Source organism: Paenibacillus litoralis, assembly GCF_046244365.1.
Lineage (GTDB): Bacteria > Bacillota > Bacilli > Paenibacillales > NBRC-103111 > Paenibacillus_V.
Map to the genome: position 1 here is coordinate 5,375,652 of NZ_CP176395.1, position 115,343 is coordinate 5,490,994.

Annotated in this window: 107 protein-coding genes (2 of these 107 cut by a window edge); 28 read left to right on the forward strand and 79 right to left on the reverse strand. The window is 53.8% G+C overall.

Features of this window, described 5'->3' with window-relative positions; translation table 11 throughout:
• The 5 genes from ACKGJP_RS22750 to ACKGJP_RS22770 all read right to left on the reverse strand — a co-directional run.
• Positions 1 to 1,571: the 5' portion of a calcium-translocating P-type ATPase, SERCA-type gene (locus ACKGJP_RS22750; protein ID WP_409341082.1), read on the reverse strand. 1,213 nt of this gene lie to the left of the window's left edge; the window shows 1,571 of its 2,784 coding nt (coding positions 1–1,571); the start codon lies at positions 1,569 to 1,571; its stop codon lies off the left edge, out of view.
• A 226-nt stretch (positions 1,572 to 1,797) separates the two neighbouring features.
• Positions 1,798 to 3,057 carry a hypothetical protein gene (locus tag ACKGJP_RS22755; RefSeq protein ID WP_409341083.1) on the reverse strand — a complete coding sequence of 420 codons (1,260 nt, stop codon included), beginning with the start codon at positions 3,055 to 3,057 and terminating at the stop codon, positions 1,798 to 1,800.
• Positions 3,058 to 3,239: 182 nt separating this feature from the next.
• The gene (locus ACKGJP_RS22760; RefSeq protein ID WP_409341084.1) at positions 3,240 to 4,334 is read right to left on the reverse strand and encodes an efflux RND transporter periplasmic adaptor subunit; all 1,095 of its coding nucleotides are present in this window, start codon (positions 4,332 to 4,334) and stop codon (positions 3,240 to 3,242) included.
• 36 nt (positions 4,335 to 4,370) lie between these two features.
• A complete protein-coding gene (locus ACKGJP_RS22765) occupies positions 4,371 to 5,714 on the reverse strand; it encodes an ABC transporter permease (RefSeq protein WP_409341085.1) in 1,344 nt (447 codons plus the stop codon).
• Positions 5,711 to 6,403, reverse strand: coding sequence for an ABC transporter ATP-binding protein (locus tag ACKGJP_RS22770; protein WP_409341086.1), 693 nt, complete (start codon positions 6,401 to 6,403; stop codon positions 5,711 to 5,713). The genes ACKGJP_RS22765 and ACKGJP_RS22770 overlap by 4 nt, the downstream gene beginning before the upstream one ends.
• Positions 6,404 to 6,738: 335 nt before the next feature.
• Here ACKGJP_RS22770 and ACKGJP_RS22775 point away from each other — a divergent pair, with 335 nt between their 5' ends.
• A complete protein-coding gene (locus ACKGJP_RS22775; RefSeq protein WP_409341087.1) occupies positions 6,739 to 8,514 on the forward strand; it encodes an NFACT family protein in 1,776 nt (591 codons plus the stop codon).
• 57 nt (positions 8,515 to 8,571) lie between these two features.
• On the opposite strand, the gene ACKGJP_RS22780 is transcribed toward ACKGJP_RS22775, so the two are convergent.
• The 7 genes from ACKGJP_RS22780 to ACKGJP_RS22810 all read right to left on the reverse strand — a co-directional run bounded on the left by ACKGJP_RS22780 (position 8,572) and on the right by ACKGJP_RS22810 (position 15,661).
• The gene (locus ACKGJP_RS22780) at positions 8,572 to 9,426 is read right to left on the reverse strand and encodes a PHP domain-containing protein (RefSeq protein WP_409341088.1); all 855 of its coding nucleotides are present in this window, start codon (positions 9,424 to 9,426) and stop codon (positions 8,572 to 8,574) included.
• A 47-nt stretch (positions 9,427 to 9,473) separates the two neighbouring features.
• On the reverse strand, positions 9,474 to 10,385 hold the full coding sequence (locus ACKGJP_RS22785) for a selenium metabolism-associated LysR family transcriptional regulator (RefSeq protein ID WP_409341089.1): 912 nt from the start codon (positions 10,383 to 10,385) through the stop codon (positions 9,474 to 9,476).
• A gap of 155 nt (positions 10,386 to 10,540) precedes the next feature.
• Positions 10,541 to 10,978, reverse strand: coding sequence for a hypothetical protein (locus ACKGJP_RS22790; RefSeq protein ID WP_409341090.1), 438 nt, complete (start codon positions 10,976 to 10,978; stop codon positions 10,541 to 10,543).
• 176 nt (positions 10,979 to 11,154) lie between these two features.
• Positions 11,155 to 11,418 (reverse strand): YlbG family protein, encoded by a 264-nt coding sequence (locus tag ACKGJP_RS22795; RefSeq protein ID WP_409341091.1) that lies wholly within the window; start codon positions 11,416 to 11,418, stop codon positions 11,155 to 11,157.
• Positions 11,419 to 11,567: 149 nt separating this feature from the next.
• A complete protein-coding gene (locus tag ACKGJP_RS22800) occupies positions 11,568 to 12,029 on the reverse strand; it encodes a YlbF family regulator (RefSeq protein WP_409341092.1) in 462 nt (153 codons plus the stop codon).
• Positions 12,030 to 12,078: 49 nt separating this feature from the next.
• Positions 12,079 to 13,893 (reverse strand): hypothetical protein, encoded by a 1,815-nt coding sequence (locus tag ACKGJP_RS22805; protein WP_409341093.1) that lies wholly within the window; start codon positions 13,891 to 13,893, stop codon positions 12,079 to 12,081.
• A 34-nt stretch (positions 13,894 to 13,927) separates the two neighbouring features.
• Positions 13,928 to 15,661, reverse strand: a complete 1,734-nt coding sequence (locus ACKGJP_RS22810) for a DNA repair helicase XPB (protein ID WP_409341094.1) — start codon at positions 15,659 to 15,661, stop codon at positions 13,928 to 13,930.
• Positions 15,662 to 15,929: 268 nt separating this feature from the next.
• Between ACKGJP_RS22810 and ACKGJP_RS22815 the strand changes: the two genes are divergently transcribed.
• Positions 15,930 to 16,472 (forward strand): thermonuclease family protein, encoded by a 543-nt coding sequence (locus ACKGJP_RS22815; protein ID WP_409341095.1) that lies wholly within the window; start codon positions 15,930 to 15,932, stop codon positions 16,470 to 16,472.
• Between the two features lie 132 nt (positions 16,473 to 16,604).
• Here the strand turns inward: ACKGJP_RS22815 and ACKGJP_RS22820 are convergent, their stop codons facing one another.
• From ACKGJP_RS22820 to ACKGJP_RS22845, 6 genes are all read right to left on the reverse strand, one after another.
• Positions 16,605 to 17,279, reverse strand: coding sequence for an FMN-dependent NADH-azoreductase (locus tag ACKGJP_RS22820; RefSeq protein WP_409341096.1), 675 nt, complete (start codon positions 17,277 to 17,279; stop codon positions 16,605 to 16,607).
• A gap of 177 nt (positions 17,280 to 17,456) precedes the next feature.
• On the reverse strand, positions 17,457 to 17,897 hold the full coding sequence (locus ACKGJP_RS22825; protein ID WP_409341097.1) for an RrF2 family transcriptional regulator: 441 nt from the start codon (positions 17,895 to 17,897) through the stop codon (positions 17,457 to 17,459).
• 129 nt (positions 17,898 to 18,026) lie between these two features.
• Positions 18,027 to 21,164, reverse strand: coding sequence for a beta-galactosidase (locus ACKGJP_RS22830; RefSeq protein ID WP_409341098.1), 3,138 nt, complete (start codon positions 21,162 to 21,164; stop codon positions 18,027 to 18,029).
• A gap of 2 nt (positions 21,165 to 21,166) precedes the next feature.
• Positions 21,167 to 22,420 (reverse strand): GntR family transcriptional regulator, encoded by a 1,254-nt coding sequence (locus tag ACKGJP_RS22835; RefSeq protein ID WP_409341099.1) that lies wholly within the window; start codon positions 22,418 to 22,420, stop codon positions 21,167 to 21,169.
• Between the two features lie 154 nt (positions 22,421 to 22,574).
• Complete coding sequence (locus ACKGJP_RS22840) at positions 22,575 to 23,039, reverse strand: CBS domain-containing protein (protein WP_409341100.1); 465 nt, start codon at positions 23,037 to 23,039, stop codon at positions 22,575 to 22,577.
• An 88-nt stretch (positions 23,040 to 23,127) separates the two neighbouring features.
• Positions 23,128 to 24,306 carry a M20 family metallopeptidase gene (locus ACKGJP_RS22845; protein WP_409341101.1) on the reverse strand — a complete coding sequence of 393 codons (1,179 nt, stop codon included), beginning with the start codon at positions 24,304 to 24,306 and terminating at the stop codon, positions 23,128 to 23,130.
• 263 nt (positions 24,307 to 24,569) lie between these two features.
• Here ACKGJP_RS22845 and ACKGJP_RS22850 point away from each other — a divergent pair, with 263 nt between their 5' ends.
• Both ACKGJP_RS22850 and ftsW read left to right on the forward strand, forming a co-directional pair.
• On the forward strand, positions 24,570 to 24,917 hold the full coding sequence (locus ACKGJP_RS22850) for a YugN family protein (RefSeq protein ID WP_409341102.1): 348 nt from the start codon (positions 24,570 to 24,572) through the stop codon (positions 24,915 to 24,917).
• A gap of 12 nt (positions 24,918 to 24,929) precedes the next feature.
• Positions 24,930 to 26,144 (forward strand): putative lipid II flippase FtsW, encoded by a 1,215-nt coding sequence (ftsW, locus tag ACKGJP_RS22855; RefSeq protein WP_409341103.1) that lies wholly within the window; start codon positions 24,930 to 24,932, stop codon positions 26,142 to 26,144.
• Positions 26,145 to 26,247: 103 nt separating this feature from the next.
• Here ftsW and ACKGJP_RS22860 read toward each other — a convergent pair whose 3' ends face one another.
• Both ACKGJP_RS22860 and ACKGJP_RS22865 read right to left on the reverse strand, forming a co-directional pair.
• Positions 26,248 to 26,625 carry an Asp23/Gls24 family envelope stress response protein gene (locus tag ACKGJP_RS22860; protein ID WP_409341104.1) on the reverse strand — a complete coding sequence of 126 codons (378 nt, stop codon included), beginning with the start codon at positions 26,623 to 26,625 and terminating at the stop codon, positions 26,248 to 26,250.
• 140 nt (positions 26,626 to 26,765) lie between these two features.
• Positions 26,766 to 27,551 carry an SDR family oxidoreductase gene (locus tag ACKGJP_RS22865; RefSeq protein ID WP_409341105.1) on the reverse strand — a complete coding sequence of 262 codons (786 nt, stop codon included), beginning with the start codon at positions 27,549 to 27,551 and terminating at the stop codon, positions 26,766 to 26,768.
• A gap of 185 nt (positions 27,552 to 27,736) precedes the next feature.
• Between ACKGJP_RS22865 and cax the strand changes: the two genes are divergently transcribed.
• The gene (cax, locus tag ACKGJP_RS22870) at positions 27,737 to 28,798 is read left to right on the forward strand and encodes a calcium/proton exchanger (protein WP_409341106.1); all 1,062 of its coding nucleotides are present in this window, start codon (positions 27,737 to 27,739) and stop codon (positions 28,796 to 28,798) included.
• Between the two features lie 94 nt (positions 28,799 to 28,892).
• Here cax and ACKGJP_RS22875 read toward each other — a convergent pair whose 3' ends face one another.
• The 5 genes from ACKGJP_RS22875 to ACKGJP_RS22895 form a co-directional block, all read right to left on the reverse strand.
• Complete coding sequence (locus tag ACKGJP_RS22875; RefSeq protein ID WP_409341107.1) at positions 28,893 to 29,180, reverse strand: DUF1507 family protein; 288 nt, start codon at positions 29,178 to 29,180, stop codon at positions 28,893 to 28,895.
• A 201-nt stretch (positions 29,181 to 29,381) separates the two neighbouring features.
• The gene (locus tag ACKGJP_RS22880; RefSeq protein WP_409341108.1) at positions 29,382 to 31,856 is read right to left on the reverse strand and encodes a S1C family serine protease; all 2,475 of its coding nucleotides are present in this window, start codon (positions 31,854 to 31,856) and stop codon (positions 29,382 to 29,384) included.
• A 269-nt stretch (positions 31,857 to 32,125) separates the two neighbouring features.
• On the reverse strand, positions 32,126 to 32,374 hold the full coding sequence (locus ACKGJP_RS22885; protein WP_409341109.1) for an HPr family phosphocarrier protein: 249 nt from the start codon (positions 32,372 to 32,374) through the stop codon (positions 32,126 to 32,128).
• A gap of 99 nt (positions 32,375 to 32,473) precedes the next feature.
• Entirely contained in the window at positions 32,474 to 33,187 is a 714-nt protein-coding gene (locus ACKGJP_RS22890; RefSeq protein WP_409341110.1) for a hypothetical protein, read from the reverse strand.
• An 88-nt stretch (positions 33,188 to 33,275) separates the two neighbouring features.
• Complete coding sequence (locus ACKGJP_RS22895) at positions 33,276 to 35,195, reverse strand: sensor domain-containing diguanylate cyclase (protein ID WP_409341111.1); 1,920 nt, start codon at positions 35,193 to 35,195, stop codon at positions 33,276 to 33,278.
• 523 nt (positions 35,196 to 35,718) lie between these two features.
• Between ACKGJP_RS22895 and rpsD the strand changes: the two genes are divergently transcribed.
• Positions 35,719 to 36,321 carry a 30S ribosomal protein S4 gene (rpsD, locus tag ACKGJP_RS22900; protein ID WP_409341112.1) on the forward strand — a complete coding sequence of 201 codons (603 nt, stop codon included), beginning with the start codon at positions 35,719 to 35,721 and terminating at the stop codon, positions 36,319 to 36,321.
• Positions 36,322 to 36,424: 103 nt separating this feature from the next.
• Here the strand turns inward: rpsD and ACKGJP_RS22905 are convergent, their stop codons facing one another.
• Entirely contained in the window at positions 36,425 to 37,564 is a 1,140-nt protein-coding gene (locus tag ACKGJP_RS22905; protein WP_409341113.1) for a glycerate kinase, read from the reverse strand.
• Positions 37,565 to 37,586: 22 nt separating this feature from the next.
• The gene (gene tyrS, locus ACKGJP_RS22910; RefSeq protein ID WP_409341114.1) at positions 37,587 to 38,843 is read right to left on the reverse strand and encodes a tyrosine--tRNA ligase; all 1,257 of its coding nucleotides are present in this window, start codon (positions 38,841 to 38,843) and stop codon (positions 37,587 to 37,589) included.
• 671 nt (positions 38,844 to 39,514) lie between these two features.
• Between tyrS and ACKGJP_RS22915 the strand changes: the two genes are divergently transcribed.
• The gene (locus ACKGJP_RS22915) at positions 39,515 to 42,694 is read left to right on the forward strand and encodes a transglycosylase domain-containing protein (protein ID WP_409341115.1); all 3,180 of its coding nucleotides are present in this window, start codon (positions 39,515 to 39,517) and stop codon (positions 42,692 to 42,694) included.
• A gap of 542 nt (positions 42,695 to 43,236) precedes the next feature.
• Here ACKGJP_RS22915 and acsA read toward each other — a convergent pair.
• From acsA to ACKGJP_RS22930, 3 genes are all read right to left on the reverse strand, one after another.
• Positions 43,237 to 44,961: an acetate--CoA ligase gene (acsA, locus tag ACKGJP_RS22920; protein ID WP_409341116.1), complete on the reverse strand. Its 1,725-nt coding sequence runs from the start codon at positions 44,959 to 44,961 to the stop codon at positions 43,237 to 43,239.
• 259 nt (positions 44,962 to 45,220) lie between these two features.
• On the reverse strand, positions 45,221 to 46,453 hold the full coding sequence (locus ACKGJP_RS22925) for an MFS transporter (protein ID WP_409341117.1): 1,233 nt from the start codon (positions 46,451 to 46,453) through the stop codon (positions 45,221 to 45,223).
• A gap of 324 nt (positions 46,454 to 46,777) precedes the next feature.
• Complete coding sequence (locus tag ACKGJP_RS22930) at positions 46,778 to 48,610, reverse strand: glycoside hydrolase family 35 protein (protein ID WP_409341118.1); 1,833 nt, start codon at positions 48,608 to 48,610, stop codon at positions 46,778 to 46,780.
• Between the two features lie 183 nt (positions 48,611 to 48,793).
• On the opposite strand from ACKGJP_RS22930, the gene ACKGJP_RS22935 reads away from it, so the two are divergent.
• Positions 48,794 to 49,741 (forward strand): helix-turn-helix domain-containing protein, encoded by a 948-nt coding sequence (locus ACKGJP_RS22935; RefSeq protein WP_409341119.1) that lies wholly within the window; start codon positions 48,794 to 48,796, stop codon positions 49,739 to 49,741.
• 18 nt (positions 49,742 to 49,759) lie between these two features.
• On the opposite strand, the gene ACKGJP_RS22940 is transcribed toward ACKGJP_RS22935, so the two are convergent.
• Entirely contained in the window at positions 49,760 to 51,088 is a 1,329-nt protein-coding gene (locus tag ACKGJP_RS22940) for an alpha-L-fucosidase (protein ID WP_409341120.1), read from the reverse strand.
• 179 nt (positions 51,089 to 51,267) lie between these two features.
• Between ACKGJP_RS22940 and ACKGJP_RS22945 the strand changes: the two genes are divergently transcribed.
• The 3 genes from ACKGJP_RS22945 to ACKGJP_RS22955 all read left to right on the forward strand — a co-directional run bounded on the left by ACKGJP_RS22945 (position 51,268) and on the right by ACKGJP_RS22955 (position 54,022).
• Positions 51,268 to 52,104, forward strand: a complete 837-nt coding sequence (locus tag ACKGJP_RS22945) for a helix-turn-helix domain-containing protein (RefSeq protein ID WP_409341121.1) — start codon at positions 51,268 to 51,270, stop codon at positions 52,102 to 52,104.
• A 29-nt stretch (positions 52,105 to 52,133) separates the two neighbouring features.
• Positions 52,134 to 52,766, forward strand: a complete 633-nt coding sequence (locus tag ACKGJP_RS22950) for a GNAT family N-acetyltransferase (protein WP_409341122.1) — start codon at positions 52,134 to 52,136, stop codon at positions 52,764 to 52,766.
• Positions 52,767 to 52,834: 68 nt separating this feature from the next.
• Positions 52,835 to 54,022, forward strand: coding sequence for an acetoin utilization protein AcuC (locus ACKGJP_RS22955; protein WP_409341123.1), 1,188 nt, complete (start codon positions 52,835 to 52,837; stop codon positions 54,020 to 54,022).
• 109 nt (positions 54,023 to 54,131) lie between these two features.
• Here ACKGJP_RS22955 and ACKGJP_RS22960 read toward each other — a convergent pair whose 3' ends face one another.
• The 5 genes from ACKGJP_RS22960 to ACKGJP_RS22980 form a co-directional block, all read right to left on the reverse strand.
• Positions 54,132 to 54,839: a 5'-methylthioadenosine/adenosylhomocysteine nucleosidase gene (locus ACKGJP_RS22960; RefSeq protein WP_409341124.1), complete on the reverse strand. Its 708-nt coding sequence runs from the start codon at positions 54,837 to 54,839 to the stop codon at positions 54,132 to 54,134.
• A 188-nt stretch (positions 54,840 to 55,027) separates the two neighbouring features.
• A complete protein-coding gene (gene ccpA / locus ACKGJP_RS22965) occupies positions 55,028 to 56,035 on the reverse strand; it encodes a catabolite control protein A (RefSeq protein WP_409341125.1) in 1,008 nt (335 codons plus the stop codon).
• Positions 56,036 to 56,296: 261 nt separating this feature from the next.
• The gene (gene ytxJ / locus ACKGJP_RS22970; protein ID WP_409341126.1) at positions 56,297 to 56,638 is read right to left on the reverse strand and encodes a bacillithiol system redox-active protein YtxJ; all 342 of its coding nucleotides are present in this window, start codon (positions 56,636 to 56,638) and stop codon (positions 56,297 to 56,299) included.
• Positions 56,639 to 56,774: 136 nt separating this feature from the next.
• The gene (locus tag ACKGJP_RS22975) at positions 56,775 to 57,194 is read right to left on the reverse strand and encodes a hypothetical protein (RefSeq protein WP_409341127.1); all 420 of its coding nucleotides are present in this window, start codon (positions 57,192 to 57,194) and stop codon (positions 56,775 to 56,777) included.
• Between the two features lie 85 nt (positions 57,195 to 57,279).
• Positions 57,280 to 57,705: a VanZ family protein gene (locus tag ACKGJP_RS22980; protein WP_409341128.1), complete on the reverse strand. Its 426-nt coding sequence runs from the start codon at positions 57,703 to 57,705 to the stop codon at positions 57,280 to 57,282.
• Between the two features lie 200 nt (positions 57,706 to 57,905).
• On the opposite strand from ACKGJP_RS22980, the gene ACKGJP_RS22985 reads away from it, so the two are divergent.
• Complete coding sequence (locus ACKGJP_RS22985; RefSeq protein WP_409341129.1) at positions 57,906 to 58,430, forward strand: type 1 glutamine amidotransferase domain-containing protein; 525 nt, start codon at positions 57,906 to 57,908, stop codon at positions 58,428 to 58,430.
• 58 nt (positions 58,431 to 58,488) lie between these two features.
• Here ACKGJP_RS22985 and ptsP read toward each other — a convergent pair whose 3' ends face one another.
• The 16 genes from ptsP to ACKGJP_RS23065 all read right to left on the reverse strand — a co-directional run bounded on the left by ptsP (position 58,489) and on the right by ACKGJP_RS23065 (position 75,096).
• A complete protein-coding gene (gene ptsP, locus ACKGJP_RS22990) occupies positions 58,489 to 60,219 on the reverse strand; it encodes a phosphoenolpyruvate--protein phosphotransferase (RefSeq protein WP_409341130.1) in 1,731 nt (576 codons plus the stop codon).
• Complete coding sequence (locus ACKGJP_RS22995; RefSeq protein WP_409341131.1) at positions 60,212 to 62,107, reverse strand: glucose PTS transporter subunit IIA; 1,896 nt, start codon at positions 62,105 to 62,107, stop codon at positions 60,212 to 60,214. The genes ptsP and ACKGJP_RS22995 overlap by 8 nt, the downstream gene beginning before the upstream one ends.
• A gap of 164 nt (positions 62,108 to 62,271) precedes the next feature.
• Complete coding sequence (locus ACKGJP_RS23000) at positions 62,272 to 62,601, reverse strand: spore coat protein (protein WP_409341132.1); 330 nt, start codon at positions 62,599 to 62,601, stop codon at positions 62,272 to 62,274.
• A gap of 46 nt (positions 62,602 to 62,647) precedes the next feature.
• Positions 62,648 to 62,866, reverse strand: a complete 219-nt coding sequence (locus tag ACKGJP_RS23005) for a hypothetical protein (RefSeq protein WP_409341133.1) — start codon at positions 62,864 to 62,866, stop codon at positions 62,648 to 62,650.
• 75 nt (positions 62,867 to 62,941) lie between these two features.
• Positions 62,942 to 63,619 carry a hypothetical protein gene (locus ACKGJP_RS23010; RefSeq protein WP_409341134.1) on the reverse strand — a complete coding sequence of 226 codons (678 nt, stop codon included), beginning with the start codon at positions 63,617 to 63,619 and terminating at the stop codon, positions 62,942 to 62,944.
• A gap of 203 nt (positions 63,620 to 63,822) precedes the next feature.
• The gene (gene thiE, locus ACKGJP_RS23015) at positions 63,823 to 64,464 is read right to left on the reverse strand and encodes a thiamine phosphate synthase (RefSeq protein ID WP_409341135.1); all 642 of its coding nucleotides are present in this window, start codon (positions 64,462 to 64,464) and stop codon (positions 63,823 to 63,825) included.
• On the reverse strand, positions 64,461 to 64,892 hold the full coding sequence (locus ACKGJP_RS23020; protein WP_409341136.1) for a CoA-binding protein: 432 nt from the start codon (positions 64,890 to 64,892) through the stop codon (positions 64,461 to 64,463). The genes thiE and ACKGJP_RS23020 overlap by 4 nt, the downstream gene beginning before the upstream one ends.
• A 44-nt stretch (positions 64,893 to 64,936) precedes the next feature.
• Entirely contained in the window at positions 64,937 to 65,767 is an 831-nt protein-coding gene (locus ACKGJP_RS23025) for a C39 family peptidase (RefSeq protein WP_409341137.1), read from the reverse strand.
• A 95-nt stretch (positions 65,768 to 65,862) separates the two neighbouring features.
• Entirely contained in the window at positions 65,863 to 67,158 is a 1,296-nt protein-coding gene (aroA, locus tag ACKGJP_RS23030; RefSeq protein ID WP_409341138.1) for a 3-phosphoshikimate 1-carboxyvinyltransferase, read from the reverse strand.
• A gap of 244 nt (positions 67,159 to 67,402) precedes the next feature.
• Positions 67,403 to 68,161, reverse strand: a complete 759-nt coding sequence (locus ACKGJP_RS23035; protein WP_409341139.1) for an SDR family NAD(P)-dependent oxidoreductase — start codon at positions 68,159 to 68,161, stop codon at positions 67,403 to 67,405.
• Positions 68,162 to 68,178: 17 nt separating this feature from the next.
• On the reverse strand, positions 68,179 to 69,486 hold the full coding sequence (locus ACKGJP_RS23040; protein WP_409341140.1) for an aspartate aminotransferase family protein: 1,308 nt from the start codon (positions 69,484 to 69,486) through the stop codon (positions 68,179 to 68,181).
• 59 nt (positions 69,487 to 69,545) lie between these two features.
• Positions 69,546 to 71,024: a M81 family metallopeptidase gene (locus ACKGJP_RS23045; protein WP_409341141.1), complete on the reverse strand. Its 1,479-nt coding sequence runs from the start codon at positions 71,022 to 71,024 to the stop codon at positions 69,546 to 69,548.
• Between the two features lie 27 nt (positions 71,025 to 71,051).
• Positions 71,052 to 72,359 carry a M20 family metallopeptidase gene (locus tag ACKGJP_RS23050; RefSeq protein WP_409341142.1) on the reverse strand — a complete coding sequence of 436 codons (1,308 nt, stop codon included), beginning with the start codon at positions 72,357 to 72,359 and terminating at the stop codon, positions 71,052 to 71,054.
• Between the two features lie 34 nt (positions 72,360 to 72,393).
• Positions 72,394 to 72,789: a RidA family protein gene (locus tag ACKGJP_RS23055; RefSeq protein WP_409341143.1), complete on the reverse strand. Its 396-nt coding sequence runs from the start codon at positions 72,787 to 72,789 to the stop codon at positions 72,394 to 72,396.
• 62 nt (positions 72,790 to 72,851) lie between these two features.
• Positions 72,852 to 73,952 carry an alanine racemase gene (locus ACKGJP_RS23060; RefSeq protein WP_409341144.1) on the reverse strand — a complete coding sequence of 367 codons (1,101 nt, stop codon included), beginning with the start codon at positions 73,950 to 73,952 and terminating at the stop codon, positions 72,852 to 72,854.
• A 352-nt stretch (positions 73,953 to 74,304) separates the two neighbouring features.
• Positions 74,305 to 75,096, reverse strand: coding sequence for an IclR family transcriptional regulator (locus ACKGJP_RS23065; RefSeq protein WP_409341145.1), 792 nt, complete (start codon positions 75,094 to 75,096; stop codon positions 74,305 to 74,307).
• 186 nt (positions 75,097 to 75,282) lie between these two features.
• Between ACKGJP_RS23065 and ACKGJP_RS23070 the strand changes: the two genes are divergently transcribed.
• Complete coding sequence (locus tag ACKGJP_RS23070; RefSeq protein WP_409341146.1) at positions 75,283 to 75,579, forward strand: rhodanese-like domain-containing protein; 297 nt, start codon at positions 75,283 to 75,285, stop codon at positions 75,577 to 75,579.
• 96 nt (positions 75,580 to 75,675) lie between these two features.
• Here ACKGJP_RS23070 and ACKGJP_RS23075 read toward each other — a convergent pair whose 3' ends face one another.
• Positions 75,676 to 76,191, reverse strand: a complete 516-nt coding sequence (locus tag ACKGJP_RS23075) for a shikimate kinase (protein WP_409341147.1) — start codon at positions 76,189 to 76,191, stop codon at positions 75,676 to 75,678.
• A gap of 166 nt (positions 76,192 to 76,357) precedes the next feature.
• Entirely contained in the window at positions 76,358 to 78,217 is a 1,860-nt protein-coding gene (locus tag ACKGJP_RS23080) for an LTA synthase family protein (protein WP_409341148.1), read from the reverse strand.
• A 413-nt stretch (positions 78,218 to 78,630) separates the two neighbouring features.
• Between ACKGJP_RS23080 and ACKGJP_RS23085 the strand changes: the two genes are divergently transcribed.
• Complete coding sequence (locus tag ACKGJP_RS23085) at positions 78,631 to 79,308, forward strand: TerC family protein (RefSeq protein ID WP_409341149.1); 678 nt, start codon at positions 78,631 to 78,633, stop codon at positions 79,306 to 79,308.
• 130 nt (positions 79,309 to 79,438) lie between these two features.
• A complete protein-coding gene (locus tag ACKGJP_RS23090; RefSeq protein ID WP_409341150.1) occupies positions 79,439 to 79,747 on the forward strand; it encodes a hypothetical protein in 309 nt (102 codons plus the stop codon).
• 167 nt (positions 79,748 to 79,914) lie between these two features.
• Here ACKGJP_RS23090 and gndA read toward each other — a convergent pair whose 3' ends face one another.
• The 9 genes from gndA to ACKGJP_RS23135 all read right to left on the reverse strand — a co-directional run bounded on the left by gndA (position 79,915) and on the right by ACKGJP_RS23135 (position 90,463).
• Positions 79,915 to 81,324, reverse strand: coding sequence for an NADP-dependent phosphogluconate dehydrogenase (gndA, locus tag ACKGJP_RS23095; RefSeq protein ID WP_409341151.1), 1,410 nt, complete (start codon positions 81,322 to 81,324; stop codon positions 79,915 to 79,917).
• Positions 81,325 to 81,354: 30 nt separating this feature from the next.
• The gene (locus tag ACKGJP_RS23100) at positions 81,355 to 82,122 is read right to left on the reverse strand and encodes an SDR family oxidoreductase (protein ID WP_409341152.1); all 768 of its coding nucleotides are present in this window, start codon (positions 82,120 to 82,122) and stop codon (positions 81,355 to 81,357) included.
• A gap of 96 nt (positions 82,123 to 82,218) precedes the next feature.
• A complete protein-coding gene (gntK, locus tag ACKGJP_RS23105; protein WP_409341153.1) occupies positions 82,219 to 83,781 on the reverse strand; it encodes a gluconokinase in 1,563 nt (520 codons plus the stop codon).
• On the reverse strand, positions 83,778 to 85,046 hold the full coding sequence (locus tag ACKGJP_RS23110) for a lactate racemase domain-containing protein (RefSeq protein ID WP_409341154.1): 1,269 nt from the start codon (positions 85,044 to 85,046) through the stop codon (positions 83,778 to 83,780). The genes gntK and ACKGJP_RS23110 overlap by 4 nt, the downstream gene beginning before the upstream one ends.
• A gap of 54 nt (positions 85,047 to 85,100) precedes the next feature.
• On the reverse strand, positions 85,101 to 86,108 hold the full coding sequence (locus tag ACKGJP_RS23115) for a LacI family DNA-binding transcriptional regulator (RefSeq protein ID WP_409347235.1): 1,008 nt from the start codon (positions 86,106 to 86,108) through the stop codon (positions 85,101 to 85,103).
• Positions 86,109 to 86,335: 227 nt separating this feature from the next.
• Entirely contained in the window at positions 86,336 to 86,932 is a 597-nt protein-coding gene (locus ACKGJP_RS23120) for a hypothetical protein (RefSeq protein ID WP_409341155.1), read from the reverse strand.
• A 204-nt stretch (positions 86,933 to 87,136) separates the two neighbouring features.
• Positions 87,137 to 88,291 (reverse strand): ABC transporter permease, encoded by a 1,155-nt coding sequence (locus ACKGJP_RS23125; RefSeq protein ID WP_409341156.1) that lies wholly within the window; start codon positions 88,289 to 88,291, stop codon positions 87,137 to 87,139.
• Positions 88,288 to 89,418 (reverse strand): ABC transporter permease, encoded by a 1,131-nt coding sequence (locus ACKGJP_RS23130; protein ID WP_409341157.1) that lies wholly within the window; start codon positions 89,416 to 89,418, stop codon positions 88,288 to 88,290. Before ACKGJP_RS23130 ends, ACKGJP_RS23125 begins: the two co-directional genes overlap by 4 nt.
• 106 nt (positions 89,419 to 89,524) lie before the next feature.
• Positions 89,525 to 90,463 (reverse strand): ABC transporter ATP-binding protein, encoded by a 939-nt coding sequence (locus ACKGJP_RS23135; protein ID WP_409341158.1) that lies wholly within the window; start codon positions 90,461 to 90,463, stop codon positions 89,525 to 89,527.
• A gap of 228 nt (positions 90,464 to 90,691) precedes the next feature.
• On the opposite strand from ACKGJP_RS23135, the gene ACKGJP_RS23140 reads away from it, so the two are divergent.
• The 8 genes from ACKGJP_RS23140 (at position 90,692) to ACKGJP_RS23175 (ending at position 97,982) form a co-directional block, all read left to right on the forward strand.
• The gene (locus ACKGJP_RS23140; protein ID WP_409341159.1) at positions 90,692 to 91,885 is read left to right on the forward strand and encodes a sensor histidine kinase; all 1,194 of its coding nucleotides are present in this window, start codon (positions 90,692 to 90,694) and stop codon (positions 91,883 to 91,885) included.
• 26 nt (positions 91,886 to 91,911) lie between these two features.
• Positions 91,912 to 92,565: a response regulator gene (locus tag ACKGJP_RS23145; protein ID WP_409341160.1), complete on the forward strand. Its 654-nt coding sequence runs from the start codon at positions 91,912 to 91,914 to the stop codon at positions 92,563 to 92,565.
• 15 nt (positions 92,566 to 92,580) lie between these two features.
• Entirely contained in the window at positions 92,581 to 93,207 is a 627-nt protein-coding gene (locus tag ACKGJP_RS23150; RefSeq protein ID WP_409341161.1) for a YktB family protein, read from the forward strand.
• A gap of 184 nt (positions 93,208 to 93,391) precedes the next feature.
• Positions 93,392 to 94,081, forward strand: a complete 690-nt coding sequence (locus ACKGJP_RS23155; RefSeq protein WP_409341162.1) for a hypothetical protein — start codon at positions 93,392 to 93,394, stop codon at positions 94,079 to 94,081.
• 122 nt (positions 94,082 to 94,203) lie between these two features.
• A complete protein-coding gene (locus ACKGJP_RS23160; protein WP_409341163.1) occupies positions 94,204 to 94,878 on the forward strand; it encodes a response regulator transcription factor in 675 nt (224 codons plus the stop codon).
• A gap of 4 nt (positions 94,879 to 94,882) precedes the next feature.
• Positions 94,883 to 96,274, forward strand: a complete 1,392-nt coding sequence (locus ACKGJP_RS23165; protein ID WP_409341164.1) for a sensor histidine kinase — start codon at positions 94,883 to 94,885, stop codon at positions 96,272 to 96,274.
• Between the two features lie 113 nt (positions 96,275 to 96,387).
• Positions 96,388 to 97,056 (forward strand): TetR/AcrR family transcriptional regulator, encoded by a 669-nt coding sequence (locus tag ACKGJP_RS23170; protein ID WP_409341165.1) that lies wholly within the window; start codon positions 96,388 to 96,390, stop codon positions 97,054 to 97,056.
• Between the two features lie 110 nt (positions 97,057 to 97,166).
• Positions 97,167 to 97,982 (forward strand): SDR family oxidoreductase, encoded by an 816-nt coding sequence (locus ACKGJP_RS23175; protein ID WP_409341166.1) that lies wholly within the window; start codon positions 97,167 to 97,169, stop codon positions 97,980 to 97,982.
• 56 nt (positions 97,983 to 98,038) lie between these two features.
• Here the strand turns inward: ACKGJP_RS23175 and ACKGJP_RS23180 are convergent, their stop codons facing one another.
• The gene (locus tag ACKGJP_RS23180) at positions 98,039 to 99,223 is read right to left on the reverse strand and encodes an MFS transporter (RefSeq protein ID WP_409341167.1); all 1,185 of its coding nucleotides are present in this window, start codon (positions 99,221 to 99,223) and stop codon (positions 98,039 to 98,041) included.
• A 36-nt stretch (positions 99,224 to 99,259) separates the two neighbouring features.
• Positions 99,260 to 100,531 carry an MFS transporter gene (locus ACKGJP_RS23185; protein ID WP_409341168.1) on the reverse strand — a complete coding sequence of 424 codons (1,272 nt, stop codon included), beginning with the start codon at positions 100,529 to 100,531 and terminating at the stop codon, positions 99,260 to 99,262.
• A 216-nt stretch (positions 100,532 to 100,747) separates the two neighbouring features.
• Between ACKGJP_RS23185 and ACKGJP_RS23190 the strand changes: the two genes are divergently transcribed.
• A complete protein-coding gene (locus ACKGJP_RS23190; RefSeq protein ID WP_409341169.1) occupies positions 100,748 to 102,220 on the forward strand; it encodes an aminotransferase class I/II-fold pyridoxal phosphate-dependent enzyme in 1,473 nt (490 codons plus the stop codon).
• A 125-nt stretch (positions 102,221 to 102,345) separates the two neighbouring features.
• On the opposite strand, the gene ACKGJP_RS23195 is transcribed toward ACKGJP_RS23190, so the two are convergent.
• A complete protein-coding gene (locus ACKGJP_RS23195) occupies positions 102,346 to 102,639 on the reverse strand; it encodes a DUF3055 domain-containing protein (RefSeq protein WP_409341170.1) in 294 nt (97 codons plus the stop codon).
• 200 nt (positions 102,640 to 102,839) lie between these two features.
• Between ACKGJP_RS23195 and ACKGJP_RS23200 the strand changes: the two genes are divergently transcribed.
• Positions 102,840 to 103,259 carry a DUF1885 family protein gene (locus tag ACKGJP_RS23200; RefSeq protein WP_409341171.1) on the forward strand — a complete coding sequence of 140 codons (420 nt, stop codon included), beginning with the start codon at positions 102,840 to 102,842 and terminating at the stop codon, positions 103,257 to 103,259.
• Positions 103,260 to 103,462: 203 nt separating this feature from the next.
• Here ACKGJP_RS23200 and ACKGJP_RS23205 read toward each other — a convergent pair whose 3' ends face one another.
• The 6 genes from ACKGJP_RS23205 to ACKGJP_RS23230 all read right to left on the reverse strand — a co-directional run bounded on the left by ACKGJP_RS23205 (position 103,463) and on the right by ACKGJP_RS23230 (position 108,252).
• Positions 103,463 to 103,768, reverse strand: a complete 306-nt coding sequence (locus tag ACKGJP_RS23205; RefSeq protein ID WP_409341172.1) for a DUF1292 domain-containing protein — start codon at positions 103,766 to 103,768, stop codon at positions 103,463 to 103,465.
• Positions 103,769 to 103,869: 101 nt separating this feature from the next.
• Positions 103,870 to 104,364, reverse strand: a complete 495-nt coding sequence (locus ACKGJP_RS23210) for a hypothetical protein (RefSeq protein WP_409341173.1) — start codon at positions 104,362 to 104,364, stop codon at positions 103,870 to 103,872.
• Between the two features lie 23 nt (positions 104,365 to 104,387).
• On the reverse strand, positions 104,388 to 104,993 hold the full coding sequence (locus tag ACKGJP_RS23215; protein ID WP_409341174.1) for a stalk domain-containing protein: 606 nt from the start codon (positions 104,991 to 104,993) through the stop codon (positions 104,388 to 104,390).
• A 171-nt stretch (positions 104,994 to 105,164) separates the two neighbouring features.
• Complete coding sequence (locus ACKGJP_RS23220; RefSeq protein ID WP_409341175.1) at positions 105,165 to 106,091, reverse strand: alpha/beta hydrolase; 927 nt, start codon at positions 106,089 to 106,091, stop codon at positions 105,165 to 105,167.
• Between the two features lie 116 nt (positions 106,092 to 106,207).
• Complete coding sequence (locus ACKGJP_RS23225; RefSeq protein ID WP_409341176.1) at positions 106,208 to 107,827, reverse strand: diguanylate cyclase domain-containing protein; 1,620 nt, start codon at positions 107,825 to 107,827, stop codon at positions 106,208 to 106,210.
• Between the two features lie 218 nt (positions 107,828 to 108,045).
• Positions 108,046 to 108,252, reverse strand: a complete 207-nt coding sequence (locus ACKGJP_RS23230; RefSeq protein ID WP_409341177.1) for a hypothetical protein — start codon at positions 108,250 to 108,252, stop codon at positions 108,046 to 108,048.
• Positions 108,253 to 108,451: 199 nt separating this feature from the next.
• On the opposite strand from ACKGJP_RS23230, the gene ACKGJP_RS23235 reads away from it, so the two are divergent.
• Positions 108,452 to 109,201 carry an MBL fold metallo-hydrolase gene (locus tag ACKGJP_RS23235; RefSeq protein ID WP_409341178.1) on the forward strand — a complete coding sequence of 250 codons (750 nt, stop codon included), beginning with the start codon at positions 108,452 to 108,454 and terminating at the stop codon, positions 109,199 to 109,201.
• Between the two features lie 102 nt (positions 109,202 to 109,303).
• Here the strand turns inward: ACKGJP_RS23235 and ACKGJP_RS23240 are convergent, their stop codons facing one another.
• Positions 109,304 to 109,540, reverse strand: a complete 237-nt coding sequence (locus ACKGJP_RS23240; protein WP_409341179.1) for a DUF3892 domain-containing protein — start codon at positions 109,538 to 109,540, stop codon at positions 109,304 to 109,306.
• 69 nt (positions 109,541 to 109,609) lie between these two features.
• On the reverse strand, positions 109,610 to 110,047 hold the full coding sequence (locus tag ACKGJP_RS23245) for a GNAT family N-acetyltransferase (RefSeq protein ID WP_409341180.1): 438 nt from the start codon (positions 110,045 to 110,047) through the stop codon (positions 109,610 to 109,612).
• A gap of 100 nt (positions 110,048 to 110,147) precedes the next feature.
• Here ACKGJP_RS23245 and ACKGJP_RS23250 point away from each other — a divergent pair, with 100 nt between their 5' ends.
• Positions 110,148 to 110,561: a CBS domain-containing protein gene (locus ACKGJP_RS23250; protein WP_409341181.1), complete on the forward strand. Its 414-nt coding sequence runs from the start codon at positions 110,148 to 110,150 to the stop codon at positions 110,559 to 110,561.
• A 10-nt stretch (positions 110,562 to 110,571) separates the two neighbouring features.
• Here ACKGJP_RS23250 and ACKGJP_RS23255 read toward each other — a convergent pair whose 3' ends face one another.
• From ACKGJP_RS23255 to ACKGJP_RS23270, 4 genes are read right to left on the reverse strand one after another with little or no spacing between them, the layout of a single operon-like run.
• The gene (locus ACKGJP_RS23255) at positions 110,572 to 111,795 is read right to left on the reverse strand and encodes an ArnT family glycosyltransferase (protein WP_409341182.1); all 1,224 of its coding nucleotides are present in this window, start codon (positions 111,793 to 111,795) and stop codon (positions 110,572 to 110,574) included.
• A gap of 27 nt (positions 111,796 to 111,822) precedes the next feature.
• Entirely contained in the window at positions 111,823 to 112,167 is a 345-nt protein-coding gene (locus tag ACKGJP_RS23260; protein WP_409341183.1) for an EamA family transporter, read from the reverse strand.
• Complete coding sequence (locus tag ACKGJP_RS23265; RefSeq protein WP_409341184.1) at positions 112,142 to 112,504, reverse strand: DUF2304 domain-containing protein; 363 nt, start codon at positions 112,502 to 112,504, stop codon at positions 112,142 to 112,144. The genes ACKGJP_RS23260 and ACKGJP_RS23265 overlap by 26 nt, the downstream gene beginning before the upstream one ends.
• Positions 112,501 to 113,226 carry a glycosyltransferase family 2 protein gene (locus ACKGJP_RS23270; RefSeq protein WP_409341185.1) on the reverse strand — a complete coding sequence of 242 codons (726 nt, stop codon included), beginning with the start codon at positions 113,224 to 113,226 and terminating at the stop codon, positions 112,501 to 112,503. The genes ACKGJP_RS23265 and ACKGJP_RS23270 overlap by 4 nt, the downstream gene beginning before the upstream one ends.
• A gap of 173 nt (positions 113,227 to 113,399) precedes the next feature.
• Here ACKGJP_RS23270 and ACKGJP_RS23275 point away from each other — a divergent pair, with 173 nt between their 5' ends.
• The gene (locus tag ACKGJP_RS23275; RefSeq protein ID WP_409341186.1) at positions 113,400 to 114,890 is read left to right on the forward strand and encodes a methyl-accepting chemotaxis protein; all 1,491 of its coding nucleotides are present in this window, start codon (positions 113,400 to 113,402) and stop codon (positions 114,888 to 114,890) included.
• An 84-nt stretch (positions 114,891 to 114,974) separates the two neighbouring features.
• On the opposite strand, the gene ACKGJP_RS23280 is transcribed toward ACKGJP_RS23275, so the two are convergent.
• Positions 114,975 to 115,343, reverse strand: partial view of a hypothetical protein gene (locus tag ACKGJP_RS23280; protein ID WP_409341187.1) — the final stretch only. It continues 813 nt past the right edge of the window; 369 of the gene's 1,182 nt are visible here — the last part of the coding sequence; the start codon falls outside the window, past its right edge; its stop codon occupies positions 114,975 to 114,977.

A 115,343-nucleotide genomic window follows, 5' to 3' on the forward strand; every position in this document is an offset into this window, starting at 1 on the left:
TCGCGGTACGCGAGGGCCAGCACGCGAAGCGCGGATCTCGCCATGCCATCGTTGGCCGCCAGCACCTTTTGCCTCAGCGTGTTGGTGAACGGGATGACTTTATCGTCCCATAGAATGTAGTTGCACCTGTCCAGCAGCATGTCGGGCGCCCCCTTCGTGCACAGAAGCGCTCCGCCTTGGTGCTCGACGACGACGGACATCCGTTTCCGTTCCGAATCAAAAGGAAGCTCGCTGACGCGGCGGTAAAGGCCTGACAACGTCTGAGGGGTGATGCCCGCCTTCGCTCCCAGCACGACCAGCGCTCCTTCCGTCGGATCGCCCTTGATCGTCCAGAACGGCCTGGATTCCTCTTTCCCCTTCTTCCGCTTGACATCCGGCTGCTCCTGACCGAGAACCGCATTGTTGCAGAGCACGGAAACCTGAAGCAGCCTGCGGAGCATCTGATCCCTCCGCATATCGACGGGCTTGCCCTGACACATGATTTCGCCCTGCGGCTCGTAGCCGTCGCCCGTAACCTCCAAGGCGTTGCCGCCCAGCCACAAATGCGTAATCGTCATCTTATTTTGCGTCAGCGTCCCGGTTTTGTCCGAGCATATGACCGAAGCGCAGCCCAGCGTTTCCACGGAAGGCAGCTTTCTCACGATCGCCTTCCGTTTGATCATCCGCTGCACGCCGAGCGAAAGCGCGATCGTGACGATGGCGGGCAGCCCCTCCGGAATGGCGGCGACCGCCAAGCTGACCCCAGCGAGAAACATGCCGTACATCGGCTGTCCGTGCATGATCCCGGCGACGACGACCATAACCGTAAGACCGATCGCGACCATGATCAAAATTTTGCCGAGCTGCTCGAGTCTGTGCTGCAGAGGCGTCTCCATTTCTTCCGTACCCTGGATCAGATCGGCGATTTTACCCATTTCGGTCGCCATGCCTGTCCGAACGACGATCCCTCTCCCCGTGCCGCGCGTGATCATCGTCCCCATAAAGCCGAGATTGCGCTGGTCGCCGACCGGCACGTCTTCGGCAGCCAAAGGAAGCGTATGCTTGCTAACGGGCAGCGATTCTCCGGTTAACGCGGACTCCTCGGCATAGAGACCGTTCGTTTCGAGCCAGCGAATATCGGCAGGAACGCGATCGCCGCTCTCCAGCAGTACGATATCGCCCGGGACCAGATCGCGAGCCGCTACTTGCGCAAGCACGCCTTCGCGGATGATTTTCGCCGTAGGGGCCGAGAGCTCCTTGAGCGCGCGCAGCGACCGTTCGGCGCGGAATTCCTGGAAGAAACCGAGTACGCCGTTCATTACGATGATCGCCACGATCGTAATCGCGTCCAAATATTCGCCGAGCAAGCCGGAAATGAGCGTCGCGCCCATCAGCACGAGCACCATGAAATCTTTGAATTGATTCAAAAATAACGTTATGGGGGAAATCACCTTTCCCTCCGACAGCTCGTTGCCGCCATGCTCCATTTTGCGGCTGCCCGCCTCATCCCAAGACAAGCCTTCCGCAAGGTCGGTCTGCGTCGCCTGCAGCGCCTCCTCGCCGGTCATCTGATGCCACTTCTTCTGACTCATCCCCGTTTTCCCTCCTCCATGTTTGCCCCGAAAAGCGACTCTTGCTCCGAAACGTAACGGAACTTTTCGCGGTGCCCCGGTGCGAGCGGCTAACTGATCGTACAACCTGTACTAGGGTAAATGTATTCAGACAAGCAGCAAAATATCCCACCTCATCGTGTGAAAAACCAGTAAAATCTAAATCATAAAGAAAAAACCGCCGGAGCATCGCTCCGGCGGCATGGCGTCATTCGAAATCGTCCGTATGCAAAACTTGACCGGGACGAACGTCGGCTAACGGTTTTCCCAGCTTGGCGCCCACCTTCTCGCGGAACGCCGCATCGCTTTCCAGCTTCTTGATGAATTCGTGCGAAGCCAGAAGCAGAATGTCCTTCTTATCGGTCTTCACATAAAACTCGGCGGCATATTGGCGAATTCCGCTTTCTTGCCGGAGCATCTCCCCGAAGGGAACGGTTACGGGCTTAGACCCTTCCGGGATATGACCGTTAAACGTCCTGTACGTAATCTCTTCCTTCGTTAATCGTTCCACCTCTTGAGCGCCTTCCAAGCCGAAATTGATCTTATAGCGCATCCCTAACAAACGAGTGCCGATCTTTTCCTCGAACGGAAGATGGAGAACGACGACCGACGAGCCTCCCCCCCATTCTACTTCGTAGCCCAGTTTTTCGGCGACAGCGCGCAGCGGCACGTAGACGTCGAGGCCGATAAGAAACGGCTCCGGCGCATGGTCCAGCGCTTCCGGCTTGCCGGCTTGATCCTTCACATCGACGCGTATACCGTCATAACGGATGTCGATATCATAGGGATTCGCTTTGTTCGCTTGCGTCTCTCCGTCCGGAGCCGCTTCTTCGAATTCCATGCGGTTCGTCCGTCCGATCGTGACGAGCTTGGCGTCCGGATCCCAATCCGCGGTGTACCAAAGATTGTCGCTAAAAAAAGAAAGAGGCACGTAGACGGAATTGTCCGTAATAAACGCCCCAGCGGGACGCCCTCTGTCATGATGCTCGAACAGCACCCGAATCTGCCCCTTTAAATACGCGGTGACGGTTTCGACGCCGGGAGCTTTCGGCCCGGGATCCTTCGTCCTGTTGTTCAGCCATTGCAGCAGCTTCTCCGTACGGTCGTCTGCGAACCGGTGCGTATCGAACACGCTGACATACGGCCGCTCCACCCCTCTGGAATAAAACAGATAAGTCTGCCCTTCTTCTATGCCGGCGCCGCACTGATCGCCATCGTCATTGGTGACGACAAAAGCCGGCGCCTCCCCCTTATACGTATCGATCGCTTCGACCGATGCGGTAAACTGCGAAGGATAAATCGCCTGCACCTTCGTCACTTTTGCCGTAAAGATCGCTTGCGCCTCCAAAAAATCTTCCTCGTGCGAAGTCGGTCCGCGCGAACAGGCGTAAGCCGCCGGAGCCGCATAATTTGCGCTTATCAAGGTCAAACAGACGAAGCACAGCATGGCGCACATCCATTTTCTCAAGCAAACTCCTCCTTCTAAATCATTCCAATAATAAGACGCCTTTCGCTCTCATTTAGTTGCGATCGAAAGTCCCGGTTACCGGGAAATTCTGCGGAGGATATACTTTCTGACACATGCAAAAAAAAAGCCCGCATGAGCAAACGCATTGCTCTGAGGGCTGCCCGGCAATCTCAACCAAGCGGTTATTGCAGGACGACCGTGTCGCCTTCATTTAGTCCGGAGGTTACTTCGGTTTTATCCGACGTTTCCATGCCAATCGTAACCGGCTTCCGCTCCGAGCCTTGGGCTCCGAGCATGTATACGAATGCCTGCTCCTTGTCGCGCTGAACGGCAATCGTCGGGATAACGAGCGCGCCTTGCTTTTTATCCGCGGTGATTTTACCGGTCAAGCTAAGTCCGGCGATCAGCTTTTCATTCGGCTCGAGCGAGACGACGACCTCGAATTGCGCGGCGGCTCCGCCCGTATCGGTACCGGACTTGGCGAACTTGGAAATGCGCTCGACCTTGCCGGCGAGCTTCATATCGGGCAGCGCGTCCGCCCGCACTTCCACGTCCATACCCGCCTTGATTTGATATACCTCATATTCGCTTACAGTCGTGGTCAGCTGGAGTTTCGTCAGGTCGACGATTTTGCCGACAGCCGTCTTCTCTTCCAGCTTTGGCGGCTCTTTCTTGTCGGCGAACAGAAAAATGCCGTCGACGGGCGAAAGCAGCGACGCCTTCGCGACTTTTTCTTTTTTCTCCTCCAGCTGCTTGAGCGCGGTCTTGCGCGACAGGGCATCAAGCTCGTCCTGCATCTTACGGAGCTCTTCTTGGCCGAAGCGCTTGAGCGATTCGGAGCCGGGCGCCGCCGCCCCCGCCGCTTGCGGATCGTTCGCCTGCAAAGTATCCTGCGCCTCTTTCAGCTTCATTTCGAGCTCCTGCTTGCGCATATTGGCCTGCTGCAGCTCGATGTCCGCCTTAAGCAGCGAATCGTCCAGCTGGAACAACAGGTCTCCCTTCTTCACTTGTCCGCCTTCGGCAACCTGCCATTTCAGGACGGAACCGTCGAACGGCGGATAGACAACCGTTTCGCTCACGTACGAAGACTTGCCTTTCACTTCGATCGATTTGCTGATATCTTCTTTGGTCGCTTTGAATTGCAGAGCGGACACCGCACTGCCGCCGGCAGGCGTTTTCGGACCCGAGGCGCTATGGCTGATCGCGTAAAGGCCGGCGGAAATGCCGATCGCCAGCACGCCCAACGTGATCGGAATCCACCTTCTTTTCTTGGACATGAACGTTCAACTCCCGATTTCTTTAAAAGTAATGGACTATTCGCGTTTGATCGCGCTGAGCGCATCCGTGCGCGAAGCCTTGATCGCCGGAAATATGCCTGACAGGACCCCTGTCAGCAAAGCGAAAAACATGCCGACTGGAAGCACCCATGTGCTGATAAACAGAAGTTCCGGGTCGGAGCCCGGCGGCCTGTCGCTAAACTGAAGTACGGCGAAGTTTATGCCCCAGATGACCCAGTAGGAGGTCATGATGCCGAACAACCCGCCGAGCAGCCCGAGAAGCGCGGACTCGACGATGAACATATTGCGGATTTGCCCGAGGTTGGCACCGAGCACCTTCATGATGCCGATCTGCCTTCGCCGCTGATAGGTGGACATCGTCATCGCAACGACGATTGAGATGGAGGCGACGAACAGAATGAACAAACCGGCACCGGCAAAAACCAATCGGATAATGGCAAATTCCGAGTTCATCCTCTCCTTCTGATGAAGATTCGTCATCGTCTGCACCTTCAGCTTCTTGATCAGTTCGTCCACGGCGGCCACATTCGATGTCGTATCCACCTTGACGACCAGTTGTTCGCGGTTGGTTGAAACGCTATCCGCGCTGTTCGCTTGGGCCGGATTCATGGCGGCGCGTATTTTTCGGGCAAGCGCCGGGGAAACGTAAGCCTTCTTTTGCCCTTCGATCATATAATCGGGCTGCCCTTCGGGCCGCTTCAGCACCGCGACGACGCGAACGGGAATTTCCACGTTTTTTTGCGCTTCCGTCTCGCTGCCCCTAAACGAATTCGGCGTAAGGACGATCGTTTTCTGGTAAACCGGATATGGAATCGCTTGCCGTTCCCGATAGTCCTGATTTTGAGTCGTATTCTTCTGCCGCTGCTTGTCGTCGATCAGATTGACGGTCGCCCCGTATTCGAGCACGATGACGTTGTCCTGATCGCCCGGCCTCCCTTGCTGGAATTCCGAGCCGAACGCCTCCAGCGTATCCAGCTCGGTGGCGATCAGCTCGTTGATATACCCCTTCTTGCCGCCGTCGACGGTGTAGCTGAACGACCCCACGCGGCCGATCGACGCTACGCTTTTCACGTTCGGGAAGGTGCGGATCAAGTTCATCTTGGCTTCCGTAATCGGCTCCTGCACGATCTTGTCCGGATTGTCCAGCGAGCTCTTCTGCAACGGCGTTACCGTAATTTCATCGGTCTTGAGGTAATAGCCCATCTGCTGCTCGCTGTAATGCGAGATCGATTCTCCGAATGCGAGGGCGACCATAATCGAAGAGGAGCCGATGGCTATACCGATCGCGCACATCGCCGTGACGACTTTACGCCGTTTCAGCTGATCCCAGCCAAGCCGGAAATAATCCTTGAGCCTCATTCGGACTCCCCTCCCCAGTCTTCGTTCTCGACGAGAAGGCCGTCGCGCAGCTGGATGATCCGTTTCGTCCGTTTGGCCACTTCATGCTCATGCGTCACTATGACGAACGTCATGCCGAACGTCCGGTTCAAGTCCAGCAGAAGATCGATGATTTCCTTCTCCGTCTTCGTGTCGAGGTTTCCGGTAGGCTCGTCCGCAAAGACGACCGACGGATTCGTGATGAGCGATCTGGCAATGCTTACCCGCTGCTGCTGCCCGCCGGACAACTGGGAGACGAACATTTCGGTCTTCTGCCCGAGTCCGACCTGCTCCAAAAGCGCCATCGCTTTCTCTTTACGATCTTTGTCGCGCACGCCTTGAAAGACGAGCGGCAGTTCGACGTTCTCGCGAACCGTCAAATGCGGGATTAGCTCGTAGGATTGAAAAATGAAGCCGATATGCGATCTGCGAAATTCGGCGAGCTGATTTTCGTTCATTTTCTCGATGGCCTTACCGTCGATCAGAATCGACCCCGCCGTAGGCTTCATCAGCCCGGCCATCAGGTTCAGCAGCGTCGATTTGCCGGAGCCCGAGCTGCCCAGCAGCGCGACGATTTCATTTTTCTCGACGCGGAAATTGATGTTTTGAAGGACGACCGTGTCTTCTCCTCCGTTGCGGAATGTGTGTGACAAATGTTCAATGACAAGCACCTGAATCCTCCTTCAATAAGGCTCCCCCTGCTTTCGCGCAGCCTTATGCCGTCCAAGACGATATATACATACGTTTACATAGACGAGAACGGATCCGGAAAGATTGCTGTCTGTACGGAAACGTTTCGTGTCATCCGGTAATCCTTTCCAATTGTAACGGAATCCTCTTAAGAAAGACTACAGAAAATGTGAAGTTTTTCTTAACTCCTCCGAACGCTTTAGGCCCAAAATCGTTAGTAAGCAAACTTTCCGCTTAAGTTTTGCCCCAAACTATGGCATGATAAATAAAAATCACCACAAAATCGCATGTTTTCAATTGGGAATGGAGTGTCATCATGGCATTAGACGGTTTAGTCATACGTGCAATCCGAGACGAACTTCGAGCTTGCATCGGCGGAAGGATCAACAAAATCCATCAGCCTTCGGATAACGATATTGTTCTTCACATCCGTGCCCAGGGGCAAAATTTACGGCTGCTGCTATCGGCAAGCCCGACTTATCCGCGCGTCCATCTGACCGGACAGCCCTTCGTCAACCCGCTCGAGGCGCCGATGTTCTGCATGCTGCTCCGCAAACACTGCGAAGGCGGCGTTATCGAAACGATCGAGCAGGTCGGAATGGAGCGAATCCTGCATATTAGCGTCAGACACCGCGACGAGCTTGGCGATCTAAGCTTGAAGAAGATCGTCGTCGAGCTGATGGGTAGGCACAGCAACATCGTCCTTCTCGATCCGGAAGCCGGAACGATTATCGACGGCATCCATCATGTAACGCCTGCGATCAGCAGCTACCGCGTCATTATGCCCGGAAGCAAATACGTCGCACCGCCCGACCAGGGCAAGCACGATCCGCTCGACGTTACGGCGGACCGGTTTGCGGAACTTCTCTCGAAAGATGCCGAAACGGCCGAAGAGCTCGAAGCGGAGGAGGATGACGGCAAACGCTTAGCCGAACGTTTAGTCGCCTTATTCAGCGGCATTAGCCCGACGATTGCTGCCGAAATGGCGTACCGCGCCGCGAACGGGGGAGCGGGCGTTTCGAAAGCCGCCTTGTGGCCCGTGTTCCAAGAGCTGATGGAGCTTGTCCGCGAGCGGCGCTACGCGCCTGCAATCGTCACGACGCCGTCCGGCAAGTCGCTCTTCTCGATCGTTGCATTGACTTATGCAGGCGGGGAAGTACGCCGCTTCGACTCGATGTTCGAATGTTTGGAAGCCTACTACGGGGATAAAGCCGAACGCGACACGGTCAAACAGCGGATGGCGGATCTGCTCAAATTTTTGCAGAACGAGAAGAACAAAAATGTCAAAAAGCTCGAAAAGCTTGAAGAAACGATGGAAGAGGCCAAGGACGCGGACCGGTTCCGCATTCTCGGCGAGCTGGTGACGGCATCCATTCACGCCATCCGCAAGGGCGACAAGCAAGTGGAGACAATCAATTACTACGACGAAGAGCAGCGTCCCGTCACGATCGAGTTGGATCCGCTGCTCTCGCCGCCCGAGAACGCCCAGCGCTACTTCAAGAAGTACACCAAAGGCAAAAACAGTCTCATCGCCGTACGCGAGCAGTTGGACAGCACGCATGCGGAAATTCAATATTTGGAAACCGTGCTGCAGCAGATCGGGCACGCCTCCCTCGCCGATATCGAAGAAATCCGCGAAGAATTGGTCGAGCAAGGCTATATCCGGCACCGCGGCAAAAAATCGGCCAAGAAAAAAAAGAACGACAAACCGGTGATCACCTGCTACCTGTCGAGCGAAGGCATTCCGATCTACGTCGGAAAAAACAATACGCAGAACGAATATTTGACCAACCGTCTCGCCCAATCCGCCGACACCTGGCTGCATACGAAGGATATCCCGGGTTCGCATGTAGTGATCCGAAGCGGCACGTTCGGAGAAGCCACCTTGAACGAAGCCGCCCGGCTGGCCGCATACTACAGCCAAGCCAAGCAGTCCAGCCAAGTGCCGGTCGACTACACGCTGATCCGCCATGTGCGCAAGCCGAACGGTTCCAAGCCGGGCTTCGTTATTTACGATCATCAAAAAACGTTATTCGTTACGCCCGACGAGGCCGCAATCAAATCGCTTCCGCTTGCAGCCAAAGGACAATGATCGGCCCATTAGCAAAAACAGCGCTCCCCTTGTGTGGTAGCGCTGTTTTTGCTTCTATTACCTGCGCGAGTCCGCTTTCTTACGAAGCGCTTCTACGGCAGACATGGCTACTTTGCGCGAGCCGAGCGGCGAATGGAAGACGATGCCGTCCCGCTCGCCGTGAAAATCGGAACCGGCTGTCACGATCAGCCCGAATCTCAAGGCGATCGCCTCATAGCGTTTCGCGTCTTCGTCCGAATGATCGGCGTGATGCGCCTCGATGCCGTCCAGTCCGGCTTCGGCGATCCGCTCGACCAGCTCGTCGTCGCCGTATAGCGCGGGATGCGCCAGCACCGCCGCCCCGCCCGCTTCGCGAATCCAGCGAATCGCTTCCGCCGGCTCGATTCGCGGGGCGTTTACGTACGCTTTGCCGCCTTTGCCCAAGTATTCGGCGAACGCTTCCTCCAGCGAGCTTACATATCCGCGCTTAACGAGGAGAGACGCGATATGTGGGCGCCCGACGGACTCGTCCGGCTTCAGCTCGCGGCCGAGATTCGCGATTACTTCCTCCATCGTGATCGGAAAGCCGCACGCATGCAGCTTCTCGATCAGCGTATCGTTGCGGTGCTTGCGCACCTCGCGAAGCTGCTCCAGCCGTTCCAGCAGCCGGGTGTCGGCCGTATCGATAAAATAACCGAGCACATGAATGTCCTGCCCGCGCGCCGAGGTTGAAATTTCGACTCCCGGCACGACTTCCACCCCAAGCCGCCGCCCTTCCTTTACCGCTTCGGCAACGCCTGCAACCGTATCGTGATCCGTTATCGCCAGAGCGGACAGCCCGGCTTCGTGCGCCAGCCTGACGTTGCCGCTTGGGGCGAGTGTACCGTCGGATGCAATCGTGTGCGTATGTAAATCCGCAAAGCCCTTCTCCATGCCCTTCCCTCCCGTATGCTCAGATCAAGCCGCACCTCAGTCAAGGTCTACAGCCACTTCTGCAAATCGCGTTCCCGTAAAAATTCGAGAAACGTCACCGCCGCCATCGGCAGCAGCGCCGATTTCAAATGAACGGCATAAAAGCTGCGGGCAAAGCGGATACCTTCGATCGACCTCGCTTGCACGATCCCAAGGGCAACTTCGTGTTTCACCGCCGATTGCGACAATATCGTAAGGCCAAGATTCGCCTCCACCGCGGATTTTACCGCGCCGGTGCTTCCAAGCTCCATGACGATGCGCATGCCTCGGGGATCGACGCCGCGCCTCAGCAGCTCTTCCTCCATCACTCGCCTTGTGCCCGATCCTTTCTCGCGCAGGACGAAAGGATACGAAAAAGCCTGTTCGATCGTAATTTCGGATTGTCCGGCAAGCGGATGCGCACTCGGTACGATCAGCTTCAGCTCGTCGCTCAAGACGGCGTCCGACTGCATGTCCGGATGATCGACCGGCGCCTCTACGATTCCGAAATTGAGCGTATGCTGGGCGATTTCCTCGACGATTTGCGTCGTGTTGATCACCTTTAGGCTGACCGAAATTTGCGGATACTCCTCATTAAACGGTCCAAGCAGCCGCGGCAGCATATATTCGCCGACCGTCAAGCTGGCGCCGAGGTGCAGTCGCCCCGTGAGCATGCGGCAGTAGTTCGCCATAGCGGATTCCGTTTCCTGGATCAGCTCGATGCTTCGTTTGGCGTAAGGCATAAGCTCGCTGCCCGCCTCGGTCAGCTCGATCTTTTTCGTCGTGCGAACGAACAACTTGACGCCGAATTGTTCCTCAAGCGACTGCACCTGCATCGTAACGGCAGGCTGCGTCATATGAAGCGCTTGCGCCGCGCTCGAAAAGCTCCCCTTGTCCGCAACGGTATAAAAAATATGTAATTGGTGAAAGTTGACCGCCATTCGTCATTCATACCCCCATCTTAAGCCGACCGGCTTCATTCATTATAGCATATCCCTCTCATCGGTCCCCACATTGTATGGCGGAGCAAGGCGTCTAACGATAAAAAAAGCATGCAGGGCAATCCCGCATGCTCATTCTCGCCTGTCCGTTTTTGTTATCTGCGCTTTCGGCTGTTCTTGATCAGCGTCATTCTGCGGGAATGGCGCAGCCAGGAATAATAGGACTTTAAATCCCTCAGCTCAATCGTTTCAGACATGCGTCCCAGAAACGTTACGACAATCATTTTGTGCAGAATGTTCCCCGCGATGTCCGTCTCGGATTCGATCGGCGAAAATTCCGCAACCATGACTAGGTCGTCATCGATCAAATACACATCCTGTTCGTTACGGTAATACGACTTTATGTTCGATTGCTTCAGCTTGCTCCATAAAAAAGCACAAATGTCATCGAAACCTGTTTTTTCGCTTTCCACTCGATCGATCCAGCGAGAGCGGGCATGATTCGTAATTACGATATCGGCGATTCTTTTCTCCCCAAGCGCAACGTAGAAAGGCTCGTAGGTGCTCCACCTGTCCATCATTCTATCTCTCATTACCGCAACTCTCCTCCCAGAAAAACAGGCCTTTCAGACTATGTACATTTCGTTATCGCCCTTATAGAACATTTTACTCCATATTTACAAATATTACAATTAATTAATTTCGTTCTTGCACCATAAATATGAAAAAGATTCTGAGAGGCCCTTAGGAGAAGCGATTGCCCAGCCGATTATACCGTATAAGATCTCGTCTTGTCCGGCACATTCCGACTGTATTCGGTTTTGATTTCATTGCGGTAGGACCGTTCCACTTTTTTGACGTACGGAAGCTTCTGAATGTTGCGAACCGTCTCGTCCAGCTTGTCCGCATGGATATACATGACGACATAGTGCATTTTTTTGGACATATAGTGAATGGAGCCGAAACGCTCCAAATTTTTGGCCGGCTTCAGATCGTTTACCCAAACGATCAGCCCGCTGCGCTGCGTAAGCATGCTTGTTCCTCTCTTCCGTCTATATCGTATAGGCTGACGAAAACGCTTGAAGGCGTTTTCGCGAATGTTTGTGCCCTTCGCTTTGTTGAATGAGCGCCGGAAGCGAAGCCTGATTGCGGCAAGCTTCGCTTCCATGCGCTATATTGCAGCTACCCGCAATTCCCGCTGCAGCTTCCGCCCGAACTGCAGCCCCCGGAGCTGCAGCCGCCGCCGTCCGCCAGCGGATTGTTGCTGGGCACCTTGACCGACTCGGAAACGGCATGAGCGATCGTTTTGGATATTTGATAGAGCAAGTCGTCCACCCGCTCCTCCGCATCCTTGAACTGCCTGACGGATTCCATGGCGTCCAATTGCGCTTGAACCCGCTTGACCTCATCCATGGCGGCATGATAGTCGGGATGAAAATGACCGAACCGCTCGCATTCCTCGAACAGTTCTTTCTTTTTGGCAAAAAGGCGGACAAGCCGTTTAACTTCCTCGTCTTGCTCAACCTTCTGTTTCCAGTATAAATATTGCGAAACCTCAGACGATCCGTTGATCAGATCGCCCAACTCGTATGCCTGCATCAAAACGCCGGCCATATCGATCGCTTCGGCTTCCATAATACTCATCGAATCACGACCTGTCTTCTATTTTCGGCTTCCGCTTCCGGAAAACCGTTTATGACGGGTTGGCGCCGGGGAGCATAATCTGCACGGCGTGCCATTGATCCGGCGACAACATAACGGTATTTTCGGCCTCTCGGCCTTGAAGCTTCCACTCCCCGCGCTCTTCGACAATAGCCGTCGGGACGATGAACCGCTCGGTTCCCGCAATGCCAAATTTTACGTAGGTCTTCCACTCCGCAGCCTGCCGCAGCAGCTCCTTGCAGGTCGAGGCGTGATAGGGGCGGAATTGCTTGAGCCACATTGCCGGAACCTGACGAATATCGGGAAGTCCTTCATTCGGATCGGGAATGGAGGAATCGACTTCAAAAGCAGGTGACGGCGGATGAAACAAAAATTCACCGCAATGAGCTGTCCCTATTTCCAGTATAAAGTTTTCTGCGCTCGCGCTCAATACTAAAGGACGGGCGTTTTTCATTTTGGGAAAAAGAAGTTTTTCTTCCAGACCGTCCGCAACCTGTTTGCACCATTGCCGCATAGTCCCTTCCACGTTATCCGGAACGCCGTAAATGGCGAGCGATGTCAATTCGCGCAAGCATTCCTCCGCACCGTTTACTTCTCCTCTCGCCAGCGCAGCGGAAACACGTTCTTTCGTCAGTCGCATGGCGGAGAACCGGTCGACGCGAACGATATCGGCAAACGCGCTCAAACGCCAAATATCGGCATACGGTACGCCCGCGGGAACGAGCAGCTCGAAATCAGGCTGCACGTAAATACAGCTGTGCCGTGACTTGGGTTCAATGAGCGATGGGCCGGACCGGAACCCGATGCCGCCTGACGGAACCCGAAACCGGATGGCCGTCTCGCCGTCCGGCGCAGCCAGAAGCTCCAGCCATCCTATGGCGTCCATAGCCTTCAGCCAATCGTCAAGCACTGCCCTGGAATCGCTCCGATCGGTCTCCCTAACGATGCCGTTCTTGATGAGCCAGCCGTGAAGCCCGGAAACCTTCGGCAAGCTGTCCGGTCCGAGTCCTTCCAGCCATACGAGCGCATGCTCCAGCCACAGTTCCTCCGGTCTATATAGCTCCCTAAAGCAGCGGTAAATCGCCGTATGCACTACTTCATTGGTGCAGGATAGCAATCGGCCGAGCGCATTCCGGTCAACCGACAATCGGTTTTCATTGACGGCAATAAGTCCGAGGCGGAATCCGGTCTCCAGCACCAAGGCTGCTTGCGGAGGATAGAAAGCCTCATATTCATAGGAAAGAGCGAAACGACGCAGATCCGTATCTTTAAGCGTTACGATTTTCAAAAGCGATGCAAGCTGAAGCTTCGCCATCGTTCCTTTGCCTGTCAGCTTCACCTCATGCTCGCTGCAAAATCGAAGCAGAAGCAGCAGATCCCAGGCGATTCGCATAAACGCTTCCGACCCGTCCGATTCATCCGGTTCCGCCAGGCCGCTTGCGGAAGGCTCCTCTTGCAGGAGCAGCTTCTGCCAAATGCCGAACGTGTCCTCCGGCAGCACGAACAGCTGCTCGCCCCAAGATTTGCGCAGGGAGAACAACACCCCTTTGCGCCGTAGCTGAAGCAGGCCGAGCCGAAGCTCGGCGCCGGACAAAGCATCCTGCTTGACCGCCCTCTCGAGCGCAGACGCTTCGAAGGGGCGAGAGCCGAAGGCAAGGACGATCCGCCGCAGCGCCGCCTGTTCCCATCTCCGCATCGAGGCGAGCAGATCGGCCAGCGTCTCGTAAGACGCAAGCGCCTGTCCGACCGGCATTCCTTGTTTTCGCCTATTCGCAACAGCGGGATGCTCGTCGTACACGGCGGTAACGGAATCCGGCAGTTGAACGAGCAATTCATTTAGTCTCATCGGACACTTCCTCATTACCGGAACAAATGTTCGTTTACGTAAGAAACGCCTCATCCCGTTGATTGGCGAAAGATTGTTGCCTGTGATCCTGAAGCACGTCGGAGGCGGCGGTCAACTCGTACCGGTAGCCCTGCTCGACAAGAAACAGTTGCCTGTTCAGAGCAAATTCTTCTTCTCTTGTCCGTTCGCTGACGAGCGAGTAAAAATGCACAACTTTACCGTCCGCTTTCGGACGCAGCACCCGTCCGAGCCGCTGCGCTTCTTCCTGGCGGGAGCCGAAGCTGCCGGAAACCTGAACGGCAACGGACGCATCGGGCAAATCGACGGCGAAATTCGCAACCTTCGAGACGATCAACAGCGTCAATTCCCCTTCGCGAAAAAGCCGGTACAACCGATCCCTTTCGTCATGCGGCATCGTTCCCGACAAAAGTGGCGCTCCTGTACGTTCCGATATCGTTTGAAGCTGATTCAGGTACTGGCCGATCACTAGCGTAGGCTCGCCGGCATGCCGCTGCAGCAGCTTATTCAGCACCGGCCATTTCCCTTCGTTCTCCGCGGCGATTCGCAGCTTGTCCTTAGCTCCCGCGTGCCTGTAACGTTCCTCCGTCTTCTCCGGCATACCGATCTTGATTTCCGAACAAACGGCTTTGGCAATCCAGCCTGCCTGCTCCAGCCGTTTCCAAGGCATATCGAACCGTTTGGGGCCGACCAGCGAAAACACATCTTCCTCGCAGCCGTCCTCGCGAACGAGCGTCGCGGTCAAACCGAGCCGGCGCGTGGCCTGAATTTCTGCCGTGACCCGGAAGACCGGCGCTGGCAGAAGATGCGCCTCGTCGTAAATGATCAATCCCCAATCCCGCTCCTGAAACAAGTGCATATGCGAAAAAGCGTCGTTCTTCGACCGGCGATGGGTCAGGATCTGATAGGTCGCGATGGTAACCGGACGCACTTCCTTGCGGGTGCCGTTATATTCGCCGATCATGTCGGGCGTTAAATCGGTTTTGTCGAGCAGCTCATCCCGCCATTGGCGCACCGAAGTGACGTTGGTCGTCAGAATCAAGGTCGCGCAGCCGCATTTTTCCATAGCGGCAATGCCGATGACGGTCTTACCGGCTCCGCAGGGAAGAACGAGCACACCGCTGCCGCCGTCGTTGGCGCCTCCCCTGTAGAAGGCATCGACCGCATCCCGCTGGTAATCGCGCAATACGAAAGGAGAACCGTTTGACCTTACTGCGTTTAGGCGAACGGGCAGCGTTTCCCCTTGATGATACCCGGCTTTATCCTCCACCGGGTAACCGAGCCGGGTCAGTTCCTGCTTCAGCTTGCCGCGCCACACGGGATCGATTACGGCGCTTCGCGTGTCTATCGTAGCCGTCAAATACGGTTGAAGGGACGGATAAGAAGCGATCTTGAACAAAATCCCCGGATCGTCGGAAACGAGCAGCAGCTTGTCTTCTTCCTGCACCATACGCAAAAGTCCATACCGGTTCATCGCCTGCTCGATACTCTGCTTAACGGAAGCCGGAACGCCCAGCTTGCCGTTCTCATTCAGATAGACCAACAGTTGCTCGGCTGTCAGACCCGAAGCCGCGGCATTCCAGAGCGATAGAGGCGTTAACCGGTATGTATGAAAAGGATTGGGGCTTTTCACCAGCTCGGCAAAACGGCAAAGTTCCATACTGACCGTTTCGGCCCTGGGATGCTGGGCTTCAAGCAGCACCGTCATATCGTTTTGCACGAATAGCGGCGCGTTATGTTGATGCTTCAATGGTTCTACCTCCCGGCTATGCGAGTGCCTTTTCCTTAGTATGAAAGGAATCGGAGGAAATTAAACTCCGCCCGCCGTTCCGCATTTGGCTTTACACGGAAACGATTACCACATACAATAGCCAAGGATATACGCCTTTCGGCGTCCGAAACGTTTTCGCAGAAAAAGGTCTCGGAAAAATAATCATTCGTGCCGGACGTTTACCGAGAAATCGAACAATCAGCGAAATCCACCGTTCTGAGATTTTAAGGAGAAAAGAGGATATGCAATGAAAAAATGGATATCGGCCGGTCTCATCGCCCTATTACTGGCTGTAGCGTTAGTCGGCTGCTCCGCCAAAACGCAAACGTCGTCAAGCGACGAGTCGTTTCCAAACCGCATATGGAAAGAGTACCCTCAGCTGAAGGATCGCCCTATGACGAAAGCGGTCGTGAAGCGGGTTGTCGACGGGGATACGTTCGAAACGGAGAAGAAGGAAAAGGTTCGTTTAATCGGCGTAAATACGCCGGAAACGGTGAAGCCGAACAGTCCCGTGGAAGCCTTCGGCAAGGAAGCGAGCAAATACACCAAGGATCAATTAACCGGCAAAACGGTTTATCTTTTCAAAGATACCGGCGATAAGGATAAATACAGCCGTTTGCTCCGCTACGTGTTTATCGAGAACGAACCGGTCATGTTCAATGAAACGCTGCTTTTAAACGGTTACGCCAACACGATGACGATCGCGCCGAACGTTATGTTCGCCGACAAATTCGTCAAGCTGGAACGCGAAGCCCGCGATAAGAAAAAAGGCTTGTGGGCGTATCAATAACCATTTTCCCCGCAAAACGGGTGCCGCTTCCGCAGCCTTAGTCCGATCCTTAGCGGTAAGCCCCGGAACATAACCAAAAAGGCTTCCCTGATGTCGTTTCAGCGACGCGGGAAGCCTTAATTCGTTTATTGATTAGAAGCGCGAGCCGGCTGCCGCCGTTTCTTTCAAACCGTCGGCTACGATTTCCTTCGCGCGGTCCGGGTACTGATTATGTCCTTCAATGACCACCGTTTCAGGGTTATGGATACCCCAGAGGTAAATGGCCGACTTCACCAGATTCAACGCCATTTCCATAGCGGCCATTTGTTCGGACGAATAGTCGCCGCCGCGTGCGCAGAGCAGCATGACTTTTTTGTCGCCAGCCATGCCCACAGGACCTTCTGCGGTATAAGTGAACATCTTGCCTGCTTGCGCCAAGTACGAAATGTAAGTTACAAGAGGTGCCGGGACAGTCGAATTCCAGAGCGGGAACGAGAAGATGATTTTATCCGCAGCCATAAACTGATCGAAGTAAAAATTAGCGATCCCGGCCAGTTTGACCTCTTCCGCAGTAGGCTCCATGCCTTGTCTCAGCTTGAATAAACCAGTTATCATCGTGTTGCCGTAGTACGGAAGCTCCGCGTCGAATAGGTTCAGCTCCGTAATGGTATCCTGCGGATTCGCCTCGCGGTACGATTGAAGAAACGACTGGTGCATTTGCACGCTGATCGCCTGTTCGACGGGACGGTCGTTTGAACTGATAAAAAGTACGTTTGCCATTAGAAATTCCTCCGATTCCAATCGTAATTTGGTATTTTCTGCAATCATTGAAAGCACAGTTATGAATGCGCGAAACGGTTGCTCCCGTTCTCACTTCCTGGAAGATACCCCTCCATTACTGAGCTACCGGAAAGCACAGTTTAGCGCCAATTTGTATGATTTGTTTAACTGCTGCTTTTATAGGCTCAGTATAACTCACTAACTATACTTTTGCAAGCAGATAATTTATTTTCCATCGAGCATGTCGATTCTGTTCATCAGATCGGCGATCGAATACTTCTTCAGAAAGGTGACGGTATTGCGTTCGGCCTCCAGCATGATCTCTTCAAGAGCGATATCCACCTTTTTGCCCGCTTCTCCGCAGTCTACGCCCTCCGCAGGTTCTGCAGGCTCCGCACGAACAGCCATGTACACATCGGCCAGGGACAACCGATTCGGCTGCACCTTGAGCAAATAGCCGCCGTCCCGCCCTTCTCTGGCTTCGACTATGCCGGCTTGTACCAATGGCGCCATCACTCTGCGCAAAAAGGTGGCATGCGAATTGACTTGGCATGCAATGGAGCCGCTGGAAAGCACGCAGGCGCTCTGGGCAAGCCACACCAGCGCATGAACGGCTATCCCGAAGCGCGGCGGGCCGATTTGACTGACTCGATTGATCGAACTCATAGCGATTCCCTCCCGACATCCTATACAATAGTGTACCTTGCCCAGTTGCCGTATAGCAAGCCCGTAACCGGCGCCAAAACGGGAAGAGCTGCCCCTCCGGCATGACGCCCGGCATGGACAGCTCGATTATCAATTCCCGCTGGAGACCGAAACCGCAACTTCGTGAGGCCGGTATACTGCAAGCATCCGTCCGTCACCGTCAGCGGCAAACATCACGCTCCGCTCGCTTTCGAGAGTGAACGCATATACCGTTCCGGTAACGGGATCCGCGATCTCGATCTCCGTATCGTAGGCATACTCGGAAACAAATAGATACAACGCCCCGCTCTTAAACGCCAGCTTGCGCCCGTAAATACCCGGCAATTCGCCGCCCTTGCGCCACTCCAGCTCCTTGCGGACATCGGCAGCCTCAAGCGCGTACGTATACAGCGCGATCAGCGGCTCATTCCGCTCGTTCAGTTCAAGCGGCAGCGGACACCATAGGATTCGTCCGTTCCCGTAACCGAAGTCAATCACGCCGGCAGCACCCGGCTTCCCGCCGGTCGACGCGGCCGTTTCTTTGCAAGCCTCGGCGATTCGCCGCCCGCCGAACGATACGGGATAACGCTTGCCGCCGATCTCGACCATATCCTCACGCAGCACATTGGCTATCGTCCATTCGCCGCGAAGCTCGGCAAGCCGCGAAACGGGACGCCAATATTCGTTCAAGCCGAGCGGACCTGTAACAAGGAGCGTCACCCCTTGCTCGCGGACGGCGGTCAACATCTTTTCAAGCGCCGCATCGCTCAAATTGTGAGCGCTAGGCACAACCAGCAGCTTCGGCGCATCCGTCAGAAGCGCCTCCAAATGATATTCGCCGAATGCCCGGTGCGGCACATTCATATCGTAAGCCAGGGTTCGCGTCAGCCTGGACGTGGCATCGAAGGCGAGCGGCCGATTGGACAGGTCGTTCGAATATGGAAAGACGGCCGCAACCTCCTCCAGCTGTCGATCCACGAATAAGTCACCGACCGCTTCCATAAATGCGCCGAAATCGTAAGACACGTCCGCTTCCGGCTTTTCGGTGCCGTCGGCGCGAAGAGCGCCGATATTCGATTCATTGACGTTATGCATATAAAAGTTCGTGTTCCATATCCACTGCACCGCTCCTGCGCCGCCGGTCGAGAAAGCGTACGCGTATTTGCGTTCCAAAATGTTGCGAAGCTCCAGCTCCGAGCGCTTTGCGCGTCCGTCCGGCGTCTCAACGTACATGATGCCCGTTTCCTGCACGAGATTCGGCTTATCCGGCGCCTTTGCAAAAATACCGTCCCATACGAGCTGATCCATCATCCACCAAGAATGCACCGTCGTATAATCCACGCTCTCCGCATACAGGAACGGCGACGGCCGCTTTCCGGCCAGCGCTTCATCCTGACCGACGGTGACGAGCTGGTCCGGATTCGTCGTCTTGATCGCACTGCGAAGCCCGGCAGCCCACCTGTTATGCATATCCATCGTAAACAGCGAATAATCGAGCCACCGGTTGCCTTTTTTGCCTTGTGTCATGTCCTGGACGTCAAAATTGATTTCGCTCTGTTCCGGCAGTCCGGCCGCCGCAAACCCGGGCAGCTCCTCCGGCGTCATATTCCAGCGCTCCTGCAGCGTCTCTACCGTACCGTGACGTTCCTTCAGCCATTCGGCAAACGCAGCTCTTTCGAAACGGTCCTGCGACGACCTCGGCCCTGCGAATACTCGTTTCGGATCGAACATCGAAGGCTCGTTGATTAAATCCCAGTGGACATGGTACGAACGGCGGTGACGCTGAACGATCGCGGCGATAAACCTTTTTTGCGCCTCCACGCTTCTCGGATCCAAATACGGGTTGACACCTTCCCACGCCTCGGGCGTAAATGCGAAGAAATTGAAAGTCACTTCCAATCCGTGCCGCTTAGCCGTCAGGAAAAAAGCGTCGATCGCGCGAAGCGTCTCCTCGGAGGCATGCCCGTCCGCATACATGAAGTGGCGGTGAGCCGTCCAGATGCCGGTCCGAATCAGGTTGATGCCGGCTTTCTTCATTTGGGCCATATCCCGCTCCCACACATGAACGTTGGGGAGGAACAAAAACTTGCGCGCCACATCGGACGTCATATACGTCATCCCGACGATCGGCAAGGGCTTTCCGTCCCGCTCGAAGTAATCGCGTCCGCATGTAAGCGGCGATCCTGCCGCAAGCAGCTCCTCGTCCATCCCCCAGAAGCTTTGTTTAAGCAGACGTTTCTCGCCACCGTCCGATTCCGCTGCGCATATGACGTCATATAACCCTTTTTGCACGTCAAAAGGAAGCGGTATCGTCTTAAGAAGCAAATCATTTCCTGCCTCAAGCTCCAGCCTCCCCGACCACACCGGCTCCCCTTTAGCGGTTTCCCTCTTGGACACCGCAATGTCGAAGGTCCAACGCGATGAAGGCTGCCCCACTGCGGAAAGACGCGTCAAACGCTGCATCTGGAGCGAGAGTTTTGCGCGGTCTCCCGGATCATATGCCGCATAGTTCGGCTTCAGCCATATTTCGGTTACCCCGAGTGCGCAGTGGTCGGCCATTCGGACGAACAGCTCCGCCCCTTGTTTCTCCCACCATGCAGACTGGACCGGTTGGTTAACGAATATCCAGCGGCCGCCCGCAAACTCCCCCTTCGTGAACTCCAGGCTTACGACAGGTGCCGAGCGCTCTCTTCCTTCCTCGCACAAACCTATCAGCAGCGGGTAAATGTGCGCGTCCATCGGACCCGCCGTTCCGCTCTCGTGCGGCATATCGTTCGTTTTCGTTACATGCAGGATAAGGCTTGATGTATCTCCCATGGCAAACAAGCACTCGCTTCCCGCTAACAGCGGGATCGCTTCGGATGCGGCTAGCGCCTCTACCTTCGAGCCGTCCACCTTCATCGCTTCGTGAATGTGAAGCTGCTGGAGATAAGCCGTCTGCTCCGTTTCCGCCGACCAGTTTTGTCCACTGCCGTTACACGGGCGTGTAAAGGGCGCGCCTCCCGCACAGAGCAGCCCGCCTCCCTTTCGCAAAAAAGCGAGAATCGCTGGCCACGCCTCTTTCGGAAAATAAGAGCCGTGCATCGTGATAAAGGTCCCTCCGGCCGCAGCGGCCAAAGCTTCCGCCAATCCGTCCGCATTCACGACTCGGCTAAGTATCGAAAATTGATCTGCCTGCTCCTTGTCCGGCCTAGCGCCGGCGAACGGAAACTGCGAATCGTAGAACACGATTCGATTATTTGCACTCATCCTCATTCTCCTCCGCTATTTCTTTCGTATGTATCGTTCAGTTTGCTATATAACCCCCGCTCCGCCGGGGCCGGGCCGATGGACTGGCGTTCTATGAGCGCTACCGGCAGCACGAGTTTCGCGATCGGTACAGGACCCGACCGGAGCACCCGCACGGCCAGCTCAGCCGCTTTGCGCCCCGTCTCATAAAAAGGCTGTTCAACCGTCGTAAGCGGAATGTCGAGGTGACCGCTTAGCTCAACGTTATCGAAGCCGGCTACCGACAACGCTTCCGGAACCTTGATGCCCAAGTCCGCTGCCGTCTTCAGCAATCCGATCGCGAGCAAATCGTTTTCCGCCTGAATCGCCGTTACTCCCAAGGCCATCAAGCCTTCCAGCATACGTTTCAAAAACCGCTTCCCTTCCTCCGATTGCTCGATCTGCCGGTGAAAGAACGGGTTGCCTTGGGAGAACGGCTTGCCGAAATCCAACTTGACGATTCGGGTATCGACCGGGATGCCGTGTGCCCGAAGAGACTGGCAGTAGCCCATGAAACGGTTGCGAACCGAAGTTACCGCTTCGATGCCGATTCCCGATAAAAAGGCGATTCGCTTATGCCCTAGCGCAAGGAGCCTGTCGGTAACGATACGTCCGCCCGCTTCGTTGTCGGAAACGACGCTGCTGACAGGAAGCCCGTCATAATACTTATCGATTGCAATAAGAGGGTAATCATTGTAGGCAAGCGACAGAATCTGCTCCAAATTAGCTCTGTCTTCCACCGGATACAGCAGGATGGCCGAGATGCCTTTGCCGGGAAGCGTTTCCAGAAGCTCGCGTTCCTTGGCCGGATTTCCGCCCGTCGTATGGATCGTCATCAGTAAACCTTTCGAATCCAAGTAATCCCCGGCGCCGCGGATATAACCGGATAAGCCGTTGGATTCCTCACCGGGAATGACCAGCGCAGCGACGTGGCCGATTCCGGAAGACGGAGCCGGAAGCATGCCGGATTTATGCTTGGGACGGCCTTCCTGCTCGCTTGCTTCGAACAACCCGCCCTTCGGCTTCACAAAACTGCCGCTCCCCTGCTTCCTATAAATAAGCCCTTCCCGTTCCAGCTCCTCCAGAGCGCGCTTGGAGGTTATCCTGCTTACCCGGTACGTCTCGGACAATTCGGCTTCCGTAGGCACTTGCTGATCCTCCACATACCTGCCCTCGTCAATTTGTCGTTTAAGCTGCTCGAAGATCGAACGGTACAAAGGCTTGACTTCTTTTCCCATTACCCTCCTCCTTTGATATGGTATATATATTTGTTATATCGAACTTTCTTGATATATCATATTGAATTATAATTCGATTTTCGCTTTCTGCATAGCGGGTTTCCGTTCCTTGTCACAAAAAAAGAGCCGGATTGCTCCGGCTCCTCCCCATCGATTATTTCGTTGTCGCAAATGTCTTTTCGCTTTCCGAAATTTTCCCAAGCGCTTCCCCGACATTATCTTCAAACACATCTCGGATCGCCAAATCTCCAATCGCCACAACGCCAACCAGCTCCCCGTTCTCAACGACAGGCAGACGGCGTATTTTGTCGCGCGCCATTATTTTGGCGGCTTCGCCGACCGACGTATCGGGCGCGATCGTGGTCGGATTTTGGCTAACTACATCCATTACAGCCGTAGAGCCTTCTTTCTTCTCGGCAAAGCCCCGAACGACAAGATCCCGGTCCGTTACGACGGCCAAAAGCTTCTTTCCCTCGACTACCGGGATAAAGCCGATATCATGCTGCTTCATTTTGAGCGCAATTTCATATACATTATCCTTTGGCGTTACGGTAACGCAATCGGTCGACATGATCTGTTTTACGGTTTTGGCGGTGCTCAAGTGAAATCCCTCCTGCATAAGTGTAGAAGCTCCTTACTTAGCTTCTCCGGCAGAAGGGCGAAGAATGCACGCAATATATGGCAACATGGGCTACGCTGCGCGTCTCTTACGCATGCTCGTTCATGTAATCCAAGGCCAGCCCGATCAAGAGCCTCGCGGCATAAATCATGGACGATTCATCGATATCGAACCTCGGATGATGATGCGGCGCGTCGATTCCCGCTTCCTTATTGCCGGCGCCCACGAAAACGAAGCAGCCCGGAACGCGTTCCAGGTAATAGGCGAAGTCTTCGGCCGCCATAATAAAGGGAGACTTGCTCACTTGCTTTTCGCCGAAAACGGAAACGCCGACTTTAAAGAAACGATCCGTCTCTTTTTCGTCGTTCACGACCGGCGGATACCCGACTTTATAACGAAAATCGACTTGCGCCCCGTACATGGCCCCGGTTTGCTCCGCAATCGTCTTCATCTGCTCGCGGATGCGATCCCTCGCTTCGATCGAAAACGTGCGCACGGTGCCGTTAAGCGAGCAAGTTTCTGCGATGACGTTGAAGGACGAGCCGGCATGTATGGATCCTACCGTAACGACGCAAGGCTCCGTCGGATCCATATGGCGGGAAACAATCGATTGCAGGTTGACGACGATCTGCGACCCTACCAGCACGCTGTCGATCGTTTGGTGCGGCAATCCGCCATGGCCCCCTTTGCCCTTGACGTCTATGAAAAATTCATCCGCCGCCGCCATAAAGGCCCCGCTTTTGGTTTGCGCCTCGCCGGTCGGCAGCGGCGCCCATAAATGAACGCCATATACGGCATCGACGCCTTCCATCGCGCCTTCGGCGATTAACGGAGCGGCGCCTCCCGGACTAATCTCTTCCGCAGGCTGAAACAGGAAACGAATCGTTCCTTTCAGCTCGTCTTTTCTGCCGCTCAGCACTTCTGCTATCGCAAGCAGCGTCGTCGTATGAGCATCGTGGCCGCAAGCGTGCATGACGCCGGGCACTTTGGAAGCGTAATCGACCGATTTGGCGTCTTGGATCGGCAGCGCGTCCATGTCCGCTCGCAAGGCTACGGTCGGACCGGGATGGGCGCCCTTCAGCTCGCCGACCACGCTGTATCCGCGTTCGCCGCGCTTGACGGGAATGCCGAGCTCCTCCAAACATTTGGCCACGTAAGCCGACGTTTCTTTCTCTTGATAAGAAACCTCCGGATGCTGATGCAAAAACCGGCGGCGTTTCACCATATCGGGAAACAACTGCTCCAGCTGTTGTTCGATCGTTATCATAATACCTACCCCCACCGTTTGCTTACACCGTACATTTTATCAGATATCGCTTTGGGTTGCCTACCGCTTTAGCCGTCTATTTCCTGCACCGTCTGTCTTAAATTCGACCTGAAAGGCTCCAAAACGGCCACAAAATAGCCACAACTGCGCCCTTAGGCACATTTGCTTAAGGCTTGCACAAGTTGGGGAAACATACTATCATGAAAATGATATGCAAGTGCTCATGCGTCAAAGCATGTAAATGAACCGGGAGGCGTTCTCTAATGATTATTGAAAATACAGGTTTAAAAGGACTTAAAAGCGAGCTCGCCCATTTGGACGAGTCCACCGAAAAATTAGGCTTCGTTCGCTGGCAATGGGAATATTACCGCGCCACTTACGACTGCAAATTCGAAGATGTAGCGAATAACGCCGAATACTATCTGCGTATCAATGCGCGTGTGGAGTCCGGCAAACTGGAAAATCCGCATGCGGTTCTGTACCTGGAAGATGTTTACATAGGGAAAGGGACGTTCCCGCACGGGCTCGACTACAACGCGCCGATTCCGCAGCCCGTCGTTCAGGCGGCCAATCAAAAACTCAGCCAGTTGAAGCAAGCGCTCGAACACTAGGCGCGGGAAGCCATGAACCCGCCGCGTAGAGGAACACCGGACTTTCTGTTGTTGTTCTTGACGCTGGCGCTCGTCGCCTTCGGCTTCCTGATGGTGTTCAGCGCCAGCTCCGTGTCTGCAACCTTCTACTACGAGAATCCTTGGCACTATACACAGCGGCAAGCCGTCTCGCTTGTCATTAGCTTCTTTCTCATGTTTTTCTTTATGAACGTCAACTACGCAAGGTTGAAAAAATGGGTGATGCCGTTTTTCATTCTGATCTTCGCGCTCCTGCTTATCGTTCCGTTCGCTTCGAACAATGTGAACGGAGCGAACAGCTGGTTTGCGATCGGTCCGCTGCGCTTGCAGCCCTCCGAGTTCGCGAAGGTCGCGGTCATTCTGTATTTGGCGTTCATCATACACAAGAAGGAAGACCGTATCCGCGACTTCAAAAAAGGGCTGATGCCCGCACTCGTCGTTGTCGGCATGGTTTGCGGCGTTATCATGCTGCAGCCGGATATGGGCTCTACCATCGTACTGGCGCTCAGCGCCGTAATTGTCATCGTCGTCGGCGGAGCCAACCTCAAGCACGTGTTTTCGCTGGCCGCCGGCTTCTTGATCGTTACGGCACTTGCCATTTGCGTATTTCTATTGAAAAATCCGGGTATTCTGGACGGAACATCAAGCGATTACCGGGTCAACCGGTTTACTTCGTTTCTCGATCCGTGGAACGACCGTCTTGGCAGCGGCTATCATTTAGCCCAATCGCTTATGGCGTTCGGTCACGGAGGATTAACCGGAACCGGCTTCGGACAAAGCATTCAAAAAATGCATTTTCTGCCCGCTCCGCATAACGATTTCATTTTCGCCGTTATCGGCGAAGAATTCGGCTTTATCGGGGCGACCTTGTTCTTGCTTGTGTTTCTGCTGTTTATTTGGCGAGGAATCGTCGTATCGGTACGCTGCACGGATACGTTCGCCAGACTTTGCGGTATCGGCTTTTTCGGTTTGTTCGGCGTCCAGGCGTTCATCAATCTCGGCGGCGTAACGGGAACCATTCCGCTGACGGGCGTCACCTTGCCCCTCATCAGCTATGGGGGATCCTCCCTCATGGCTACGATGATGGCCATCGGCATCGTCCTCGGCTTCAGCCGGGAGCAGAACAAGCCCCAGGAAGCCGCCAATCAGCCGGCACGCAAGAAGCCAAAAAACGAAGTAAAGGCAAGCCGCCGTTCGGCAAGCCTCTAAGCTTCGGAAAGCAACAAAAAAGAGAACGCCGACGCATTGCGTCACGTTCTCTTTTTTGTTGGCGCCTTAGGAGCACCTCGGATAGCATGCCTTATGTAGCGAATTACTTAAGGCGATGGAGATCTTCCGTTTCCTCTTCACGGAAAGCAACGCCTTCCACCTTCACATTGACTTCGATGACATTGAGACCCGTCATATTTTCAATGGCTTCGCGCACATTTAGCTGAAGCGCTTGACATACGTCTTGAATTTGCGATCCATAATGCACGATCACACGCAAATTGATGGCGGCTTCTAGCTGCCCGACTTCGACGGAAACCCCTTTTTGCACGTTTTTACCGCTTAAGCGTTTGGCAAGTCCTTCGGAAATACCGCCGGACATGCCGGCGATTCCCGGCGTATCGAGAGCTGCCAAGCCCGCAATCGTTGCGACCACATCATCGGAAATACGAATAAGCCCAGTTTGAAGTTGTTCGGACATCCAGCTCACCTCCTAATTTTCCCCGAAAAAAGTGATGGGATGCTTGCTGCCCGTACCGAAAACGGCGGCGGATCTCATAGCAATCCCCTGTTCAATGATTAGCCAGAAGCGTTGTAACCTGCTTTACAACCTCACTGTTATTATAATGATTTGACCATACCTCCGTCAACGAAGAAGGTCGACCCGGTCATATAGCTGTTGAGCGGGGATAGCAAATACGAAGCTAGCGCTGCAAATTCCTCCGGTTTGCCGTATCTTCCAAGCGGGATGTCTTTAACGATTGCGGCCCGAATGTCTTCGACCGATTTGTTTTCCCGTCCCGCTCTCGCTTCATCCAGTTCGGTCAGCCTGTCCGTCATAACGCGTCCCGGACATATGGTGTTAAGCAAAATACGGTCGCCCGCCAGTTCGATCGACAAGGTTTTCATGAGACCTGCAATTCCGGCGCGCAGCGTATTTGAAAGGACAAGCCCGGGAATCGGCACCTTGACCGAAGTGGAGGCGATCGTAACCATTCGTCCGCCTTGTTCGGCCATGAGCGGATAAAAGCCCCTTACGAGCCGTACGACGCTCATCATATTCGTCTGAAACGCCTTCTCCCAGGCATCGTCATCGAAGGAGAGGAAGCTTCCGCTAGGCGGTCCGCCTGCACTGCACAACAGCGCGTCCACTCGCGGGAAGAGCTCCTTTGCTTTTGCGATCAAGCCCGCTATTTGCTCGGCGTTCCCAACGTCAACGGACATGCCGGCTGCCGTTACGCCGTATTTGTCGCTTAGCTCCGCCGCCAACGCTTCGATGCCTGCCGCATCCCTGCTGCAAATAAGCAAATTCGCGCCTTCCTCGGCCAGCGCAACCGCCACTGCCCGGCCTAAGCCTTTGCTGGCCGCCGTCACCACTGCATATTTTCCTTTTAGACCGAGATCCATTTGTATCTTCTCCTTTTTCCGCCGATTCTTACGCGCATAATCTTTCGCAAAAGAGGGCAATTGTACAATGATACCGATTTACAAGCAGAACTTGGCAGAGTAAAATGGTAATACTTTCTGCAGATAGGGCGTCTGCCGTGCCCTGGCATCTGCTTCGATTTGCAAACGATAAAAGAGGTGAATCCGTGAGTCAAAAGCTTTTCTTCACACTTCTGGCCGTTACCTTCGCAGCCAGCGGCGTAGCCCATTACGCCGGTATGAACTCAACCGTTCAATTTGTTCTTTCCTGTATCGCGATCGTCTTTGTAGCCGGCTTTCTGGGCAAAGCGACCGAGAGCGTAGCCCACTACGCGGGCGAGAGGCTCGGCGGATTTCTGAACGCGACCTTCGGAAATGCGGCAGAGCTCATCATAGCCATTATTTTAATCAAAGATGCGGTAAACGGCAAACCGATGCTATTCGACATGGTCAAAGCCAGCATTACCGGCTCGATTATCGGCAATATGCTGCTTGTCCTCGGTCTCAGCCTGCTGCTCGGCGGCTTGAAGTTCAAAACGCAGCGGTTTAACGTCACGTTAGCCGGCCACAACGCTTCGCTTATGCTGCTAGCGGTCATCGCCCTGTTCATCCCTGCCGTGTTCGCCGTCCAGCTGCCGGAGGCCAAAACGAATACGCTGAGTTTAATCGTCGCCGTTATTTTGATTATCGCCTACTTCCTCTGGCTGCTCTTCTCCATGGTAACGCACAAGAAGGAATTGTCCGACGAAGTGATCGAACACGGCGAAGCCGCCTGGTCGCGCGGAGTATCGATCCTATTACTGGTCGTCGCAACCGTTATGGTCGCGCTCGTCAGCGAATGGCTGGTCGGGACGCTTGAAGAGTTTTCCCACAAGTTCGGGCTTTCGGAGCTGTTCCTAGGCGCATTCGTCATCGCCATTATCGGCAATGCCGCCGAGCACTCCGCCGCCGTCATGATGGCCATGAAGAACAAAGTCGGGGCGGCCGTCGAAATCGCGATCGGAAGCTCCTTGCAAATCGCTTTGTTCGTAGCCCCCGTCCTCGTTATCGTCAGCTTCTTTATGGGAAACACGATGAATATCGTCTTTTCGACGTACGAGCTTGTCGCTATCGCCGTAGCCGCATCCATTGCCAAATCCATCTCGCGCGACGGACAAACGAACTGGTATGAAGGCGTCCTGCTGCTTGTCGTTTATATTATTCTGGGCTTCGCTTTCTTCTTCGTTTAAACGGACATTGAGCTTAAATCTCCAACTCTATCCAGCAAGGTTAAACGGCTTCGCCGTCCATTTTCTGATATAAAAAAGAGCAGCCGGCATTCGGCTACTCTTTTTTGTTTAGCGCTTCGTACAGCTTCGCAAGATTGCGTTCCAGCTTGATCAGCAGGTCTTTACCGGCCTGCTCCTGAATGAGCCCGGCTCGTACGGCGAAATCCACCTCGCGGGAAAGCCCGTACATCTGCGTGTCAAGCACCTCTTCATACAACGGACATTTGCGCGTGGTCAAGTTGTCCATCTGCACTTCGATCAGCTTTTCGATCTTGAGCGCGTCTTCTTGAAGAAGCTGAATCGCTTTTATATTTAAATCTTGCATGAGATCCGATGAAGACATGCATTCTCCCCCTTGTACAACATCCAATGTACGGCAGCGGCCGTGCGTTGGTGCGATCGCGCCCCTGTAGTAAACAACCCTATACCCATTATATTAGTCGAAATCAGGATAATACACAAGACGAATAATCTAGGAGCCCCGAAACCGTCGAAACGCCCTTGAGCCTTTTGCAAGAAAAGGTCAAGGGCGTTTCGGCAAAGGTTAGTCGAGGAGCTTAATCGATTCGAACGCTTGTTTCAGACGGGCCGTATTAAGATCCGTTTTTACCGCATCGTTAATACGATACGTAATCGAATACGTAATGCCGTTCTTGGCGAAGTAAAACTCCTTCGTTTCGTAAGGAACCTTATTCGTGGAATACTGCACGGTGATCGCCTTGCCGCTTTCACCGAACAGCGTTTCGTCGCTGACCGTATATTTGTAGTCGGCGTCGGCCTCCGCGCTTTTCTTGTGCTCGGCCTCTTTTTTCTTGACTACTTCGTCGTAAGCCCTGTCCTCGTCAGCCGAAATCGTGAATGAGCCGCCGGCAAACGAGTATAACGCAACCGGGCGGTCCGTTTTCGAGCCGTAGCTGTACGTTATCCATTCCTCGGGAACCCGTACGGAGTATTTATACGTTTTATTCGTATAAAGCGTCGTTGCGTCCGGATCGGCCAGCTCGTCCTCGTCTTGAATAAATCCTAAAGACTCGTTCATAAGCTCTTTATCGATTTGAATCGTATCGACGATGCTGCCGATCCATGCTTCCGTATCCGCCGCCTTCTCCTGCTTCGGATAATGGAAAGCAAACGAGTATTTGTACTTATCCTTTATCAAGTAAAGGACCCGAATATTCTCCCAGTCTTTCCCCATCGTCCAGCCGTAACTGGCTTCGATCGCCGGCACGCCGGAAACGGTCCGCTCCTTTTTCTCGCCCACTTCCCGGTAGCCCTGAGCGAAATTGCTCTTGAACGCCGCTTCTTCACGATCCGCCCAATCGCTCAGTTTGTCGCCCGACGATGCGGATGTGACGCTCACGCTGAAGCTGCGCTTGTCGTCGTCCGAATAGGAAAGTACGCTATCGCCATCCTTTTCCCATCCTTCGGGCAGCTCCATGGCAAGGCCATATTCCGTCGTAACCGCAACCGACTTCTTATGCTTCCGCAAATCCTTGACCGAGGTATCGCTTGTATCGAACGAAAGCGTAAAGCTGTCGAGCAAATCGATATAGCTGTTCACTTTAATGCTGCTGACGTTGTTCTCGCCTGAATATACGAAGAGGGAGACCAGGTATACTTTTCCTTTATGCTGATAGGCTCTCGCTTGGAAATAGCCTCCATTTTCGTCCAGCTTACCGCTCGTCTTCACATATGGAGCGCTTGCGGAATCGATATAACGCTTCTCCAGCACGATCGCGTCACGCGACTCCCCGGAAATTTTACGCATGAGCGCCGCTTTGGATAACGATTCTCCTTGATTGTCTTCGACTTGAACATGGATCATGAACTCGCCTTTGGAATCGAAGAACGTGGCCGAATCTTCGTCGTCGAAGCCGGCATCGCTCATCAGGCCCGGCGGATATTTCATCGACCAGCCGTTCTCGCTGTCGCCGATCTTGGTCTTGCCTTGGTCGGTATCAATCGCCGTATTGCCTTCATTCTCTTTCTTCTTGGAAGAAGTCACCGTCTTGTCTTCCGTAAGGGTGATCGAGAACGACGCTTCTTTGCCTTCCGACTTTACGGTCAGATTGACGGTTTGCCCAGGCAAATACGTTTTGAGCGCCTCGTTGTAGTCTACAAGCGTGCGGAGCGGGGCGCTTCCCAGCTTCAGCAGCACGTCGTTCTGTTTTACCCCCGCTTTGGCAGCCGGGGAATCCGGATCGACATAAGCGACCTTAAGCGGCTCTTCCGTCGGTAGGCCGACAACCGCTTCCCAGCTTTCTTCCAGCTCCAACCCGAGATACGGACGCATCACTTTACCATACTCGAGAAAATGTTTCAGCACGTACTGTACGGTTTCGACCGGAATGGCGAAGCCGAGATTGTCCACGCCGAAGTCGACGAATTTCATCGTATTGATGCCGACAACCTGTCCTTTCAGATTGACTAGCGCGCCTCCGCTGTTGCCCGGATTGATCGCTGCGTCCGTCTGGATCAGTTTGTACTTGGATTGCACGGATCTTTCGATGCCGCTTACAATGCCGACGGTTACCGAATTGCGGAGCGCAAACGAAACGGGCGTTCCGACGGCGACAACGGTTTCGCCCGCGCGAATATCGCTGGCGGCCGCAAACGTAGCCGCAGGCAGTCCGCTTGCTTCAATCTTGACGAGCGCGAGATCGCTCTCCTCGTCGATATGAGTCATTTTACCGTTGTATGTTTTACCGGTCGACGTTACGACAACCATGCTTCCCATATCTTTGACGACATGAGCGTTGGTCATAATGAGACCGTCGGCGCGTACGATTACGCCGGTGCCATGCGCCAGCCGAAACCGGTTGGTGCTGCTGTCGCGCACATCGTCGGTCGGTCTGCCAATAATTGCGACTACCGATGGAGACGCTTGTTCAACCACTTGGGGGATAACATCGTCCCCGGCAGCGGCTGCGTAAGCGCTATTACCGAACGGCAGCACAAATATGCCGAGCAAAAGCGCCATTACGGAAAACCATTTTAAGGATAACCATGACAATTTCACTAGCTTCTTCCTTCCTTACAATCCATGATAGTTTCACCGTTAATCTACCACATTTTGCTAGAACGGACAATTTCTTTTTCATAATAATGGCCGGTAACCCTTTCAAAAGCCCACTTTTCGAATGTATTCCCTCTGCCGTATACAAGGATAAACGCCTTCGCCGTCCTTTAAGCGACATGGGCGCGTTTACCGAGATTTAGAGCGACTTCCACGATATTCCGATAAATAAAAAAAGAGCCTCCTATAAGGAGACGCTCTGCTTGCTTGACTTATTCGCTGATGACTTTGATGCTCAGGTTGTGCTTGGCAAACACTTCGGACATTGCCGCTTTCGCCGTTTCGGCATCCGGACCGTGTACGTGCAGGTTGTAATCGCCGCTTGTCGTCAACGTGGTGAACAATCCGAGAATGCTTTTCACATCGATATACTTATTGTCGTACTGAAGCACGATTGAGGACTGAAATTTACCCGCAGTTTGAGAAATTTCCACAATTGCGGCATTCGTTGTATTGGACATAAGAATCCCCTCCAAAATAATGAGTTCTTGGCAATCGATACCTTCCCCTATGATACCTTGTAATCACTCAACTGCGCAAGAGATGTTTTGTACCTCGCTCTATTGCCGGTTTGTTCGGCTCGAGGCCGCTTCGGGAAAATCAAAAGCCGATGTGATCGTTTCCTTTTTTTCGGCGTCGTTTTCCCTATATGTAAGCACGGTTTCGACCTTCAATCGCAGCAGCTTGCCGGAATAGCGGTCCATTGCCGCCGTGCATGTGGATTCGGCCGATAGAGTCGGCAGCAAACTAGCCAGACGTTCCTTGGCTCGGTTCACGATCCTCAAGCGCTCCTCCGTAAGACGCGTAGCCGATGTAGACGAAAGCGTTTGCGCCGGCGTATAGACTGCTTGTCGCTCGGCTTCCGCAAGCTGGCTCTGCCAATTTTGCTCTACCGCCTTTTTCCAGTCCTGCCCATCGAGCTTCGCCACGTACACCCGTTCCCGTGCCGCTTGATCGATTCGGGACGAGACAACGGTCTTCTTCGTTTCGCTCAGCTGCTTAGCCGTTAAGAACGGATCGGCTTCCAAACTTGCCTGAACGGCGGAGGCGCTGCCCATTTGCCCTTTGAGCCCCTCCGCTTGCTCGACAGGTTTGGCGATTGTAACGCCCGACACATTCAGTTCGACTTGTCCGCGGTATTTCAACGAAGATTCCGCCAGCATCGCGAAGCCTTCGTTCATCCTTTGTTCCGGGGTGGCGCCGCCGTCTGAAGCAGCGCAAGCCGATACCGAAACCATCACAATCGCAAGCGGCAGGCTTAGCTTACCAGCCAAATGACATCCCTCCCGAAGCCGATTTGACCATGGGGCCTCAGCCCTCATGCTCAACCTTTATCGTATCCCCGGAACGCCATCTTATCCGTCAGCCGATCTTGATTTGGTTCTTGCCCTCGTTCTTCGCTTTATAGAGCGCCATATCGGAACGGTAGAACAACGACTCGACGCTGATTTTGTCGTCCTGCCAATGCCAGTCGGATATGCCGCATGAGACGGTTACCTTCGGATCCGTTTCGTTTACGACCCTGCTGCGGATGCGTTCCGCAATTCGAACGGATTGGTCGCGGGATACCTGCGGTAAATAAATGGCGAGTTCTTCTCCGCCCCAGCGGGCGGCAATATCGGTGTCACGAATGCAGGAGTGGATAATGCCGCTGACCTGGATCAAGATTTTATCCCCGACCTGATGCCCGAACGTATCGTTCACCGTTTTGAAATTGTCGATATCGACAACGATAAGCGAACCGCAAAAATCTTTCTTCTGATGAAGATTCACCTGCTCGTCCAAATAATGGCGCTCGTAAAGTCCGGTCAGATTGTCGGTGATGACCATTCTCTGCACTTCGTTATGCAGCGAGGCGTTGGCGATGGCAAGCCCGATGTGGCTCGACAGCACCTGCAGCAGCTTGTAATTTTCGTAGGAGAAGAAATTCGGAAGACGGTGCGTGACCAGCACGACGCCCACTACTTCCCCGTTTACGATAATCGGCGAAGCGATCAAGGAACGCGACTGCGTCGTTTCCATAAGCTTCGACCTGACCTTCGGATTCGTCCAGTAATCGGAAATAATAAGAGATTCCTTCGTCATGCAGACCACGCCGGAAAAGCCGTAGTCGACGGCAAAGTTTTCGTTGAACATGGCCGGCAGATTCGTCGCCTGCACGACCAGCTCCCCGCGAGTGCGGTCCAGCTGCAAAATACAGCAAAAATCCGCATCGAATATTTTGATCAGTTCGGTCGAGGCGAAGTTGAAAATTTCGTTCAGCTGCAGGCTTTGGTTAAGTCGCTTCGTAATTTCATTAATTAAGCGAAGCTCGCTCACCAGCAAATTCGACTGCTCGTAAAGCTTGGCATTCTCAAAGGCGGTTCCGGCCGTTCGTGCAAGCGTCGACAGCATCTGGATATCCGATAACAGCAGATCCGCCGTATGCACGGTCATGTGGACCACTCCGTACACGCCTTGATTGCCGACTAGCGGAAGCGAAGCTTCCCGAATGCTTCCGTCCGCATGGTGGACGACCATTTCTTTCCCTTCCATAAAGGAGCGGGTGCAAATGTCTTCCTCGACTCTCGTAAAGTTCAGAGGCTTAACCGGTATCGTCATACTGTGGTTGTCCTGCGACAGCATTAAATCTACCGAAACGTCCGAAAACAGGATATTCAGCCTTACGACCAGCTCGGTCAGCACGGAATCGACGTCGATCAGCGAATGCAGCTTCTCGGCGGCTTGGTATAGCAGGTCGCGTTTTTTGGATTCCGCATCGAACTGCTGCCTTTCGAGGGCCAGCTTGGCAGCCTTGCGTTTCTCGAGTTGCCAGTTCAGGTGGGGCACGAAGGAGAGCGATGCTGCCCGGAGCCAATCGGAAGGCTGATCGCTGCCGTTCGGGAGAAAGCCGATCCAGCCGCATCGTTCGGGTCCGTCAAATTCCACCGGAATGAACAAGGCTTTCACTTGGGCTTCAAGAGCAGCGGCCGTTTCCTCCGGCTCGCCGTTCGACAAGGCGCCGAACGATTCTATCATTTGACCATATTCATACAAGGCGATCAGCCTATTGTTCGCGTCGCACAGAAGCAGCGTTCCGGGCATGTTCGGCTTCATGTCATTCACCTGCGCGGCCCAGCTGCCGAAGCTTTCTAGAAGGAGGGCTTTCAACGAGCTCTCGTCCAATCCGTTAGAGCCCGGACGATACTCGCAGCGCAGCGAGAAATTCGGTTCTTCTTCCATAGAAAAGTATGCGGATTTATTTTCGGATGCCATTTCCAAACGTTGAAAATAACCCTTCATACCTCGTCTCCTCTATTAATCGAATAAACCGGCAAATCACGACTCGTCGAGGCAATTGCCGTTGGATTATCCTTATCGGGATGATAAGGATGAATTAGCATTTTATAGTACTATCATACTATGTTTCTGTACAAGATGCACTATCTTTGTGAAATTTTACAATAAACGGACCATTACGAAAAGCCTGTATTTCCTTAAGAAATCGTATTTCTCGCTAGTAAAAAAAACGCGGAACCGCAAAGTGTGCGCTTGACTTTCCTATACCTTTTTAATAAAATTAGACGTTGAGTGGAAGCAACCAAAATCACTTCGTTGGACGTTAACGAATGCGAACACCCTCACTGATTTTGTTACTGACCGGCCAGCGGCTGAACTAGCTTGTCAGTATGGGGCTTACAAAGCCCAGACAAAATTGGACGTGTCCGGACCGACCAGCTAAGAGCTTCGTCTTATGACGACACCGGTTGAACTCCGCCATAACCATTAAAAACGAAAATTTAACGTTCAAAGGAGTAATCGATACATGGCTCGCTACACAGGTCCTAAGTTCAAACTAAGCCGTCGCCTGGGCATTTCCCTGAGCGGAACGGGTAAAGAATTAAGCAAACGTCCTTTTCCTCCAGGCCAACACGGTCCGGGACAAAAGAAAAAAATGAGCGGTTACGGCGTTCAGCTTCAAGAAAAGCAAAAACTGCGTCACATGTACGGCTTGAACGAGAAGCAATTCCGTAACCTGTTTGACAGAGCGTCGAACATGAAAGGGATTTCCGGCGAAAACTTCATGATCTTGCTTGAAAGCCGCCTGGACAACCTCGTTTACCGTCTTGGTTTCTCGAACTCCCGTGCAGGCGCACGCCAGCTTGTCGCTCACGGCCACGTAACCGTAAACGGCAAGAAAGTGGACATCCCGTCCTACATTCTTAACACTGGCGACGTTATCGGACTTCGCGAGCGCAGCCGCGGTTTGACGGTTGTCAAAGAAGCGGTTGAAGGACGTCATCACGTTCCTGCGTACCTCGATTTCAATGCACAAGGACTGGAAGGCAAATACGTTCGTCAGCCGGAGCGTTCCGAGCTGCCGCAAGAAATTGACGAGAAACAAATCGTCGAGTTCTACAGCCGTTAATCTTCCGTCTTCTCTCGCTCGTGCTGTAGGCTTTCTTATGAGTCGCAGACAGCGGGAGTCATTAAAAAAACCAGGAGACCCGGTCTCCTGGTTTTTTTGCGTTTCAACCGTGCCTTGCGACCGCGAACAATCTGGCGACTTGCTCGGCGGCATCGGCAAGCCATGGCTCCGCATGCGCAATCGCTTCCTCAAGCGATGCCGGATGCGGCATGATGCTGAAGCACGCATCGATGCCGTGCTCGTGAAGCTTCGTATAATCGCCGGTTAGACCGCCGGACAAACAGATGACGGGAACGCGATATTTGCCGGCCCGGAGCGCGATACCCGCAGCCGTTTTGCCCATTGCCGTCTGTTCGTCGGTGCGTCCTTCGCCGGTCAGCACGAATGACGCGCCGGGAAGACGCTCTTCGAAGCGGCATGCATCTAACACAAGGTCCACGCCTTTTTGCATGGACGCGCCGCAGAACGCATATAGCCCCGCACCGAGTCCGCCCGCAGCGCCGCCGCCCGGCAGCGCATGAACGTCCACGCGAATATCCCGCGTCATGCATACGGCAAGCTGGCGCAGCGCCGTATCGAGGCGGGCTACATCCTCCTTCGATGCGCCCTTCTGCGGACCGAACACAGCGGATGCGCCCCGCTCCCCGTAGAGCGGTGCGTCGACGTCGCAGGCTGCGATGAAGCGAACGCCGGCCAAGCGCGGATCAGCCCCGCTCGAATCGATCGCCGCAACTTCAAGCCAGCCATCGCTGAAAGCAGGAATGACTTGGCCGGCCGCATCGAGAAAACGGAATCCTAGCGCTTGCGCCATGCCGATGCCGCCGTCGTTCGTAGCGCTTCCCCCGAGACCGAGTAAAACGCGTTCGCAGCCGCGGTCAAGCGCGGCCTTGATCAGCTCGCCCGTTCCGAAGGTCGAAGCGCGGAGCGGATTTCGCTCCGCATCGGTCAGAAGCGTTAAGCCGCTTGCCGCGGCGCATTCGATGACGGCTGTCTTCGTGGCTTCCGCAAAAGCGTAAAAGCCGCGAATCTGCCGGCCCAGCGGGTCGTGCGCATCCGTTTCGACAATGGTTCCGTCCATCGCGGCTGCGAGCGCTTCGGTGAAGCCTTCCCCGCCGTCTGCCATCGGAACCAGCTCTGTTTTGGCATCCGGTGCCGCCCGAAGTACCCCTTCACGTATGGCTTTAGCGGCTTGCAGCGCGCTTAACGAGCCTTTGTACGAATCTGGCGCAATGATGATATGCATCGGCTTCAACCCTCTCCACGGATTATTTAAGTACGAGTTTCACGAACTGGCGTTTGCCCACCTGCAAAATATCGCCTTCCGACACTTCCACTTCGCCGTTCGGATCCAGCAGCTTCTGCTCATTGATCTTAACGGCTCCGCCTTGTATGCTTCGGCGCGCTTCGCCGTTGGACGACTGCAGGCCGAGCGTCACGAGCAGCTTGACGAGGCGGATTTTCCCGTTCTCCAGCTCCGTCAGGGGAAGCTCCGCATCCGCGATGTCTGCCGGCAGAGCGCGCTGCTGGAACACCGTTACGAAATGTGCTTCCGCCTGCTCCGCCGCTTCCTCCCCGTGAAACATGCGCACGAACGTACGGGCAAGCTGCATCTTGGCGTCGCGCGGATGTACCGAGCCGTCCGCTAATCCCTCCTTCAGCCGCTTGAGCGCCTCCGTCGGAAGATCCGTGGCGAGCTCGTAGTATTTGACCATCAGCTCGTCCGGCACCGACATCGCTTTGCCGTAAATTTGATTCGGCTCCTCATCGATTCCGATGTAGTTGCCGAGGCTTTTGCTCATCTTGTTGACGCCGTCAAGCCCTTCGATCAGCGGCGTCATGATAGCGACTTGAGCCGGCGCGCCATACTCTCTTTGCAGCATGCGGCCCATCAGCAAATTGAATTTCTGATCCGTACCGCCCAGCTCGATATCGCTCTTGAGCGCTACCGAGTCATAGCCCTGCATCAGCGGGTAAAAAAACTCGTGGATATGAATCGGCAGCCCGGTCGTATACCGCTTGGCGAAATCGTCGCGCTCCAGCATGCGCGCAACTGTCATTTTGCCGGCAAGCTCAAGCACATCCGCAAAATGAAGAGACGAAAGCCATTCGGAATTGTAGAACAGCTGCGTTTTATCCGGATCCAAAATCTTGTAGATCTGTTTCTGGTACGTTTCCGCATTTCGCTTGACGTCCTCTTCGGTCAGTTGCTTGCGCGTTTCCGACTTTCCGCTCGGATCGCCGATTCGTCCCGTGAAGTCGCCGATAAGCAGCTGAACCTGATGGCCCATCTCTTGGAATTGACGCAGCTTATGCAGCACGACCGTGTGTCCGACATGGATGTCGGGTGCGGACGGATCGAGGCCCAGCTTTACGTTAAGCGGCTTGCCCGTGACCACGGCATCGATAATCTTTTGTTTAAATTCATCCTCGGGCACGATTTCGACGACTCCGCGGCCGAATAGCTCCAGCTGCCGGTTGACCTCCGCTTGCTGCTCCGGCGTTAATTGTTCCCATTTGTTCATGTTGTTCGCCCCTCCGAAAGTTCGTATTTTGTCCAATGCGCGCCGAACCCGCTCCATCTGACTCTCAGCCTTCCATCAGGCAATGTCCCGCAAACGACAAAAAGACCTGCTCATCCACAAAAAAGGGACGAGAAGGTCTCGCGGTACCACCCTAATTAAAACGTCGTCCGCTAACACGGCGACATTTTCGCTCGGCAAGTCATAACGGGATTGCCCCGGAAGAAAGCTACTGCGGCTCGTTGCACGCGCCGACCTCTCCGCCATGCGGGTTTGTCGTCCGTTGCGCAAGATCGTCCATAAGGACGTTTCGCGCAAACATGTGCGGCCAGTTCCCTTTCCCAGCTCAGGACGGTAGTTCGATAGGATGCCCGTACCGGTTCGCAGCGACCACCGGCTCTCTGAAAACGACAGCATTCCTTCTACTGGACGAACGGCGCAATGCCGTCTGTCGGTCCATCTTCGCTTTTTGGATCATGAAATTCCTTATATTAAAGCACAGGGAGTCTCTTTTTGTCAATTCGCGTTCGCTATCCAGCCGTTTCCGCTTTATGTTATAATAATTGGGGCGGATTTGCATTTTTTACATACGGGATAGGAAAAGTGCCGCATAACGCTGTGCGCTCATGAAGACGACGACGTTATTGGGGAGTTATCATTTAGGAGGTTTCAGGTTGAGAAAATGGTGGCTGAAGAGCAAACCGATCTTAAAAGGGATTGGCCTTTATACGTTAATTACATTGAAGTGGCTTATCATTACCGGCATTATTGCGGGATTCCTCGTAGGGGGCGCCGCGTTCGGATACGTTTCCGCCGTCGTTAAGGACGAACCGGTTCGAACGAAGCAATTCATTACCGAGCAAATGAGCGAAAATGCGGTAACCGGCTTCGTCTTTTTCAATGACGAAACGCCGATCGGTCAGCTTCGTACGGATGAAGACCGCAGACTCGTCGGCTTGAACGACATCCCCAAAATGCTTTTGGATGCCGTTATCGCCGTGGAAGACAAAGATTTTTATACCCACTACGGAGTAGACATCAACGGCTTGTTCCGTGCCGTCAAGCAGAAGCTGCTTAACGAGCCCGTGCAAACCGGCGGCAGTACGATCACGCAGCAGCTGGCGCGGCGCGTCTTTCTCAGTCTTGACCGCGATATCACGCGCAAATTCAAAGAGATTTTCCTCTCCTTGCGCCTGGAGCGGCAGATGTCGAAGGACGAGATTTTACTGGCTTATCTGAACAAAATCCCGTACGGAAACGGATCGAACGGCTATAACCTGTACGGCATAAAAGCCGCCGCCAAAGGGATATTCGACATTAACGATCTGAATCAGCTTAATATCGCCCAGATCGCTTATTTGGCGGGCTTACCCCAGCTCCCCTCGGAGTATTCCGCTTTCACGAGCAAAGGCGATCTCGACAAGAAGAAACTCGATAACGCCACGAAGCGGCAGCAGCTCGTGCTCAAAAGAATGCTGGAGGAGAACGTCATCACGGAGCCGCAATATCAGGAAGCGCTCGCCTTCGACCTGAAGGGGGCGCTCGCCCAGAAGAAGGATAAAGAGTACAGCACTTATCCTTATCTGATGCTGGAGGCGGAGAAGCAAACTGCCGAAATTTTGCTCAAGCTTCAATACCCGAATCTGGTGCTCGATTCCGACAAGAAGAAAGAAGCTTACAACGAAGCGCTCAAGGACGTGAACGCGAACCTTCAGCGAGGCGGATACCGGATCTATACGACCATCGACAAGACGATCTACGACGCCATGCAGGAAATCGCCAAAAATGCCAAAAACTTTACGCCGGACGATCCGAAAAAAGGTATCGAGCAAATCGGAGCGGTTCTGTTGGACAGCAAAACGAGCGCGATTCTCGGCATGATCGAAGGACGCGACTTCTTCTCCGAGCAGCTCAACCATGCGAACCAAGCTTACCGCCAGCCCGGATCTTCCATGAAGCCGATCGCAGCCTTCATTCCGGCACTGGAGATGGGAGCCGTGCAGCCGGCCAGCGTAATCGACGATTCGCCGATCATTTTGCCCGACGGCCAAAAAGGCGTCCATATTCCGAACAACTGGGACAACGACTATCACGGATTGATAACGGCGCGCAAGGCGCTGAACTCGTCATATAACATTCCGGCGATCAAGCTGTTCATCAACGTCGTAGGCATCAACAAAGCTTGGGACTATGCCAAAAAGATGGGCATCAATTCCATCACGAAGGAAGACTACGTCGCGCAAACCGGTGTTATCGGCGGTTTGACCAAGGGTGTGACCGTCGAGGAAATGACGAATGCTTATGCGACGATCGCCAACAAAGGTTTGTTCAACGATGCTTACCTGATCAGCAAAATCGTCGATGCGAACGGCAAAACGATTTACGAGCACGAATTGAAGCCTTCCTTCGTGTTCTCGGAGCAAACGGCCTATCTCATGACCGATATGATGAGAACGGTCATCACCTCCGGGACCGCGAACGATTTGACGACCAAGTTCAAGCATTACAAACAAATGCCGATCGTCGGCAAAACGGGTTCGACCCAGGATGACGGCGACGCCTGGTTTATGGGCTATACGCCGGACATGACGTTAGGCGTTTGGGCCGGCTACGATCAGCCGATCCACAAGCTGAGCAAGGCAACGGGCGGCACGAACCGAGCCAAATACGTTTGGGCGCTCGTTATGGACGCCGCCATGGATAAACGGCCGGAGCTGTTCCCGACCAAGAAATTCGAGCGTCCGCCAAACATCGTGGAAATGACCGTATCCGATCTGTCCGGCAAGCTTCCGACCGATCTGACGACGGAATCCAAGCATCTGGTAACAGACCTGTTTAACAAAAGGGATGTGCCGACCTCGGAAGACGACGTCATGGTCAAGATGAAGGTAATCAGCTATAACGGCGTCAACTATATCGCCCAACCGACGACGCCTGACGACTTCGTACAAGAGAAAATTGTCATCCGTCGCGAGGAGTCGATTAGCGCGATGTTGAAGCGAATCGAGGAAGCCCAGAAGAAGCTGCCCGAAAACAAGCGCAACTCGCTTGACTATTACATTCCGCTTGATGCGGATACCGACGCACCATCCGAAACCGACCCTCGCGGCGATGACGGCAAGCCGCCGGAACCGCCGGCTCAGCTGCTGCTTACGCGCAGCGGCGACAGCTATAAGCTTTCGTTCGCTCCAAGCGCAAGCGGAGACGTTGTCGGATACCGGCTATATAGATCCGCTTCGCATGGACAGCTTCAGCCCGTAAGCGGCAAAGTCGTCTTAACGGGCGCTGAACCGATCTTTACCGACGCGCCGGGTGGCGGCGTATTCGGATATTCGGTGGTCGCCGTAGACGTTGCCGGCCATGAATCGGCGCATGCAAAGGTTCTGTTCACCGACGGAACGGAACAAAACGGTACCTCCTCTGCGAACCAGACGCCTGGCGCAAACGGCGGCACGGGCAGCGGCACCCTCCCCGGAACCGGAAACGGCACCAGCCCCGGGGAAAGTCCCGGACCGAGCGCTACGCCGAACGGCACGGGAGAAAACCAAGGAGGAGCCAAGCCGCAAGTCAAGGCGCCTCCATCGGCTCCCGGCGGCTTGACCGTAAAAATGAAAGGGATGGCCTTGCAGATCAACTGGAAGGCCAATCCCGAGAAAGAATCGGTAAATCAGTATAACGTTTATTACGCTGAGAAGGAATCCGGCACATACCGGAAGCTCGGATCCGTAAACAACGTAACCGAGTTCTCTTATTACGCTGTCTTCTATGACGGCCATTACCGGGTCACAGCCGTGAACGACGCCGGCGAGTCATCGCCGTCATCTAGCGTGATCTTCAAAAAACCGAGCGAATGATTGATCCTTGAATAGAGCATTCACGGTAGTTGAAGAATATATGTTATTCGCAATTGGGGTATCTCCTTCCGGTCACTCTTGTGTTCAGGAAATTTGATTGAAAAGACGCTTGCTGCGGACATTTCCCGAACACAAAGGCGAACGCTGCGCTCTTACAGGAGATACCGCAACCTCTATCGCATTCTTCAACAGCTAATTCTCTAACACCTACCGGACGATCCATTCGTCCGGTTTTTTATTTATAAATGATAGAAACCCAAACATCCCCCAACGGCTTTCGTTCCGTTTGGGGGATGTTTGAGATGAGAGCAGTTGTATTGGGAAATGAAATGCTAAAGGAGTGGCGGGTATCCCTTGAAGGAGCGTTAGCGTTCGCCTTTGCAGTCGGGAAATAACCGCTAATAGCGGGTTCTAATCAAATTTCCTGAGTGCAAGAGTGACCGTAAAGGGATACCCCCAGTCCAAATAGCCAATCATTTCTAGAACAGGACGATCTCCAAACAAAATCCCCCGGCGGCTAAATGCCATTGGGGGATTTTGGGTTACTCCTCGATCGTCGACAAGTCGCCGGTCGGCAAATTCAGCTCCCATGCTTTCAGAACGCGGCGCATGATTTTGCCGCTTCGGGTTTTGGGTAGCTTATCCTTGAACTCGATTTCGCGGGGAGCAGCATGTGCGGATAATCCTTCCTTGACGAATCTGGATATATCCGCTTTCAGCTCGTCGGATGGCGTGAAGCCCTCCCTGAGCGAAATAAACGCTTTAATGACTTCGCCGCGGACCGGATCCGGCTTGCCGATAACACCGGCCTCCGCAACCGCCGGATGCTCGACGAGCTTGCTTTCGACCTCAAAAGGTCCGACCCGCTCGCCCGCCGTATTGATGACGTCGTCTACCCGGCCCTGAAACCAGAAATAGCCGTCATGATCGACATAAGCCGAGTCGCCGGAAACGTACCAGCCGCTCAGACGGAAGTACTCTTCGTACTTGGCCGGATTGTTCCATATCTTGCGCATCATGGAAGGCCACGGCGTCTTGATCGCCAGGTTCCCCATCCGAAACGGCGGCAGTACGATGCCGCTGTCGTCGACAATCGCCGCTTCGACGCCGGGAATCGGCTTACCCATTGAGCCGGGCTTGATCTCCATCGACGGATAGTTGCTGATGAGCTGCGCCCCCGTCTCAGTCATCCACCAAGTATCGTGAATGCGCTGGCCGTACACCTTGAGCCCCCATCTGACAACCTCCGGATTAAGCGGCTCGCCGACGCTCAGCACATGCCTTAGCGCCGAGAGATCGATCTGCTTCACGGCTTCGTCTCCGGCGCCCATCAGCATCCGGAACGCAGTCGGCGCGCTGTACCAGACGGTAATCTTGTAACGTTCGATCGTCTTGTACCAAGCTGTCGGACTGAAGCGCCCCCCGCGAATCACGTTGGTCGCACCGTTCAGCCATGGCGCAAACACGCCGTAAGACGTGCCGGTAACCCACCCCGGGTCGGCCGTGCACCAATACACGTCGTCTTCTTTCAAATCAAGTACGATTTTACCCGTATAATAATGCTGAATCATGGCATTGTGAACATGGTAAACTCCCTTGGGCTTCCCTGTCGAGCCGGACGTATAATGCAGGAGCAACCCGTCTTCGCGATCCACCCATTCGATCTGCAAATCGTCCGAAGCGTTCGCCATTTCCTGATGGAAATCGTACTGCCCCTGCTCAAGCCGGACGCCTTCTCCTACCAGAACGACATGCTTCAAATGCGGCAGGTCGTTGACCGGGATTCGGGAAAGCAGCGTAGGCGTCGTTACGATGGCTACGGCGGCGCTGTCTTCCAGACGGTCCTTAACCGCCGTCTCCATGAACGCTTCGAACAGCGGTCCGACGATAGCGCCTACTTTAATCGCGCCGAGTAGCGCAAAGTACAGCTCCGGCGTTCGGGGCATAAAAACAAATACGCGGTCCCCCTTGGAAATGCCGATCTTGCGGAGCACGTTGCCGAAGCGATTGGATTGCCTCTTCATTTCACCGAAAGTATAGGATTCGTCGCGGCTATCATCGCTGTAGTATAAAGCTATTTTGTCATTGAGACCCGATTCCGCATGACGGTCGATCGCCTCATAGGCCATATTGACGTTCCCGGTTTCAGACCACGTGAAATGCCGCTCGACTTCCTGCCATGTAAAGCTCTCACGTGCCGCTTCGTAATTGCCCAGATTAGAATGCGCCGCGAACACCTTCACGATTTCTTCATCTGGATTTGACATACTGATCCCTCCTGCTCAGAAGTAAAATGAATAGATACCTAAAACGCTTTCACATGAAGCTTTCTCTTAGCCGGTCTGCCGATGGTGCTTTAAGAATTATACCATATGAGCCGAATTTGCGCCTACTTACGACAGCCTATTGGACAACGCTAATGCAGCCTAAAGTTACTATATTTATGCCCTTCGGTATCTTTTTTTGACGAATCGTGCCGCAATATACACTTTGAACCACAAAAAGAGGATCCGCTAGGATCCTCTGCTATTTTCCGATCGTTTCCGGTGCAACCGTTTGTTGGGCAGGCTTGACGGCAAAAGGAATCGCCTGGCGGACGGCTGCAATGACCAGAAAGGCCGCTGCGCAAAAAAAGATGGATGGCGTCCCCGCTGCGGAGTCGAGCGTATAAGCAAGCGTAGGCCCGATCGAAGCGCCGAGATCCGTCGCCACCGTGTAACCGGTCATGACGGCAACTCTTGATTTTTGCGATGACGATACCTCCGTTGCGTACGAATCGACAACCGTGCTTACGGCGGTTACATTCAATTGCAAGCACAACAGCAGAAACAACCATAGAATAAACGGCATCGGGACTGGCGTCAGCGCCAGCAAGCACGCGGCTGATAGCAGAACGACCGCCAGCACCCGATTCGGACGGAGCGCATGATCAAACGCTCTGCCGATCAGAGGCGACAGCCAAGGCTGCCAGCCGGCGCGCACGGCTTGCAAAATGCCCGCAAGCGAAGCCGCTCCTAGGGTCAGATAACCGAATTCGATGAAAACGGATTCGTGAACTTGGATAAGCCGGCTTAACGTCGAATTGAACATCCCTTGGAAAACAAGCGCCGTTAACAGGCCTGTCGCAAGCATCCAAAGCACCCTCGTTTCCTTCCACGGGCTGCCTGACTTTTCTTCGCCTCGATCCTTCGGTTCCGCTTGTACGCGAGTGCCGGATACATACCGGACGACGAACGGAATGGAGCACACGGCAGCCATGCCAAACGCAATGGAAACCGTTTTGATGCCGAAAGCGTCGACGGCGAACGAACCGACCAGCATGCCGACAAGTCCGCCGATTCCGGAGATGCCGTTATACGTCCCCATCAACCGTCCGCGGTTTCCGGCATCCGCAAGCTCCATAACCGTTAAATAACCGCCCAGTCTAAGGAAGCTCCAAGCTATTCCCCATATGGCCCTCATCAGAAGAAGCACCCAAAAGCTGCCGGCCAAACCATACGAAACGGTCGTCGCCGCAGCCAGCGCAACCGCAAGCAGCACGCCGGTCCGCATCGGCATCGATCGATACAGCCAGCCGATCAGCGGATTGAGAGGCAGCCGGATTAACCGGTTTGCGGAAAGCAGGATGCCGACCTCCCACAGCGAGCTTAATCCGATTTCCTGCCAATGTATAGGCAAGACAACATAAAGCATCGAGTCGCCGAGCAAACATACCGCCGTAATCCAAGCGATAGCGGTAATGCGGCGCTTGCTTTCCATCCTCTTCACCCGTTTCCTATTTTTCGCAAGTATACTAGAGTTTCGGATAGCATGTCAACGAATTCAATTCAATTCCACTTAAATCCACAGTCAAATCATACAATCCATCCTCCTTCTTCATTACCTGTTTCCCTCAACCCTTTCGGTGCATAAAGAAGCTGTTTCAAATGGGACAGTGCTTCTGTTGTGGTGCCGCAATGCGGCATGGAAGTCTGAGACTTAAAGAAAAAGACCGTCCCCGGTCTTTTCAGACCTTTTGGGACAGCCTCTTTGGATTTGATGATAACCGGGTTTATCAGAAACTGACTATTCCGGCGTGTAAGATTATCCTAAATCAGGCGTATCGACGAAAGTGACGGCCGGCTCGTTCGTGCCATGCAGTTCGAAAATGACGATTTCATTTTCGCCTTCGCGCAGAAGCGGTCCAGGCACGTACATCGTCTTTTGCGGTCCGCGTTCCCAGTACCGGCCGATATTATAGCCATTGATGTAGACGACGCCCTTCGTCCAGCCGGCGGTGTTCAAGAACGTATCGCAAGCCTCGTCGACGGTAAACGTCGCACGGTAGAAGGCAGGCTCTCCTTTGGCATACGGATCGATGGCGCAGCCTTCCGGTCCGCATGCTTCTTCCGCAGCGGCAAGCGTCGTAAACGGCGAAGCCGTGCCTGCTGCAAGAGCGCCGAAGGACAGCCCCTTCAGATCGTCCAGAGGGAGCGTATGAATCGTCCAGTGGTAGAGGAACTGGTAACCGAATTTCACGCCTTCCGTTATCCCTTTATAATCCTTCAGGAACGCGCCGTAATTCGTGCGGCCCATGTTTTCCACCAGGATGCCGAGAGTTGCGCCTTCAGCCGGAATTTCGAGCATGATTTTGCCTGTCCAGTCTTTGCGCCGCTCGATCACGCCTTTGTACTCGCCGTTCAGGAAAATAAGCGCGCGGTCATGAACATCCTGCAGCACCAGCTCGTGGCTTCCGCGAGGACCCGAAACCTGCGTCGTGTACAAAATAAAGCCGTACTCCTGGCCAAGCTTCTCCATCGGCTCCGGGCATGTCGCCTGTACCGGAACGGAGAACGCGTTCAGGCTTTCGAACAAGTCCGCTATCTGGTTAAACGCGACGCGGCCGTATCCTTTTTTCTTAATCGGCTCAGGCAGCTCGAGCTCGCCAAGCTCCTTATATTTCCCGACGATCTCGCGGACGGTGTAGAACTTGTCCGTCAAGTCGCCGGCTTCGCCCACCGGCACGTCATAGTCGTAACTCGTGATCGTCGGCTCGTAATTTTCTTTCGGCAGGCAGTTCGCCCCGTTCCAGAAGCCGAAGTTCGTGCCGCCGTGGAACATATAGAAGTTCACGGATGCGCCTGCCGCCAGCATCGCATCGAATACTTTGGCCACATCGGCGGAATCGCGGGTATGGTGCTGCTCGCCCCAGTGGTCGAACCAGCCGTTCCAGAACTCCATGCACATAAGCGGCTGATCCTTCTGATATTCCTTCAGCTTCTCGAAGGCTTCCTCCGGACGCGATCCGAAATTGACGGTTTCGAGAACACCGGGAACCGTACCGCCTTGAATCATGACGTCAGTCGGGCCGTCCGACGTAAACAGAAGCACGTCGATGCCGCGCTCCACCATGCTGTTCTGCAGGTGCTGCAAATATTTCACGTCATTGCCGTAGCTGCCGTATTCGTTCTCGATCTGCATCGCGATGATCGGCCCGCCGTTCGTGCAAAGCAGCGGCTTCAGCTTCGGCAGAAGGACGTCGTAATAGGCGTCCACTTTATCCAGAAACGGCTTATGGTAACAGCGCAGCCGCATATTGGAATCGGCCAGCAGCCATGCCGGCAATCCGCCGAACTCCCATTCCGCGCAAATATACGGACTTGGACGCACGATGACGTGCAAGCCGAGCTCGCCGGCGATTTGGATAAAGCGTTCGAGATCGGCAATCCCCTCGAATTGAAATTGCCCTTCCTTCGGCTCATGGATATTCCAAGCTACATAAGTTTCAACCGTGTTGAAGCCGCAAGCTTTAAGCTTGAGCAAACGGTCCCGCCAGTACTCGGGTACGACGCGGAAATAATGAATGGCGCCGGAAATAAGCTGAATCGGCTCGCCGTCCAGCATAAAATTCGGACCCTCGGTATAAAAACGTGCCATGGACGATTCCCCCTACAGTAAAATAATCGAATAGTAAAACATTAAATCGGCGCACTCCGCCTTTCTTTTATCATAGGCAAACCGGGCGTTTGGCACAATTGGCAAACCATCCGTATTTTTGACCTTTTGTGCACGCTACATGCTATACTAAATGCAATCTCATCCAAGGAAAAGCGGTGAAGCATGAACATCGAGATTCGTTTCCCGAATATGACCAGCACCCTTCAAATTATCGGCTGCCATTTCGGCGTCAAGGCGCCCGGCTGGTCCTATCCGAAGCACCATCATCATCTTTTCGAGCTGCTCTATTGCTGGAGCGGAGAAGTCAGGCAGACGATCAACGATACGTCGATCGCTTTTCGCGCCGGCGACTGGCTGCTGTTAAAGTCCGGCGTCCGTCATCAGCTGGAAAACGTGTCGAATGAATCGTATTCCTTTTTCGACGTGCATTTCGATATCGACGATACGGGGATGCGACAGCTCCTCAGCAGGAAACCGTTCGGGCATATCCCCCGGGCAATCGCCGAAAAGACGCGTTTGCCCGAATACCGCAACGAAATCGAGCGGCTTCTGCAAACATCGCTAGCCGAGTGCAGCGCACCCGGCTCGGATTTCACCCAAGTCCAGCCGTCGTTCGGAGACAAGCTGGCTGTACAAGGCTATATTTTGCTCATGATTCAAGAATTGATGCCTCTGCTGCAAACGAACGATGAAACGGCGAACGGTGAAGGTGCGAAACAAGCCTCCGCCTTCGAAGCCGATATGGCTCATGCCATCGAAGAAAAGCTTAGAAGCACCGTGTACGCCACAGGAGCGGTCGAAGAAATCGCGCGGGAGCTCAATCTGAGCCGCAGCCAATGCACCAAAGTGTTCGTCAAAATTTATGGGATTTCCCCCCGCCAATATATGAGCCAGCTAAAGCTAAGCGAAGCGAAAAAGCTGTTAATCGGCAGCGACATGACGATCGAAGCGATAGCCGTACGGCTTGGTTTCGGTTCGATCAGCCATTTTTCCCGGCAGTTTCGCAGATGGACCGGCCTATCCCCGAATCAATACCGGCCCAAGCATTCGGTGCAGCAGCCGGAGTTGCCCGTAGAGCCGCTATCGCCGAAACGGATGAGCGACGGCTGAGCCGCCGCCCATGGCGCGCTATTGCGCCGAATACGCCGCTAATGAGCGAATGCTAGGCGTCCCTGCGCTGCGCGTTACGGATAGCCGCACGGCATCCGCTTCGACTGCCGGGAATCTTTCCACCCGCTTATGTCCGATCGATACGCCTTCGGCAACGCGGCGCCATTCCTTGCCTGAACGAACGTCAATCCGGTATCCGAGAATATGCTCGCCGTCAACAATGTGCTCCATCATCACAAGCTGATCGATAACCGTCGGTTTGTTCAATTCCAAAAGGATTTCACGCCCGCTGCCGGAGGTTGAGGCAGCCGGTTCGCCGAACCTCCGGCGAATGTGCTCGCCGAACGCCGTAAACTGCTTCACATCCGCATCCGGCACAAGCCCCCGGTTATCGACGACCATGCCGATCAGCAGATTGGCGTTACAGCCAACCGAATGGTAGTAGCTCTCCACCAGTTCTTCCACGGGCAGCACCAAATGATCCTCGTCAGGCTGCCAAAACCATTGCTCGCACCGATTCGGCATATCCGCTTCCGCCGGCGCCCAAACCGCGCCCTCGGGATTTCCGGTTCCGTACAGCGGACATTCGCCGTGATTCTCGAAATTGCTTACGATGTCCGTCGTGCTCCAACACGGATTAGCAGCTGTTCCTTCCTCATTGCCGATCCAGCGGAGAAGCGACGGAAACTCCTTCGGCCCTTGGAAACAAACGGCATTCGGCTGTTTTTGCAGCAGAACGGAACGGACATCCGGTCCGCCCATTTCCGGAGGAAGCGTCCCTCCGTCGAACCAAACCTCAAAGAGCTCGCCGTAATTCGTCCAAAGCTCGGTTACTTGCTTGATCACGATCTCATGATAGGTCTGCTGCTCCGCAGGATCGCCGGAAACGACAAGCCCCGGATTGTCGACTTTACAGTATGCGTTCGCCGAAGTACTGTAATACAAGCCCGGACGCAAGCCGTATTTCTTGCAGGAGCGTACGAAATCGCCGACAACGTCGCCTCCTCCCTCTCGCCATGGGGAGCTTTTGACGCTATAGCTGTGCGCTTCCGTCGGCCATAGACTGAACCCGCTGCAATGCTTGGCGACAAGCACCGCATATTGGGCTCCGGCAGCCTTCGCGGTGCGCACCCATTGGTCGGTATCGAGCTGAGCCGGATTGAACAATCTCGGAGAAGGCTGGTAGCCCCACTGCTTGCGCCATTCGTAGCCGGGCTCGAACACCTGCATATCAAAATGAATCAGGACGCCTAATTCCGCATCCGCCCATGCCAGCTGCTCCTTCGTCGGCTTCGGAGCAGAAGCGTTTTTCCGTTCAATAGGATGATCTTCTTGACGCTGCGCCATTACCTTCTTCCTCCTCTATCTGCTCATTTGCACAAAAGGGAATGCCTAATTGGCTGAACACGCTTCCGTTTCACGAAATTGGAAATCGGCAATCCTATTTTAATTCGGATCGTTTATAATAGATTTACACAAATCATCTAACTTGCGCTCCACTATTTCCAGTAAATGGGGTTTTGAGCTTGACACTTCTTAGCACTTCCAAACTGTTGAAGCAATATTTATCCAACATGCATGCAAACGTCGTTTACGCCGATTTGTCCAAAGTGCCGGGCAGCTGGGGCAATGCCGAATTCGTCCCCGACCTGCACAAATTTTATTTCATCCTTGACGGAGAAGGTACGTTGACGATCGATGGCGTTAGCTATCAGCCGAAGCCGGGACAGCTTTTTTTGTTACCGGCGGGCGTCAAACAGTCTTTGGCGACTGACAGCGATAATACGTTCTATAAATATTGGTGCCACTTCTCAGCGACGATCGGCGATGCGAGCCTCTTTGACGTATTGAAAACCGGTGTGTATATCGAAGCCGGGGATCAAGAATCGATTTCCTCTCTTTTTCGGCGTATGGTCGACCATTATCACAGCAGCGATCCGCTATCGGCTTGGCAGACGCAAGCGAGCTTGTTCGAGCTGCTCTATGCGTTTTTTCGGCAAGCGGGCATCGCCGAGGTGAAGCTGGAAGGTTCCTTCTCCCATGAAAAGGTGATGGCCGTCGTTTCTTACATGGAGCTGCATATGGCCGAAACCGTTACGGTAGACGAATTAGCCAAGCTCGTCCATCTGCATCCGAATTACTTCAGCCAGCTATTCAAAAATATGCTGGGCCTTTCGCCGCTTCAATACTTGAACCGGATGCGTATCGAGAAGGCAAAATCGCTGCTGGTTCATTCGCTAAAATCGGTTACGACGATCTCCGAGGAAATCGGCATCGAGCTGCATTATTTCAGCCGCCTCTTCAAGCTGCAAACCGGATTCGCCCCCTCCGACTACCGGAAAATGCACGGACGCAAGCGATAACGCATATTGTTTAAAAGGAGCTGCGCGACATGGACCACCGGAAACAGTATCATGCCGTTTGCATCGAATCAGCGGAGCGTACTCTCCACATCGAAGGACCCGTACCGCCGGAGCAGCTTAGCTTGATGCATATGCACAAGGATTTGGACGCATTCCGCCGTCCGAACGATCAGCATGACGCGCTTATAGAAATCGCCGGGCTTCCGGAAGGGCGCATTATCCTCGTGAGGGACGGAAATTTAATTGTGGGTTACGTGACGTTTCACTACCCGGATGAGATGGAGCGCTGGTCGGAGGGCAATATGGCGGATTTAGTCGAGCTGGGCGCGATCGAAGTCGCCAACGATTACCGGGGGCTTGGGCTGGGCAAAAGCATGATCAAGCTCGCGTTTGAAAATAAACAGCTGGAAAATATGATCGTTTTTACGACGGAATATTACTGGCATTGGGATTTGCAGGGCAGCAAGCTGAACGTATGGGACTACCGCGCCATGATGGAAAAGCTGATGAAGTCCGTCGAAATGGTGTGGTTTGCGACCGACGATCCGGAAATATGCTCGCATCCCGCCAATTGCCTGATGGTCCGTATCGGCAGGGAAGTGCCGCTTGCTTCCGTCGAGCAATTCGACCGGATACGTTTCCGGCAAAGGTTCATGTATTAACGAATCCGCTCGTGCGGGATAACGTTTTCTCGATTCTGTTCAATCATCGCGGAAGGAGGCGCATACGCGTGAGCGGGCAAGCCATGTTTGTTTATAATCCGAATGCCGGAAACTATTTTTTTAACGACGGTCATCCTTTCAATCCTAAACGGCTCCGGCTTACCATTGACTTGCTGGAACGAGTCGGTGCGCTCTCGGAAGGCGAGCTCTTCCTTCCCCGCAAAGCGGAGGAAGCCGAGCTCCTGCTTGTACACAACGCGTCCTATATACAAGCCGTCAAAGCACTGAGCGTTCCGTCGCCGGACCCGGCGCTTCTGCCTATGGCGGAAGCATACGGCTTCATGACGGAGGATACGCCTTTTTTTGCAGGCATGCACGAGGCGACCTCCCATGTGGTCGGCGGTTCGCTGGCTGCTGCGGAGCAAGTGATGGAAGGCCGGGTTAAGCGCGCGCTCCACCTAGGCGGCGGGCTGCACCACGCGATGCCGAACGGAGGCTCCGGCTTCAGTGTCTATAACGACGCATCAGTGGCGATCGCCCATATCCGAAGCCGATTCCATGCACGGGTACTGTATATCGACACCGACGTTCATCATGGTGACGGGGTGCAGTGGACGTTTTATACCGAACCTGACGTTTGCACGTTCTCGATCCACGAAACCGGCAAGTTCTTGTTTCCCGGAACCGGATTCGCCCATGAACGCGGAGACGGCGAAGGCTTCGGCGCCTGCTACAATATGCCGGTTCAGCCTTATACGGAAGACGAATCTTGGCTGCACTGCTTTGAAGAGCTGCTGGAAAGCATCGCAGGCACGTTCAAGCCCGACCTCATCGTATCCCAGCACGGCTGCGACGCCCATGCCTACGATCCGCTCTCCCATATCCATTGCAGCATGAACATATACCTTCAAATGCCGCTATCGATCCGTAAGCTGGCTGACCGCTATTGCGAGGGGCGCTGGGTTGCCTTGGGGGGCGGAGGATATGACATTTGGCGCGTCGTGCCGCGAGCGTGGAGTCTCCTGTGGCTTGTCATGAAGGATCATCCTCTTATCGGACAACTAGGCGCGGATCCGAGCCTCAAGCTGCCTTCTGGCTGGTTGGAAGCCTGGCAGCCCGATTCTCCTCTTGTTCTGCCGGATACTTGGCTCGATCCCGTTCAGCAGTGGACGCCGATGCCCCGCCGCAAGGAAATAACCGCTGAAAACCTGCAAATCAAAGACATCGCCATGGTCTATTTGCCCCCCAAAAAATAAAGCGTCCTCGCGCACTCCGACCTGGAAGGTTGAAGTGCAAGGACGCTTTTTTAGCGAGAAAAAAGGAGCTCTCCCTGTAAGGAAAACTCCTAATGTCTAACAAGACATACTATGAAGAAAGCCCTTTGACGATCTCTTCTACGATACGGTAAGAGTTTTCCGACGCCTGAACGGTAAATTCCGCAAAATTGACATGAGCGGAGCCGTCCGCTTTATCCGACATCGAGCGGATAACGACGTAAGGAATTTCATTCATGGCGCAAACTTGCGCGACCGCCGCCCCCTCCATCTCCACGCATACCCCGCCGAGCTGATCGTGGAGCTGCTTGACTGCTTCTCGGTCCGCCATAAACTGGTCTCCTGACAAAATACGGCCTTCCTTCGCGCGGCCCGCGAACAGCTTATTGCTCGCCGCTGCCGCTAGCATACGCAAATCATCGGCAGCCGCATAGACCGACGTCTCTTGATAAGGGATGATGCCTCTTGGGAAGCCCAGAGCCGTAACGTCTACGTCATGCTGCATGCATTCGGTAGAGACGACGATATCCCCGATGGTAAGCGCCGGATCGAGCGCCCCGGCTACTCCCGTAAAGATAACCGCATCGACTTGAAACCGGTCGGCCAGCAGCTGGGTGCAAACCGCAGCATTGACTTTGCCGACTCCCGATTTGCATACGACTACGGACTGCCCGAAAAACATCCCTTCAAAAAAGGTGATACCCGCATGTTTAACCTCGCGCACACCTTCCATATGCTCATGAAAAAGTTCGATCTCTTCCTTCATCGCTCCGATCAAGCCTAACTTTCCGTATGCCATCTTCCTATAATCCCCTTCTATTCCGTCTTCAAGCATGCTTCCGATAGGCTCATAAAAGCATGGCTAAATGCGGAGCCCGGAAAATCCCGAGCTTCGCATCCTAATGAGCCGCCGGCAAAAACGGCTTTATCGATGCCGAGTGCGTCCTGGCATGCATGCCATTGTCGCCTCTAAAAGGAAAAGGCGGCTCAGGAGAGCTGAGCCACCGTTTGGCGTTGGATGATTTCGTGCGGAAGCGTAAACTTCGCTTGCTCCACCGATTCTTTATCCATTAGCTTCGTGAGCAACCGCATCGAAACGGCTCCGATATCGTACATCGGTTGTGCGACCGCCGACAGCTGAGGACGAACCATTGAGGCCATCCGGCTGTTGTCTACGCTAATAACCGAAATATCGCCCGGCACACGCAAACCTTCGTCTTGAATGGCATGAATCGCGCCGATCGCCATCTCGTCCGTAGCCGAGAAAATCGCGGTTGGACGCTCCTTCAGCGACAAGAAATATTTCATTGCCTCGATCCCCGACTCATAACGATAGTTGCCCGCACGCACCAGCTCATCGCTGAGCGGAAGACCGGCTTGCTCCATCGCTTTTTTGTAGCCTTGATAACGCGCAAAACCAAGCGCCGGATCCTGAAGCGTTCCGCTGATCATCCCGATGCGGCGGTGCCCCTTGTCGATCAGCAGCTGAACGGCATCGAACGCAGCCTTCTCGTGGTCGATGTCGACGGCAGGCATCGTGTTGTTCTCGTCCGCCGTTGCGCAAAGCACGATCGGTACCGAAGACGTCTTGAACGCTTGAATATGCTCGTCCGTCACCGTTCCGCCCATGAAGAGGAGCCCGTCCACCTGCTTCTCCAGCAGTGTGTTGATGACGCGGATCTCCTTCTCTTTCTTCTTGTCGGCGTTACACAAAATAATATTGTAGTGGTACATATTCGCAATATCTTCAATCCCCCGCGCCACTTCGGCATAGATCGCATTCGAAATATCGGGGATGACGACGCCGACCGTCGTCGTTTTCTTACTGGCCAATCCGCGCGCTACCGCATTCGGACGATAACCGAGTCTCTCGATCGCCTCGAATACTTTTTTGCGTGTTTGGGGCTTTACATTCGGGTTATTGTTGACAACACGGGAAACGGTTGCCATCGAAACGCCAGCCTCGCGGGCTACATCATAAATTGTAACAGTCACTGTCACTCTCTCCATTTTATCCAATATAGACGCTCATTGTCCTGCCAACTATCAAAAACCGCTGCGTCACATCGTATATTTCCCATCATATCGTTCATGATCTTTAAAGCTATGATACGACAAAAAGCGTTTTCGTGCAATGAAAACCAATTAATTCCCTGTCATTGGCAAAAAAGAAAAAGAAGAAGCCGTTTCGAAATCGTATCCGACTCTTTGAAAATGGCTCCCTTCCCTTTCGTAGAAATTCGGCCGAATGCAAGGCTACTGCAGGTTTTCGCGTAAAGCCTGTTCCGTAATGCGCCAGTGGGACGCATGCCAGGCGACTTTGCCGTTCTTAATGTAGATGGCCTGCGGGGATTCGTGCTTTAGCTCGAGCGACTCTGCAATCGCATTCGAGACGGGTCGCGACTCGATAACAAGCACGTGCGCGTGCGTCACGTCGGCATTCGCGTTTTTGTGCAAATATTTCTCATATTCGTCGTGAGCCTCCGCACTCACCGGACAAGTCGTGCTATGTTTAAATACAAATAGCGGTTTCACGCCGGATTCGGCCAGCAGCGTCTGCCACTCGGAAATGCTTTTCAATTCGCGGTTGGTTTCCATCTATGATCCATCCTTCCCAAATCTCCGTCTATATTTTCATACTAACAAAAACAAAAAAGAAAAGCCAACGGGATGTCGGCTTTTTTGCAAGTCGGAGTTTGGGATCTGCGCTTCAGATGAACCTGTTCGGGCTGCTCTACGTAAAGTCGTATGTAGATTGGGCGTACGCGGAAATTTGCGTTAACCGTTTGCGTACATCTTCAGCCCAAGCCCCGTCGCTCAGCGACTGCGCCAAAAGCAGTAAATCAAGCAGCTCGTTGATGCGATCCTCTAAAATTTTTTCGACCGGCATCCACTTGCTTTGCTCGTCCGTCGCTTTCTTCATCAGCAGCGCCAGCTCGCTCAGTTCTTGAAACGGGAGCTGCTGCTTATCCGGCTTGCTGCCAAGTTGTCCGATCAGACCGGTCAACTCGGGCTTCACTTCCGGAAACACTTCGCTTCTGCTGCAGACTTCGCAGTAATAAATCGGGACATTCTCAATCTCTACTTTGCTCTGATAAATGACGGTCCGCAAACGAATCGACATCCGTTCGCCGCATTTGCATGCCTTAGACAACGACGACCACTCCTCTACACCAAAAACAACGCTTCTATGGTACACGTATTCGACTTTTCGGCGCGAAACTCCTTCTAACCAAAGGTTAGTATTTTGTGGAAGAGACGAGCTTTCGGTATAGAGCTGCGTACGCTCTTCTGACGAGAGGAATGGATACGAAAAGCATCGCGATAGCCGCGCCGATCAGGTCGTTGCGAATATCCAGCATGTCCGGCATTCGACCGGGTACGAACGATTGATGATACTCGTCGCTGAGGCCGTAGAGCAAGCAAAGTCCGACCGCGGCAGCCTTCATCAGCCATCCCGGTCTCGCTCCTCCGATCGCCCACAGAAAGGTAATCGACAGAATGAAATAAGCGACAAAATGTCCCCAATCGAAGCTGCGCATTGCGGGGAAAAGCCATTGGAAGAATGGCAGAAACGAATCCATATCGTCCGCAGTACGGGCGGAAAGCAGGAAGATGACCGCCATCCAAATGACGCTCGGCAGCCAGCGAATCGCTTTGCGCATGGTCATAGACTCCTATCGGTTCAAAGTATGCAACTAGACTAGTAGATTCGTCCGTTTCTGTCAAGCAGCGGAATCGCAGGTTCGGAGAAGTGATTTGCTCCTTTCCCTGTGGTACAATACCGGAAGATAGTAGAACGGAATCCGGAGTTTACAGCGTTTCCGGCGTTCATTTCCAGCATATGCGCAAAGGAGAATAGGCTATGAGATTGCAAGGAAAGCAAATCATCGCGCTCGTTGACGAAGAATTTGAGGACCTGGAATTGTGGTATCCGATTTACCGCACTAGGGAAGAGGGAGCTACAGTCAAGCTGGTCGGGCCCGAAAAAGGAAAGACGTACATCGGAAAATATGGCGTCCCAGCCGTAGCCGAGCTTTCCTTCGATGAGGTCGAAAGCGCCGACTATGACGGCATTCTCGTGCCGGGCGGGTGGGCGCCTGACAAGCTTCGCCGCTATCCGAAAGTGCTACAGCTCGTAAAGGAACTGCATGAGGCCAAGAAGCCGATCGGACAAATTTGCCACGCGGGCTGGGTGCTTATTTCGGCCAAAATTTTGCAAGGCGTCCGCGTTACATCGACACCCGGCATTCGCGACGATATGGAAAACGCCGGCGCGATCTGGTTTGACGAAGCGGTTGTCGTCGACGGTCACATCGTTTCGGCACGCCGGCCGCCGGATTTGCCGCCATACGCAAAAGCTTTCTGCGATATTCTGGCACAGAACTGACTCCGTCTAAGTAAAATAAGCCTCCAACCCGGCGTTCCTAACGGGTTGGAGGCTTATTTTAGTCATCCTCGGAGCGAGGGCGGCGCAGTTCGAGCAAAGCGCGAATGTCTTCGCTGGTTTTGCAAGCGAGTGCGTGCTGGACGGCCGCCCTGCCGTCGCTTGCGCTTGAAGCCAGCAAACATTCCTTGAGCGGCAGCAGCGTTTGCACGGACATGCTGAGCTCCTCTATGCCGAGCCCCAGCCAAATCGGCAGCGCCAGCGGATCACCGGCCAGTTCTCCGCATACGCTGACCGGAATGCCGCGGTTAATCGCCGCTTCTGCCGTTTGGCGGAGCAAACGGAGGACGGCAGGATGATACGGATCGTACAGATGCGCGATCGATTCGTTCATCCGGTCGACCGCCAGCACATATTGAACCAGGTCATTCGTGCCGATGCTGAAAAAATCGACCTCCTCCGCAAGCAAATCGGCAATTGCGGCGGCAGCCGGCACCTCGATCATGATGCCGACCTCGATATTGTCGTTAAACGGCTGCCCGCTTAACGTCAGCTCCCTTTTGGCAAGCGCAAGAACCTCGTTCGCTTTATGCACTTCTTCAATCGATGAGATCATCGGATACATCAATTTCACGTTGCCGTAATGGCTTGCCCGCAAGATGGCCTTCAGCTGAGTCTTGAACAAATCCCGCCGATCGAGCGAAATGCGGATGGCCCGATAGCCAAGCGCCGGATTCTCTTCCTCCGGAAGCGGCAAAAAGTTAACGTCTTTGTCCCCTCCGATGTCAAGCGAGCGGATGACGAGAGGCTTGCCCGCAAGCTTCTCGGCAGCCTCCCGGTATACCTCGAACTGCTCTTCTTCCTTTGGCAGCGTCGACCGGTCGATATATAGAAATTCCGTTCGCAGCAAGCCTACTCCGCTTGCTCCGTTCTTGAGAGCGACATCAAGCTCCTTCAGCGAACTGATGTTGGCCTTGAGCTCGATCCGCTTGCCGTCCTTCGTCGCCGGAGGCAGACCTGCGATTTGCCGCAAGCTTTCCTTGCGCTCATGCAGCTTCTCCTTGCGAAGGTTGTAACGGACGATATCCGCTTCAGCCGGATTTACGAAAACCGTCCCGTCATCGCCGTCGATAATTAAAGTATCGCCGGTTTGAATCGGCGTGCCCAGCTTTCCTTCCAAGCCCAGAACGAACGGGATGCCCATCGCCCGCGCCATGATCGCGGAATGGGACGTCGTGCCGCCGAGCAGCGTGACGATGCCAAGCACTTGTCCAGGCTCGACATGAGCCATCTGCGAAGGCGTTATTTCTTTTGCAACCAATATGAAAGGCGTTTCGACCGGCGGAACAAGCTGCTGGTAATTGCCGAGCAAATGCTTCAGCAGCCGGTTTCCCACATCGCGGATGTCTGCGGCGCGTTCCTTCATATATTCGTCGTCCAGAAGCTCGAACATCCCGACGAATTTGTCGATCGTTTCCTTAACGGCGACTTCGGCCGCTTTGTATTGACGCTGCATAATTTCCTGAACTTCATTCAAAAATATCGGATCTTCCAAGATCGCCAAATGAGCGTCGAATATATGAGACTCCTCCGGACCGATAATGTCCGAAATATCTTGTTTAATCGATTCCAGCTCGGTTCGCGAAGTGCGGACGCTGTCATACAGCTTCTCGAACTCGAACGCCAGGTCTGCGACTTCGATCATTTTCTCGGGAAGCTCCCATTCCCAGGCCGGAAGCACGAATGCTTTGCCGATTGCTACTCCTGATGATGCTCCTATGCCCTTAACCATTCAATTGTCCTCCAGCAGCTTGAACTTCATCTTTCAATACGACGGACATGACCGACGCCTGACCCTTCTTGACCGTTTTGAATGGAGCGAAGCTCCACGACCGCACCCGTCCCGGGTTCGTAATCAGCATCGGCGTGGCAAGCGATTTCGCATTCTTCTTGATCATGGGCAGATTGAATTTGATGAGCAGTTGCCCCGGTTCGACGACATCGCCTTCTTTGACGTAAGCCGTAAACCATTTTCCTTGCAAATGAGACGTATCGATTCCGATATGCAGCAGCACTTCGAGCCCTTCCTCGGTTTTCAGGCCCAGTGCGTGCATGGACGGATAAATCAGCGAGACCGTCGCTTTTACCGGCGAGACGAGCTCCCCGCGGTCCGGAATAAAGGCTACGCCGTCACCTACTAGCTTCTTCGCGAAAATTTGGTCGGGCACCTCGTCCAGCGGAATCATCCGGCCCTGCATCGGAGAGCTGAACAGCACCTGCTGCACGTCTCTCCGCGTCACTTTAACGATTTCTTCGCGAATAAGCTCGGAGTAGGTCCCGAAGACGACCTGAACGTTTCCTCCGCCGAGCCGAATGACGCCTGCCGCGCCGAGATGCTTCAATGCGGCGATATCCATTAGCTTGTCATTGCCCAGAGTTAGCCGCAGGCGTGTGATACAAGCTTCAATCGTTTTGATGTTGTTTTTACCGCCCAGCGCTTGCAGGATGAGCGGTGATCGATACGGAATGTCGCCCGCCCATTCCTCAAGCTGAGAGCCTTCCTCGCGCCCCGGCGTCGGAATGCGAAACCGCCTGATCGCCCAGCGAAATAAAACGTAATAAACGAGAAAATAGACGAGCCCGATCGGTATCAGCCACAAGCCGCGCGTAGCCAAGTGCTCGTTGATGATGTAATCGATCGCGCCGGCCGAGAACGAAAAGCCGTGCCGGATTCCCAGCTCGTACGTAATCCACATAGCGGCGCCCGAAAGCAGCGCATGGACAAAAAACAAATACGGCGCGACGAACAAGAATGCAAATTCGATCGGCTCGGTAATCCCCGTCAAGAAGGAAGCAAGCGCTGCCGTAGCGAAAGTCGCCCGGACTTTCGCTTTTAGATCCTCGCGTGCCTCCTGCACGATCGCCAGCGCGATTGCCGGAAGCGCGAACATCATGATCGGGTACAGCCCCGCCATAAATACGCCTGCGTCCGGATCGCCCGCAAAGTAGCGCGGCAAATCTCCGTAGACGATCGTACCGTCCGCCCGCTCGAACGCGCCGAGCTGAAACCAATAAACATTGTTCAGGATATGATGCAAACCCGACGGCACAAGTAGCCGGTAGCCGACGCCATACAGAAACGCCCCGAAGCCGCCCATCTTGAGGAGCATGGCTCCCGCCCCTGCGAAGGCATGCTGAAGGGCGGGTCCGACGGCAATGATGCATAGCGAGAATAAGATGCTGACAAGCCCCATGACGAACGGAACCATCCGATGGCCGCCGAAAAACTGAATATATTCCGGAAGCTGTATATTTCGGAAACGATGATAAGAGAGCGCTGCCAAAATCCCTAAAATAATGGCGCCCGATACGCCGAGCTGAAATTGCGGTCCGATATATTTTTGCGTCATTTGCGTAAACAGGTAATAGCCGAGAAGCGCGGACATACCTGCGATTCCGTTATTTTCGGTTAAGCCAAGCGCTACGCCTATGGCGAATATGTACGGAAGATAGGTAAAAACCGTTTCCCCGGCGAACCGGAGCATATCCCCGAACGTCCCCATATGAGCGGCGTCCCAGGGCATGGCACCAAGCCGAAGTAAGATGGCGGCGATCGGAATGACGATCGTGGGCAGCATTAAGGATCGGCCCAGTTGCTGCAGGTTGCCCATCCAATTCATGGTTCTGCCCTCCCTTATTTTTATTTGAACCAGCGCATTATCGCCTTTATCTACTAAGATGGTAAGGCCAAAGCGGCTTTTTGTCAAAGCTCGTCCCTTCGTTCCGCAAAAATGCCCTGAATACAAGCATTCAGGGCATTCGGGCAGCACGCCTCTTTATGCGCTTAATGGAAAGACGGAAATTGCGTTTTATAATTAGCGAATTGCGTATGCGCCTGGGCGATCTCTTGCTGGTCCGCCGCCTTCATTTTGTACCAGCCTTTCTGAAACATCAGATCGAACAGCTGCATTTGTGTCTGGTGCACGTCATTCAAAATTTGCTGAATCGTTTGGTGAAGCTGCGGATTCTGCATTTCGTTCAATCCGGTATTGTAGCCGGACGTCAAATATTTAGCCTGCGACAAGATGTCGTTGATGAAATCGCGGTCGTTCATTTCCGGCCCCTTTACTTGAGGCTCGTTCGCAGATTTCGGCATCGCCAGTTCCACTGCCATAGTGACTCCCCCTTCGGTAGTTGATATTCGGTATTTCTAGACGGTCTTAGTGCAAGTGGTTCAAAATTGCATCGTAATGCTGCTGATGCTTGCGGCCGGTTTCTTGAATCAGCTGTTTGATTTGCGGATCCTGGCAATGGTTTGCCGCCTCGTTGCATTTTTTCATAGCCAGCAGCTCCCAGGATAAATAATCCTTCACATACAGCAGTTCCTTATCGGTGAGCAAGCTGCGGTCGCTTGTCATGTTGGCGTTCTGATTTTGCATGACGGTTTCCTCCTGTTTGTAAGTAAATAGGGCGAAAAGCGGACCGAAGGCCCGCTCCCCGCTTAGTTCACGTAATTAGCGCGTGAAGGATCCGAAGCTCGAGCCGCCATATGGCGTAAAGTAGCTCGAATCGTTGCGAATGTCATGACCTTGCTGGTCGCCGCGATAACCCGCCGTATGGAAAGACTGCTGGGATTGTTGTTGATACGTTGGTTGGAAAGTCGAAGCAGAGGCATAGCTCCCTTGGTTTTGGCCGAAGCTTCCGCTGCCGTATTGATTTTGCTGATTCGATGTGTACGTGTTATGAAGCTGCGTATCGTGTCCGGGCTGGTTTCCGCGGTAACCGGACATATGGAAGGATTGAGCCGATTGCGGCATGTAGGAAGCCTGAGAAGCATAGGAAGCATTCCCAATCGAATTGTTCGAGGACGTCAGACCCAAATGGCTCAGTACCGGGTTATCAGAGCGAACATAAGAATTGGTATGGAACGATTGCGGAGCTTGTTGTTGCTGTTGCTGATAGCCGGTGATCGAACCGGACGGTTGGAATTGGCTCGTCGCATACCCGGTCATGCTTTGGCCGTAATTTCCTTGGCTTTGTCCGAATTGGCCCTGGCCTTGGCTTTGTCCATAAACCGAGTTCACGAAACCGGTAGGCTGGAACTTAGGCAAGCCTTGATACTGGCTGTTTTGCGCTCCGCCGCCGAATTGGGATTGCTGGAAGTTATTGTTCATAAAGGATTGGTTGTACACGTGTCGTCCTCCTAAAAATATGGGGTAGTCCTCAATGCTTCCCTGCTCTTGAGGCCTTCTATATTTTCAGCTGGACGGCTCGTTTTTATAATTGGAGACTACTGGTCGAAATCGCAACAGCACATGATGCGCAAAACGAAAAAACGCCTATAGAATCCGGTACATCACTACCGGTTCTATAAGCGAATTTGATTGATGCAGCCTTATTTCCCAATCGCTTGCAAAAGCTTGCGAGCCGCTTCCTTCGGGCTCTGCTGCCGCGTGATGGCCGACACGACGGCAACGCCGTCCGCGCCGGCTTCGACGACTGCCGCTGCATTGCTGGCATCGATGCCGCCGATTCCTACGATCGGAATCCCAAGCTCTCGGGCTGTTTTCGCAATTAGCGCCGTACCGATCGGTTCGCCGGCATCCGACTTTGTCCCCGTAGCATAAACGGCGCCGATCCCTACGTAGTCGGCACCATCCTTATGCGCTTCCAGCGCTTCTTCCCATAAGCCTGTCGAAACCCCGATGATCTTATCCGGCCCAAGCAGCGAGCGGGCGAGCGCATAGGGGATGTCGTCTTGGCCGACATGCACGCCATCCGCATCGAGGAGCAGGGCAACGTCAACGCGATCGTTGACGATAAACGGAACGCCCTTGTCACGGCATAAGTCCCTGATAATGCCGCCCAGCTCCAGAACTTGCTTGAGCGGGGCTTTTTTCTCCCTTAGCTGCAGCATGGTTACGCCGCCATCCAACGCTTCTCTGGCGATCGCAATGGCATCCCGGCCTTCGTAGCCTTCCAGCCCCATCACGAGATAAAGCGCCAAACTGCCGCGTACCGCTTGCCGTTCGCTCATGCTAAATCCCGCGCCGGCTTTAAGATCGCATCTTCAACCTTAATGCAGCGATCCATGATCACTTCAAGTCCGCCCGCATTGGCGATCTCGGCAGCTTCGTCATTCATGACGCCCAGCTGAAGCCACAGCACTTTGGCATTGATTTTAACCGCTTCTTCCGCAACCGGCACACAAAGCTCGCTGCGGCGGAATACGTTGACGATATCGACCGGCTCGGGAATGTCGCTAAGGGATTTGTAGCAGGTTTCGCCCAAAATATTCTCGGCATTCGGATTTACCGGGATGATCCGGTAGCCGCGCTGCTGCATGGCTGCCGCTACCATATGCGATGTTCTCTCGGGATTGTCGGACAATCCGACGACAGCTACATTTTTGGTTTGCTCCAAAAGCGATTTGATGTGCTCTCTTGACGGGTTTTCGAATGCCATGGCTAAAACTTCCCTTCACTTGTTATTTTAAAGGGATAGGCAGACTACTTGTAGGATATCGCCTGCTTGCCCATCACTTCCCAGGTTTCGATAAAACGCGCTTTATCGATCTGAACGTTCGCTTTCCCCGTATAGGGATCGTTCACATAAACGTATTGCTCGTCATAGCCGACTAGAAGTACCGAATGCTCCATGAACGTCGTGCGGATCGGACCAAGGGGGGTGTCCCAGACGACCCAGCGGTCGCGATCCGGCACGTTGAAATCGAGGGTGGTCCATACGACGACAGGCTTGTCGTCCTGAATTTGCCTCTCCAGATCCTCGAATTCGCCGCCCGTTATGTCTACGCCGGTAGGTATGTACGTCTGCAGCAGCTCTGCAAGCGCAGTATGATAAATGCCAAAGCCGCGTCCGGTTTGACCGGTCGGATCGCCGACATAGCCGGTGTTCGGGTTTCCCCAGGAAATGACTTCTCCTCTGGGTCCGAGCTTTAGCGGCGTTTGGTCGTATTTCATTTCTTTCGTTAGTTCCATTTTATTCTTGTCGATCCCGTAATAGTTGAACAGCATCGTCAGGCTTGTTATTTCGCAGCCGGAAGGAAGCTCCGGCCGCTGCCGGATAACGGGCGCATCAATCATCGCGGAAGGCTTTAACGGCACGGGAGTAGGCGCCGGCTCGGGCGTCGGCGACGCGGATGCCACCGGCGTCTTCGGTGCCTCCGCGAAGACGGCCGCCGTGTACGGATTACGGATCAGCACCCAATCCTTACCCGTTATTTTGGCGTATAGAAGAAGACTCAATACACCGCTTGTGAAAGCAAGCGCAACAACAAGCAGCAAGCTGAACGTATTGGTGATCATTTTCCAAAGGACCATGCTTATCACTTCTCAGTCTGATGTCATCTGCCAAACGCTAGCATGCGTAAAGTGAAGCACTCCGGACATGCCGGTCGGCTCGGATTCAAACGGCTCTAGCCTTCAACCAGCTCGATACCCGCGCCCAGCGAAAGCAAATGCTCGAAATAATGAGGATACGATTTCGCCACATGATGCGCGTCCCGGATCGTCAAGCCTTGCTTCGAACGCAGTCCGACGACCGTCAGCGCCATTATGACGCGGTGGTCGATATGCGCGTCGATTTCGACGCCGCCTTCCACGCCCTGCGGACGTCCGTGTACGATAATTTCGCTTTGTCTCTCTTCGACGTCCGCCCCGGCTTTGCGAAGCTCCGTGACGAAATCGGTAATGCGGTCGCATTCTTTATACCGCAAATTCTCCACGTTGTAGAACCGGGTCGTTCCTTCGGCGAAAACGGCCGCAGCGACCATGGCGAGAACCGCATCCGTAAAGTGGTCCCCGTCAAACTCTCCGCCCGTAAGCCGGCTATTCCCTTGAACATGTACGACGCCGTCTTCATGCGTAAGCGGTACACCCATAGCGCGCAGCACGTCTACTACGGCGCGTTCGCCCTGACGGCTGTTCTCGGAGAGGCGCATCACCTTAATATCCGAGTTGGTAACCGCCGCAGCCGCCAATATTGCCGCAGAGCCCGGATAATCGCCCTGCACGACGTATTCCTTGGCCTGGTAGCGCTGCTTGCCCGGGATGCGGTAATGCATCAGGTCGTTGCTCGCTTCGATGCGAATGCCGGCCTGCTCCAGCACCTCAAGCGTCTGTCCGACGATCACCTTCGATTTCAGGTCGTGGAGCACTTCGATCTCGCTGTCTTCGTCGAGCAGCGGCGTCATGAAGAGCAGCGAGCTCAAAAACTGGGAGCTGACGTTTCCGGAAACCGTAATTTTGCCCCCGCGCGGATTGCCTCCGCGTATCGTAATCGGCAGCTTGCCGCCGTTATGCTCGACTTGAACGCCCATTTGCTCCAGCGCCACGATCAGATCGTCATGCGGACGCTTGCCTAGCGATTGCGGATAAGCATTGATGAACGTCAGTTCCGGACAAAAAGCAGCCGTGGACATAAGAAAACGAAGTACCGCTCCGGCATTGCCGACGTTCAACTCGCCGACATGCTTGGGATGGCGTCCGAAGCCGGTAATCGTCATCTTGACGTCGTCCTCTTCGACGACCGCTCCGAGATCGCGGATGCAGCGGCGCATCGCGTCGCTGTCCTCGCTGTGCGCCGGGTAATGGATCGTGCTCGTCCCTTCCGTCAGTGCTGCGATTAACATATAGCGTGTTGTATAGTTTTTGGAAGACAGCGCTTGAATCGTACCGTTCAAGCTTGCCGTCGGTTTTACGATGGCTTTCATGACCGTTATCTCTCCCTATATGTAGTCGGTATGCGCGTAGGAGAAATCTTTTTTACCTGCCGCACAAGATTTGGTTTTCCCCAGTTTACCATAGAGGGACCTGCTTTGGAATAATGGATTGGAGGGTTTGCCTCGCACAGCCTCGTAATCGGCTCCGTAACCGTCTACCTATCAACAAGTACGGCCCGTATGCGCATAAAAAAATCGGCCCCTTGCAAAGGGACCGATTTAGTGTGACATCAGGCTAGGAAAGCTTCGTCACTTGACCGCCGTCCACGACGAGACAGTGTCCGGACATATACCGCGAATCGTTCGAAGCGAGGAAAAGCGCCGCGTCGGCGATTTCCTCCGGTTGTCCGACCCGTTTCATCGGAACGGTTTTCAAATATTCCGCTATCGCGGGACCGTTCTCGATCAACGGCCGCGTCAAGCGCGTTTCAATCAAGCCCGGACAAAGCGCGTTGGTGCGGATGCCCAAATGGGAGAGCTCGACGGACATCGACATGGTGAGCAGATTGATCGCTCCCTTGGAGGCGTTGTAGTGCGCCTGATCCCCTTCCGCATGAATGCCGTTGACGCTTGACATGTTGATGATCGAGCCGCCCGTGCCCTGCTTCACCATCTCCTTGGCGGCGCGCTGGGCGGCAAGGAACGTCCCTTTCACATTAATCGCCATATGCCGCTCCCACTCCTCCTCGGTCAATTCGAGGAATGGCGCCGGACTGCAAATACCGGCATTGTTGACAAGCACGTGAATTTCTCCCCATGCGGCGAGCACCGTATCGAACATCGCGTCGACAGCTTGTTTGTGCTGCACGTCCGCTTCGATCGCCAACGCCTCTCCGCCTTGCTGGCGGATAAGCGCCGCCGTTTCTTCCAGCGCCTCTCTGCCGCGACCGCTAACCGCTACTTTGGCTCCTTCTTGAGCGAAACGAAGGGCGATTGCCCGGCCAATCCCCAATGTTCCGCCCGTTACGAGCGCCACCTTGCCGTCCAATCTCATGCCACACCCTCCTAGGTTTACAATCTGGCGAATACCCGATCAATCGCTTCGAGCGTCAGGTTTACTTCGGTTGCGCCGTGTACGATCGAAACGTACCAGAGTCCGTTAGGGCGTACCAATACGCCTTCTTCAAGCATCAATTCGGCGAATCGCGAATATTTCCCCGCATCGCGCTGCTGGAATTCGTCAAAATGAAGAACTTCCTTCAGCTCCGTAAACATCATATGGAATACCGGGCCCACCTGATTCACGACACCGCCGATGCCATGCTTCGCAAACAACCCGCGAATGCCGGAGGCAAGCTCGGTAGCGATAGATTCGAGATGGGAATAGGCGGCGCCATCGTTCTTCGCCAGCTCTCCGATCGTCGCGATCGCTGCGGCCGTCGATACCCCGTTTCCGTTCAGCGTGCCAAGATGGTTCACTTGTGCGGTTTCCACCAAATTCATGATGTCCGCTTTGCCGGCGACCGCGCTGATCGCAATCCCCCCGCCCATCGCTTTGCCGATCGTCACAAGGTCCGGCTTGATGCCGAAACGGCCGTGAGCGCCGCCGATGCTGAGACGGAAACCCGTAATGACCTCGTCGAGAATAAGCACGATACCGAGCTCTTTCGTTAGCTCGCGCATTTTCTCCAAATATCCCTCGCGCGGCGCAATACAGCCCGAGTTGCACATAACCGGCTCGGAGATGACGGCCGCGATCTCGTGTCCCCTGCTGCGCAAGGTAGCTTCCAAAACTTCCGGTTCGTTCCACGGAAGCAGAATGACGTCCTCGAGCGCATTCTCGCTCTGTCCGGCCGTACCCGGCGGCACCTTATCCGCGCCTGCGTCGGCAGCCTCCGATTTCATGTCGGGGGCCGGGAACGAAGTGAAGATCGAGTCGGACCAGCCATGGTAATGCCCGTGGAAGCGAACGACCTTCGGCTTGCCGGTATACGCGCGCGACAGACGGAGCGCAAGCATAACGGCCTCGGTGCCCGAGCCGCTCAAGCACACTTTATCCGCGCAAGGCAGCACATCGGTCAGCAGCTTCGCAAGCTCGATTTCGCCGCTGTGCTGAAGCCCGTACGTATAGCCCTTATTCATGGCTTCCAGTATAGCCGACGTCAGAACCGGATTAGCATGACCCAAAATAAGCGGACCGTATGCCAGCATATAATCGATGTATTCGTTGCCGTCGACGTCGCGAAGCCTTGCGCCCGAAGCGGATGCCGCAAACAGCGGAGTCGGTTTCATCGATGCGCGAAGGGAGCTCGCTACGCCGCCGGCCAGAACCGCCTTCGATTGCGCAAGCATCGAAACGGATGTGTCATAGCTTTTCATATAAGGTACCTCCATAATGTTTGAGTTGGTCTTACGGTTCATGGCTCACGCTGCGGCTATTATCGAACCGCATCGCTAGGATCGAGCGGATACAGCGGGCGATTGACATGCTCGTAAGTAAAATGCTGAAGGGAGAAACTGCAGCAGCCCGGCGAATCCACATAAAGCTCCGCCTTGGCGATGTCGCCGAACGCCGTTTTCCAAGCAACGGCGGATTTCACGACGATCATCTGATAGTCGGCAGGCGTAATGCCGATCGATTGCACGTGACCGGCGTCCCAAGGGGCCACCCGCTTCTCCGTCAACACGACCGTCACATTACCGGTCTCGACTACGGCTGTCAGTCCCATCTCCGCCCACTGGCCGGTCATGTAACGGCCGACATGCCGGTAGTTGCCGTCGGCCAGCAGCCTAATCGTGCCGTCAATCGGCACGGGCGAACCGCTCAGCGTCCCGGCTTTGCCTCCGACAGCCGCCGAGAAGCGAGAGCCGACGCCTAAACGATGCGCCAATTGCGCGGCGTTTTCGTCTCGTATGACGATCAAGCTTTTGGCGGGGGATTTGAGCAGCGCAGGCAGCAGATGCGTTGCGTCCGCAGGCGCGCCGCCGCCGACATTGTCCGAGCCTTCGATCAGAATGACCGGACCTTCGGGATGCCGCTCTCCTTGCGACACGGCTTCTTCTGGAGTAAACCCCGTCACGAAGAAACGGTCTCTGTTCTCCCATGTAAAATCGCCGAGCGCATCGGCGATTCGCTGCGCACCGCCTGCATCTCCGTCGGTTAGTACGACAAATGCAAACCCCGCGTCAGGCACATCGCTATAAGGAAAACCTCCAGCCACGGTTATGTTCAGCACATGGGGCTCTTTTTCGAAAGCGAAGGCCAAGTCCATCAGTTCTTTCATGGCGCCTTCATCCGTTACCATTCCTTGCGGCGGCACCATCAGCCTCGGCTGCGACAGCGCCATGACGGGCTTTATTTCGCCGCGAATTTGCTTTGCCATGATCTCGACGGCTTCAATGGCACGCTCATAAGCGTCAACATGCGGATAGGTGTCATAGCCGACGATGATGTCCGACTTCTCGACCATTAACGGGCTGATATTCGCGTGCAAGTCGAGCGTAACGGCAACGGGGAATCCCGCCCCGACCTTCTCCCGGATCCGTTTGAGCACTTCGCCCTCGACGTCCATAAACGTTTCGGATACCATGGCCCCGTGCAAAATGACTAGCAGCCCGTCAAGCCGCGAATCGATCGCATCCAGCATGTTCTGCATAATCGCTTCCGCCGTCTGGGCGGAAACCATACCGCTCGGCACCGCTGCCGTATAGAAGCCCGGCACGAGTTCCAGCCCGCATTTTTCGGCCCCGTCAATCGCGCCGCCCATTGAAGTTCGCGCACCGCGGTAACGGGCGTAATAGGCCTCTTTGCCGAGTACCCATTCGAACTGGAATTGGTCCAGCTCCGTCGTCCCGGGCGCATAGCTGTTCGTTTCGTGAATAACGCCGATGACGCCGATTCTTTTCATTGCCGACATCTCTTCGTCTCCTCTCCGATAGTCGCTCTATGCCTCGTCAGGCGCTCCGCACCACGAGGCGATAATTTCGGCATACCAGCCGATCAGTGCCGCATAGCTGTCCAAATCGAGATACTCGTCCGCCGCATGGGCATTCGCGCCGGCAGGCCCAAGCACGAGGGCTGGCGTCGGGCTGTACAGGTTGAACATGAATCCGTCGCAGGCGAAAGGAGCTCCTATCGGCTCTCCTTGCGACCCAGTCATTCTTTCACCCGCATCCTGAACCGTGCGAATAAACGCGCCGCCGAGTCCTCTTTCGTCCATCCTGCTCGCGCTTAGGAAACGAATGAGCGGCGTAATTTTCGGCGGACATTTGAGCAAATCCGGATATTTATAGACATGAGCGTCATAAAATTGCATGAAGGATTCCATAACTTGTTCGCCCGTTACCCCCGGAAAGCTGTCGATCCAAAACTGAACCTCGCCGGATGCCGGCAGCTTCTCCATAATTTCGCGGTGCGTATCGCCGGAAATGATCTTGGTAACGCTCACCTCCGGCATTCTGCTTGCATCCCATGGCGCGGGGGCTTTGATGGTGTGACGGCGGTACGCGTCGAATTCCTTGAGCATATGGGCAAAAGCGATGGAAGCATCGAGCGCGCTGATAAGCACCTCTCCCGCGAAAGCGATGCCGCTCCGTCCTTCGAAGGTTGCCTTCCAGATCCCGCCGCCCAAATGGGCGGAGTATAAGGCCAGGTTAGTCGGCTCGGGTATGATCGCCATATCGGCCGCAGGCCCGCGCAGCCGTCCCGCCAAAGTGCCGTTTGCGCCGCCGTGTTCCTCGTCGATAACGCTCTCCACAAAGACGTTTCCCGCTATCGGCAAGCCTAGCTCGCGAACGCACTTGACCGCCATCATCGAGGCCGCCAAGCCGCCCTTCATATCGTAAGCGCCGCGCCCGTACAGCTTGCCGTCTTCTATGACGCCTTCGAACGGCGGATGGGTCCATTTTTCCGTACCCTCGAATACCGTATCCGCATGACTCGAGAAGATAAGCGATTTCCCCCCGCCCGACCCTTGGAACGTACCGAGCACGTTCGGTCTTCCTTCATAATGCCGGCCTTTCATATAAGCGGGATGCTCGGTTAACCCCGGCACCTCCGAAAGCTCGTACTTGTCGATTTCCGCTCCGGCTTCTTTCATCCAGTCCGCAACGAATTGCTGATGCTCCGCTTCGCTGCCGTTCGGCGGCAAATTGACGCTGTAGATTTGAACCAGCTTGCGCGCCAAATCCACCGCTTCGTCCCGATGCCTTTCAACCCACTCTTTGATCAATTTCGAGCGCTGCTCCATCATCCATTCCCTCCGGCACCGTAATCGCTTATTGAGCTTACGCGCCTTCTCCGCGTTTTGTCGGCGCATAGGCGATAACGTCGATTTCGATCAAGTACGAACCGATACCGCTTACGACGGAAGTCCTTGTCGGATACGGAGCGTTGAACAGTTTGGGATATGCCTCGTTATATTTAGGAAAATGATCGATCGAGTTCAAATGAGCGTTCACTTTTACGACATGGTCAAGCGTTAAACCGGCAGCCTGCAGGATCGTTTCGATATTCCGGACGCATTGTTCGGTTTGCGCTTCCACCGTATCGCCGACAACCTCACGGGTGACGGGATCGACGCCGACTTGACCGGAAACGTACACGAAATCGCCTGCGCGAAGAGCGTGCGAGAACGGCAGCGGGAATTGCGGAGCTTGCGGTGCTTTGATTTCGATAGACATGGTAGATTCCTCCAATAGGTTCGTTTTTAGTTGTTTTAAACAGTGAGGCTTTATGAAAAGGTTTATTTCACTTTGCCGCGGGCGTCGACGCTGATTTCGCATTCCGCTTTGCCGTTGCGAACGCCGACCAGCGTCTGATGCAAATTCGTCGTGCCGCAGCAGTGGTTGATCAAAAATTCAAGGCGGTCCCCAACGGTGAATGTAACGCCTTCCGGGACGCGTACGATGCCGTGCTCTTCGCTGACTCTCTCGATGTAGACGCTGTCATTGCCGCGAAGCGTGCCATATCCGGGACGATGGGGATTGACGTCGCTCGAAAAGGTTTTCGAACCGCCGTCGACGATAATCGTTCCTTCGCGCGGCGTACTGACGACGGTAACCAATACGTGCATCGCGCAATCCTCTTCGCCGATGCTTTTGGTTACTAGCTGCGAAACGTCGCCGAACACATATGCCCCCGGGCGCATTTCGGTCGCTTCGCTCTGCTCGCCGATAAACTTCGAAGTCGGCGTCGACCCGACGCTAACCTCGTCGATGACGATTCCTTCCTTCTCCAGCAGTTTCTTCGTCAAGACCAAGCTTTCCGCCTCATGCTTGGCGACCTTGCGAACGTCATCCGTCGTCGTTTTTCCGTAGACGTGACCCGGATGCGTCATTAGTCCTGTGATTCGCACGCCAGGCAATGCAGCGATTTCTTTGGCAAGCTCTACGGTCGCTTCGCCGGGCTCGCGGCCGCAGCGATTCAAGCCCGTGTTAACGTCAAGATAGAGCCGGATCGGGGCACCCATCGATTCGCCGAGCTCGGACAGCCCGCGGGCGGCCTCCACGCTGTCGACGCTTACCGCCACGCGCGCTTTCGCAAGCAGGGCACGCAGTCTTTCGAGCTTGTGCCTGCCGATGACCGGATAAGCAAGGAGAATGTCCGTAATGCCGGCATCCGCCATGACTTCCGCTTCCCCCAGCTTTGCGGCCGTAATGCCGCAAGCGCCGTATTTCATCTGCTCCCGCGCGATCCAAGTGCTCTTATGCGTCTTGACGTGCGGCCGCAGCTTCACGCCTGCAGCTTTGGCAAGGTCGGCCGTTCTGCGCAAATTGCGGTCGAGCACGTCCAGATCGACGAGAACGGCAGGCGTGTCTAATTCGCTGTACAATGGCTCAGTCATGTTCGTCTCTCTCCTCATTTCTCAGGTCTCTCTCCCCTTCGGATTTCCGAAGTGGTTTCACTGAATAAAACTATAGTTTTATTTTTATGATACGCCTATGCCCGAATTTTGTAAAGACCGAAATTAGACGATTCATTCACCCGCAAATGAGGTCTGCATCTTCAAAACAATCCGCTTCCCCTGCTGCTTGGACAACTCCGAGTGCGCACAAGGATAAATGGATTCGCCGTCCTTTTAGGGACAAGCGCGTTTACCGAGATTTAGAGCTACTTCCACGATATCCTTTTTGATAAATCAAAAAAAGCAATCGATTCGTACAAAATCGTACGTCGATTGCTTTTTTGCAACCCAATCAGACCCGTCGCATCTCATGGCCCAGCTTTCTTGACGCATTAGCCGCCGCTTGCTTCACTTCCGCCGCAATATCGGCGAGCTTGTCGTCCGTAAACCGGTTCAGCGCACCGGAAATGCTGAGCGCGCCCGCTATCCCGCCGAACATGTCGAATATCGGGGCCGCAATGCAGCGTGCTCCTTCTACGATTTCTTCATTGTCCAGGGCATACCCCTTTGCCGCGACCTCCTGCAGTTTTGCCAGCAGGCTTTCCTTCGACACAGCCGTTCGCCCGGTGTAGACGGGGTAAGCCATCGTTTCGAGCAAACGGTCCCGCTTGTCCGCGTTCATATAAGCAAGCAGCGTCTTGCCGATCGCAGTTGCATTAAGAGGCGCTTTGGATCCTACCCGGTCGGTCATTCGGAGCGCATGGGTACCCTCGATAATTTCCACGTATAACGCGCTGTCGTCCGACAATACGCCAAGGTTTACCGTATCCCCGAACCTGTCGACCAACCGGTTCATCTCCGGCAGAGCCGCAGCGCGAAGCGAGTTTTTTTCCAGCAAGTTTTTGGTTATGACAAGCTGCTTGAAGCCTAGACAATACTTTCCGTCTTGATCGCTTCTGGCGATAAATCCCCTATTCTCGAGCGTTAAAATGATTCGGTACAAGGATGACTTCGGCTGGTTCAGCTTCTCCGCCAGCTCGATCAAGCTTGCCGACTCCAGCTCGGCCAGAAGTTCGATTACATCGAGCGCTTTATCTACGGATTGAATGGCATAACGGTCTTGTTTGCCCGTTCCTTCAGTCACGACGTTCACCTGCCTGCAACATAGTTCCCTGGTTTCGCCAAGTAAAACATTGGTTTTATAATTATAATCATACCCTCGGTCCCCCCGTTTGTAAAGACGACTATCCGTTTGACAATTGACTTCCGCAATTTTACGATAGAGACGTCCTGCCAACAATGGAGAACTAACTTAACGGAGGTATTATCCATGCACCCGATCGGCACCATTACGCCTACTGAATTGAAAGCTAGACTGGAGAAAGGCGAAGCGTTAACGATGATCGACGTCCGTGAGGACGAAGAAGTCGCAGCCGGTATGATTCCAGGCGCCAAACACATCCCGCTCGGCCAATTGCCGCTTCGTCACGGCGAAATCCCGCAATCGGGCGAAATCATCATGATTTGCCGCAGCGGCAACCGCAGCGGCAAAGCGTGCGACTTTTTGCAGCAGCAAGGTTTCGCCGGCTTAAAAAACATGACGGGCGGCATGCTCGACTGGGAATAACCGCAATTTCAGCACGAATTCACCAAAAACCGGCAGAAAGCCCCCAGGGCTTCTGCCGGTTTTCATTACCTGACCATCGGGAGCTTGGACGCTCTCTTAGCGCGTATACGTTTCCTTCTCGCTAATAATGCGCTGGGCGATTTGCTCCGCCGTAAGCGTATCCGTATCGATCTTCACATCGGCAAAATCGTAGGCGTGCTTGCGCTTCTCCAGCAGGACGGGGACGAATTCCGCCGGATTTCCTTGCAAGAGCGGGCGATTCGTGTCGCCGCTTACTCGCGTAATGATCGTTTCCACAGTCGCGTTAAGCGCTATGACCAAGCCGTTCTCCTTCATGATTTCGCGGTTTCGCTCCGCGAGTACCGCGCCCCCGCCGGTAGCCACGATTTGTCCCGGGCGGGACATGATCGCAGCGAGCACCTCGCTCTCCACGGCACGAAACTCCGCTTCTCCCCGCTGGGCGAAAATGTCCGGGATACTCATCCCTTCCCGATCGACAATCGCTTGATCGACGTCGATCAGCGTCCAGCCGAGCGCCTTCTCGAGTTCTTGTCCGACCGTCGATTTCCCCGTTCCCATAAATCCCACCAACACGATATTCGGCCATTTCATAGGATCACCTGCTTGCATATATTTCTTCGCTCATGAAACCGACTTCTATAATAGCACAGCGGAACGCTTTCGGGACATCCTTCTGCATCGAATACTGGTCATCCGCTAAAAAAAGCCGCTTCTCCGATAAGCGAAAGCTCATCTTCAAGAGCGGCGTCTTTCTCGATCATTTTTTGGCGGGAAGTTGCTGAATATAGCTGTCCGACAGATGAAGCAGCTGCAAAGCGCGCTGATACTCTTCTTCCGTTGCGCCTTGTCCGCTGCCGCCGTTTCCGGCGACCGGATAGTTCGTTCCGTCTTCAAAACCGCGGCCCGGCAGGAAGAGCGCCTTATCGCTCATAAACGATCCCGTCGGCAAATAATACCGCTGCGGCAGCAGGTTATATGTCTGATTCAGCAAATCCTGCCCGAAATGCAGCTGTTCGCTCATCGACACGCCGGTCAAATTCGCAATCGTCGGCAAAATGTCCACCTGACCGCCGATTTGGTCGAATTTGGCTTGGTGCGTAACGCCCGGCGAAGAGATGATAAGCGGAATATTGATCATATCCGAATATCCGTACTCCCGGCCGTATATCTCCTCCATAAGCGCCTTGTCGTTCCGGTCGAGCGAATAAATCGGCAGTCCGAGATGATCCCCGTACAACACGATCAAGCTATTGTCCCAAATGCCTTTTTGCTTCAAGCTGTCGATAAATTGTCCGAGCGCATAATCGGCATAGTTTTGCGAGCGGATATAGTCGCCTACGAACGTCCCTTCATAACGCTTCGGAAGCGTCATGTGATATTTTTTGTCCGGTATCGTAAAAGGGTGATGCGCGCTCATCGAAATGATTTGCGTGTAGAACGGCTGGCCGGACTTGCTCATTTTCTCCAGCTCGTCGGCCGTTTTGGCATACAGCATTTCATCGGATGGACCGAAAAACACGCTATCCTCTTGACCGAAGAACGACTGATCGTAATAATGATCGAAGCCCAGCGCCGAATACAGCTCTCCCCGGTTCCAGAATTCCACTACATTCGTGTGGAAGGTAGCCGACGTATACCCGTTTTGCTTCATCAGCTTAGGCAAGCTCAGCAGCGATTTGTCCGCATACGTTTGCGTAGCCGCTCCGATCGGCGGAATATAGAAGGACGTATTGACGACAAATTCGGCGTCCGACGTATTGCCCTGCCCCACCTGCTGATAGAAATTCGGGAAGTAAAAGTTTTCTTGCGCAAGCCTGTTCATATTGGGCGTAATTTCTTGCCCGTCGATTTTCAAGCCGATTAGAAAATTTTGAAACGATTCCAGCTGGATGACGATAATATTTTTCCCCGCTGCGGCTTTCCAATATGAAGGATCGGCCGGATTCTGCGTCCCTTTCAGCTGCTGTACCGCCTCTTGGGTAATTTCCTTCGAATCTACCAATTCTTGTTTTTTGTTAGCAAAAATCGTATAGGCTTCGTAATTCAAAATGCCCATTTCCCCGGCCTTTACGATTTCGTTCATACTGGCCCGGTTAGGCAGCACATTCATTAGGCACAGGACAAGGGAAACGACGAACATGGCCGTAACCCAGCCTCTTCTTTGCGTTTTCGTGGAAAAAGTAGTCTTCCAGGTCGCCGCTTTCTTCTTTCGCATAAGGACATAGCCGAATACGAGAATATCGATAAAAATGAACAGGAAGTAAGGATCCATGAGCGAAAAGACGCTGTTGCTCACGGCGGTTACTTGATTGACCTGCTGCAGCGCATGATACGTTACAATGACCCCGTAATATTTATAGTACATAATGACTGCAAAAAATACGGCCGTAAGCAGTAAATTAACCGATAAATAGTAGGTTAGCTTCCGTTTGGACGCAAACCATTCGATCAGACAGAACAACAGCCAAGCGAACGGAATTTCCGTTAACAGCGGCATGATCGATATTTTGTTATCGAATACGACCAACCATGCCAAATAGCTTTTCAGAAGCAGAATAAGCGAAAATAATATGAAAGGCTTCTTACTTAGCACTTTCGATTTTTGTAGCAATGACATGCAAATCGCCTTCCTTCCGTGCGTTGAAACTGGTAATTTATGTTTGTGAAATCGATTATCCACGCTCTTACAATACTTTAACATTCTTCATTATGCGCGGGCAAACAGGAGATGTCAAAAGGAAACTGCTGCTTTGGCACGCATGCCAATTAACACAAGCCGCTTGACGAACCTGACGAGCATCGCTTATAATCACCTTAACTGAATACCTCCAAAGGGGAGTAGCTGTTTCAGTAATGTCGTCAGTTCGGGATCGCTCACCGCAATCCCCGGCATTATTGGCAACGTAAACGTTGTTAGCAAGACCTTTGCCAGATCGGTGAAGCTTTGCTATTTATTAAAGACCTTCACCGGTTTCGGTGGAGGTCTTTTTGTTGATACTAACATCACATTATTATCGAGGAGTGGTTGAATTGGAATGGTTTTCAGCGGAATTTTGGGTGGCCCTATTAAGTATTGTGCTAATCGACTTGGTGCTTGCCGGCGATAACGCGATCGTGATCGGGATGGCGGCAAGAAACGTACCGGCCCAGCAGCAGAAAAAGGTAATCTTGTGGGGAACCTTAGGCGCCATTATCATTCGGGTTGTAGCAACGCTTGCAGTCGCTTGGCTGTTGAAAATTCCCGGCCTCTTGCTTATCGGCGGCTTCCTGCTGTTGTGGATCGCCTACAAGCTGCTGGTTGACAAGAAAGATCATGAGCTCGAAGCGAAGCCGAGCTTCGGCGCTGCGATCCGGACGATTATCATCGCCGATGCGGCCATGGGTATGGACAACGTGCTCGCCGTAGCCGGCGCTGCCAAAGACAGCTTTGCACTCGTCATTATCGGTCTTCTTATCAGTATGCCGATCGTCGTTTGGGGAAGCACGCTCTTCGTCAAACTGGTCACCCGCTTTACTTGGATCATTTATGCCGGCTCCGGAGTCCTTGCCTTCACAGCGTCTAAAATGATCTTGGACGAACCGTTCCTGAAGCCTTTTGTCGAATCCATTTCTTTCGGGAAGTGGGTAATCGTCGCCGCAGTCGTTGTCGGCATCCTGCTGATCGGCAAACGCAAAAACAGCATCGAGAACCAGCCTGCGACGCAATAAGCTAGTAACGAATACATGGTCCGCAATAAATTAGCGAAAAACGCGAATAAAACGAAAACTTTTCAGTAAGGATGATAGTAAGGCGCTTGTCTAAGCACTTATACCTTGTACCGCAAAGGAGAGAACCGTTATGCAGCCAACTGCCGCATCGATGAATCCGCTGCACAACAAGCTCGCGCAAATCATCCAACCCAGCCATCCGCTTTGCAAAGACGATGTCATTTGGGTGCTGGACTATATCAAGAAAAAAGTAGCCGAGGAAGATCCGCAGCTTATGGAGCTTTCCCAGGCACGCCTGCTGAAAAATTTTCACGCGTTTACGGAAGTGGCCATGCTGCTTATCCATCGCCGTCCGTCGGGCGACCACGAGATCGACCGGCTGAAGGCATGGATGGCGGAGGCTGCATACGGACTAAACAAAGAAGGCAAGCATCCTTGAACTAGGAGCTTGCCTTCTTTGTTTTGGATTGCCCGGTTTCGGGTCCCCCTTAAAGGATTCGGAATACGCTACAGAGCTTACCGTCACTTTATGGGGAACGTTTCGGGGCTCCCCGTAAAGTACTCGGAATACGCTACAAAGCTTATCTTCACTTTATGGGGAATTATTTACGCCATCCAGTTATGGTGGAACGAGCCTTCTTTATCGACGCGCTGGAACGTGTGCGCGCCGAAGTAGTCGCGCTGAGCCTGCAGCAAGTTCGCCGGCAAACGCTCGGTGCGGTAGCTGTCGTAGTAGGCCAGAGCCGAAGAGAAGCAAGGCACCGGAATACCGTTGCTTACGGCTGCTGCAACCACTTGACGCCACGAATCCTGATACTTGTCTACGACGCCTTGGAAATACTCGTCGAGCAGCAGGTTTTTGAGACCGGGATCGCGGTCGTAGGCATCCTTGATGTTTTGCAGGAAGCGCGCGCGAATGATGCAGCCGCCGCGGAAAATCATCGCGATGCTGCCGTATTTCAGATCCCAATTGTACTCCTCCGAAGCTGCCCGCATTTGAGCGAAGCCTTGCGCATAGGAGCAAATTTTGCTCGCATACAGCGCTTGACGCACCGCTTCGATAAACTGCGCACGGTCGCCTTCGAAAGGCTTCGCCGCAGGTCCGTTCAGCACTTTGCTTGCAGCCGTACGCTCTTCTTTAATAGCGGAAATGAACCGCGCGAATACCGATTCCGTAATGATGGAGAGCGGAACGCCAAGATCCAGCGCGCTTTGGCTCGTCCATTTGCCCGTTCCCTTTTGGCCGGCCGCATCGAGAATGACGTCGACCATCGGCTTGCCCGTTTCCGGATCGTACTTGGAGAAAATGTCCGTGGTGATCTCGATCAGATAGCTGTCCAATTCGCCTTTGTTCCACTCGGCAAAAATCTCGTGCAGCTCGGTCGTCGAAACGCCGAGAACGTCTTTCAACAATTGGTACGCTTCGCAAATCAGCTGCATATCGCCGTACTCGATTCCGTTATGCACCATTTTGACATAGTGTCCGGCGCCGCCCGGTCCGATATACGTACAGCACGGATCCCCGCCAACCTTCGCGGAAATCGCGGTTAGAATCGGCTCAACCAGCTTATACGCGCTTTCTTGTCCGCCCGGCATGATAGACGGTCCTTTAAGCGCGCCCTCCTCGCCACCGGATACGCCCGTGCCGATAAAGCGGAAGCCTTTGGCTTCAAGCTCCTTGCTGCGGCGCTGCGTGTCGGGGAAGAAGGCGTTGCCGCCGTCGATCAGAATATCGCCTTCGCTCAAAAATGGAACGAGCGAGTCGATCGTCGCGTCCGTCGCGTCGCCCGCTTTGACCATGATCAAAATTTTGCGTGGCACTTCGAGAGAATTGACGAATTCTTCCACGCTGAAGGTGCCGATCAGGTTTTTACCCGGATTTTCCTGCAAAATCTCATTCGTCTTTTCGCTCGAACGGTTGAACACGGAAACGGCAAATCCTCTGCTTTCGATGTTGAGGGCAAGGTTTTTGCCCATGACCGCGAGGCCGACGACCCCAATTTGTCCTTTAGCCATTGGTGGAACAGTCCTTCCTATCCTGTAATGTTAAATCGTCATCGAACCGAAGCCGCCGTCGACGCGAATTAGCGCGCCGGTCACGAAGCTGGATGCCTTATCCGAGGCTAGGAATACGGCAGCGCCCTGCAGCTCGTCCGCTTCCCCAAACCGGTTCATCGGCGTATGGCGCATAATGGACTCTACGCGGTCCGGAGACAAAATTTTGCGGTTCTGCTCGGCCGGGAAGAAGCCCGGAATAATCGCGTTTACGCGAACCCGCGCAGGCGCAAATTCTCGCGCAAGGAACATCGTCACGTTGTTTACGGCTGCTTTGGAAGCGGAGTATGTAAAGACGCGCGAAAGCGGAGGATCCGAGGAAACGGACGAAATGTTGATGATGCTTCCGCCTTCTCCTTTGTCGACCATATGTTTCCCGAAAACCTGGCAAGCCAGTACAACGCCCTTCAGGTTAACCTCCATGATCGAATCCCATTCCTCCATCGAGAGCTCGAAGAACGGCGTCGGACTGTTTTTGCCCGGGCAGTTCATGAGTACGTCGACGCGGCCTGTCCAAGCCAGCACTTCCTCCAGCACTCTCTTCAAATCCTCTTCGTTTGTCGCGTCCGCGGAGAAGCTTTTCGCCTTGCCGCCGGCCGCTTCGATTCGTTTGCACACCTCGATGCACTTTTCCTGATTTCGACCGACGATCGCCACATCGGCGCCATGTCCTCCGAGCGCAACCGCCATCGTTCCGCCGAGTGTGCTGTTGCCTCCGATGATGACCGCCGTTTTGCCTGTCAGATCAAACAAATTCATGACGTAGACCTCCTGAAAAAGGTATGATGAATTCAAGCTACCCGCAAAGTAACAGTAATAAGCTGCAAAGCTTCGCTTCACTTTGTGGGGATATTCTCACTTCACTTTGTGGAGATTGGACTGAAATGCGGCGATCGCATCGAACTCGTGCTTTAACTGATGATACACGCGCGAATAAATCGGTGTCAATTCCCGATATGTCGCATAGTTCGCCGAATTCGCCCGATGACGGTGCGAAGAACGCACCCATTCGTGGATACCGGAGAAATCGACCGCCTCTCCCATGGCCAAAAGTCCGATCTGCGCCGCGCCCAGCCCGGAGCTTTCGATCGAGTCCGGAACCGTCACGTCCGTGCCGAGCACGTCGGCCATCATTTGCCGCCAGAACGGCGAACGGGCGAAGCCTCCGGATGCGCGTATTTCCTTCGTCGGTCCTCCAAGCTCCTCCAGCGCCGTCACCACGGAATGGATCCGGAAAATGACGCCCTCCAGGACGGCGCGGATCATATGCTTCTTCTGGTGATACAGCGAAAGTCCGAAGAAAACCCCGCGTGCGTTCGCATTCCAATGCGGTGCGCGCTCCCCCGCGAGCAGCGGCAAGAACAGCAAGCCGTCCGAGCCGGCCGGAACCTCCGCCGCGAGCTCCGTCAAATAATCGTACGGATCCATGCCGCGTTTGCGTCCCTCCTCGGCCTCAAGCGTAGCAAGCTCGTCGCGGACCCAGCGGAGCATGATGCCTCCGTTGTTGATCGGTCCTCCGACGACCCATAAATCCTCATGCAGCGAGTAGCAGAAAAGCCGGCCCTTCGGGTCGGTCAGCGGCTTGTTGACGATGCCGCGCACCGCGCCGCTCGTTCCGATCGTCACGGCATAAACGCCTTCTTCAAAAGCTCCGACCCCGAGGTTCGCTAGCACGCCGTCCGATGCGCCTACGACGAACGGCGTCCCCGCACCCAGTCCCATTTCCGCCGCAAATTGCGGATTCATGCCTTCTAGCTTGAACGTTGCAGGTACCGGTTCCGACAGCCTGTCTGCCGATATCCCGGCCGTTGCAAGCGCGAACTCGTCCCAAGCCAGATCGGCAAGATTGAACAATCCCGTTGCGCTCGCCAGCGAATAATCGATCACATAGCGGCCGAACAGCTTTGCAAATACAAATTCCTTGATCCCGATAAACTTATGCGCTTTCCCGAATATATCCGGCGCGTGATCGCGCATCCACATCAGCTTGGTAAGCGGAGACATCGGATGAATCGGCGTGCCTGTCGCCAAATAAATGCGGTGGCCGTCAGGCTCTGCGCGCAGCTTGTCCGCATAAGCGACGCTGCGGTTATCCGCCCAAGTGATGCAGGCCGTGAGAGGCTCCCCGTTGCGGTCAACGGCAATCATGCTGTGCATGGCCGAGCTGAAGGAAACGCAGAGCACCTCCTCGGCGGAGATGCCCGCTTTGCCGATCACTTCGCCAATGCCGCGGACGACCGCTTGAAACAGTTCAAGCGGGTTTTGCTCCGCAATGTCGGGCTTCGGCGTGTGAAGGGGATATTCGATCGAATGCGAGGCGAGAACGCGCCCCCCGCGATCGATAACGAGCGTCTTCGTGCTCGTCGTGCCGATATCGGCGGCGATGATATAAGGTTTGGATGAGGCGCTGCTGCTCAAAACAAGTTCCCCTCGCTGTCGAATATCAAGTCGTAAGGCTCCGTTAAGATTTCAATGTCCGGATGACGGCGCGCTTCTTCAAGCAGATTGACCGAAATCTCGATCTCGCCGAGATGCAGCGTGTCCTGGATACGAACCAGTTTGCAAGTCGTGTAATCCAGAATGTTGCATGTCTTTACGGCCGCTTTGATCGCATAAAGCTGATTCTCCAGCGTCGTGGCGATTTTCGTAGGCGCGCATACCGTCGAGGTCAGCCCGTTCGCATACGTCGCGTCCAGGTTCGTCTGATCGACAAGCCGCTGCGTGGTAAAATCGGCCGTGCCGACGCCGTTTGCATTGCCCTTCGTTTCCGGCGTCAAGTCGAGTACGACCATTTTGGACACGTCCGGACCGCCGTGCGCGTACGGCGTCGGGTAGCGGCCCGTGATGTTCGGGTCCATGCCGTCGCCGCTGATGTTTTTGCCGATATAGTCGATGACAAGCACGTCGATTTGTTCGAACAAAATTTTCGGCAGCCGCGCCTTCGCTTCTTCAAGAAGTGCGGGCTCCCGCTCTTCGATAGCGTCTGCGGCAAGCACCTCGACGCGGCACGTCTCGTCGTAAGCATTCTCCACAAGGGCGACGCCGAACTTGATCGGCAGCTTCTCCAGCATCAGCTTAGCCATAGCCGGCACGTTCTCCGCCATATACTTGAAGCCTAGCTGATGGCAGGCTTCCGCGCCCTTTTGCTTGCCGAGGCCGATCGCGATCATTTTCATGATGCCGCTCTCGATTCGCCCGCGGAACGCGGTGTGAGGCTTAACCCGGTTGATGACGACGATCGCGTCCGCTTCCGAAGCGATCCGGTCGACATATACCGGTAGACCGTTCGGCAGCTGGTCGATTTGAACGACGTCCATCGAAGAACGGATCGGCGCCCCCATCGACTCTTCGCTGACGCCGAGGTGATGCAGCACTTCCGATTGTCCTTCTGCAGTTGCGCCGCCGTGACTGCCCATACACGGCACGATGAACGGATGCGCGCCGGCTTCCTTGATCGCATCGATCAGCGCCTTCGTCAAAGCCGCGATATTAGCGACTCCGCGGCTGCCGACGGCGACGGCAACCTGTTGTCCGGGCTTCAGCGTATCGATCGCGCCCGGCTTCCGCAGCTCGGCCTGCAGCGCCGCAACCGGATCCTCAATCACGGTGTCGTCGAATTTCTGGCGGATCCGGACCATTTGCGGCACCGGAATATCTTCAAGCAGCTTGCGTAGAATGCTCATGGTAATCCCCCTTCTGTTCCTCTTGTCGGGAAGCCCGCAACGCAACCGGAGCGGTTACTTTCCCGCCTGGCCTACCGATTCGCGCAGAACGAGCTCCGTATGCAAATAGATCGTTTCCAGCTTCAGTGTTCCCTTTTTCTCGATCATTTCAAGCAGCGTTTCCGCACCTTTGCGGCTAATTTGCTCGATCGGCCGTTTGACCGTCGTCAGCGCGGGAGATACGAAACCCGAGAACATGTTGTCGTCGAAACCGACGATCGAAATATCATGAGGCACGCTCAACCCGCGCTCCGCGATCGCTTTCATCGCCCCGACCGCCATATCGTCGTTGAAGCAGAATACCGCCGTCGGCAGCTCCCGGTTCGTAAGCAGCTTCTTCATAGCCGAATAGCCGCTCTCCAGGTCGTAGCTTCCCTGCGCTTTAAGTTCCGGGTGAAGCTCGACGCCGTGCTTGCGCAAAGCCCGCAAACAGCCTTCCATCCGCTGCTGCGTCGATTTAAACCCTTCTTTCCCCTCGATGATCGCGATCCGCTTATGGCCTTGACCGATCAGATGCTCGACCAGCCGGTAAGCGCCCTGCTGATCGTCGGAGCAAATATTCATAACGGGCGCGTTCTCGATATGCCGGTTCAGCACGACATGAGGAATATGCTTCTCGAGCAGATAAGCGATGAACGCATCGTCTCGTTCGCTCTGACTCATAATGATGATGCCGTCGAACCTTTTTTTGGTAATCCGGTCAAACCGCTCGTAATCGTCTATCCCGCGCACGATCAGGTTATACTGATCCTTGATCACATTGTTAACGCCCCTGACCGCATCATAGAAAAAGCTCGGCGACGTCCCCCGGTCCAGAGTCGAGAAAAACAGCCCAAGATTATACGAACGGTCGAGAACCAAGCTTTTGGCGCTGAAATTCGGCGTGTAATTCATCCTGTCTGCGATTTCTTTAATACGTTCCTTCGTCTCCGGGTTGATCAGCGGACTGTCATTCAGCGCCCGGGAAACGGTCGTATGCGATACGCCGGCTTGTTTGGCGATATCTTTGATCGTTACGTTCATAAAGCCACCTCTGCCAACCATAATACCATATCCTGCACACGTTAAACAACAAAAAGCGACACGTTGAAGCGCGATGTAAAACTCAATACGAAATCGGTTACAAAGCATGATGGGCATCCGTTTTTTCTCTCTTCGACTGCCCCGGAAACCGCCGCAAATACGCAAAAGAGCCCCGTTCGCTTGGCTGCGAAGGAGCTCTTAAGCTATCCCCATCTTCATCTTAAGCCCTATACCTCCATAGTGAGCATTTCCTGACGGAGCTCGCTTAGCTTTTTTTTGCTGCTCTCGATTTGTTCCCGGTCGCCGTTCTGAATCGCATCGTATAATGAGGCGAGTTCGTAGTCCAGCTCCAAGCGCAGCACAGGAATACGCTCTTCGATTCGCTTCGATTTCATCGCCTGGATCATTTCCTCTGTGGTCACCACCGGTTCCCTCTGGAATATGATTTTGTGTTCGACTCCTGATATTTCGACCAGCCTGGTAATCTCTCCGAACATGATATTCTCGATGACGATTTGCCTGTCGCGGAAACGTTTGACGACGGCATGACCCCGCGTGTCATTAATCATTTTTTCCATCAATTCCGCCAGCTTCTCATCTCGGAACGAATAGTTTCCGACGATTTTATAGCGGTCTCCGATCCGTTGAAACCGAAGCTTAACCAGCTTGCGACCGGTCCGCACGGAAATGATAAAATGCTGCTCGCTTTCATTCCAATAGAGCGAAAAGCCTTCTTGTATGAGCGATTTGATGAATTGACGGATAAGCCGACGATCGAACCGTAACTCCAAGTTGCAATATTCCACTTCATGGCTTTTGCTCACGGCCATCCCCTCCTTACGTCTAGCTCGACACTCCAACCCCTTTGACTGAATGTTCAGACAACTTAACTTCTTACTCATTATCTTATTATGATTTATATGTTTTAGCAACTTGGATTATTGACTATTTATAGGGGAAGGACTTCCTCATTTTTTTTAGAATGAACGATACATGCCCGTCCCCTCCCCAATAAGTCTGCCAGTCCATCAGCAGGTTTGCGACTGCGGCGAGTTCGCGACATACGAACCGAATGCCAGCAAGACGGCCCCGAACAAAACGAGAATCGCCAGATGCATCGACACGTCCTTCAGTTCCGCCCCCATGGAAAGCTGCCTGATGGCTTCGATAGCCCATTTCTGCGGGACGAGGTTAGCCAGCTTCTGCATCCATTCCGGCATGAACGACACCGGCCAAAAGCAGCCGCCGAGCATGCAGGTCGGGATGATCGTCAGCGCATTCAATCCCCTTATAGCTCCAGTATCGCCAAAAGCTCCGGCAAGCACACCTGAAAAACCGATGGAAGCGAGCAAAAAACATTCGAGCACGAGCAGCAGCTTCCCGAACCCGATTTCGAATGAAAAGCCCGGCATAGCTAACAAGACGGCCAGCAGCGAAACGATCAAAATCGTTCCAAATACAAAGCTTCCGATAAATTGACCGGCGACAATCTCCCGTATGCGCAAGGGAGCGGCGGAAATCCTTTGGAACGTTTTATTTCTCCGGTCCTCCATCATAATCATCACGGGACCGTTATTCATCATCATCAGAAACATGACCAGAAATCCGGTCGCCATCTCCAATCGGAAAGTCGGCGCAAGTCCGATATTCGTCACGGCAATGCGTCCGGCCGGCGACGAGGCGCGCAGAAGCTCATCCGCTTTCGCCAGCACGTCCGGATCCCCCCCTTCGGAAATGTTCTCCTTAGCGGCGGTTACTGCGCTTCCCAATCTTTCCGCAACTTGCTCGGCTTTGAATTTCAGCCCCTCCGTAAACCCCATTTCGTTCACCGAGTAAAAGGCTATATTTCCGCTTTCCCCGTCCAGCAGCGACTTGGTAAATCCTTCCTTCAGAACGATTCCGGCTGCGCTTTCCCCGCTGCTCACCTTCGTTTCAAGCGAATCGAGATCCTTCTCCGCTTTAAATGCATATTCCGGCTGATCGTTCAATTCGTCCAGCAACCGCTGCCCCAGCCCGCCCGTGTCCGCATTCAGAACGCTGACGATCACCTTATTCTCGAAGCTTCCCGTAAAAAGAATGCCGCCCGACATGACAAGCAGCGGCAGCACCAAGGAAAAAAGCCAAGTCCGCTTGATCCCTATCGTCCGTTTCAGCATATTTAAGGCTATGAACAAGCTGTTCATCGAAATCCCACCTTTCGGTATACCGCGAAGCAAACCAGCGCTAGCGCACCGGTTATCGCGCCGAGTACGCCCAAATGCTTGGCGAAGAGCGGCCATTCGCCGCCCGTCATCATATGGAGAATGGGCCGGAACGCCCAATAGTTAAACGTCCATGGGCCGATCTTTTCGCCAAGCTCCCCCATGATCGGGCTGTATCCTCCGCTGATGAACATCATAACGACGATGAGCGATTGAAAAAACGCGATGACCAGCGTCGTCTTTTGTGCCAATATCCCGACAATAACGCCTAAGCTGACCGCGCTCATAATCGTTAACAAGCAGATAAGGGCCAGACTGAACGGCCTGCCGCCCCAATCGACGCCGTATACGAGACTTGTCGCAAGGATCAGGAATATCGTGATCAGAACGGCGATCATCCCGTTTCCGATGAAAAATCCGAGTACGATCCGGTTGTTCGGGATCGGCATGGAAACGAGCCTGGCAAGAATCCGGGATTTACGGCTTTTGACCATGCCGATTGCCGTGGACATGCCGATATACAGATTCATCATGATCAGAAACGACGCGGAATAATACTCGAGCGCAGAGTAGGCATGATTCTTCTCCAGCTTGACGTTTTCAATTGCGCTTGCCTGTCCGGCATTCCCGCTTCGCTCCGTCTGCCCCCCTGTACCTTCTTCCTTCGCAAGCTCGCTTACGCTTGTTTGTGCGGCAAGCCCGCGAATTAACGCTTCCACTGCGACATTCGCATCCATGCTGCGGCCGTAAATGACCTCCCATGCCTCTTCCGACGAAGCGGAACCGTTCTGCCGGATCACGAGACCGACGCTGTCCGCCCCGCTTTTCAGCGCTTCCATCAGCTCTTCCCGCGACTGGACCGGAATTTGCTCGATAGCCGTACCCGGCCCGCCTCCATTCGCAAAAGGCAGCGGCTTCCCGTCATTTCGTTCGTCAAGCACAACGGTTTTAACGGCTTTTGGCGCCTTGTCCGCTTGGGCAAATGCGTCTGACAACGCATTCCCCAATATCATAATCAGCAGCATCGGCATCAAAAACATAATCAACAAATAGTGGCGAAGCCGGAAGCTGTGCATCATTTCATAATAAGCGATCACGAAAGCTTGCATCGTTTCTCCTCCAAGGTTTACGGCATCCCCGCACGGAGCGTTCGTTGGCGCTATTTCTCCGTTCGGCCGGACTAAGCGTTCCCCGCTCAATCGGTCGTCCGATGCCTTAATCCCGCAATTTGCGCCCGGTCAGCGACAGGAATAAGCTCTCCAAATCGGGCTCCGCCCGCGTCAGCGCTTGAATGGCCATTTCATGCTTCGCAAATACGAATAAAATATCCTGAAGCGCCGCTTTGCCTGACTTCGTGCCGATCTCGATCAACTGGCCGTCAACCCTTACGGAATCGATATACGGATGCCGTTTGAGCTCTTCGACCGCTGCCGTCTGCACGTTCGAAACGACCTGGATCGCGATCTTCTCTTCTTCGCTGACCAGCTTGATCAGCTCGCTCTTGTTCCCGCAGGCGATCAACCGTCCCTGATCGAGAATGCCGACGCGCGTACCGATGGCCTCTACTTCCTCCATGTAATGGGTGGAATAAATGACGGTAGAGCCCATTTGATTCAACGTTCGAACCGATTCCAAAATGTGGTTGCGCGATTGCGGGTCGATGCCGACCGTCGGTTCGTCCATAATAATCAGCTTCGGACGATGAGCGATTGCGCAAGCGATGTTCAAACGCCGCTTCATGCCGCCCGAGAACGATTCGGGCCGATCCCGTCCGTGCTCGCTCAGCCCGACGAAGGCGAGCGCCTCCGCAATCCGCTCCTCGAGCAGCCTTCCCCGCAGTCCGTATAGCCGGGCAAAAAAAGCGACGTTCTCGCGCGCGCTCAGCGGCTCGAATAGTGCCAGCTCTTGCGGAACGAGGCCGATTCTTCTTTTTGCTTCCAGCGGATATTTGGCGACGGATATTCCGTCTACGAGGATTTCGCCCTGATCGATGGGCAACAAGCCGCAAATCATGCCGATCGTCGTGCTCTTGCCTGCTCCGTTCGGTCCGAGCAGACCGAATATTTCCCCTTGTTCGATGGATAGGCTCAAATGGTCGACGGACAAATTCCCTTCATACCGTTTCACCGCATGCTTGATTTGAACAAATGCCATAACCTGTTCTCTCCGTTCTATCCGGTTCGTTGCCTTCTATTGTACACGATAGCCGTCCTTTCCTACGATAAGAAAAAGTCATGACCGAAAGGTGACGAAAGTCATTTTCGGGTCTGATCCGGAACAGGCGAAACTATGCTATAATCGTTGAACGGCCATGATGCAAGATGAAGATCGGCGGTTTTGCCGTCTTATACGTTCCGTACCAAGCAGTTTCGGAGCACGAGTATGAGACGAACAGCATATACGGCCTGCATAGCACCGCTTCCGAAAAGGACTGACGACGACGTGATAGTTACGCTCGCTTGGATTCGCTATTTGCTCGTTTTGTTTTCGTTTATCGCCACCTTGATCCTTTCGCCGATTTCGGCCTATGCTCCCTTTACGATCGGCTTGCTCTCCTGTTTGCTGCTGATGCGCATCCGCGAGAAGCTGGTTAACGAGCGCTTGGCAAGGCTTCTGCTAATGCCGGAAGCGGTCATGTGCTTCTGGCTGAGCCACGCTTACGGAGGCGTGCTGTTTTTGCTGTTCGGATCGCTTCTCTTTCCGGTCTCGCAATGGAACAACCGTACGGGGCGAACGGCTGCCATGATTGTTCTTTGGCTCGGCATGAACGCTTCGATAACCGGCGGCGAGCCGCTCGCTTATCTGTTTGCCAATACGCTTTACGGAGCGTTCGCCTTCCTGCTCCTCCACCTTAGGCACATGACGGCGCATCGCGGCGAACTGCAGCACTTGTACGACGAGCTTAGGCGCAAGCATTACGAGCTGGAGGAAGCGCGCAAACGGATTATCGAATACGCGCAGAAGGTGGAGAACAGCGCCCAGATCGAAGAACGGAACCGGATTTCGCGAGATCTGCACGACGACCTCGGCCACAAACTGATTCGTCTGAAAATGATGATGGAAGCCGGCATCCAAATATTCCCTACGCAGCCGGACAAAGCGATGCAGATGATTCATCTCGTGCGCGATCAGTTGACCGACAGCATGGAAACGCTGCGGGCTACGGTGCGCAATATGAAGCCCGCCGAAGCGGACAGCCGCAATTATTCGCTCGACAAGCTGATTGACGACCTGGGCCAGGACAGCGGGATCCGTGTCCGTTATTCTTACGAAGGCATGCCGTTTCCGCTCTACCCGAGCTGCGAGGTTACGTTATACCGCAATGCCCAGGAAGCCATTACGAACGCCATCCGGCACGGCGGCGCAACGGAGGTCGACATACACGTCCGTTTCGACCCCAAGCAAATCGCGATGACCGTTGCGAATAACGGTTCGGTCCCCAAGTCGATCGGCGACATCGGGCTCGGCATCAGCGGCATGGAGGAACGGGCAAGGCTGCTGGGCGGAGAGCTTAAACTGCAGCTGGGCGATCGATTCACCGCAACCACGGTCATTCCCATTGTCGAGCAGCGGTAAAGCCTTTATCAGGGAGGTATCCTTTAGTGATTCATTTGCTGATCGTCGACGACGATCCGTTTATACGCGAAAGTTTGAAGCTCATTCTAGACCTTGACGCATCCATCACGGTCGTCGGAACGTGCACGAACGGGGACGAAGCTTTCCGTTTCGTCGAGCGGCACGAAGAAGTGAACGTCGTGCTGATGGACATACGGATGCCGGAATGCGACGGCGTCGAGGGGACCCGGCGAATCAAGCAGTTGAAGCCCGATATCGCCATTCTTATTTTGACCACGTTTGACGACGACGAGTATATCGTACAAGCCCTTCAGTACGGAGCGAACGGCTATCTGCTCAAAAATATCGCGCCCGACCGGATTATTGACGGCATACGCACGGTGCATCAGGGCAATTTGCTCATCCATCCGAATATCGCAAGGAAACTCGCCACGATGATCCAGCCTTCCGGTACGGGCTCCGCCAAGCAGTCCTCCGCCAATTGGGACTCCTTCGGTCTTACGCCCGCCGAGATGCAGGTCGTGCTTCAAATCGCGGAAGGCAAGTCGAACAAAGAAATTGCCGGAGAGCTTTTTTTGAGCGAAGGCACCGTCAAAAATTACATAACGGAAATCTTAAGCAAGCTCGGTCTTCGCGACCGTACGCAAATCGCCATTTTCTACTTAAAAAACCAACCTTGAAAGGACGACACCCAGATGGCTTTTACAGGCTTTGCCGATTCCGATTTTGCCGCTTTTCATATCGAAGGGCTCGAGGCCCGTATGGACGCGATTCGCACGCGCATCCAGCCGAAATTCATAGAACTGGGCGATTCGCTCTGCGACGACGTCGCAATGGCGGCCGGCAGCGAAATGTTCGTTCACATCGCCAAGCATTTGCGCCGTAAAATAAATCCGCCCAAAGATACTTGGATGGCGTTTGCCGGCAGTAAGCGGGGCTATAAGCAACATCCGCATTTTCAGATCGGACTGTTCGACGATCACGTCTTCTTATGGTTTGCTCTTATTTATGAACTGCCCGAGAAGAAGAAGATCGCCGCCGATTTCATAAAGAACATCGATACCGTCAGGCAAACGATCCCGAGCGGCTACGCGATTTCTTTCGATCACATGAAAAAGGACGCCCTCAAAGCCGGCGACCTGTCTAAAGCGGAGCTCCGCAAAGCGCTCGAGCGATTTCGGGACGTCCAGAAGGTCGAGCTGTTGGTCGGACGCCATCTTTTGGCGGACGATCCGGTCTTAAAAGACGGCAGCGCCTTTATCGGACTTGCCAAGGAAACGTTCGAAACGCTGATGCCGCTTTACCGGTTATCGTTAAACTGACATACGAAACTTTATCGGTGCCTAAGCGTATTAACGGGTAAGAATAACGAATCAGGCGCGCAGCCCGGCATTTATTTTTATGTTCTATTAATCTGGCTTTCAGCTTGGTCATGTATACTGGGCTTGTGAGCCGTACGAGAATATTTCGAAAATGAATGCGCCGCCTGTACGAGGAGGGTATCCGATGCACGCCATTTCAACCAAACATGTCATGATCAGCGCGCTTGCGCTTACGCTTTTATTAAGCACCTGCCTAGGAGCACCGCCAAAACGAGCGTCCGCCGAAGGAAAATCGTCCATCCGCTCGGATGCCGGCATCGCCATGCAGCGGATGTTCAAGATGAGAGAAAATGCCCAGCAGCGAGCCCGCTCGACCCGGCTGCCGATTGTCAGTGAAACGGCGGCGCTGCTCGAGCTGGATACCGACCAATTGAAGCAGAAGCTTGCACAAAACATGACTATAGCCGATATAGCCGCTGAGCAGGGTTTCTCCGTGAAGGATCTTGCCTCCAAGCTGCTGAAGCTTCGTACCGGCAACATCGATCAGGCTGTCGATAACGGGCGGCTGAATGCGGAAACGGCGGACGCGATCAAGACGCGAATGGTTCGTCATATCGACTTCATGCTACGCCAGAAAGGCGGTTCGCTGCTGGAGCGCCAGCATGCTGAACCTGCAGCCGCTACGGCCGATCATCCGCTGCGGGCTTTCGATCCGGATAAGATGGCTGCCTTAATCGGCACGACTCCGGAAGCCCTCTCGAGCGATTTGCAAGCAGGTCGGACGCTTACGGACATTGCCGAAACGTACGGTCTTAGCAAGCCTCAGCTGCTGAACAAAATTAAAGCGGAACTGGAAGGTTCCCCTTCTGTTTGATGCTCTTGCATCAGCTTCCTCGCAATCCAAAACCTAGCTAACAGGCTGTCCTTCACGGACAGCTTCTTTTGTTCCTGACCGCCGGAAAGCCATTCTTCTAAGGAAAGGAAGATTACCGATCCATGTACCGCATCTTGATTATAGAAGACGAAAAGCCGCTGGCGAGATTTTTGCAGCTGGAACTGGAGCACGAGGGCTACCATGTCACGCTCGCGCATGACGGTCCCGGAGGACTTGAACTTGCGCTGGCGCACGAATTCGACATGATCCTAATCGATTGGATGCTCCCCGGTATGGAGGGCATCGCGGTTTGTCAGGAGCTGCGCCGGAGCAAACAGGTGCCGGTACTCATGCTCACCGCACGCGGAACGATCAGCGAACGGGTGAACGGGCTTGATGCAGGAGCCGACGATTATGTCGTCAAACCGTTCGCCATCGAGGAGCTGATCGCAAGAATTCGCGCCCTGCAGCGGCGTTTGGCCGACAAGAACAGCGCGACGTACAAGCTTCAGGATCTTGTTCTGGATCCTGAAGCGCACCGCGTGGAGAGGGAAAGCAAGCAAATCGATCTCTCCGTCCGGGAATATGATTTGCTTAAATATTTGCTGGAGAACAAAGGCATCGTTCAGACGCGCGAAAGCTTGCTCCAGCACGTCTGGGGCTTCTCCTTCGCCGGAGAAACGAATGTCGTCGATGTATACATCCGTTATTTACGGGCCAAAATCGACGACTCCTTTGAGACAAAACTGATCCATACGGTTCGCGGCGTCGGCTATGTATTGCGGGGGAGCGGATAATACGGTGTCTTTCAAATGGAAAACGAGTCTGATCATTACCAGCATTATCTTAGTTATCTTAGTGCTCACCCATTCCTTCGTCTTCGTCACCTTCAACAAAATGGCGATCGCCTATCAGGAGGATTTGCTCGTCGTACGCATCGATCAGCTGATCGACGATATCCGTAAAAATCCTAAGCTGACGATCCAGACCTGGCAAAGCGATCTCGAACGCAATCAATATATCCGCATTATCGATAAAGCGGGCCGGGTCATTTTCGAGAAAGGCGTCAACTTTCCTAAGGAATGGCTGGCGCCGGAATTGGCGCAAACGGGCGACGAGCCTCTGACGTTCGGCAAATTCGATTATAAAGTTGCTGGCGCTCACATCGTCCTCGCCCGCAAGACGATTCCGGGCCAATTGTTCGGCGAGCAGATGCTGACGTTTGAATTGTACGAAAATGCCGACAGCGTCGATAAGCTGATCAGCTTCATCCGTAATTTGCTGCTTATCGGCTCGCTTGGCGGTATTTTCATCGCCGCCTTCGCTTCCTACTTGACCGCCAAAGTAACGATACGTCCGATCGGCGCGATTACCTGGAAGGTCAAAAGGCTAGATGTGGAAAATTTGCACGAACGCATCGAACTTCCTCCCTCGAAGGACGAGCTGCGCGAGATGGCCATTACGCTGAACGGCCTGCTTGAGCGTCTCGAAGCCGGTTTCGAGAAGCAAAAGCAATTTATCGCCGACGCGTCTCATGAGCTGCGCACGCCACTATCCATTATCGAAGGGCATGCCAATTTGCTACGCCGTTGGGGCAAGCATAAACCCGAAGTGCTGGACGAATCTCTAGACTATATGCTCGGCGAAACGGAACGCCTCCGGCTGCTCACCGATCAGCTTCTGCAAACCATTGCGCTTGAGAGCGCCGTGCCTGCAGCGGACGGCGACGTTAGCGAGCCGGCAAAGCTGGGTGAAGCTTTGGAAACGATAGGCAGCCAGGCGGTCTTTTTGAACGCGCGAGTCAAACTCGACTTGCAATACCCGCCGGACGATACGTTGGTTGCCATGCCTCAGGCAGAGCTGCAGCAGGTGCTGCTCAACATCATCTCGAATGCCATGAAATACACGCCGGATGACGGCTCCGTTACCGTCCGAGCGTCTAGACAAGGCACCTATGCGGAAATCGTCGTAACGGACACCGGCATCGGAATCAAACCGTCCGACCTTCCCTATTTGTTCGAACGGTTCTACAGGGCGGACAAATCGCGAAACCGCGAAAAAGGCGGTTCCGGTCTCGGTCTGCCGATCGCCAAAAAAATGATCGATTTGTACAAAGGCGACATCCGCATCGAGAGCGAATTCGGCCAAGGAACCAAGGTCACGATTTTGCTTCCGATTGTCCATCGTTCCTGATTCCGGTTCACGACTCTGCATTGCGCAAGGTTGGAATAATGGTGTATGGTGGAAACGATCGCTTTGCCGAATATCCGGCTTTTCGAATTCCACGACATAGTATGAGGTGCCCAATGAACGATCCCCTCGATTCATGGCTTGCGGAATTAATAAGCTTGGAAGACGATCGCGTAAAAATGACGGAAAAACAGTTCCGCATCGTGCAGGCTGCCGTCGAAATTTTTGCCGAGAAAGGCTATGCCGCTACGTCTACAAGCGAAATCGCACAAAAGGCGGGCGTCGCCGAGGGAACCATTTTTCGCCATTACAAGACCAAAAAAGATTTGCTGCTCTCTATCGTCGCGCCGATGATGTCCAAGCTAGTCGTCCCGTTCGTCATGCGCGATTTCGGGAAAGTTTTCGATCTGCCTTATGAGCGTTACGAAGATTTTCTGCGAGCCGTGCTTCTGAACCGGATGGAATTTGCCCGTAAGCATTTGCCCGCGCTTAAGGTTATGCTTCAGGAAATTCCGTTTCACCCCGACCTTAAGAAGCATTTTATCGAGAATGTCGGCGCCCGCGTCATGGAACGATTCCGCAGCGTCATCGAGCACTTCCAAGATCGCGGCGCCATTCTACCGATTCCTGCCGAGTCCGCCGTGCGTCTGTCCGTTTCCGTACTTTTCGGGTATATTCTTACCCGCTTTATGCTGCTGCCCGAACGGGAATGGGACGACGAAAGAGAAGCTGCGCTATGTGTCGATTTCATCATGCATGGTCTGGCTCCGCGTGTAATCGATTAGCGCCCCCCGTCATATTTACCCTGCGGGTAAGGAAGACTACTCATGCGGATTGCAAAATGAGCATGTCTATAGACATGCCGATAAGAGCAACGTTTGAGGAGGTTTAGCCAATGGCGGTAATCCAGGCGGATCTTAAGACCGCGCAGACCCAGCGCCTGAAGGATCAGGTCGCTTTCGTAACCGGCGCAGGCTCGGGCATCGGACGTGCGGCCGCGCTCCGGCTCGCGGAAGAAGGAGCCAAAGTATGTTTGGTTGATTTGAACGATGACCGTACCGGGAAGGTCAAGCAGCAGATCGAGAGCTTTGCGGGGGAAGCGATCACGGCGGATACCGACGTTTCGGATCCGATTCGGGTAGAGGCCGCCATCAAGCAGGCCGTCGACAAATGGGGACGGCTGGACATCGTATTCGCCAATGCCGGCATTAACGGAACGCTGGCGCCGATCGAGGATATGAAGCCGGAGGATTGGGATCATACGCTGACAACCAATCTGAAGGGCACGTTTTTGGCGGTGAAATATGCCGTCCCCCATATGAAAGAACGCGGGGGAAGCATCATCGTAACCAGCTCAATCAACGGCAACCGCGTTTTCTCCGGATTCGGCATGTCGGCGTACAGCACCTCCAAGGCCGGTCAGGTGGCTTTTACTAAAATGGCCGCATTGGAGCTGGCTCGTTACAAAATTCGGGTCAACGCCATATGTCCGGGCGCTATCAAAACCAATATTAGCGAGAGCACGCATCCGACCCCTGAACTGGACAAAATCAAAATACCGGTTCAGTATCCGCAAGGCAGCATGCCATTGGAGCACCGACCCGGCGAGCCGGAACAGGTTGCGGCCTTAGTGGCATTCCTCGCCTCCGCCGAATCCTCCCATATTTCGGGTACGGAACTATATATCGACGGCGTTGAATCGTTATTGTAACGGTCTCTATGACAAAGGGCAGCCAGCAGGCTGCCCTTTTGCGTATCTTACTGCTCTCATTGAACGGCAGCTTCCTGACTGCTTGCGGTCCGCTTCGGATCAAGCGCCTTGAAGCGCTGCACCAGCACGATTGCCGCTACGCACAGTATACCGCCGACGATGAACGGCAGTTCGATCTGCCACCCGTATAGCAGCATCGCAAACAGCGGTCCCGCGATACGGCCCAAGCTGTCCATCGACGAATTCAAGCCTGTGGCCACGCCTTGTCCGACCTTCGTCCTTTTCGTAATCAGAGAAATGACACAGGGACGAATAAAAGCGTTTCCTGCTCCGAATACGGACATATAGATCGCGGCTGTAATGACGTTACTTGAAAACAGGATAAGAATAAAGCCGGCAGCGGACAGCACAAGCCCGATCAGAATCCATTGCGGCTCGGCTCCGTTCTTGATTCTTTTGCGCACGACGCCGCCTTGAATCATCGCTCCGACAATACCGCTAACGAAGAACATAATGCCGACATGAACCGGTTTGGCGCCGATTTTCTCCATTTCGAATAATTGGAACGTGGTTTCCAGACCGGCAAGCGTAAAGGAAACGAAAAACGACAAGACGTACAAATATTTGAGCGGTCCGGCGAATGCCGTCCAGCGGGACGGTTTCGGCCCGGTCGGTGCTTGCCTCCGTTCGGCCGTTAACGACTCCGGAACCATGAAGAATACGAAGACGAACATAATGAACGACAGGATGGAAGACGCAAAAAACGGCGCGCCGTTCGAAACCAGACTCAGCAATCCCCCTACGCCGGGTCCGATGACAAAACCGAGACCGATGGCCATGCCGACGAGCCCCATTCCCTTCGTTCGCGTTTCTTCCGTCGTAATATCGGCCACGTAGGCTACTGCGCATGCGGTTACCGCTCCGGAGAACAGCCCTCCGATAATACGCGATACGTACATGAGCGTCAGGTTGCCGTCCGCAATGCCGAAAACAAAGAAGCTGACGCAAAACCCGATCAAGCCGATAAGCAATATCGGCCGGCGGCCGTGCTTGTCCGACAAACTGCCCCACACCGGAGACATCAGAAACGATGCCGCCGAATACAAGGACAGCATCCAAGCAAGATGAAATTGCCCTCTTCCGGTTCCCGCTACGATCTCCGGCATAACGGGGATAATAATGCCAAAACCGATAAATACCGTCATCAATACGATCACGATGACGCCTAGCTGCTTTTTCATAATCTCTCTGCTCCTCCCGACCATGGTGATACGCTCTTATCGTAACAAAACTTTGCGCTCTTGTGAAATCACCCAGTGCACGATCATCAACACGAAGAGCACGATGCCGCTTGCGACGAACGGGCCGTGCGGACGGAACAGATCCCACAGCTTGCCCGATACGATCGGACCGATCGTCGTACCCAGCCCTTCGATCGTAAGGAAAAATCCCCAGACCGCCCCCCGTTTCTCCGGAGGAATCGCCGCCGCGATAAGCGCGTTCCAGGATGGAATGATAAGCGCATACCCGATGCCTAGAAGCGCCACCAGAACGAATAACAGGTTCAGATCGCGAACGAATGTAAAGGTCAGCAGAACGGCAGAGCTCAGCAAGAAGCCGATATGCAAAAACCATTTGGTGCCGAAGCGGTCGACCAGCTTGCCGACCGGTATGAGGAAGAGTACGGTTACCGCCCCCCCGGCAAGCAAAAAGAGACGAAATTGGCTGTTCGTCAAATGCAGCTCGTTTAACGCGTAAAGTGTCAATACGGGCGTTAATAAGCCAAGTGCGAACGTTTGGGCGAACATTGCCGGAAACATGAGCGGGCTTAGCGTCATCGAACGGCGCGCTTCCGATAAGTAGCTGCGAATCCGATCCATGCGGCTCCTCTTCGCAGGCTGCGCTTGGCCATGAGCGTTCTCACGATTCCCGCCGCCGTTCTCCTCAAGCTGGCCCCCTTTCCGGTGACCGGGCAGAAACAGCGCGACGAGCACGACCGCTACCATCATGCCTATCAATAGCCGGAACGCGGTGCCGTAAGTTCCGCTCATGAAATAGGTGATGACGAACGGTCCCAACCCTACGCCTCCAAGCCATGCCATGTAAACCACGCTCATAATCGTCCCCCGGGAATCTTCCCCGGCGATTTCCGTCGTTCCGGTAATGACGCACGGCCATAGCGGCGCCGTTCCAATGCCAAGAAGGGCGCAAGCTACGATAATCCAATAAAAGTTAGAGGTGGACGCCAAAATGCCGACCGAAGCGAACGTCGAGATTACGCCACCAAGCATGACTATCCGGTACCCGATCCGGTCGATAACCCAGCCGATTGGCGTGCGCAGCAGGTTGTCGCCGATATACTGCACGGCTAGCGTCCAGCCAATGACTAGCCCTGTCGCGCCCAGAATCGTTTCCATATAAACCGGCAGAAACGTGATAATGAGGGCTCCCTTCACAAATTCGACAAAAAACATGATGAACAACAATTGCATGACAAACGGCGACCGCAGCACCTTTTTGTCTATTTTTTTCTTGATGGTCGCTTCCATTCTCCACCGCCTGCTCTTTAATGTAGGGCTCCTATCAGTATGTACATCGTTTCCTATAATGTTACCTCTTGCCATGCAAAGTATTGCTTTCCCCCCGACTTTCACAGCCTCCGAGGGAAAAATGGACTTGCATCCTCGCCGCGTTCTGCTATACTCATTTTGTTTGTTACTTTACATTGACTGTGCCATTTCTAACAAGAAAGGAAGAGAGGTCCGATGGATCATCAGCGTACCCCTTTGTTCTCTGCTTTATGCGAGCACGCAGAACGTAACCCAATCCAGTTTCATATTCCAGGCCATAAAAAGGGTTCAGGCATGGATCCAGAATTCCGCTCGTTTATCGGGGACAACGTGTTGTCCATCGACCTTATCAATATTGCACCGCTGGACGACCTGCATCAACCGACAGGCGTTATCGAGGAAGCCCAGAAATTGGCGGCCGACGCTTTCCAAGCCGATTATACCTTTTTTTCCGTCCAAGGGACAAGCACCGCCATCATCACCATGATTATGTCCGTCTGCGGCCAAGGAGACAAAATCATCGTACCGCGCAACGTTCACAAATCGATCATGGCGGCGATTATTTTCTCGGGAGCGAAGCCGGTATTCGTATCGCCGGCCCGCGACGCCAATTGGGGCATCGATCACGGCATCACGACGAAATCGCTCCGCAAGGCGCTCACGAAGCATCCGGACGCCAAAGCGGTTCTCGTCATCAACCCGACGTATTTCGGCGTATGCGCCAACTTGAAGGAAATCGTCGAGCTTGTTCACAGCTACAATATTCCCGTCCTTGTCGACGAAGCCCATGGCGTACTCATTCATTTTCACGAGGAGCTTCCGGTTTCCGCGATGGAAGCGGGAGCGGACATGGCCGCAACTAGCGTTCACAAGCTTGGCGGTTCGATGACGCAGAGCTCCGTGCTGAACGTCAAAGGCGATCGTATCAATCTCAAACGAGTCCAAACGATCATGAGCATGCTTACGACGACGTCCACCTCGTACCCGCTCTTGGCGTCTCTGGATACTGCTCGCCGCAACTTGGCGCTCAATGGCCATGAAATGGCCGATAAAGCGATCCGTCTTGCGCAATATGCCCGCAGCCAGATCAACGAAATCCCTGGCTTGGCCTGCTTCGGCGAAGACATTCTCGGGACCGAAGCCACTTACAGCTTCGATCCGACGAAAGTTTGCGTCCATGTTCGTCATCTCGGACTGACGGGATACGACGTCGAAAACTGGCTGCGCGACGAGTACAACATCGAAGTCGAGCTAAGCGACATGTATAACATTCTTTGCCTCGTAACCCCGGGTGACGAGAAGGAGCAGATCGATATTTTGCTCGAAGCGCTGCGCAAGCTTGCGTCCTTGCACCAGAACGTGAGTGAAATTAACGAGCTGAACATCGTCATTCCGGAAATTCCGCATTTGTCCTTATCGCCGCGCGATGCGTTCTATGGGGATACGGAGACGGTTCCTTTTCAGGAATCCGCAGGCCGTATCATCGCGGAATTCATTTACGTGTATCCGCCGGGCATTCCGATTTTGCTGCCGGGCGAAGTCGTCTCGCAGGATAATATCGACTACATCACGGATCATGTAAAAGTAGGACTTCCGGTTAAAGGTCCCGAAGACCGTTCGGTACAACAGGTTAAAGTGATCGTGGAAACGACCGCTATCTCGGACTGATCCTTTGATTGCCGCTAGAACCGGGCAAAGCGAGTATTGAGGAAAAACAATAGAAGGCCGGGCTGCCCTATTCAGGGTACCCGGCCTTTCCGTTTAATGGCTCGTTTATGAGAGTAGAATGGGAATTAGTACTGTTCTTGCGTAGAGATAGCCGGCAGCCATTGCTGCAAAACCGCGCGAAGCGCCTCCGCTTGTTCCCGGCATTTAATGGAGAAAGACCTTTGCAGATGTTCGACATGATCGAGATCGTCTGCGGACAGTATTGCGGATTTACCCGTTTGCATACAGATGACGAGCGGCTTCCCGAAGAAATTGTCCGTATACATAATGGCTAGATCGAAGCGCTCATTCTCCGTTGCATATCCGATAAAGCTAACCTGCGCCTGCTCCGTCACGTCGTACATTCGTTCCAAGCTCATCTCGTTCAGCCTCCTGTCCTAAGTTATCAGAATATTTATACTATTTATCGTAACATACATTTTTCGAACGCACAACCCTTTTCGATAATAAAGGCTTGTATATTTTGCATTTATTGATAACTTTTTTTTATCAGATTGCCAAGCAATTTCTTAAATGCTATGATGGTCATGAACGAATACATAGGCGGGTGTTTATAGCTATGAGTCAAAGCGCTTACATTCAGTTTGTGGAAGGCTCGTCCGTCGCTTCCTTGACGCTCGATGAATTGAAGGATCATTTATTGCAGTACAAAGAACAGCTCGCCTTGACAGGCAAACAATTAGGCTGGGAATATGAAGAAGCAGGATTTCCGTACACGATCGAAACAAAGCCCGAGGGCGAAGGAAAATGGTTTTATTTAAAGGCAAACAGCCTGCGTTACAAATATATCGTCTTGGGCGTCGGCAGTAAAACGGAGAACGATTCCGTGAAGCATTTTGTCCAAATCGTGCTGCCTGACGATGCGACGCATGGCGATAAGGCCAAAGGCAATGAATTCAGCAAGCATCTTGCCAAGCAATTAAAAGCGGAGCTTACGCTTTTCAACGGCAGGACGATGTACTTTAACCCTAGAAAATAGCGGTTACCGTCAAACAAGGATAAACGCCTAACGGCGTCCTAAACGTTTTCGCAGAAAGCGACTTCGGAAGCATAAGCTTAGACGCCAAACGTTTACCGGGAAATCGAACAATCACCGAAGGGTAAGCTTTCTGAGAATTTGAAATACCCCCGGTCCAGATCGGTTATAAACCGACAGGATCGGGGGTATTTGTGTCAGGCGCATTATTGCTGTGCTTCTTCCTCGGCAATCCGGTTGTAAATTTCAACAACGCGTTCCCACTCTTGCTCGTCTTCGATGTTCGTCAGGTACGCTTCTCCGTCTTCTTCGTCAACGCGGAATATAACGCCGTCCGCATCCGGTTGATTCCGGTCAAGAAGCACCGCATATGCCTTGCTATCGCTCTCGAACGTATAGACAATGACCATTTCGCGCTCGACGCCGTCAGCGTCCGTGACGACAAATACATCGTCCTCGTGCTCATGATCATGTCCGCAGCCGCAGTCGTCATCATGTTTATGTTCGCTCATCGTAACCCCTCTTTTCGCTGGTATCTGCTAACTTAAGTATCGTACCACGCAGTCCGGCTTCGGTCAATTGACCGTATTCGCATAGAAAATGCCTGCGAAAATCAAGATCCTTGCGTAACGATGAGGCTAATGACCTTCTGGAGCCTGATGTACTCCGTCTTCTTGAGGTCCACCCGAAAGTAGGCGTATAAATATGCCGCTTCGATAAAGGACAGAGCGGGATAGCAAACGATTCCGTCATTCGTGAACGGATTATCCATGACGATCTGCCATTCCCCGGCTCTCTCCTCCTGAGGGATTTGCCCGAGCACGAATTCCTTCAGCTCGATTTGCTTTTCAAGCTTATTCCAGATCCCTTCCCACGCGGGACTGATCGATTCCGGCTGGGACACGATGCGCTTCCCCTTGGCTACGCAGTGCTTCATCTCGCCGATAAGCGTTTCATCGCACATCGTCAGTTTGCTTTTCAATTCATTCAGCAGTTCGCTGAATAAGGAGTATCCGCCTTGCTCGAACGTTTTTCGCAATTGTTCCGCATCGTCCTGCGTTTCCGCTTTTACGAGACGGTCCAAAGCATTTTCTAGCCCAAGCTTCATTCTTTTCTCCCTCACGTGTACGTTTATTCCGATAAAATACTTTTTTGGGAAACGACCGATTCGTTTCCGTCACCGTCGATAATCGCAAACTTCACCGCATAGTTCCCCTTCTCGGCAAACTTGATCTTGTAGTGAGCCGTGTACCAGAACGATTCCGCAGAGCCCGAGAGGGCGTCTTCCACGGTGCCTACCGTTTCTCCGCCGGGGCTTACGATCGTGATTTTGACTCGGTTCGCACTCGTCTTCAGATTGTCGATCTGCGCGAAGACGTCAAACGACCGGGTGATTCCGTAATCGACGATACTGAAAGGATTTTTCAAGGAATAGTTTTTGCCAACTTCTTCCGCAATAAACATATGAACGTTCGGTTTGTAAATGCTGGCCGTCTTCTTGTCGTTATCCCATTTGACGATCGCATCCAGCGAATTGGCTACTTGCCTCAAAGGGAGCAGCGTGGAGCCGTTCATGACGATTGCGGGAACGCTCCCTTCCTTCAATTCGGAATCGTTGACGTAAACTTTGGCTTTCTCGTACCCGTTATAAGTCCCCCACATCGAATCGGCAAAAACAGTTGCAGTGCAAAGCAGCATGAAGGCTACACATAGGATGATCAATCGTTTGGCCTGCATCGGTCACTAACCTCCGGAATGGTAAATTTGACATGCTGCCGCCCGGCTGCCGTCGGGCGCCTGCGGCTACATTGTCCTTGCATGGTTGCGGGAACCGCTTCGAAGAAGCCGATTTCGCAATTTCTTGCAAGTTTATACTCCGAATCGCTCATTTAGTTGCGAGGCTGACCTTCATTTTTGCAAAAACGTAAGCACTTTCTCCTCATACTGTTTCCCATACGTTTTATACGAGCCAACGTGAAGCGCGCCGGACGTTTTCCAAAACTCGAACGTATTCTTATGCTTTGCCCACATCGCTTCGCTGTTCGTGTACGGTATCTTGTTGTCGTCGGCGCTATGAATGAACAGCACGTGCCTGGAAGCCAGCGCATCCACCGCGCTCAGCGCGTCCACTTGATCGGGATCGATCCCCGTTACCGGCGGGATCATCGCCATAATAAGCGGCGTAAACGGGAATTCCGGCAAGTGCGACCATACCGACAAATTGTCTTCCAAATATACCTTCAAGTGATTGAACGGGCTGTCCGCGATCACATGCGACACGGACGGTTCTTCGGCTGCCGCCAAAAGCGCCGTCGTCGCCCCCATCGAGAAGCCGACGATATCAATCTTGCCGGGTGCGTTAGCTTTCGCCCAATCGATCGCGCCAAGCAAATCGAATTTCTCGAATTGGCCTACGGATGTCAAATTACCGCCGGATTCGCCGGAATTCCGGTAATCGAACATGACGACTCTATATCCCGCATCGACGAGCGATTTGGCGAGCGGCAGAGCAGGGACATCGTCCTGCAGCCGGTTTTTCGTATAGCCGTGCGAGAAAATGACCGTACCTGCCGGATCTCCTGCGGGCGTCAATTCCCATCCTTTTAACGTAACGTCCTTCTTCCTGCTCGGAAATTCGATCGACTTAAACGGGATTCCGACGCTTTCCGGCGTAGTCGATAACGCCTGCTTGGCCGGATGCGACAAGCTCCATCCCACATAGCCCGATATTCCCACGGAACCGAGAACAAGCACCAGCAGCACGATGATTGCCGACCGCCCCGTTCTCCTGCGCCAACGAGCTGCCGGTCTTCTTTCCAGCTTGGTAACAACCATACGATCACAAACCTTTCCAGCCGCTAAGATGTGATGATTATATCACAAAAGCCCTTATCCGGCCTTCTCGTATTCATCAGGCTTGTCTTTTGCCGCAAGGACGGGCGGCGTCAGCGTCAATCCTTGGATTCGTAGAACCGGTACCCGTTCTTGCCCTGCTCCTTCACGGAATACATCGCCATATCGGCCTTGCTCATCAGCGAATCCGCCTCGTCCCCATCATCCGGATACAAACTGATGCCGATGCTTGCCGATACGGTCAAATTGACGCCCTCCACGGCAAACGGCGTCAAGAAACCACGCAGCAGTTTATCCGCTACATGCGAAGCCGCATGCCGCCCCGGCAGCTCGGGAAGAATGACGCTAAACTCGTCGCCGTCTACGCGCGCCACCGTATCGGTTTCGCGCAAGCATTCGGTCAGCCGTTCCGCCACCTGCTGCAGCAGCAAATCGCCGATTCGGTGGCCGCTTGTTTCATTGATTTTCTTGAACCCGTCGAGATCGATCAGCAAGAGCCCCAGCATGACTTGCTGCTTCTCCGCTCCGGCTATAGCCTCGCCAAGCCTTTCGTGAAACAAGAAGCGGTTGGGCGCTCCGGTCAGCGCGTCATAGTAAGCCCGACGCTGCAAATGGCCCTCGATCGCCTCCTGCTTCCGCATAATATCGCCGTAGGCTTCGGCCATCCGATTGTATGCGGTCTCAACTTCCTTCAGCTCGTCATCCGTACCTAGATTGATCCGGCTCCACATATGCCCCGAGGCAACCTCCAGCGAAGTACGCCGCAGGGCGAACACCGCGTGGACGACCGAAATGTAAAAGCCGATAAACAACAGTACCATGACAGCTACCGCCGCTCCCATGACGAGCAGAGCCAAAATCTTTTTTAACCCTTCATCATGGATTTGCTTGGAAAGCCGCTTATCCAACAATACGCTGATTGCATCATAAAAATCGTTGCCGGAAGCCATTGCGCGAAAGCTTTGATCCCCAATCGCCTGCTCCGCATTCGCGGATGCGTTCCCGGAAGCCAGAATGTCCGATTTCAGAAGCTCGAGCAACGCTTCGGTATCTGTGCGAAAACGCTTATATTCGGTTTCCAGCACTTGCCGGTAGCCAGTTGAAACGGCATCGGGATGTTCCATCGACCGCTTGATGAATTCGTGAGACTCCAAGATCGATTTCACCTGCATGCGAATTTGTCCGCGCAGCTCGGTTGTTGCCGAAGAGACCGATAAATCCGCCGTCATGCCGGCAGTTCTTGCCGCACGGTCGATCTGGCCGATCATCGGAACAAGCCGGTCGATCAGCGCTTGAGCCAGAAAACTCGTAATCGAATTATGATCGGAACGGATACCGGAGTTATCCGCAACAATCAGCATCAGCTTATTGATATCGGACAACAGGCTGTTCATCCGCTCGGAACGTTCCCTCTGAACGTCCGACTCCCCCATGTTCTGGATTTGCACCCACTCGTCTGAGAGGGCTTTAAGGAACGGGGAAGCAAAGAACGGATCGCCAAGTTTGTGGTTCTCGTCGATGATCGATTGAATGCTGTCGGTTATTTGCTTCTGCTTGAGCAAGACATTCGATTCCGTCTGCTGTCCGGTCGCCTGTATCCTGTAGGAGCGATAGCTCCTCAGGTCGCCCGACAGCCGATTCAGCTCGTGATGAAACCGCATCCCGCTTCGCTCCAAGCTAACCAGCTCGATCTTCTCTTCGTAATGATGTGCGATCATGTACATGCTAACTCCAAAAGGAAGCAACAGAATTACGCCAATCAGCGCAAATTTGTACGGGTACTTCAAGCGGTTCATCAATCTGACAAAAGGCGCTATTAAAAAGGCCACGCTCGTAAAACCCTCCCCGGACGATCCGACAGTTTCTACACCCTGTCATTATTCGACTGCAAATGTTGGAAATCCTGCCGAATCGTTCCGAAAAGCTTCTAATTTCTTTATTTATACGCTTTGCCCTTCGTCAATACGCAAGGCACGCCGTAGCCGACCGATCCCGGCGCCCGCATCCGCTCCATGTATCGGATGCCTCTCGGGCACCGCTGCTTGCAAGCCTCGCATGTCTCCGATGTCACGATCTTCATGTTAAATTTATTTCGATCGATTGACGAAACCTCTTTTTTCTTGCCCGTTTTCCCTTTGCTCATCCTGCGATCCCGCCTTCCATGAATACGTCTCCGTACCATACGATATGTGGAGAAAGCCCAAAAGGTACATATTCGACGCGAGCGGATTTTCGGAAGAAACGAAGGTTTTTTTACAACATTGCCTTTCGTTTTGCGATAGATAATGATAAATTAGTAGAGAGTTGCCAAGTTTCCTGTTCTGAATTGCGGGAGGAGCTACATGGATATATCGCTCGTTATGCTCGGCACGGGAAGTGCCTTTGCCAAAACGTTCTACAATAATAACGCCTTGGTTGCCTGCAACGACTACAAGCTGCTGCTGGACTGCGGGCATACGGCGCCAAGAGCGCTTCACGAACTGAATATCGGGCTGGACGCCATCGACGGCATCTTTATTTCCCATATGCACGCGGATCACATCGGCGGCTTGGAAGAAGTCGCCTTCCGGTCCATGTACACGTATAAGAGAAAGCTTTCGCTTTTCTTGCCCGAAACCTTGATCGAACCGCTATGGGAGCATTCACTGAAAGGCACCCTCGAAAACAGGGACGATCAAATTTACAAGCTGGACGATTACTTTCGGATCGTTCCGCTTCGCGAGGCAAATCCGATAACCGTTACCGATGGCTTTACGCTCGAAATCGTTCCCACCATACATATTCCGGGCAAGCCCAGCTATGGCGTATTTCTGAACGAATTCGTCTACTACAGTGCGGATGCCGTGCTCGATATCGGAACGCTTGAACGATTGCGCGACCGCGGATGCCGTCATATTTTGCACGAGTGCCAGCTTCATCCTCCGGGGTATGTGCATGCTACTCTTGAAAGCCTGCTAGAAATGCCGGAAGATTTGCAGCGGATGACTTACTTGATGCATTATGACGACGATATGGAGACGTTTGCCGGTCGGACGGGTCATATGACCTTTATTAAGCAGCATGAAGCGTATATGTTTATGAAGAAGCAATAGCGGCTTGTACGTTACAGTTGCTTGAAACGCCAAGAACCCCCGCTTTGCATAAACTGCAAAGAACGGGGGTTCTTTCGGGACATTCGCCTTGCTTGCCCCATTTTAGAAAGTAGGCAGATTGTCCAGGTTGTTGCTGGGGTCTCCGTCCGCATCGCCGCGGATGTAGGTGTCCCCGTCTCTTCCTTTAAAAGCGTTGACGCCTTGAATGGCGCCGTTCTGTACTTCCTGAAGGGCCGCTCCGTAATCGAGCACGCGTCCCGTGTTCGTTTGGAAGGCGGTAATGTCCCCGTCGCCGTTTTTTTGTACGGCAACGAACGTTTCCCGAGATGGATTTTGCATAATTCTCACGCTCCTCCCGGCTAGCATGCCCCGTTCATCCAAAAATATGCATCCGGCGACAAGCAAGGATTATAGATCCTTTTTCATGCGTACATGCCAAATTCCGGCATCGAGAAAGGGCGTTTCCGATACGGTCTCATAGCCGAGCTTCCGGTAAAAGGATTCCGCCTGGCATTGCGCGTCCAGAACGGCAGCTTTCGCATTCGCAGCTTTCGCATCGCGCTCCAGCGCTTCGATGACCGCTTTGCCGAGACCATGACCTCTAAAATCGGACAGCACGGCTATCCTCTGAAGCTTTGCGGCTCCTTCTTCATAAGGCCGCCATCTGCCGGTTGCAACCGGTTTTCCGTCGATTCGTATTAGGTAATGACGGCAAGCGTCATGCTCTGCGTCAAACGCATCGACCTCTTCGTCCGCAGGAACGTTCTGCTCATGCACGAAGACGGCAAACCGGATTGAGAGGCATTCGTCCAGCTGTTTACGGTTCGTTACGGTAATGATCTCCATGGACTGCACCTGCCTTTTCGGTTACACTAGCATTTTGTTCGACAATCGAAATGTCCTAAGACTTCCTTTTACAATATCGCGACAAAGGAGTTCATGCAACATGAACATCGCTTTTTTTCTTTTCCCGAAGCAAGAGGTCGTATGTCTGGCCCCTCAATCGACTCTCCGCCAAGCGCTGGAACGGATGGAATATCACCGCTATACGGCGGTTCCGATACTGAATCAAGACGGCACCTATTTCGGAACGGTAACCGAAGGCGATCTGCTCTGGTTTCTCAAGAATAACAGCGAAGACATCAACTTCGAGAACGCGCATCGCCATAGTCTCGAAGAAATTCCTCTGCGCATTCATAACAAGCCCGTACGGATCGATGCCAACATGGAGGATCTGATCAGCCTGGTGAAAGCTCAGAACTTCGTGCCCGTCATCGACGATTCGAATAATTTCATCGGCATCGTGCGCCGGAGCGACATCATCGAGTACTGTGCCGGACAACTGCTGAAGGAAGCTTGATTCTTTCAGCTCAGCCGAAACGTTTGACCCGTAACCGGATGTGCTCCATGAAGGCAAACAGGTACCGTATCAGAACGACTGCAGCGTGGGCGGTGCCGAGCATCAAGAACGGCAGCATGCCGTAGGCGTAACGGTCGACCGGAATGAAAAGCAAGTGAACGCCGCAGACGATCGCAAACGACACCGCGAGAAAGGCATAAGCCCTGCTCCTTACTCCCATAATCGGAAGAAGCGCCAGTCCTGCATACACAATGATGAAATGCAGCTTGTTTAACGCATAATAATACCATTCCGGTACATAGAAAGGATACGGTCCTACCCACAGTCTACGGAAGAAATACGTAAATTTGCCTACCGTCATCCATTTAAGCCAAAGCAGGGGCTGCTCGATCAGTCCCTGCTTTATTCTGCGCAAGCCCTCCGCCATTTGATCGCTTTCGTCGATGGCCGTCCAGTCGATCGTTCCCCGGAAATACGGATCCGTACCGCCCAGAAACGGATTGCCCGCTTCTCCTTTGGCAATGAATATGAATTCGTGGAACGTCAGCCAATTGCGCACCCACCACGGCAGCATAACGAGCGCGAACGCAGCGGCAGCCTGTAAGCCGTAAACCAGCGCTTTCTTGCGATGGCTCGTGAACCACAAGAACAGATAGGGAACGACGGCAAGCGGCAGCACGTTGGGCCTTATGAGAACGGTGATCCCGAGCAGCAAACCGAACCAGAGATGATCGGTCTTGCGGTTTTCCTGGATGATTCTTACCTGCACATAGACCATAGCCATAAGACTGCTCAAGAACGGCACTTCCGTTAGAATCAGCGCCGTCGACCATACGTATGAAGGATAGACGGCCGCGAAAAGAGCAGCGAGCAAGCCCGCAGCCGGCTGGAACAGCCTTGCGCCCGTCATATACAGAAACCAGATTGCGGGCAAACAAAGGAAGCACTGCAGCACGCGGATAACGGTCAGCGCGGGTTCAAGCGGCTCATAGCCGACCAGCCCGTATATAACGGCCAAAAACATCGGCAGCCCCGGCGTGACCAAAGTATTCGGCTCCGTATCCCGGTAAGCGTAAATCCCCTTTTCCAGCAGTTGAATCGCCAGCTTTGTGTACTCCAGCTGATCCCACGCGATCGGCTCGTGATAGGCCGTTAAGACGTAATGCAGCCTTATCAGGCAAGCGAATGCAAGAATAACCCCTATCGCCCACCGATGATGGAAAGAATGGTTCATACGAATCCTCCTTAATCCATAAATCTATCAAGCTCTCGCCAGCAAAAAGGCGCCTCCCACGACGAAAAGCAGCCCGAGCCACTGCGTGGACGAGAACGATTCTTTGAACAATACGATTCCGGAGCATGCGCCAATCACATACGCCATGGATTGAAGCGGGTAAACCCGGCTTAACGCATACCGGCTGAGTGCGTAAAACCAAATGACCGTAGCGAGCGCAAACAAGAAACAGCCGAGCATCATCGCCGGCTGCATAAGGACGGGCACGAGCTGACTGGGGGCCGTAAGAGGGCGCCGCAGAAGCGCCAGCTTCCACAGCACCTGCCCGGCTGCGAGCAGCAAGACGTTAAGAAGAACGATCAGAACGGCCATCTTGATCCTCCCCTAGCGAAGCTTGAAGCAGCGCCAGCTCTTGAATCAGCCGGGTTACCTTGCGGTGCAGCCTGGAAATCACCATCGTCACATGCATGATAAGCAACAGCGCAAAAGCCGAGCCGATCAAAAAAAGCAGCGACGGGGCATAGTAGATGCCAAGCAGCCCGGCAACGGCTTGCAGAACCGTAGGAAACAGGCTGAGCAGCACCATGACGAGACCTAGGCCCAGCCACAGCAGCGCATATCTCTCCGCAATTTTTTGCCGCCGAATCAATTCCACCGTAATGAAGACGAAGGCCAAACAAAAAACGATCGATACCGAATAAATTGTCATCGCATTTCCCCCGAATCGCGAAACCTCGTCATGACGACGGCCAGCGACACTTTGAACATGTAATAGAGAGACTTCCAAGGCGTGATTGACGAACGGCCGGCAGCCCGCCGGTGCATGAGAACCGACATTTCAGAAATGCCCAGCCCTCTGCGGGCAAGCATCACGACCGCTTCCACCTCCGGATAATCATCCGGATAATGTTCCGCGAACAAGCCGATTACTTTACGGTTGGCCGCCCGAAACCCCGAGGTCGGATCCGTTACCCGCACGCCGGTCATCCATTGCACCATCCACGAGAAGAAAAAGATGCCGAAACGCCGCGATACCGAGCTTTGATACGCCGTTTTGCGCAAAAAGCGGGAACCGATGCAGCAGTCGCACCTGCCCGCTTCCACCTCCTGCACGATTGCGCTGAGCTCGCCTGGATCATGCTGGCCGTCGCCGTCAATTTGCACTGCAATATCGTAGCCGTTCCGCTTGGCGTACATATAGCCGGTTTGCATAGCCCCGCCGATACCGAGATTAAGCGGCAAATCGATAACGGTAGCCATCCCCGTCCGTCTTGCCTGCTCGCCGGTCCGGTCCGTCGAGCCGTCGTTGACGACTACAATATCAATGGACGGGTGGGCGTTCTTTACGCCGAGAATGACCTGTTCGATGCTGCCTTGCTCATTGTAAGCAGGAATGATGACAAGCGCTCTCAAGCAAGCTCCTCTTTTCATGATGAGATAGTCAGACTCTTACTTGTATGCCCGTTCCCGCTGCCGGATAAACGTCAGTCCGCAGTCGCGCCGTTTGACGACATTTGTCGAATTGCCGCATTACAACATCATAGGAAGAATGTTATGATAGAGGAAAAAGTTACCGAAAAAGATTCGCTAAAAGGGGATTCCTCATGAACCGTGCCGACATTATGTTTAAACGAAACAAACTTTTGGTCAATATTGTGTGGGCGCTGCTAGCGCTCGGTCTTGTCGTGGACATCATCACCGCCGTTCCTAAGGAAGCCGTGATCGTCCTCATCATTGCGGGACTTGCAACTTGCGTGCTCATGACCGTTCTCACCTATCGCCGCATATTCGAAAACCAGATCATGTACCTGATCTCCTTATCCCTTTCCATGCTCACCTTCCTTTTGGTCGATTCCAGTCCGGCCTTGACCACATATTTTCTCGTCTATCTCAACATGGCGATCGCCATGCTGTATACGAACTATCGCGCGGTCCTTTTCTCCGGCATTTCCGCCATCGCACTGACGAACGTGTTTTTTTTCGTGCCGAAATATTATGACGCCATGTTTGCACCCCTTCAGGAGGTCAGCTTTTTCACCCCGAATCTATATGTCGTTATGACGCTAGCAGCCCTGGTAGCAGCGGGACGATTCGGAGAGAAGCTCCAGCTTGAAGTTCTGGAGAAGCAAGAAGCCGCTTTGCAGGCCAAACAGCGTGCGGAAGACATGCTTACTCATGTCAAGCAAGCCGTCGATCAATTGAACGCCTTCAGCATCACGCTGAAAGGGAATGTGACGACCGCAGGGGCCATCTCGCACGAGGTAACCCATACGTTCGCCGAAATCGCGACAAGCGTCGAAACGCAAACGCGCAGCATCGGAGAGATCAGCGAATCGATACATGAGGTTGAGCAAGTCGTCGGAACGGTGTCCGGCGGGTCTTCACAAATGAGCGCCGTCGCCGTAGAAACGTCGACGCTTGCTCGTTCGGGCAACGAACAGGTCGCCACGCTGTCCGAGCAGGTCGAACGGCTCCACTCGATCATCCATACGACAGTAAGGCTCATGGAAGATCTCGATACACAGAATCAGCAAATCGGCGAAATCGTTCAAACGATTAACGCCATATCCACCCAAACGAATCTGCTAGCGCTTAATGCCGCTATCGAAGCGGCACGCGCTGGCGAGCACGGGAAAGGGTTTGCGGTCGTTTCGGGCGAGGTTCGCAAGCTGGCGGAGGGCTCACGTCAATCGACCGAGCAGATAACGGTCATCTTGGAGAGCATTCAGCAGAAAACGTCCGAGGTTTCCGAGCAAGTATGGCTCGGACGCGATGCGATTAACTACAGCCGCGAGGCAGCCGTTCAAGTAGGATCGATGATCCGGAACGTCGCGGGCAACGCCGCGCATACCGAACAGCAATCGTCGCTCGTAAGATCCTCCGCGGAGCAGATGGAGCAAGCCTACCGGACGATTACGGACGAAATGTTGACGATTGCCGGCATCACCGAACAAAACATGGCTTCCGTGCAAGAAATAACGGCGAGCATGGAAACGCAGGACGGGAAAATCAGCGATATCGTCGAAAGCTATCTTCAGCTGGAGCAATTGATCAACAGCCTGCAAGCTTTGATCGATCGCGAAAGGAAGCAGTAACGTTTGTAGGCATACCAAAAAGAGGCGGGACCCTATGCAATCGTGTTGCTTAGAGTCCCGCCTCTTTTTTGGCGAGTAGCTAGGTTAACCTCCGCGTGCTCGGGATTCCTTCCTTCTGGCATAAACGAACAGTCCGGCAAACAAGACCAGCTGTGCGAGAAAAACCACCCCGTCCCAAAAGAAAATGCTCCCCGCCGGTTCCTTCAATTGCCGAAACGAGTTCACGGTTGCAACGAACAACTGCGGAAGCAAATAAACGATCAGGATGGCTCCGCTGACAAACAAACCGGCTGCGTAGAACACGCCGTACCATTTTACGGCCTTTTGCTCGCCCGGGTATAAGACAGCCCCATCCTTTGAGCGCATAAACGGTATGAAGCCGCTAAGCCAGTTGCGGCTGTTTTCGAGCAGAAGACTATTTCCCGTCGCTTGCTCGAGCACGTAATACAAATC

Coding starts and splice junctions, on each gene's coding strand:
- ACKGJP_RS22760 (WP_409341084.1), bottom strand. CDS start 4,334: ATGTCCAAGAAAAGAAGGTGGATTCCGATCACGTTGGGCGTGCTGGCG.
- ACKGJP_RS22765 (WP_409341085.1), bottom strand. CDS start 5,714: ATGAGGCTCAAGGATTATTTCCGGCTTGGCTGGGATCAGCTGAAACGG.
- ACKGJP_RS22775 (WP_409341087.1), top strand. CDS start 6,739: ATGGCATTAGACGGTTTAGTCATACGTGCAATCCGAGACGAACTTCGA.
- ACKGJP_RS22780 (WP_409341088.1), bottom strand. CDS start 9,426: ATGGAGAAGGGCTTTGCGGATTTACATACGCACACGATTGCATCCGAC.
- ACKGJP_RS22785 (WP_409341089.1), bottom strand. CDS start 10,385: ATGGCGGTCAACTTTCACCAATTACATATTTTTTATACCGTTGCGGAC.
- ACKGJP_RS22790 (WP_409341090.1), bottom strand. CDS start 10,978: ATGAGAGATAGAATGATGGACAGGTGGAGCACCTACGAGCCTTTCTAC.
- ACKGJP_RS22795 (WP_409341091.1), bottom strand. CDS start 11,418: ATGCTTACGCAGCGCAGCGGGCTGATCGTTTGGGTAAACGATCTGAAG.
- ACKGJP_RS22800 (WP_409341092.1), bottom strand. CDS start 12,029: ATGAGTATTATGGAAGCCGAAGCGATCGATATGGCCGGCGTTTTGATG.
- ACKGJP_RS22805 (WP_409341093.1), bottom strand. CDS start 13,893: ATGAGACTAAATGAATTGCTCGTTCAACTGCCGGATTCCGTTACCGCC.
- ACKGJP_RS22815 (WP_409341095.1), top strand. CDS start 15,930: ATGAAAAAATGGATATCGGCCGGTCTCATCGCCCTATTACTGGCTGTA.
- ACKGJP_RS22820 (WP_409341096.1), bottom strand. CDS start 17,279: ATGATTGCAGAAAATACCAAATTACGATTGGAATCGGAGGAATTTCTA.
- ACKGJP_RS22825 (WP_409341097.1), bottom strand. CDS start 17,897: ATGAGTTCGATCAATCGAGTCAGTCAAATCGGCCCGCCGCGCTTCGGG.
- ACKGJP_RS22830 (WP_409341098.1), bottom strand. CDS start 21,164: ATGAGTGCAAATAATCGAATCGTGTTCTACGATTCGCAGTTTCCGTTC.
- ACKGJP_RS22835 (WP_409341099.1), bottom strand. CDS start 22,420: ATGGGAAAAGAAGTCAAGCCTTTGTACCGTTCGATCTTCGAGCAGCTT.
- ACKGJP_RS22840 (WP_409341100.1), bottom strand. CDS start 23,039: ATGCAGGAGGGATTTCACTTGAGCACCGCCAAAACCGTAAAACAGATC.
- ACKGJP_RS22845 (WP_409341101.1), bottom strand. CDS start 24,306: ATGATAACGATCGAACAACAGCTGGAGCAGTTGTTTCCCGATATGGTG.
- ACKGJP_RS22850 (WP_409341102.1), top strand. CDS start 24,570: ATGATTATTGAAAATACAGGTTTAAAAGGACTTAAAAGCGAGCTCGCC.
- ftsW (WP_409341103.1), top strand. CDS start 24,930: ATGAACCCGCCGCGTAGAGGAACACCGGACTTTCTGTTGTTGTTCTTG.
- ACKGJP_RS22860 (WP_409341104.1), bottom strand. CDS start 26,625: ATGTCCGAACAACTTCAAACTGGGCTTATTCGTATTTCCGATGATGTG.
- ACKGJP_RS22865 (WP_409341105.1), bottom strand. CDS start 27,551: ATGGATCTCGGTCTAAAAGGAAAATATGCAGTGGTGACGGCGGCCAGC.
- ACKGJP_RS22875 (WP_409341107.1), bottom strand. CDS start 29,180: ATGTCTTCATCGGATCTCATGCAAGATTTAAATATAAAAGCGATTCAG.
- ACKGJP_RS22885 (WP_409341109.1), bottom strand. CDS start 32,374: ATGTCCAATACAACGAATGCCGCAATTGTGGAAATTTCTCAAACTGCG.
- ACKGJP_RS22895 (WP_409341111.1), bottom strand. CDS start 35,195: ATGAAGGGTTATTTTCAACGTTTGGAAATGGCATCCGAAAATAAATCC.
- rpsD (WP_409341112.1), top strand. CDS start 35,719: ATGGCTCGCTACACAGGTCCTAAGTTCAAACTAAGCCGTCGCCTGGGC.
- ACKGJP_RS22905 (WP_409341113.1), bottom strand. CDS start 37,564: ATGCATATCATCATTGCGCCAGATTCGTACAAAGGCTCGTTAAGCGCG.
- tyrS (WP_409341114.1), bottom strand. CDS start 38,843: ATGAACAAATGGGAACAATTAACGCCGGAGCAGCAAGCGGAGGTCAAC.
- acsA (WP_409341116.1), bottom strand. CDS start 44,961: ATGTCAAATCCAGATGAAGAAATCGTGAAGGTGTTCGCGGCGCATTCT.
- ACKGJP_RS22925 (WP_409341117.1), bottom strand. CDS start 46,453: ATGGAAAGCAAGCGCCGCATTACCGCTATCGCTTGGATTACGGCGGTA.
- ACKGJP_RS22930 (WP_409341118.1), bottom strand. CDS start 48,610: ATGGCACGTTTTTATACCGAGGGTCCGAATTTTATGCTGGACGGCGAG.
- ACKGJP_RS22935 (WP_409341119.1), top strand. CDS start 48,794: ATGAACATCGAGATTCGTTTCCCGAATATGACCAGCACCCTTCAAATT.
- ACKGJP_RS22940 (WP_409341120.1), bottom strand. CDS start 51,088: ATGGCGCAGCGTCAAGAAGATCATCCTATTGAACGGAAAAACGCTTCT.
- ACKGJP_RS22950 (WP_409341122.1), top strand. CDS start 52,134: ATGGACCACCGGAAACAGTATCATGCCGTTTGCATCGAATCAGCGGAG.
- ACKGJP_RS22960 (WP_409341124.1), bottom strand. CDS start 54,839: ATGGCATACGGAAAGTTAGGCTTGATCGGAGCGATGAAGGAAGAGATC.
- ytxJ (WP_409341126.1), bottom strand. CDS start 56,638: ATGGAAACCAACCGCGAATTGAAAAGCATTTCCGAGTGGCAGACGCTG.
- ACKGJP_RS22980 (WP_409341128.1), bottom strand. CDS start 57,705: ATGCGCAAAGCGATTCGCTGGCTGCCGAGCGTCATTTGGATGGCGGTC.
- ACKGJP_RS22985 (WP_409341129.1), top strand. CDS start 57,906: ATGAGATTGCAAGGAAAGCAAATCATCGCGCTCGTTGACGAAGAATTT.
- ptsP (WP_409341130.1), bottom strand. CDS start 60,219: ATGGTTAAGGGCATAGGAGCATCATCAGGAGTAGCAATCGGCAAAGCA.
- ACKGJP_RS22995 (WP_409341131.1), bottom strand. CDS start 62,107: ATGAATTGGATGGGCAACCTGCAGCAACTGGGCCGATCCTTAATGCTG.
- ACKGJP_RS23000 (WP_409341132.1), bottom strand. CDS start 62,601: ATGGCAGTGGAACTGGCGATGCCGAAATCTGCGAACGAGCCTCAAGTA.
- ACKGJP_RS23005 (WP_409341133.1), bottom strand. CDS start 62,866: ATGCAAAATCAGAACGCCAACATGACAAGCGACCGCAGCTTGCTCACC.
- thiE (WP_409341135.1), bottom strand. CDS start 64,464: ATGAGCGAACGGCAAGCGGTACGCGGCAGTTTGGCGCTTTATCTCGTG.
- ACKGJP_RS23020 (WP_409341136.1), bottom strand. CDS start 64,892: ATGGCATTCGAAAACCCGTCAAGAGAGCACATCAAATCGCTTTTGGAG.
- ACKGJP_RS23025 (WP_409341137.1), bottom strand. CDS start 65,767: ATGGTCCTTTGGAAAATGATCACCAATACGTTCAGCTTGCTGCTTGTT.
- aroA (WP_409341138.1), bottom strand. CDS start 67,158: ATGAAAGCCATCGTAAAACCGACGGCAAGCTTGAACGGTACGATTCAA.
- ACKGJP_RS23035 (WP_409341139.1), bottom strand. CDS start 68,161: ATGAGATTGGACGGCAAGGTGGCGCTCGTAACGGGCGGAACATTGGGG.
- ACKGJP_RS23040 (WP_409341140.1), bottom strand. CDS start 69,486: ATGAAAAGCTATGACACATCCGTTTCGATGCTTGCGCAATCGAAGGCG.
- ACKGJP_RS23045 (WP_409341141.1), bottom strand. CDS start 71,024: ATGTCGGCAATGAAAAGAATCGGCGTCATCGGCGTTATTCACGAAACG.
- ACKGJP_RS23050 (WP_409341142.1), bottom strand. CDS start 72,359: ATGATGGAGCAGCGCTCGAAATTGATCAAAGAGTGGGTTGAAAGGCAT.
- ACKGJP_RS23055 (WP_409341143.1), bottom strand. CDS start 72,789: ATGTCTATCGAAATCAAAGCACCGCAAGCTCCGCAATTCCCGCTGCCG.
- ACKGJP_RS23060 (WP_409341144.1), bottom strand. CDS start 73,952: ATGACTGAGCCATTGTACAGCGAATTAGACACGCCTGCCGTTCTCGTC.
- ACKGJP_RS23070 (WP_409341146.1), top strand. CDS start 75,283: ATGCACCCGATCGGCACCATTACGCCTACTGAATTGAAAGCTAGACTG.
- ACKGJP_RS23075 (WP_409341147.1), bottom strand. CDS start 76,191: ATGAAATGGCCGAATATCGTGTTGGTGGGATTTATGGGAACGGGGAAA.
- ACKGJP_RS23080 (WP_409341148.1), bottom strand. CDS start 78,217: ATGTCATTGCTACAAAAATCGAAAGTGCTAAGTAAGAAGCCTTTCATA.
- ACKGJP_RS23090 (WP_409341150.1), top strand. CDS start 79,439: ATGCAGCCAACTGCCGCATCGATGAATCCGCTGCACAACAAGCTCGCG.
- gndA (WP_409341151.1), bottom strand. CDS start 81,324: ATGGCTAAAGGACAAATTGGGGTCGTCGGCCTCGCGGTCATGGGCAAA.
- ACKGJP_RS23100 (WP_409341152.1), bottom strand. CDS start 82,122: ATGAATTTGTTTGATCTGACAGGCAAAACGGCGGTCATCATCGGAGGC.
- ACKGJP_RS23110 (WP_409341154.1), bottom strand. CDS start 85,046: ATGAGCATTCTACGCAAGCTGCTTGAAGATATTCCGGTGCCGCAAATG.
- ACKGJP_RS23115 (WP_409347235.1), bottom strand. CDS start 86,108: ATGAACGTAACGATCAAAGATATCGCCAAACAAGCCGGCGTATCGCAT.
- ACKGJP_RS23125 (WP_409341156.1), bottom strand. CDS start 88,291: ATGAACAGCTTGTTCATAGCCTTAAATATGCTGAAACGGACGATAGGG.
- ACKGJP_RS23130 (WP_409341157.1), bottom strand. CDS start 89,418: ATGCAAGCTTTCGTGATCGCTTATTATGAAATGATGCACAGCTTCCGG.
- ACKGJP_RS23135 (WP_409341158.1), bottom strand. CDS start 90,463: ATGGCATTTGTTCAAATCAAGCATGCGGTGAAACGGTATGAAGGGAAT.
- ACKGJP_RS23140 (WP_409341159.1), top strand. CDS start 90,692: ATGAGACGAACAGCATATACGGCCTGCATAGCACCGCTTCCGAAAAGG.
- ACKGJP_RS23150 (WP_409341161.1), top strand. CDS start 92,581: ATGGCTTTTACAGGCTTTGCCGATTCCGATTTTGCCGCTTTTCATATC.
- ACKGJP_RS23155 (WP_409341162.1), top strand. CDS start 93,392: ATGCACGCCATTTCAACCAAACATGTCATGATCAGCGCGCTTGCGCTT.
- ACKGJP_RS23160 (WP_409341163.1), top strand. CDS start 94,204: ATGTACCGCATCTTGATTATAGAAGACGAAAAGCCGCTGGCGAGATTT.
- ACKGJP_RS23170 (WP_409341165.1), top strand. CDS start 96,388: ATGAACGATCCCCTCGATTCATGGCTTGCGGAATTAATAAGCTTGGAA.
- ACKGJP_RS23175 (WP_409341166.1), top strand. CDS start 97,167: ATGGCGGTAATCCAGGCGGATCTTAAGACCGCGCAGACCCAGCGCCTG.
- ACKGJP_RS23180 (WP_409341167.1), bottom strand. CDS start 99,223: ATGAAAAAGCAGCTAGGCGTCATCGTGATCGTATTGATGACGGTATTT.
- ACKGJP_RS23185 (WP_409341168.1), bottom strand. CDS start 100,531: ATGGAAGCGACCATCAAGAAAAAAATAGACAAAAAGGTGCTGCGGTCG.
- ACKGJP_RS23190 (WP_409341169.1), top strand. CDS start 100,748: ATGGATCATCAGCGTACCCCTTTGTTCTCTGCTTTATGCGAGCACGCA.
- ACKGJP_RS23195 (WP_409341170.1), bottom strand. CDS start 102,639: ATGAGCTTGGAACGAATGTACGACGTGACGGAGCAGGCGCAGGTTAGC.
- ACKGJP_RS23200 (WP_409341171.1), top strand. CDS start 102,840: ATGAGTCAAAGCGCTTACATTCAGTTTGTGGAAGGCTCGTCCGTCGCT.
- ACKGJP_RS23205 (WP_409341172.1), bottom strand. CDS start 103,768: ATGAGCGAACATAAACATGATGACGACTGCGGCTGCGGACATGATCAT.
- ACKGJP_RS23210 (WP_409341173.1), bottom strand. CDS start 104,364: ATGAAGCTTGGGCTAGAAAATGCTTTGGACCGTCTCGTAAAAGCGGAA.
- ACKGJP_RS23215 (WP_409341174.1), bottom strand. CDS start 104,993: ATGCAGGCCAAACGATTGATCATCCTATGTGTAGCCTTCATGCTGCTT.
- ACKGJP_RS23220 (WP_409341175.1), bottom strand. CDS start 106,091: ATGGTTGTTACCAAGCTGGAAAGAAGACCGGCAGCTCGTTGGCGCAGG.
- ACKGJP_RS23225 (WP_409341176.1), bottom strand. CDS start 107,827: ATGATCGCACATCATTACGAAGAGAAGATCGAGCTGGTTAGCTTGGAG.
- ACKGJP_RS23230 (WP_409341177.1), bottom strand. CDS start 108,252: ATGAGCAAAGGGAAAACGGGCAAGAAAAAAGAGGTTTCGTCAATCGAT.
- ACKGJP_RS23235 (WP_409341178.1), top strand. CDS start 108,452: ATGGATATATCGCTCGTTATGCTCGGCACGGGAAGTGCCTTTGCCAAA.
- ACKGJP_RS23240 (WP_409341179.1), bottom strand. CDS start 109,540: ATGCAAAATCCATCTCGGGAAACGTTCGTTGCCGTACAAAAAAACGGC.
- ACKGJP_RS23245 (WP_409341180.1), bottom strand. CDS start 110,047: ATGGAGATCATTACCGTAACGAACCGTAAACAGCTGGACGAATGCCTC.
- ACKGJP_RS23250 (WP_409341181.1), top strand. CDS start 110,148: ATGAACATCGCTTTTTTTCTTTTCCCGAAGCAAGAGGTCGTATGTCTG.
- ACKGJP_RS23255 (WP_409341182.1), bottom strand. CDS start 111,795: ATGAACCATTCTTTCCATCATCGGTGGGCGATAGGGGTTATTCTTGCA.
- ACKGJP_RS23260 (WP_409341183.1), bottom strand. CDS start 112,167: ATGGCCGTTCTGATCGTTCTTCTTAACGTCTTGCTGCTCGCAGCCGGG.
- ACKGJP_RS23265 (WP_409341184.1), bottom strand. CDS start 112,504: ATGACAATTTATTCGGTATCGATCGTTTTTTGTTTGGCCTTCGTCTTC.
- ACKGJP_RS23270 (WP_409341185.1), bottom strand. CDS start 113,226: ATGAAAAGAGGAGCTTGCTTGAGAGCGCTTGTCATCATTCCTGCTTAC.
- ACKGJP_RS23275 (WP_409341186.1), top strand. CDS start 113,400: ATGAACCGTGCCGACATTATGTTTAAACGAAACAAACTTTTGGTCAAT.